Below are 112,528 nucleotides of genomic sequence, written 5' to 3'. Positions count from 1 at the left end.
CGCGGCCGACGAGGGGTCGGGCAACGTGCTGGTGGGGTACGGGACGAAGCCCGGCGCTGCGTCCTCCCGTCATCGCCGCCGCCGGACCCGTACCGAAACTGCTCCGGTCTCGACCCCGCCGGCTGCTTCCGCCGCGCCCACCGCTGCCGCGACTGCTTCTGCCGCGACTGCTTCTGCCGCGACTGCTTCTGCCACGCCCGGTGCTGCCGCGGCTGCATCCGTTGCGCCCGCTGCTGCCTCCGCCGCGCCTGTTCCTGCGCCGCCGGTCTCCGTGCCGCTGGTCATCTCACCGCTGGTGCGGCGGCTGGCCCGGGATATCGGGGTGGATTTGTCCGCGTTGCGCGGCACCGGGCCGGGCGGGGCGATCACCCGGGGTGACGTGCAGGCGGCCGCCGCGCCCGCATCGCCTGCGCCCTCGCTTCCCGCGGCGCCAACGCCCTCGCTTCCCGCGGCGCCAACGCCCTCGCTTCCCGCGGCGGCTTCGGGGGAGCGCCGGATTCCGCTCACCGGCTTCCGCAAGGCCGTGGCGACCGTGCTATCGCGCAGCCGCGCGGAGATCCCCGAGGCCACCGTCTGGGTCGACGTCGACGCCACCGCCCTGTGGGAGCTGCGCGAACGCACCCGCGGCGACGCCGGCGCCCCCGGCCTGCTCGCCTACATCGCCCGGTTCGTCGTGGCCGCCCTGCGCGAGTACCCGGTGCTCAACGCCCGCATCGACACTGATCGCCAGGAGATCGTCGAACTCGAGGCGATCAACCTGGGCGTCGCCGTGCAGACCGACCGCGGCCTGGTGGTCCCGGCCGTGATGGACGCGCACACGATGACCGCCATCGGCCTCGACGCCGCGATCCGGGAGGTGACCGGCCGCGCCCGCCGCAACGAGTCCACCCCGGCCGAACTCACCGCCGGCACCTTCACTCTGAACAACTACGGCGCCTTCCGCGTCGACGGCAGCGCCGCGATCATCAACCACCCCCAGGTCGCCATCCTCGGCCTCGGCCGGATCATCGACCGCCCCTGGGTGGTCGACGGCGCCCTCACCATCCGCAAGATCACCCAACTGTCCTTCGTCTTCGACCACCGCGTCTGCGACGGCGGCACCGCCGCCGGCTTCATGCGCGCCGTCGCCGACGCGATCGAAGACCCGATGAAGGCCCTAGCCCGGCTCTGAGGGTCAGGCCTTGGCGTACGGGCTCGCCCACTCGGACCGGTCGACGGCGTTCAGCCGCTCGGTCTGGTCCGGGGTGAGGGTGAGCCCGACGCCGTCGAAGGCGCTGTCCAGTTGGTACAGCTTGCTGCCGCCGAGCATCGGCGTGATGCCGCGGCTCAGCAGCCAGGCCAGCACCACCTGGCCGCGGGCGGCGTCCACCTCGGCGGCGACGGCGTCCAGGGCCGCCAGGCGGGCCGTGTTGCCGGGGTGGTCGTAGACGTCCGGGATCGGCTTGGCCGGGTTGTCGTAGGCGCCGGCCAGCAACGGCGTGTACGCCCACACGTCCAGACCATGCTCAGCGGCGTAGTCGGTCTGCTCGTCGCTGAGCACCCCGAACCGGTGCGCGACGCCCGGCGGCAGCGTCCCGGGCCGCGGCCGCAGGTAACTGGTGCTGAGCTGCAGCGCGTCGAACGGCCGTACCCCGATCGCCTTGGCGGCGGCGCGGCCCCGCTCGACCAGCCACGACGGGTGGTTCGAGACGCCGAACCGGTCGGCGGCCAACTCGCCGAGCGCGGCCGCGGTCTCCTCGATCGGCACCGACCTGTCCTCCTGGTGCAGCCAGAGCAGATCCACCCGGTCGATCCCGAGCCGCTGCAGGCTGCCGGCGAACGCCGCCCGCACCGCGTCCGGCGCCAGCCCTTCGCGCCGTTCCGGCCAGGAACCGGCCTCGACCGGCTCGGCGCCCAGCTTCGTGGCGATCCGGACCCGGTCGCGGACGCCGGGCCGGGCCGCCAGCCACTTGCCGAGCACCCGCTCGCTGGCGCCGCCGTGACCCGAGTCGTCGGCCCAGAACGAGTAGCAGTTCGCGGTGTCGATCCAGACCCCGCCGCGCTCCACGAACCGGTCGAGCAGCGCGAAGGAGGTCTCCTCGTCGACGGCGGTGCCGAACATCATGGCCCCGAGCACCAACGGGGACTGCGTAACTGTCGTCATGCCACTGATGCTGCTACCTGGAGCGCGCTCCAGATCAAGAGGAGATTTCTAGCCGCGCAATGCTTCCGGGATGGGAGTGGCACCGGCGTTGAAGCGCAGGGTACGGCCGATCGTGGCCGGGTCGCGCAGGGCCTGCAGGACGACCGCGGCCACGTCGGCGCGGCCCACCGAGCCGGCGACGGCGCCCTGTTCGGCGGTTTCGATGCGGCCGGTGGGCGGGTCGTCGGTGAGGCGGCTCGGGGCGAGGATCGTCCAATCCAGAGCGGATGCGCTCAGGTGGTTGTCGGCGGCCGCCTTCGCCTCGGCGTACGGATGGAAGGGGTTGTCCTGCGGGATGCCGTGGTCGGTGCGCGCGCCGAAGTAGGACACCATCAGGTAGCGGCGGGCGCCGGCGTGCAGCGCCGCGTCCATCGAGCGGATGGCCGCGTCGCGGTCGACCGCGTAGGTGCGCGGCGGATTGCCGCCGCCCGCTCCGGCCGACCAGATGATCGCGTCGTGGCCGTTGAGGATCTCGGCGAGGGCGCCGGTGTCGAGTTTTTCGACGTCGGCGACCAGCGGGGTCGCGCCGGTCTGCGCGACCTCAGCCTGGTGTTCGGGATTGCGGAAGACCGCGGTGGTCTCGTAACCGGCCGCGACCAGCTGCGGCAGCAGCAGCCGGGCCACCTTGCCGTGCCCGCCCACGACCAGAACCCGCCGGATGTCGGTACTCGCGTGATCCATCCTGCTCACGCTACGCGCAGGCCGTCACCATCAGCTTGATGGGGCGAAACCTTGTGGCAACCATTGACCGATAGTGTCGGCCATCGTCACAGCTGTCGATCATTGAGGCTTCGCGATGACCTCACCGCAGCAGCTCGCCCCCGCCGATGATCTGTATCTGGCCGCCCATGACGGCATCGGCGGCCGCCTCCTGCTGTCGCCGGAGGTGCTCGGCGTCGGCCTGGGCGCGGCACTGCTCGGGGAGCTGATGTTCTGGCAGCGGGTGGTGCTCGGCGGCGACGGCCTGCGGGTGATCGACGACCGGCCCACCGGTGACCCGGCCACCACCCAGGTTCTGAAGCGGCTCGCCGCCACGACCGGCCCGCAGGCGCCGGACCGGTGGATCGCCCACCTGTCGTCCGGCCCGGCCGTCGCGCTGATCGAGCAGCGCCTCACGCTGAACGGCGTGCTGCGGCGCGAGACCAAACGGCGGCTGCTCAGTGTGGAGTCGTCGCTGGTGTTCTCGGACCCGCGCAGCCCGGGGCAGCCGGCCGGGCGGATCCGTACGCATCTGTCGTACAACCGGACGCTGGACACCGCCGATCTGATGCTGGCCGGCCTGATCCTGGCCACCGGCCTGGACACCTTCGTGCTCGACACCGTGAACCCGCGGGACCGGGCGCGGCTGTCCGACCAGTTCCGCCGCAACCTGCCGCAGCCGCTGCACCAGCTGGTCTCGTACGCGGGGGCGGTCGGGGTCAGCTGAGCCGGAACGCGCTGCGGCCCGCGGTACGGACCAGGGTGAAATCGTCGTAGCGCACCTGCGACCAGTCGATCGTCTCCGGCACCCGCTCGCCCGCCGGATGCCCGGCCCGTTTCACCCTGCTCTCGCCCTTGGCCCACACGTAGCTGTTCACGATGGTCCCGGTGTTGTTCTCGGTCTTGTTGGGCTTGCCGGGCGGCTGGTATCCGCGGTAGCGCTGGCCGGATGCGAGCTTCTGCGGGCCGGACGGTTCGACACCTTTCGGCGGCGACGCCTTGGGGTCCGGGCTCCTGGCGGAACGGGTAGCGGGCCCGGCCGCCGGAGCCGACACAGATGTAGGTGACCCCGTCGGTCGCCGGGTGGATCGTCGCGCCGTCCGGCGCCGGGCGGGTACGGCGCCGGGGCGCAGGCCGTCGATCGTCGCCTTCAGGTAGAACTGGCTGCCGATCGGGCCGCCGGGGATCGCGTACCCGCCGACCAGGTGCCGGATGTCGGCCTCGACGCGGGTGCCGTACTGGCCGGGGGCGGTGCCGACATCGACGTACGCCCGCAGTTTCTTCGGCAGGCTGCCGGTCTTGCTGACCAGCTGCGCGGTCATCGCCATCGCCGGGCGCAGCGTGCCGTCGGCGCCGGGCACGAACGACAGGTGCCGCCCGGAGACCACCACGCCGGCCTGGCCCGCGGTGCCACCGGCCGCGGCGAAGGCCGCGTCGGCGAGACGGAATTGGGCGTACGCGCAACCGCCGGCACCCGCCGCCGCGGCTTTCACCAGGGTGCGGCGGCTGACCTGCCGACGGGCCAGTTCCCGGGCGTTCCACTCGCTGTACTCGTCGGCGGTGATCTGCACGCCCGCCAGGCTAAATGCTATTCACGTTTGATTTACCGGATATGTCGTGACTCGTGGCGCGGGGGAGCCGCCGGACCGCCGGCACCAGCAGCAGCGTGACGCAGCCGAGCAGCCCGACCACGACCGACGTGCCGAGCACCCGGTCCGCGCCGACGACCCCGGCGACCGGCCCGGCGAGCGCCTGCCCGATCGGCAGGCTGCCGGTCGAGCCGAGCACCTCGTAGGAGGTCACCCGGTTCAGCACGGCCGGCGGCACCTGGGTCTGCACGCTGGTCTGCCACATGATCGACCAGAACGCCCAGGCGAACCCGTTGATCGCGGCCGCGATCAACAACTGGGGCAACGACACGTGCAGGGCGATCGCCAGGGGCAGCAGCACGAAGCCGAACATCGCGACGGCGCCGGCCGCGAGAGGGCGGCGCGGTTTCCAGCGCAGCGCGGTGAGGCCGCCGAGGATGGTGCCGGCGCCGACACCGGACTGCATCCATCCGTACGCCGACGCGCCCAGATCGTTGCTGACCAGCACCGCTCCGAGGGGGATGAGCGGGCCGAAAAGGAAGACGCCGTAGCCGACCCAGACCAGGATCACGCTCCACATCCAGGTGCGGGAGCGGAACTCGTGCCATCCGGCGATCAGGTCGCTGATCGTCGACGAGGTGCTGCGGGGCACCTTCCCCAGGCGCAGGCCGGCCAGGCAGATCGCGCTGATCGCGAAGGTGGCGGCGTCCACGGCGTAGACCGGGCCGGCGCCGAAGACGGCGAACAGCACGCCCGCCGCGGCCGGTCCGAGCAGCTCGGCGAAGGCGTTGGCCATCCGTACGGTGGCGTTGGCGCGGTGCGGATCGTTCGTCACGTACGGGACCAGGCCGTTGACTCCGGGCTGGAACATCGCGGCCGCGGTGCCGCTGACCGCGGAACAGGCGATGAGCAGCCACATCGACGGGGTGCCGGTGAAGAAGGCTATTGCGACGACGGCTTGGGCGACCAGGCGTACCAGGTCGGCCCCGAGCATCAGCGGCCGCGCGCCGATCCGGTCGGCGAACACCCCGCCGAACAGGATGCAGGCCAGGAACGGCACCATCCAGGAGGCGAGCACGACGCCGACGCCGGTGGCGCCGTAGACCTGACCGACCGCGAGCGCCGCCGCCACCGTGAGCATCGCGTCGCCGAAGACCGAGACCGAGCGGGCGATGAAGTAGCGGGTGAAGTCAGCGGTCCACAGCACCGGCTGATCCTTACCCATGATCGGACCGATGTCGCACGCGTTTTCCCGCCGATCCGGGTTGGCACGGTTCGGTCACCATGGGCGGTATGACCTCCGTCGCCGGCCGACTCGAACTCCGCCCGCCCCGGCACCGGCTGGACCGCCGGTTCATCGCCTGGCGGACCCTGCAGGCGCTGTTCTGGGCGATCGGCGTGCTGGGCGTGCTCGGGGCCGTCTACTGGTTCGCCGAGGTCACCCGCCCGTGGATCGGCCCGGTCCTGCTGATCCTCGTCCCGGTCTACCTGGTCAACATCGCCGTCATGCCCACCGTGCGTCACCTCGTGCACCGCTGGGAGGCCACCGACGACGCGGTCTACGCGCTCTCCGGCTGGCTGACCCGCAAATGGCAGATCGTGCCGATCTCCCGGATCCAGACCATCGACACCGAGATCGGGCTGCTCCAGCGGGCGTTCGGGCTGGCCACCATCGCGGTCACCACGGCGTCGTCAGAAGGAAAGATCACGATCGAGGGCCTGGACGTACGCGTCGCGGAGCAGACGGTCGACCGGCTGCGCGAGGTCACCGCGGCCGCCGAGGGTGACGCCACGTGACCGAGGAAGCCTGGCGGCGGCTCAGCGTCCGGGTCGTCCACCTCGACCTGATCCGGGTGGCGATCTCGCTGGTCACCGGCTACCTCGGCATCGTCGTCAGTGACGACCCGATCTGGCCGCTGGTCGCCGGCGCCTGCGCCGGGCTGGCCGGCGCGCTGACGAACCTGCAACGGTGGCGGACCACCCGGTACCGGATCACCGCGCAGCGGGTGGAGATGCGCAGCGGCTGGCTGGCCCGCAAGCACCGGGTCGTCGCCCGCGACCGGATCCGCAACGTCAGCACCTCGGCGAACCTGCTGCCCCGGCTGCTGGGACTGGCCACCGTGCACATCGGCTCCGGCGAGTCGGAGTCGTCGTTCAAACTGGACGGCCTCGACCGCGGGCACGCCACCCGCCTCGAACACGAGCTGATGCCGGGTGCTGCTCCAGCGGAGCCGGAAGCCGCGGCGCCGCCCGCCGACGAGCGGGTCATCGCCCGGCTGCGCCGTTCCTGGGTGCCGTTGAACGTGGTCACGGTGTGGTCGGTGTTCGCCGTCCTCGCTCCGCTGTTCGCCCTGAACTGGGTGCTGCGGCCGTTCGGCGTCGATCTGCTCGGCTTCGGGCGCGGCCTGCTGGAGTCGAACCTCATCCTGCTGCTGGTGCTCGCCCTGCCGCTCGGGGTGGCCGTCACGACCGTCACGTTCCTGATGGAGAACTGGAACTTCGAACTGGTCCGCAAGGGCACCCCACCGGACACCGCCCTGGTCACCCGCCGCGGGCTGCTCACCACGCAGACCGTGCAGCGCTCCGACGAGCGGCTGCGGGGCATCGCGTTCGCCGAGCCGCTGGCGTGGCGCTGGCTGCGGCTCACCAGCACCAAGGTGATCGCCACCGGGCTGCGCTTCGGCGGCGAGTCCTCCACCACCAGCGGGGTACTGCCGCGGATCCCGATGGCCGAGGCCCGCGAGCTGGCCGCCGAGATCCTGCCGGACGGCAGCCGGCCGCTGGAGGCGGCCTTGCAGCGGCATCCGCGGGGCGCGCTGGTGCGGCGTCTCGGACAAGCGGTGTACGGGCCACTGCTCGCCAGCGGTGCTCTGCTGCTGTTCGTGCGCAGTGGTGCGCTCCCGGGCTGGGTGTGGCCGTTGCCGCTGGCCCTGATGGTGCTGACCGGGCCGGCCGCGGTGCTGGCGTACCGGGCGCTGGGACACGGTCTCAGCGGCGACTACCTGGTGGTGCGTGGTGGCGTGCTGAACCGGGACACGGTGGCGTTGCAGCAGCGGGCGGTCATCGGGTGGACCTTCGAGCAGTCGATCCTGCAGCGCTGGGGCGGGCGGATGACGGTCGGCGTCGCGACGGCGGCGGGCAGCCGGTACTACAAGGTGCCGGATGCCGGGGTGGATCAGGCGCTCGAGTTCGCCGCCGGCGCTGATCCCGAGCTGGCCCGGCGTCTCACCGTGCTTCAGCCCGGCGGTGGCGCTGGGGCGCCGCCATCTGCCTGATCGCTTCGTCGGGCGGGTGCCTTCGGTAGGCGTACCCCGAAGGTTCTAATGCCGGCGCAAGCCGGTGATCAGAAGGGTGACCATGCGCCGGGCGTCGTAGCGGGGGTCGGCGGCGCCGATGCAGAGGTTGCCGACGCCGCGCATCAGGGTGAGGGCATCGATGTCCGGGACGATCTCGCCGGCCGCGGTGGCGGCCTCGAGCAGCTGGGCGCAGACCGGGACAAGACGGTCGAGGAAGTACGCGTGCAGGGTGGCGAAGGTGGCGTCGTCGGACTGCAGCGCCTCGGCGAGGCCGTGTTTGGTGGTCAGGAAGTCGGCGAAGAGCTCGATCCAGGCGGCCAGGGCGGCGTGCGGGGAATCGTTCTCGGTCAGCAGCGCCGGACCGGCTTCGGCGCAGGCTTCGACCTGGTGGCGGTAGACGGCGACGATCAGGTCGGCGCGGGTCGGGAAGTGCCGGTAGATCGTGCCCACGCCGACGCCCGCCCGGGCGGCGATGTCGCGGACCGGCACGTCGACGCCGGCGGCGATGAAGGCCGCGGCCGCCGCCTCCAGGAGGTTCTTCTCGTTGCGGCGGGCGTCGGCGCGCTTGCGGGGCGTCGTCGAGCTGCCTGTTGTCTCCGTCACTTGCGTGCTCCGTGGTTGGCTAAGCGGAACGTTGTTCCGTATCGTTCTTACCGGAACGAGGTTCCGTTTATTCGGGATGCCTGATCAGGAGGATAGACATGCAGTACCGCAACCTGGGCCGCACCGGCGTGCAAGTGAGCACCCTCGCGCTCGGCGCCATGAACTTCGGCAGCATCGGGCGCACCGGTCAGGACGAGGCCACCGCCATCGTCAGCGCAGCATTGGACGCCGGGATCAACCTCATTGACACCGCCGACATGTACGGCCGGGGCGAGTCCGAGGAGATGGTCGGCAAGGCCATCGCCGGGCGCCGCGACGACATCGTGCTGGCCACCAAGGCGGGCATGCCGATGAGCGACGAACGCAACCAGCAGGGCAGCTCCCGCCGGTGGCTGGTCGCCGAGCTCGACAGCAGCCTGCGCCGGCTCGGCGTCGATCACGTCGACCTGTACCAGATCCACCGGTGGGACCCGCGGACCAGCGACGAGGAGACCCTGTCGGCGCTGACCGACCTGCAGCGGGCCGGCAAGATCCGCTACTTCGGATCGTCGACGTTCCCGGCGTACCGGATCGTGCAGGGCCAATGGGCCGCCCGCGAGCACCGGTTGAGCCGGTACGTCACCGAGCAGCCGAGCTACTCGATCCTGCAGCGCGGCATCGAGGCACACGTCCTGCCGGTCACCGAGGAGTACGGCATGGGCGTGCTGGCCTGGAGCCCGCTCGCCTCGGGCTGGCTCACCGGAGCGGTCCGGGCCGGCCGGGAGATCAGCACCCACCGTTCGGCGGTGCTGCCGGCCCGCTTCGACCTGACCGACCCGGCCAACCAGGCCCGGCTCGACGCCGTCGAGAAGCTGACCGGGATCGCCGAGCAGGCCGGGCTCACGCTGATCCAGCTCGCGCTCGGGTTCGTGACCGCGCACCCCGGCGTGACCAGCGCCCTGATCGGGCCGCGCACCCTGGAACACCTGTCGTCGCAGCTCGCGGCCGCGGACACGGTGCTTCCGGCGGACGTGCTGGACGCGATCGATGCGATCGTCGCTCCCGGGGTGGATCTCGCCGCGCAAGAGAAGTTCGACACACCGCCCGCGCTGCTCGACGCCGCGCTGCGCCGCCGATGACCAACCAGGCGAGTACCTGTCGCACGGGGCTGCCGTTCGCCGACACGGCGGACGCGGTGGGCAGCCTGGCCGAAGCGTGCACGGTCATCCGGCGGGTGTGGACAGCGTCGGCGCCGTTCGACTTCGACGGTTCCCATGTGCGGGTCGGCGGCGCGTTCGGCAACCCGAAACCGGTGCAGCGGCCGCACCCGCCGATCATCATCGGTGGGCGGTCGGCGGCGGTGCTGCGCATCGCGGCCGTGCACGCCGACCTGTGGAACTTCCCGGGCGGCGACCTCGACGACGCGGTCCGCCGCAGTGCCCTGCTCGACCGGTACTGCACGGAGATCGGCCGTGACCCGGCGACAATCATCCGGTCCATGCACGTGGCCGTCTCCTATGACCGGCCGGCCGCGGTCCGGGAGGCGATCAGTGCGGCCGTCGCTGCGGGATTCGGGCACATCGTCCTGGGGCTGCCGGCGCCGTACCCGCAGGGCGTCGCCCGATGGGTCGTCGACGAGCTGATCAGGTGAGCTTGCGGTGCATGATGTGCAGGCCCACCGGCCCGTGCACCGGGTGATCGAAGGCATCCGGCACAGTGCCGAGGATGCTGAAGCCGAGGCTCAGCCATAGTTTCACGGCCGGGTTGGTGGCGACGACGGCGTTGAAGACCATCGCCCGGTAGCCGTCGTTCGCGGCCTCCCGGAGCACGTGCTCGGCCAGGCGGCGGCCGATGCCACGTCCGGCCTGCGCCGGATCAACCATGAAACCGGCGTTGGCCACCGCAGACGCCGGGCCGCCGTAGTTGGCTTTGACGTACGCCGAGGCGACGATCCGCGTGTTCCCGTTCTCCTGCGCTTCGTTCGCTGCCTGCGCGGCCTGCGCTGCCTTCGCTCCCTGCGCGTCCGCTTCCTCCGCTCGCTCCGCGGCCTGCGTTCCCTCCGCGGCCGCCGCGGCCTGCGTTCCCTCCGCCGCCTCCGCCTCCGCCGCCTCCGCTGCCGCCGCTGCCTCCGCTTCCTCCACGACGAAGATCCGTGCGGCCGGGCTCATCCAGAGCCGGCGTGCCTGCTCTTCGGGGGTCTCACGGTCCCAGGCGTAGGTCTCGCCGGCGCTGACGATCTTCTGCCAGAAGGGCCAGATCTTCGGCCAGTCCGCCGGCGTCGCTTCCCTGATCAGCATGAATGTCGAGGTTACGCCCTGCCTTTCAGGTCCACGCCGTCCTGGTGGCTGCCCGGGTCGCGGCCTGCTCGTAGACGGCTGCCGTCAGCCAGGCTTGCGCCAGCAGCTCGGCGTCATGCGGGTCCAGGCGGCCGAAAACATCCCGGGTACGGCGTACGCCAGCCGCACCGAGCCCGGCCAGCACCGCGGCCGCCGCGCCGAGGTGCGCGTCGCCGAGTCGGCGTGCGTCGTCGCCGACTCCGGTCAGCAACGCCGGCCGCCCGGCAGAGACGACACGTTCCAGCTGGTGGCGCAGCAGATGGAGCGGGGGAGCGGGCGGTGGTGGCGGCCCGGTGGCTGGCCGGTCCGGCATCGCTTCCGGCGCTGAGGTGGGCAGATCCGCGCGGGTCAGCGGCCCGGCACCGAGGTCGAGGTGGCCACCGTGCCGCTCCGGCAGCCATCCGGCGGCGAACGCCAGGCCGGCGATGCGCCGAGGCCCGGCAAATCGGCCGACGAGCCGGACGGGGTGGCCGACGGCTCGTGTAGCGAGGAGCCGCAGGTTGGCGACGTAGGGCAGGGAGGGCTCCTCCATCGCGGCCACCACGGCAACAACCACAGCCGACGCTGACGCCGACGACCCCGACGCCAGATGACCATCGGCCGGCCCACCTGCTGCCGTGCCGCCTGGGAAGCCGCCCGGAGGCGTGAAGTCCGTGGGCGTGCTGCCGTGCGTGTTTCCCGCCGACGTTTTTCCTGCTGGCGTGCGGTGCGGCGGCGTGTGGCCGGCCGGCGTGCCGCCGGGCGGTGGGCTGCCGTGCGTGCCGGGCGGTGGGCTGCCGTGCGTGCCGGGCGGTGGGCTGTCTCGCGTGCTCCCCGTCTGCATACTGCCCGGAGGTGCGCTGCCCGGCAGCGTGCTGATTGTCGGCGGGCCGTCTGCTCCCGTCGGGACCTGGGCGGTTTGGGGGACGGCAAGGAGCAGGCCGCGGTGGTCGGCGCCGAGGATGACGCCGTCGAGGAAGGCGAGGTCGTGTGCGGCAGGGCGTTCGTGGGCGGGCCGGGTGGCGGCGGTGAGCCAGCGGTCGACCTGCGCGGCGAGGCCGACCTGCCAGAGGTCGTTCAGTGGTGTTTCGAACCAGCCGGTGCCCGGGGCGGACACGGCTTGGCGGGCGCGGCCGTGGCTGAGACGACCAGCGGCAGAGGCGTGAGCGTTGATCGCCAGCAGGCCGCTGCGGGAGAGTTCGCGGTGGCTGAGCCGGACCTCGCCGAGGTCGACGGAAGCCCGGGTGGCCGTGACCGCGGTGGCCGGGTCGGCCGGCTTGACGTCGGACACGACCCAGATGCGCCCACGAGCATCCACCAGGTAGGTCGCCGCTCCGGCATGACCGGTCGCTGCCCGCACTGGTTCGCAGAACAAGCCATAAAGCCGCAGGTCACCGGCCGGCTCGTAGTCCCGGCGCGACACCCCGGCAGCGGCGGCGTCGCCGTTGGTCAGACGATGGCACGAGACGAGCAACTCCCGCAGGGCGTCGGTCAGGTCAGCCAGTCGGAACGCCGGGTCGTCCCGGCGCGCCGCGCGCAGATGCTCCACGACCCGGATCGCAGCCGCCGCGGGCGAATGCAGGCTGGTGGCCCGCGCCTGGTGAACCGCGCGGAGTAGGTCGGCCTGAACCAGAGCGCCGGCCCCGGGAATCCCAGTGGCCAGCACAGCAGCCGCGCCCGACGCCAGGCTGAGGGCTGCGCGCCGCTGAGCCGCACTGACCGCCGCGGCCGCTGAAGGTTCGGGCCGAACGGAATGCGGTCCCTTCGCCGTCAGCCCGACGTCTCCCGATCCACTTTGGCCTTCGGCGGCCGCATCATCGCCGACCGCAGCTCGGGGGGCCGCGTCGATATCGGCGGCGTCCTCAGTGCGCGCGCCGGTACCCACTGGGCTTTCGGTCTCGATGGGTTCGTCTGTGAGGATCGGCGCCGTGCTCAGGACGGCTGCCCGATGCAGGCAGCGCGGCGCCAGCAAGCAGCTGCACACAGCATCGGCGGCGGAGCTTACCGGCGTGGTCAGCGTGACGGTGGTCTGATCGTCGGGGTGCACCGAAACGGCGTCGCCGTCCAAGGAGATCGGCCAGGTGCGGGCCTGCTCGATTGCGGCGTCGAGGCGGGTGCGCAGGCGGGCGGGCAGCGCGGCGACCGCTTCGGCCGTGACCTCGGCGGTGACCGGGGGGAGGCTCATCGGACCTGGTCTCCGATCCAGCGGGCGAGCTCGGTCGGGCTCAGCGCGGCCACCGGCATGCCTGCGCCGACCAGTTGCGCGGCGACGCCGGTGCTGTAGCGGGGGCGGCCCTTGTCGTCGAGGCTGGCGCAGCCGAGCAGGGTCGTTCCGTCGTCGGCCAGGGACCGGACGGCGGTGAGCAGATCGCCGACCGAGAATCCCTCCTCGAAGTCGCTGATCACGATGACCATGGTGCGGTTGGGCACCATGGTCATCTGCCGGGCGTAGCGCAGACCTGCGGCGATGTGCGTGCCGCCGCCGACCCGGATCTCCAGGAGCAGGGAGAGCGGGTCGGTGACCCGGTCGGTGAGGTCGACGACCTCCGTGGAGAACGTGACGAAATGCGTACGCAGTGCTGGTACGCCGGCCAGGATCGAGGCGGTCAGCGCGGCCCAGATGGTCGACTCCTCCATCGAGCCGGAGACGTCGACGAGCAGCACCACCTGCCAGTCGACGCTGCGCCGGCCCGGGCTGCGGAACACCGGCTGCTCGGGGAGGATCTGCGCCCGGCCGTCGGGTCCGGGGCGCACGGTGTGCAGGTTGCGCCGTACGGTGGCGGCCAGGTCGAGCCGTCCGGTGGGCCGGCGTGTCGACCGGGGTGTGCCGAGGCCGGTGAGCGCGGGGCGGATGCGGCGGGCCAGTTGTGCGGTGAGCTCGGCGGTGAGCCGGGCGACGAGCGGCCGCAGCCGGGCCAGACGGGCTTCGGGCAGGCCGCCGGCCAGGGAAAGTACCGCGTGGAGCAGGTCGACTGACGGACGTACCCGTTGCGGGTCGGCGGCGAGGACCGCATCGAGCCGGCCGCGCTCGGCGGCCCGGGCCAGGACCTCGTCGCGGACGTCGTTGCCGAAGAGCGCTTCCAGGTCGGCCAGCCACTCCCGGGCCTGCGGGTAGGCCGGCTCCCGGCCGGCGCCGTCCACGGTGTACGCCCCTTCGCCCTGGCCGATGCCGTAGAGCTCGTCGAGCGCGGTGGCGAGCCGCCGCTGCTCGGCGGGCAGCTGGTCGCTCTCCCGGCCCAGCAGCAGCCGCCAACGCTGTGCCGGCGAGATCCCAGCCTGCTCCAAGCCAGGCCGAAGGCCTCCGGCTTCACCACCATCCGTCCGCTGGAAGGAACCACCCGGCTGCACGGCGTCGGGCGACCTCGCGGGGACGTCCGGCACGGACGGCTCCTGCGGTGCGGGAAGGCTGTGTGGTCCGCCGCCGGCGGGCGGGAGGCCGGCCGCGACGGGGACGAGGTTGCCCACCGGGTCGGAAGGCGGCGAGCTGTCGCCCGGCACGGTCGCGGGCGCGGGCGAGGGCAACCCGAGGGCTCGGACCGCGGCCAGGCCCGCCCGGTCGGCGGCCAGCCACGACATCACCGTGGCCGGATCGGCGGGCAACTGCGGGGAGACCGCGCCGTGCCGGTCGCTCACCGTTCGTAGGAGGCGATCCCGGTCCGCCGGGCTCATCGCATCGAAGCCCCCGCGCAGCGCAGGTAACCGGCGCACGAAGTCCTCGTCCGGCATCTCGTCGACGCTGTCCAGCAGCGGCGTCAAGATCTCCCCACCCGCCTGGAGCAGCCCTCCGGCCACGCTCAGCGCCCCGCGCAGCCGATCCGTGGCCTCGGCCGCCGGCAGATCCGCCCAGGACGCCAGCCGCCGCCCGAACTCGTCCGGCGCGGAGTGGCCGAGTAGGGTGCCGACTGCAGCCGCAGCCCCGCTCATCAGAGGCGACCCGTCCCGTGCCAGCCCCCGGACCGCATGATCCAACCGCATCAGCCGCCCGGCCTCATCCGCCGCCTGCACGAGATCGTGCAGCGCCCGGGCGTCCGAGACCCGGTTCGACCCGGCCAGTCCGGGAACCGCCGCCACCGCTGCCCCGTGCAGCTCGTCGCGGACGTCCTCGATGCCGTCGAGCCCGTCCGGCAGGCCGGTCACGTGCCCCCGCGAGATCCGGCTGAGCAGACGCAGGCCGGCCACGATCTGCTCGACCGTGCCGGCAACCCGCCGCAGATCGCCCAGCCGCAGCGCGGCAAGCTCCGGCAATCCGCAGGCCGCCGCCTCCTCGAGACCTTCCAGCGCCTGCTCCGCGGTGGGCCCACCGGCCGCCACCTGCCGCCGCCGGCGTACCGCGAGCAGCCCCTCCGCAGCCTGCGCCAGAGTGACCCCGTGCAGCCCGGCCACCGCGAGCGCGGCATCGGTGCCCGGCGTCCACTCCACCCGCCACGCGGTGGTGAGCGCTTCACCGCCGGGTACGGGCCCGGCCGTACCCGCACTGCCGTAGGGCGCCCCGCACGCGGCGAGCCGCCGGATGGTCAGATCCCGGGCGCGATCAGTGGGGGACCGCAGCGGGTCGAGCCGGATCCGCTGGGCGGGCCGTCCCGGCCCCGGCAGCTTCAACCCGGCCAGTTCCTCCTCGACCGCCGGGAGCAGCCCGGTCCGCGGCACTCCGGCGGCGAGCCGTCCGCGCTGCCGCCCGACCAGCACCGTCTCCATCGCTTGGGCGACTGCACGGCCCACGCCGACGGGCGCTCCCTGGGCGAGGACGGTCTGCAACGCCTCGACGAGTTCACCGCGGCCGGGTGCGGGCAGCGTACGCAAAGTCGCCAGATCCCCCGCCAGCCGTGCCACTTCGGCAGCCTCGCCGGGCCCGGCCGGCCGGCCCTGTGCCCGCAGCTCCCGGGTGACCTCGACGGCGAACGCGTGGCTGGCCAGCCGGATGCGTTCCGGGTCGGCCCCGCAGTCGAGGACGGCCTGCTGCCAGCGCGGATCCCGGATCCCCGCGGGGTAGCCGGAGCGCGCGTCGAGCAGGTCGAACGTGTACGGCACCAGGGAGATCACCGGCGCCGGTTCCTCGATCACGCCGTCGATCACCGGCCCGTCCAGCAGCACCGGCGCGTGGAAGGCCCCGACCACGACGCTGACGCGTCCGCTCGTCCGGCAAAGGTGCCCGCGCATGCAGGCCTCGCGCTGGAGATCGACGGGATCGGCGCCGTCCTGGCGCAGCGCCCACCCGGCGGCGAGCGCGGCCCGCCGGACCGCTTCCGGCGGGCTGCCGGGAGCGGCCGCCTCGACCCACCGGTCCCACAGGTCGTCACCGGCGCGCCCGGTCACCGTGCGGTGCACGGCCGCCCACAGCGACGGCCCGGACGACGGGGAGACCGACGGTTCCGGCGCGCGGGAGGGCGAGGACAACGGCAGATCGCAGCAGACGACCGGGACGTCGTTGCGGCGGGCCCAGCGCAGCGCGGCGAGTTCCGGGCTGAAGTCCGCGAACGGGTAGAAGGCGAGGCCGGCGGCCGCGAGGGCGACCGGCGCGACCGTTCCGGGGTCGGCCAGCCAGCGCACCCACGGCTGCATCTCCGCGGGCAGCTCGACCAGCAGAGTCTGCGGCGCGAAGGCGTCGAGCAGCGCGGGCACGGCGGCGGCGAGGACCGGCGAATGATGCCGTACGCCGATCAACTGCACCCGCTCGTCCCCGGCGAGCCGCTCCACCACCTCCCGCGGATCAGTCACGCAGCACGTCCCGGTGCTCCCACAGTTGCCGCCACATCCGCGCCCCCGTCTCGGCACGCCGCCGCAGAGCCCCGTCCCAGTACGCCAGCAGCCGCCCCGCATCAGCCGGATCGTCCTTGCGCACCACCCCGAGCAGGTGCCCCGGCAGCAGCGACAGCGGATCCGGCCCCGGCAGATACGCCGCCGACAGCCCGATCGAAGCCGCCACCGCCACCGCCTCAGCCGTGCTCATCACCGACGACGGCCGCTCCACCTCCCACCCCTCGGCGCTCAACCCGGTACGCAGATCCCGGAACGCCGTCACCAGCGTCTCCAGCACCGCCTCATCCACCGCGAACGAAGCCCCACCGCGTTCCACCGAAGCCTTCGCCTGCCGGGTGACCAGCGCGACCTCCGCATCGAAGTCCGCGATCGGCGGCACCACCTCGAAGTTGAACCGCCGTTTCAGGGCCGCGCTCATCTCCGACACCCCACGGTCGCGCAGGTTCGCCGTCGCGATCAGGCAGAACCCCGGCACCGCATGGCTGACCGCCCCTTCGGTCCCGGCGAGCTCCGGCACGCTGATCCGCCGCTCCGACATGATCGAGACGAGGGCGTCCTGGACCTCGGGCAGGCAGCGGGTGATCTCCTCGACCCGAGCGACCGCCCCGCTGGTCATCGCGGTCAGGATCGGCGACGGCACCAGCGATTCCGGGGTCGGCCCCTTGGCGAGCAGGAGCGCGTAGTTCCACCCGTACCGCAGCTGGTCCTCGCTGGTGCCGGCGGTGCCCTGCACGGCGAGCGCGCTGGTCCCGCAGATCGCCGCGGCGAACAGCTCGGACAGCATCGACTTCGCCGTGCCCGGCTCGCCGACCAGCAGCAGCCCGCGTTCCCCGGCGAGGGTGACGACGCACCGCTCGACCAGGGCGCGCTCGCCGACGAACTTGGGCTCGATGACCCGGCCGTTGACCGGTGCCCCGGCGGAACCGGCGACGAACGTGACCACCGCACGCGGTGTCAGACGCCAGCCCGGCGGGCGCGGGCCGGTATCCGCTGCGGCGAGGAACTCCAGCTCCTCGGCATACCGGTGTTCCGGCGGGTCGATCTGGCGGGCGGCGGTCACGGCTTCTCCTCGAGGTCGCGGTAGCGGGGCAGATCACCGGCGGTGACCCGGGCCCAGGCCGCGGCGAACAGTTGCGGCAGCGAGCGGGTGACCACCCGCTGTTTGCCGGTGTGCCGGTAGAGCTCCTGTTTCCAGGCTTCGACGGGCAGCACCGGCGCGCGGGCCGGCAGCCAGCCGCCGGGCAGGAAGACCGGGCGGCCGGCGCGTTCCCGTTTTGCCGTCACCACCAGTTCGGCGGCGACCAGGGCTTCGCGTGCCCTGCGCAGCTGGGGTGGCTTCCAGCCGTTCCAGGTCTGCACGGCCTTGTCGGTCGGGTCGGGCAGGGCGAGCAGCTGCAGGTAGTACGCCGCCGCGTCGGTGTCCAGGCCGAACCGCTCCCGCACCTCGCCGACCAGGTGCGGCGCGCTGACCCGGGGATCGCGGGGTTCGCCGGTCGCGCCGGCCGGGGTGGCCACCACCTCGTCGATCCAGTCGGACAGCAGGGTCCGCAGCGCGGTCCGGGTGTCGTCGTCGATGTAGCCGAGCGCCGGGTCGTCGGTGCCGGACAGCTTGGCCGGCGCGATGTGGAAGACCAGGTAGTCGTTGTAGTTGTTGCCGTCGACCAGCGCGGGCCCCACCTCGGGCGGGTTCTTCAGCGGGTGCATCGCGTGGCCGACGAGCAGGTCGGGGTTGCGCAGCCGCTCCCGGACCAGCCGCAGCGCCTCGGGCAGGACGGAGCGCAGCGGGTCGTCCCAGGCCAGGTGGTAGCCGAGCCAGGGCAGGGCGGCCGCCACCGCGGACAGCCGCCGCTGGTCGAACGGGGTGCCGGAGGCCGCCTCGGTGAGCGGGTGGTAGTAGCCCTGGGTGCTGCTGCGCCCGTCGGTGCTGAGCCAGTCGCCGGGTTGCGGCGCCGCGATGACCTGCAGGATGTCGGCGGCGCGGTCGCTGTCGACGACCCGGTCGAGGGCGGCGACGAGCTCTTCCGGCACGGCCACCCGCCGGCCCCGCAGCCGGTTCCAGGCCTCGCCGGCCGCCGCGACGTCCGGCCCGTGCTCCCACAGGGCGGCCGGGTCGGCGGGCATCGCCGCGTCCAGCAGCGCGACCCGCTGCAGCACGGTCAGGCTCTGCAGCGCGGATTTCGCGACCTTGGCGTGGGTGGCGCTGAGCCCGAGCACCGTACGCTGCTCGTGGTTCAGGAAGTTGGCCTCCCAGGAGCCGATCCCCGGCAGACCGGCGAGCAGCAGGATCGCCTCGGCCCGGGTCATGCCGGTGGCGGCGGCCAGCGCCTCGGCCGCTTCCGGTCGCCACGGCGCCGGCCCGCGCTCGCGCAACAGGGCGGTGAAGGCCCGCAGACGTTCGCCGTTCTGCCGGCCGCTGGGGTACGCCTCCTCGCGCACCACCGACTCGGCCGGCGCGGTGAAGGCGCCGTCCGCCGCGAACTGGATCGCGCTGCGCTGCCACGACTGCTGCGTGCCGACCGCGTAGTGCCGCCGCGACGGCGGGAACAGCACGGTGATCTGCTCGCCGATCCGCTGTAACTCCATCTCGTTGACGGTCATCCGCTGCTGCGTGATCTCCAGCAGCCGCAGCCGGGAGTCGGCCAGCGGCGTCCCGGCGATCGTGGTGAGGAAGGACGCCAGCGTCTCCCGGTCGGCCTCGGCGGTGATCGGTGACGCGGCTCGCAGAGCCACCGCGCCGAGCCCACTGAGCAGCGCCGTCCAGTTGCCGCCGGAGGCCGGGAGGGTGACCTGGTCGGAGGGCGTGCCGGCGAGCAGTGCGGCGACGCCGGTGACCTGCCCGACGATGTGGAACTGCCGGGCGGAGGGACCGCTGTAGTAGGTGCGCGTCGAGTCGCACAGCCCGCCCCAGGCCTGCTGCAGCGCCTCGTCGGAGATGGTCGACACGGTCGTCGGCGCCGCGGTGGCCTCGGCGTCCAGGTGCTGGGGGACCTCGGCGATGCGCCGGCGCAGCCGGACCGCTCGGGCCACCACCTCGGCGATCCGGGAGCGCAACGTGCCGTCGGTGACCTGCGGCAGGTGGGCCTCGATGTTCGCGGTGACCGCCTCCTTGACCTTGACGGTCCCGGTCACGGCGTCGTCGACGGCGAGCAGCGCAGCCGCGGTCTGCTCGTCGATGGCCCGCAGCGCGGCCGAACCGGCCTCATCACGGGTACGCAGAGCGTGCCACCAGGCCATCGGCGGCAGGGTGCTGGTGGTCTCGGCGAACTCGGCGAGCACGTGCCGGCCGTCGGCGGTCCACACCTGGACCTGGTCGCGATGCGAGTAGCCGCCCGCCACGGTCACCGGCAGGGGTGCCGTCGCCCCGGGCAGCGTGATGGCGCCGACCAGGCGTTCGGCCCGGCCGAGGAAGCCGTGAATCCGTTGGACCTGACGCGCCGGCAACGTCACCCGGCGCCCGTCGATCCCTTCCCCGACCTGGGCGCCGTCCGGCGTCCGCGTCGTACGCCACCCGACCATGCCGTCCCGCCAGCCCATCGGCGACCCGGCGAAGGAGGCCGGCGCCGGCCGCAGCAGACAGGCCTCGGCCACGACCCTGTCGACCGCGAAGAACGCCGGCGTGCTGAACCGCCCGGCCTCCCCGGTCCGCGGGTCGAACTCCCGCCAGCGCCACCCCCACTCGCCGGACTGGTCCTGGCCGTGCTCGCACCGCCAGAACGTCACCCCGTCACTGGCCACCGGGTACAGCGTGCCCGGCCCCTGGACGTCGCCGGCGTGCACCGGCCGGGACCCGGTGGTGAGGTCGCCGCCGGGGACGGGCAGCGGGTGCATCGGCACACCCCACCCGGCACGCCCGGTGCGCCACTCCCCGTCCACCAGCTCGGCAGGCCGGGACGACCAGTAGCCGACCGGACCGTTGTCGCTGGTCCACGCGACCATCAGATCGCCGTCGGTGTAGAGGCAGACGGGCTGCGAGTAGTGGCTGGGCGCGTGCCGGTGCCCGGCCGGCGGGTAGCGGAAGACGTGCTCGGTGACCGTCCCGTCCGGGGCGAGCACGTGCGCGGTCTGAAGGTCGTGCACGACCAGCTCGGGCCAGGACTCGCCGAGCCGGATCGTCTTCGTCTGTTTCGCCGCCACCTCGTACGCCGCCCAGCTCAGCTCGGCCGGCAGACCGGCCCGCAGTGTCCGGGCCAGCACCGCCGGCACGTCGATCGCCGGCAGCTGCCGGAATCCGTCGGGAGCGAGCGCCATCCCGGCCGCCGACCAGAGCGGGGCCAGGCCGGTCAGGTCGTGGTCGAGGCTGGTGACCGTGCCGTCCCCGGCCCGCGCCGACTGCTCCAGCAGCATCTCGACGAGGACGTCGCGCACCCCGGCCGCGCCGAACGCCTGCGCCAGCGTCTGATCGGGCAGGGCCGGGCTGGTCAGCGCCTCCCCGGAACGCAGCCGCACCAGCGCCGTGCGGATGCTGAGGGCCAGCACCGGCCGCAGGACCGGATCAGCGGCGATCGCGGCCAGATCCCGGCGCCCCGGGCCCTCGTCGGTCACCCAGTTGTTGAGCTCGAACCCGTTGTTGAGGCGCTGCGAACCGATCTCGGCGCGGACCCCGGCGGCCAGGCACAGGTCGAGCACGTCGAGCTCGACATCCCAATACCCGGTCGCGAACTGCACACCGTCCTCGGCGGCCAGCCGGGGCAGCAGCCGCTCGACCAGCGACAACAGCCGCTCGTCGCGTCGCTTGCCGCGCCGGACGGCGAGGATCCGCTCCAGCCAGCGGCTCGCCGAGACGCTGCCCGGCCCGCCGGCGACCAGGTCGGCGGCCGCGCCCGAGTCCTCCAGGATCCCGATCCACTGGGCGGTCATGTCGGCGTCGTAGCCCGGCGGCTCCGGCACGATCGCCAGCAGGCGGGCGCGCACCGCCGCGTCGCGTTTGCCGAGCCGGACCAGGCTGCGCCGATACGACTTCCACACCGACGGGGTGGCCCGGGCCATCGCGGGATAGGCCAGCAGTTGCCCGGCGACCTCGTCGGCCTGCTGCTCGACGTCGAGCCCGGCGGCTTTGGCCAGGCGGGTCAGGTCGGCCGCCATCGACGCGTGCGGCGGCAGCCCGCCGGCCACCCGGCGCAGGGCGAGGGTCCGGACCAGCTCAAACGCCTCTGCGGCGGGCCGCCGGTCGACCACCCCACGGGCATACTCGGTGAGCATCGCCGCGGTCAGCGCCCCGGCGAACGCGAACTCCAGGTGCACGTCGCGCACCCGGTCCTCGTCGACGGTCAGGCCGTGCACCTGCTCGGCGCGGCGGGCCTCGGTGAAACAGGTCCCGGCCATCCGCTGGTTGTCGGCGGTCAGGAAGGCGCGCCCGGCCTGCTCCCAGAACGTCGGCAGGAACGCCGGCGCGGCCGCCCCGAGCCGGCGGGCCAGCGCCTCATAGCCGTCCTTGGCGTTGCCCGGCTTGCTGCGGGCGACCCGCGCGAGTTTCTCCATCTCCTTGACCAGGGCGAGCGCGTGCTTGCCGTTGACCGGGTCGTGCACCAGCGCCCAGGCCGGGAAGCCGAGGGCCTGCCGGCGGGCGTGGCCGACCGTGACCGGCGGGCCGGCCGGCTCGAACCCGAGGAACTCCATGGTCAGGTCCTCGGCCGGGCCGATCGTGGCGCCGACCAGCCGCACGATCGTGCGCCCGTCCAGCGTGGGATGCGCATAGGCCCGGGCGGTGACCGCGTCGACCCCGGTGGCCCGTGACGTGCCGGGCAGGATCGCCCCGGCGTCCAGCAGCGGCTCGCTCATGCCTCGTCCTCCACAACCCGGCCGGCGTGCAGCGTGGCAGCCATGCGCATCCCCTCGGACCAGGCCACCGGCGGCACGTCGCCGGTGGCGATCGCCTGCCCGCCGGCGTCGGTGAAGGTCAACTCATACGTCTCCGTCTCGTAGGACGGGTCGCCGTCGCCGATCCACACCGACGCCACGACCGTGCGCCCGCCCTCCCACACCCGGCAGACCGCGGTGCCGCCCTGCACCCGGTAGCCGGCCGAGGTGGCCCGCGTCTGCACGTGCCGCAGCTCCTTGAACCGGGCCCCGGCATAACGCTGCAGCTCAGCCCGCTGCTCCGCGTCGCCGGCCGGCTTGCGCCACACCTCCCGGAACAGCTGCACCAGGCCCTGCTCCGCCCCGAGGTCGGCGGCGAACTCCCGCAGATCGTCCAGATCGGGCAGCAGCACCGGATGCGGGACGGCGACCCGGTCGGCGGTGATCCGGGCCGACTCACCGTCCAGATCGACGACGCCCAGCCCCTTGGCCTGGTCGGCGTCGCGCAGCAGGCCGGCCGCGGTCACGTCCCACTCGCCGGCGGCGCTCACCGGCACGACCACCGCGTCGCGCAGCAGCGCCCGCCACGTCTCGTCGGCCCAGACCTGGGCGATCACCGCGGCCGGCACCGGCAGCGAGCGGGTCATCCACCGCTCCACCTCGGCCCGGCAGGTGGTCTCGTGCCGGCGCAGCCACTCGACGAGCTGCCGCAGGCCGAGCACCGCCTCGTGCTCCTTGAGCGCCTTGGGCAGGCTCTTGAGTGGCTTGCCCTGCGCGGTCCGCGCGACGACCTTCCCCCGGTCGACGCTCACCTCATAGTCGGCCCCTGCCGCCACCCAGCCCATCGACATCCCCTCACCGAAGCGTGCCGCGGATTGTGCCAGCCGGGACCGACATTTTTCGGCGGCCCGGCCCAGCCGTGCCGAAATGATCACCGCCCGAGCAGTGAACCGGTTCAGAAGGCGCAAACCCCGGGCGATTGACAGTGGTCTATGGAAGGCCTAGCGTCCCTCAATAAGAGCGGAGGAAAGCGCTTACCCGCACTACAAGGCCATCAGGCGATCCCCGCGCCTGCAAGCGCCGTCCCCCACTTCCACCGTCCCCAACGGAGGAATCCCCATGCTCCGAACAGCACGCCCCAGGACCGTCGCCGCGCTCGCGGCGAGCGTCCTGCTGGCCGGCGGCCTGGTCGCCGCCGGCCAGCGGTTATGACGGACTGATCGACATCAAGCGCGGCTCCGACTACATCACGGTCTCCTGGAACCGCCTGCACAACCACGACAAGTCCATGCTGCTCGGTCACGACGACGGCAACGCCTCGCAGGACCTGGGCAAACTGCGCGTCACCTACGTGCACAACTGGTTCGAGGGCACCGGCCAGCGCCACCCGCGTGTCCGCTTCGGCAACCCGGTCCACGTATTGAACAACTACTACTCGAACATCGGCTCCTACGGCGTGGCCTCGACCATGAACGCCGGCGTCTACGTCGAACGCAACTACTTCGAGAACGTCGCCAACCCCACGGTCACCCAGACCGGCGACTCCGACCCCGGCAACATCAAGGTCCTCAACAACTACAAGGTCAACTCGGGCACGGAGCAGGTCCGCAACGGCGCCAGCGTCGCCGCGATCCCGTACTCCTACACGCCCCAGGCCAACAACACCGTCAAGGCCACCGTCACAGCCGGCGCAGGCACCGGCAAGATCTGACAACCCCCCCACGCAATGCCCGCCCATCCCCCAGGGCGGGCATTGCATATTCATTTGGTACGCCTACGAAAAAGTCCCGCCAAGCCACGCGACCCGGGCAGCGGCGCCGGGCCCCAGCGCCGCCGCCGGGCTTAAGCAGGCGGTCCCACGCAACCCCACGGTTCGGCGTGCCGGGTCAGACCAGGTGCAGGCGACGGGCGGCGACGCCGATACGGACCCGCTGGCCCCAGGACAACTCGAGCGCGTCGGACTCCAGGCCGTCCGCGAAGACCACCAGGCGCTCGGACTCGCTGGTCAACTCCAGCGAAGCGCGGTCTGTCAGCAGGCCGGCGACCAGCGAGACGCCGGTCGCGGGGGAGGGCCAGGCCTCCCGCACGTACCAGCACAGCGACGACTCCTCCGGCGCGGGGGCCGCCGGCGCCGAGGCCCGGGTCAGCGCGATCGACGCGCACCAGCCGGTCGCGCCCGTCCCGGTGCCGACGATCAGGCCTGACGAGGACTGCCGTTCCCGGTGGCCGTCCGGTGTGCTCAGCACGTACCTCGCTGATTGATGGCCGGAGTGACCCACATAGATCTCGTTGAGCCCGCACAGCTCCTGCCCGTCGTCCAGCTCGGCCACCACCATCGTGCGGTCCTCGGCGGACAGGCGGCTGCGCAGCAGCCCGGCGACCGCCTCCGGGCGGTGCCGGACCAGCACCCCGGGGTTGCGGCCCGGCGACGGATCGACGCCGAGCACCGGCTGCCCGTCCAGATACTTCGCCACGTTCGCCACCAGGCCGTCCTGGCCGACCGCGACGACCACGTCCTCCGGCGCGAACAGGAACCGCGGCAGATCGGCGCGCTCCACGTGCCCGCGCCGCCAGTCGGTGGGCACGGCCGCGCCCACCGCGGTCAGCGCCGCCTGCAGCTCGGCGTGCCGCTGCGAGACGTCGTCCAGGTCGCGGCCGCGCTGCTTGAGAAAGAACGCGGCCGCACCCCGGGTGCCGTGCCGGGCGAGCAGCTCGTCGAGCTCGCTGCGCCGCGACACGACCACCACGCGCGGGGTCAGGGTGCTCACCCGAGCCGCCCGACCAGCTTGCTGACCAGGTCCGGCGTCACCGTGAGCTCGTTGATCTGCGGCAGCTGACCGGCCACCTCCTTGAGCGCGAGAGCCTGCAGGACGGCCGGCGGAAGATCCCGGTACGCCGCCAGCCGGGCCGCTTCCGCCTCCGCCTCGGCCAGACCGACCACCCTGGCTCCGGCGGCGCGGGCATCGTCGCGTACCCGTGCCGCGTCGGCCTCGGAACCTGCCTGCCGGCGCATCCGTTCGGCCGCGGCCACGCTGGCCACCTCCTTGCGCTCGGCCTCCGCCCGGGCTGCCACCAGCTGGGTCTGCGCATCCAGCTCGGCCTCGCGGCGGGTGTTGGCGCCGTGCTGCTCGACCAGTTCCTGCTCGCGGCGGGCCAGCTCGATCTTGCTCTGCAGCTCGTTCTCGGCGATCGCCTGCTCCTGCTGGACGGCGTGCGCCCGCCGCGCATACGTCGCCCGGTCGGCGTCCTGCTGGACCTGCTCGCGGGTCGGGGTCTGCAGCGCCCGCTCCAGATCGGGCTCGGGCCGGATGGCGACCACCCGGGCGCTGACCACCGACACGCCGGTCTCGGTGAGCCGCGGATCGGCTGCCAGCGCGCCGGCCACCGCCTGGCGCACCTCGGCGATCCCGCTGGTCAGCGCCTCGGCCAGGGGCAGCCGGGCGAGCAGGTCGAGTGCGGGCTGCTGGGCCAGCTCGGCGAGCAGACCGGCCACCTGGTCGAGCGGCTGCCCGCGCCAGGTCCCCCGGTACGGATCGATGGAGAAGTCCAGCCGGGACGCGGCCGCCGCCGGATCGCTCACCCGGTAGGTCACCGTGGCCTGCACGGTCACGTCGGCGAAGTCCTCGGTGCGGGCGTGGAACAGCAACGGCAGCTCGCGGTCGTCGACCGGCACCTCGGACAGCGCCGCGGTCAACGGCCGGTACCAGAACGACTGCCCGGTGCCGGCCCGCTTCTCCCGGCCGCGCACGGTGTGACTGACCCAGGTGGTCGGCGCCGCCCGCAGGTGCCGCAGGTGCAACCGTCGTGTCACGTCAGCCATGTCGATCCCTCCACACTTGTTTTCGTCAAACTGACGATAATCCGTGACGGGTATTATCGTCAACATGACGCTAAACGTCACCGTGGATCTCGTGCTGCTGACGATCCGGCGCAGTGCCCTGCAGGTGCTGCTGATCCGTCGCGGCATCCCGCCCCACCAGGGCGAATGGGCGCTACCCGGCGGCTTCGTGCGGGACCACGAGGACCTCGACGACGCCGCCCGCCGGGAACTGCGCGAGGAGACCGGCCTCGACCCGCACGCCGGCCACCTGGAGCAGCTCGCCACCTACGGCACGCCCGGCCGCGACCCGCGGGGGAGGGTGGTCACCATCGCGTACCTGGCGCTCCTGCCGGACCTGCCCGCGCCGGTCGCCGGCAGTGACGCCGCCGGAGCCGACTGGCGCTCCCCGGACGAGATCAGCAGCCTGGCCTTCGACCACGACCGCATCCTCGCCGACGGTCTGGAACGCGCCCGCGCCAAGCTCGAGTACACGCCGCTCGCCACGGCCTTCTGCCCGCCCGAGTTCACCGTCGCCGAGCTGCGCGAGGTCTACGAGACGGTCTGGCGTACCCGGCTCGACCCGCGCAACTTCCACCGCAAGGTCACCAGCGCGGAAGGTTTCATCGAACCCACCGGCGACACCGCGATCCGCGACCGTGGGCGCCCCGCCCAGCTCTACCGTCGTGGTCCGGCGAAGCTGCTGCACCCGCCCCTGCTGCGAGGCGGGGCTCAAGCGAGATAGTCGGCGAGGATCCGGGCGTGGTTGTGGGTCGCGTCGCGGACGCTGTAGAGCAGGGTGACGGTGGGGTGGTCCCGGGCCAGTCTCCGCAGTTCGGCGGTGGCTGTGGGGTTGGCGTCGAGCTCGGCGCGATAGCGCCTGGCGAACTCGTCGAACTCGTCGGTGTGGGCGTGGAACCAGGTGCGCAACTCGGTGCTCGGGGCGGCGTCCTTGGCCCACAGGCCGAGAGCGGCGCGGTCCTTGGAGATGCCGCGCGGCCACAGGCGGTCCACCAGCACCCGGTAGCCGTCGGACTTCTCGGCGGCGTCGTGGATGCGCTTCACCTGGAAGGGCATGGCCGCATGGTATCCGTGCCCACCTGCTTACGCCCGGCGGTCGCGTTGGGGGCCGGGACCGAAAGATCACCTCGCGCGGTAGGCGGGGAACTCTTCGTAGCTCGTACCCCGCCGGGGTGATCGGAGGGTGGCGGTTGTTGCGACCGTGAGCGGCATTGCTAGCGTGATGAAAATGAAAATCGCTTTTACCGGCAAGGGCGGCAGTGGCAAGAGCACGGTGGCCGCCCTCTTCGTCAACTACCTGCGGGCGGCGGGGGAGCGGGTGCTCGCCGTCGACGCGGACGTCAACGTGCATCTCGCGCCGCTACTCGGCGTCACCGCGGAGCCGGCCGGGGCGCTGTCGCATCCGGCCAACGTGCGCAGCGTCCGGACGCATCTGATCGGCACGAACGCCCGGATCGCCGGTGTCGAGCACTTCGTGCCGACCACGCCGCCGGGACCGGGATCGCGGCTGGTGACGCTGGATGCAGACGACCCGGTGCTGGTGGGGCACGCGGCGGCGCTCGATCAGCGGACGCATGTGATGCATGTCGGCACGTATGAGGCCAAGGACATCGGGTCCGGTTGCTACCACGGGCACCTGGCGATCCTGGAGAACCTGCTGTCACATCTGCGGCTCACGCAGGGTGACTGGGTGGTGTGCGACATGGTCGCCGGGACGGACGCGTTCGCCAACTCGCTGCACGCGCAGTTCGACGTGATCGTGGTGGTGGCCGAGCCGACGCCGGAGTCGGTGTCGGTGGCCCGGCGTTACCGGGAGCTGGCGGAGGCCGCCGGGGTCGCCGACGTGCTGGCGGTCGTCGGCAACAAGGTCGCCGACGACGTCGACCGGGACTATCTGGCCCGCGAACTCGGTGCGGCGCCGCTGGCCACGCTGACCAGCCAGACCGGGCTGCGGCGGGCGCGGCAGGCCGGGGTGCCGCCGCGGCTGGAGGATCTCGACGACGCTTCCGCGCTGGCAAGCATCGCCGAATACGCACGGCCGATGGCGGCCGGGCGGCGCGAGGACCTGATGCGTACGCTCCACCTGCGCCTGGCCGACAAGGGCTGGGTCCGCAGCGCCCACGGCGACGTCACCAGCCAGCTCGGCCCGGTTCCCGCCTGATCTGGAGGAAACCCGGGTCGGAGCGGGTCCGGCCGGGCGGACGGCGGGTCAGGGTGGGTTGGCGCTCACCCCGGTGCGGGGCGGCGGCATCGAGATCGATCACCGCGGAAGGATGCCGAGCGCCGGGAACAGGTGACGCCGGACCAGATCCAGCGCCGGCCGCCAGTCCGCCGGCAGCGCGTCGTGCGGCGGTGGGCCCGGTTCGAAGCGCGGGTCGCCGGTGGTGACGATGACGGCGTTCGGCAGTACGACCACGTGCTGCCCGGCCCACCCGCCGGCCATGACGTAACCGGTGCCGACCCAGATGCCGTGGCCGTAGGGCAGCGATTCCGGCGGGCCGCCGGGGGAGTGCGGCCGCAGCATCCCGGCGTGGACCGGGTTCGTGCGCCACTGCTCGCCGAGGCGGCCGAGCGCGTCGGCGGAGAGCCGCAGATGGCCGAAGCCGTAGCTAACGCCGTCCGCATCGGTGGGCCACATCGCGTCGTCGATGCCGAGCGGGGCGAACAGTTCGGTGGCGGCGTAGTCGGCCACCGGGCGGCCGAGGACCTGCGCCAGGGCGGCGGAGAGCAGGTGGAAGCCGCCGTTGTCGTAGCGGAACCTGGTGCCGGGCTCGTCCAGGCGCGGTGCGGCGGCGATATGCGGGACCCAGCCGTCCGGCAGGGCCATCACCTCGTCGATCTCCCACCGGCCGTCGGTCTCGCAGCCGCGGGTCATGGTGAGCAGGTGCCGCCAGGTCTGGCCGCTGCCGCTCAGTTCCGGCAGGACCGCGTCGAGAGGTTCGTCCAGGCCGGGGAGCAGGCCCTGATGGCGGGCCAGGCTGTGCACGGTGGCCAGCACCGACTTGGTGATCGAGAAGATGTCGGCGACCGGTGGGCCGCCGTAGTGCCGGTCGAAGACGGGCTCACCGTCGATCAGGACCCGCAGGTGGCTGGTGTGGGCGTACCGCGGGTCGCGGCTGATCTCCTCGCTGATCCGGTGGCAGGCTGCGATCACGTCGGCGGTCATACCGGGTCGAAGTCTCCGGGCGCTGCGGCGTACCGCGCCTCGAAGGCGTCGTTGATCGCCTCGCCGTCCCGGCCCGCCTCGAAGAAGGCGTCGTTGAAGTCGTCCTCGTCGTCGGCCGCCGGGATCCCCTCGATGACGACGGCGAGATCGTCCAGGCCGAAGTAGCGGGCGGCGTCCGCTGCGGCGGCGATCTCCGCGGGCTCGCAGCTGTCCACTGCCAGGCTCGCGCCGCCGTTGTGCAGCATGCCGTCGACCAGAAGCAGGGTGCCCAGGTGGCGATCGCCCACCCCGGTGCCCTCGCGGGCGGCCGCCCGGTTCCAGACGTCACGAAGCACATCTCGGTCAATCGTCACCCCGACATTCTGATCAGCAATCGAGAAGCGTGCGAACCCGCCCCGCAAATACCGTCCCCGGGAGACGAACCCCCAGGAGGTTGTGATGAACGGATGGATCCGGCAGTTCCACCGCTGGATGGCGGTCTTCTTCACGGTGACGGTCGTGGTCACCGTCGTGGCGCTCGCCCAGAAGGACCCGATCGTCTGGGTGTCCTACGTGCCGCTGCTCCCGCTGGCCCTGCTGTTCTTCACCGGCCTGTACCTCTTCGCCCTGCCGTACCTGGTGAAGCGGCGTCGCGCGCGGGCCTGACCGTCGGTTAGGCTGGGCCCCACGCGTTGGGTGCGCGCCGCGACTCGCCGGAAGGCCGGAGGCCATCCCCTCGGTTGCTGGTGCTCTCTGCCCGTGCGAGTCCGGGCGTCGAGCTGAGGTGCTCCCGTTGAAGACGCTGCCCGACAATCCCGATCTCGACCAGCTGCGCCGGCAGGCGAAAGACCTGCTGGCCGGCCTGCGCGACATCCGTCCGCGCACCACCCTCGCCGAGGCGCAGGCCTCCCTCGCCGAGCAGTACGGCTTCCGCACCTGGACCGACCTGAAAGCCGAGGTCGACCGGCTGCAGGGCGGCGCCGAGGTGGCCGATCCGGCGCTGGCCCGGCAGATCGCCGCCCGGTTCGGGCTCGGTGAGGTGACCGGGGAGATGCGCTCGGTCTCCCGTCCCGACGAGGTGGGCCGGCGCTGGCTGGTGCCGACCGTCCGGGGCCGCTGGTCGGCACGGACCGTCGACGACGTCTACCCGGTCACCGACGGTGAGGAGAACGCCCGCTTCCAGGAGTCCGCGGCACGGGCCGGAGTGCTGCTGCCGGCTCCGGTCCGCAGCATCGAGGGCGCAGTGGTCGAGGAGATCGGGGGCAGTCGCTGGCGGGTGTACGAGTGGTTGCGCACCGGCCCGCCGCTGGCCGCACCGGTGAGCGCGACCGTCACCCGTGCCGTCGGCGCCACCCTCGCCACGATCCACGGCATGCGTTTCCCCGCCGATCGGCTCTGCTACTGGAGCTCGAACCGGCTCAGTCCTCGCAGCTGGCCGGAGACCGCCGACCTGGCGGCCGCCAAGGGTGCGGACTGGGCCCCGGTGCTGCGGGCGGCGCTGCCCACGCTGCTCGGTCTGGAGGCGATCGGCGGCGAGCCGGGCGATCCGGTGCTGTGCCACAACAATCTCAACCCCGGCAACGTACGCGTCGGCGCCGCCGGCCGGCTCGTCGTCACCGGCTGGGAGCACGCCGCCGGTCTCCCACCTGCCTGGGAGTTGTGTTCGGCGCTGGTGAACTGGACGGTGACGCCCGGCGGCGGGGTGAACGCCCGGGGCGCGCGGGCCCTGGTGGAGGGCTACGGCACGCTGCCGCAGCTCGATCTGCAGGCGTTCCGGGGTACGGCCACCGCCCTGCAGAACTACGTCTCCGGCCAGGTCGACCTGGCGCTCGACGAGCCCACCGGGTTCGCCGAGCGCAATGTCCGGCACCTGCTGACCCATCTGCCCTCGCAGGCGACGTTCGAGGAGATCCTCGCCGTGGTTCAGCGCACCTGATCGACGGGTGCCGGGGCCATCAGCGCCCCGCACTCGTCGGCCGGCAGCGGCTTGGCCATGTAGAAGCCCTGCCCGTACCGGTAGCCCATGTCCCGTAGCCGATCCATCTGTTCCTGGCTCTCGATGCCCTCGGCCACGGCTTTGAGCTGCAGATGCTCGGCGAGTTGAGCGACCGCGGCCGCCACCGCGAGGCGGCCGCGGTCCTCGCCGTCGGCGATCCCGTCGACGAACGACTTGTCGAGCTTGAGGACGTCGACCGGGAAGGCGCGCAGCAGGCTGAGCGACGACTGGCCGGTGCCGAAATCATCCAGGGCCAGGCGTACGCCCATCTCGTGCAACGCCTGCAGCGTCTCGCGGACCTGCCAGCCGTCGACCACCGAGGACTCCGTGACCTCCAGGATCAGGTTGTTCGGCATCAGCCCGGTGTCGCTGAGCACCGCCGCGACCTCGTCGACGAACCCGGCCTCCCGCAACTGCCGGACCGCCACGTTCACGTTGACCGCCTCGATCGCGTTCGGGTGCGCCTGGCGCCACCGCGACAGCTGCGTGCACGCCTCCCGCAGCACCCACGCCCCGAGCGGCACGATCAACCCGGACCGCTCGGCCACCGGGATGAACTCACCCGGCGACACGAAACCACGACTCGGATGCTGCCACCGCACCAACGCCTCCGCGCCGTGCAACCGCCCGGTGACCAGGTCGTACACCGGCTGATAGAGCAGTCGCAGCTCGCCGCCGGCGATACCGTCGTGCAACTCCCCGGCCAGCCGCGCGTGGTTGGTCATGTCCTGGCGCATCCGCGGCTCGAACCGCGCCCAGGAAGCCTTGCCGGACTCCTTCGCGGCGTACATCGCGATATCGGCGTTGCGCAGCACCTCGTCCGCCGTCTCGCCGGGCGCGGCCACCGCGATACCGACACTGGCATGCAGCAGGAACTGCTGGTCGGCGGAGGTGACCGGGCGGCCGACGGTCCGTTGCACCCGGGTCGCGGCAGCTTCCGCGGCGGCCGGGTCGTCGACCGGCAGCAGTACGGCGAACTCGTCACCGCCGAGCCGGGCAGCCGACTCGTCCGCGCCGCAGCTCTCCTGCAGCCGCTGCGCCACCTGGACGAGCAGTTGGTCGGCGGCGGCCGGGCCCAGCGTGTCGTTGACCATCTTGAAGTCGTCGATGTCGATGAGCAGGGCGCTCGCCGGCAACCCGGCCTCCAGCCGCTCGGCCAGGGCGACACTGAACCCGGTCCGGTTCGGCAGCCCGGTGAGCGAGTCCGAGAGCGCGAGCCGCCGCAGCTCGGCCTGCCGGTGCCGGATGTCGATCAGGGCGAGCCGGTTCTCCCGGAGGCTGAGCAGTTGCCGGGCCACGATGATCGCGGCGATCAGCACCGCGCCGGCGATCACGGCACGGCCGCGCAGGCCGAGGTCCTGCGCGGAGACGGTGATGACCAGCCCGGCCGTGCACGCGACGGCGAGATACTGCAGCCAGTCGGCGAGCGACCAGCGCGGGCGGGCCGGCGCCGTGCGCCCGTCGAGCACGCGGGCCTGGCGGTACGCGGCCGTGCAGAACGCGAGCGCGATCAGCGGGTAGCCGAGCGCTGTCACCAGCACCGCGCTCAGGCGGGTGCCGCTGAGCATCAGCATCACCTCGATCAGCCCGATCAGCAGGCTGAGCGCGAGGATGCCGAGCGCACCGGGGTCGACCCGGGTGCCCGGGCTGACCGCGGCCTTGCCGAAGACCACCATGCCGAGCAGACAGCCGACGCCGACCGCACCGGCCGCCCACCGGTCGGGCAACGGGGTGCCGGGCGGTGCCAGGTTCACCACGGCGTAGCCGAAGAGCAGGGCGCCGGCGATGGCGACGGCGGCCCCGTCCAGCAGCAGCCGGGCCCAGTCGGAGAGGGTGCGCCGGGTCAGCGCGACGTGCCGGAAGGCCAGGCCGGCGGCGCTGAGACAGAACAGCGCGGGTACGGCCTCGTAGACCGGCATCCCGGGGTGTCCGCGGACCGCGCCGACTGTCGCGCCGACGGCGCAGAGCGCGAGAAAGCCCGAGGAGTACGCCCAGAGCCGCCAGAACCCGCGCACCTGCGGATCCGCCCGCGGCGACCGGCTCACCCGGTAGGTGCCGACCGCAGCGGCCAGCGCCGCCACCGGTCCACCGAGGCTCCCGACCGCCAGATCGCCGGTGTCGCCCCAGGACATCCAGGCGGTCGCACCGAGCACGGCCAGGACCGCCACCAGCACCGGAAGGGCACCGGTGCGATCACGGGAAGTGGATTCGCCGGTTTTCATCGTCGTCCGCCACATCGGCGGCCCGGCCGGAAAACTGAGTTGCCCACGGCCGGAGCGATGCGCCAGCGTGACCGTCATGGATGCGTTCGAGCGGGACGGCTTCGTGAAGATCGAGCAGGCGGTCCCCGCGGAGATCGTCGACGAGTGCGTGCGCCTGCTGTGGTCCGAGATCGACGCCGAGCCGGACGATCCGGCGACCTGGCGGCAGCCCGTTTACTGGGTCGGTGACATGGCGCAGCCGCCGCTCTATCCCACCGAGGAGTACATGTTGGCCCCGCTCGCCGACAGGCGGTAGGCAGCGCCGAACGCGCGTCGCTCGCCCCGGCGGAAACCGGGCGCCAGCAGGCGGCTCAAGAGCCGCAACACCGGACCACCATCGGCCAGCATCCGGCGCCGGGCCGCAGTGGGCAGGAGATCAAGCGACCACGGTACGGCGAAAAGCAGATCCTTCGGCCCATAGGCGGCCCGGAACACCTCGTTCTCCAGCCGCTCCCAGTCGGCGGTGCTGAGATAGCGCTGCACGAGGGCCATCGCGTCGCGTTCCTCGTGACCGAGGTGGGTGTGCAGCGCCTCGGCGGTCGCCGCGACCCGGCCGGCCTGCTCGGCCCGGTCCGCCTCGGCCGGCCGGGTGGCCAGCCCGTCGAAACCGGCCCGGCACGCCGTCAGCAGCGGATCGATCACCGCATGTTCGGCCTCCATGGCGTCCAGCGTGGCGAGCGCCTCGGTGTCGCCGGCCGCGGCGGCCCGCTCGCGCAGCAGCGGCCAGAGCCCGTCGTCCTCGCCGGTGTGGTGCTTGTGCAGCACGGATGCGAACCGGTCCCACCGGTCGCGCATCGCCGACCAGGCGCCGGAGTCGGTGAGCGGGGTCGCGTCGACGGCGGCGGCGAAGCGCGCCAGGTCGCGGCGGAACGCGTGGTGCATCACCCACATGCCGGTGACGTCGATCGGGCCGGGCGGCGCGGCGGCCTGCCCGGGCAGCAGACCGGCGCCGGCCTCGACGGCGGCGAGGGTGGCGGCCATGTGCGGGCGCATGTCGAAGTGGTGGGGCAGGAAGGCGCGGACCACCGAGGCCTGGATCCGGGCCGGCATGGCCAGCACGATCTCGTACGACTCGGTGACCTTCGTGCCGCCTGGCACCGGCTCGAACGTGTACGCCCAGCGCGTCGAGTCGGGGGCGAACCCGTCGGGCACGGTGCTGAACACGAACCGGCGGCCCGGCTCGGCCTCCTCCACCAGGCAGGTCCGCGACCAGGCGAACAGGCCCCAGCGGTTGCGGCCGCGGAACCGGGCGCCCGGCACAGGCCCGGTGGCGCCGTCGGTCCAGCGGCCGCCGCGGCACTCCGGGCTCCACTCGCCGTGCCGGGTGACGTCACTGATCAGTGCGTAGAGGGTCCCGGGATCAGCGTTGATCACCCGGGACACCTGGAAGGTCATGCCCTCCGCCATGAGCGGCATCGTGTGCTCCCTGCTAGGTTGGATGCAGTGCCTCTGTATTGGAGACAGCATGACTGTATCTAAAGCTGGTCGGCAGTATCGGTCGTCATTACGACAGGAGCAGGCCCGGCGCACGCGGGCGACGATCCTCGACGCGGCCGCCCGCCTGTTCGTGGAGCGCGGCTACGGCGCCACCACCATGAAGGACATCGCCGCCGCGGCCGCCGTCTCGGTGGAGAGCGTGTACGCCCAGGGCGGCAAGCCCACCCTGCTGCTGGCCTGTGTCGACCGCGCCATCGTCGGCGACGACGAGGAACAGCCGCTGCTCGACCGCGAGCCGCTGCAGACCCTGCTGGCCGCCGAAGACCCTGAGCAGTGGCTGCGCAGCCTCCGCGACCTCACCGCCACCGGGGCGCAGGACAGCGTCGCGATCTTCGACGCGTTCCACGGAGCCGCCGCGATGGACCCGAAACTCGCCGAGCAGTGGCAGATCTACTCCGACCGGCGGTACGCGGACTGCGTACGGATGATCGCCTCCCTGGGCCCGCACCTGCGGCCCGGACTCTCCGTGCAGACCGCGACCGACGTCTTCTGGGCCCTGGTCAGCCCGGGGGTGATGCTCGGTCTGTGCCGGGAGCGCGGCTGGACCAGCGAGCAGTACGCGGACTGGCTCGCCGACTCCGTGCGCCGGCTGCTGCTCTCCTAGAGCTGCTCGGCCCGGGCCAGCAGATAGCGCTGTTCGGCCTGATTGCCGGTCAGCTCGGCAGCCCGCCGGTAAAGCTCGGCCGCCTCCTGACGGGCGCCGGTCATCTCGAGCAGATGGGCGCGGACGGCGTGCTCGCGCTGCCGGGTCAGCGGCTCCGCGTCGAGGTGGAAGTGTGCGTTCAGATCGTTCAGCAGTGCCAGGCCGCGCGCCGGCCCGTACGCCTTCGCCACCGCGACCACCCGGCTCAGCCGGACCGGACCGGTCGGCGTGAGCCGCTCCAGCCACAGATACAGGGCCGCGATCTGCGGCCAATCGGTGCTCTCCGGTACCGCGGCGGCAGCGTGCGTCGCCGCGATCGCTGCCTGAATCCGGTACGCGCCCGCGGCACCCCGGCCCCAGACGCGGTCCAGCAGCTCGGTGCCCTCGCGGATGAGCTCGCCGTCCCAGCGCGACCGGTCCTGCTCGTCCCACGGCACCAGCGTCTCGTCACCGCCGGTCCGGGCGGGCCGGCGCGCCTCGGTGAGCAGCAGCAACGCCAGTAGACCGGCGGCCTCGGCGTCGTCGGGCGCGGCGGCGCACAACATGCGGGTCAGCCGGATCGCCTCGGCGGTCAGGTCCACCCGGGTCAGCTCAGCGCCGGACGACGCTGTGTAGCCCTCGTTGAAAATCAGGTACAGCACCTGCATCACCGCGGCCAGCCGCTGCTCCCGGTCCGCGTCGACCGGCGGCGTGAAGCGGGCGCCGGCCTTCGCCAACTGCTGTTTCGCGCGACTGATCCGGGTCGCCATGGTCGCCTCGGTCGACCCGTACGCGTGCGCGATCTCCGCGGTCGTCAGACCGCCCACCGCGCGCAACGTCAAAGCCACCTGCGAGGTGCTGCTCAGCGCCGGATGGCAGCAGAGCAGCAGCACCGTGAGGCTGTCGTCGGTCTCCGGCGTGCTCGCCCGCCGGGCCGGCTCGTGCAGGGCCAGCTCGGCGGCGCCGGCCTGCACCTCGCGGCGGTGCCGGGCCTGATCCGAGCGCAGCAGGTCGATCATGCGCCGGTAGCCGATCCGGATCAGCCAGCTGCGCGGATTCTCCGGCACCCCGTCGGCCGGCCAGGCCCGGTGCGCGGCGAGCAGTGCCTCCTGCACGGCGTCCTCGGCCACGTCGAACCGGCCGAACCGGCGCACCAGCGCGCCGAGCACCTGCGGCGCCTCGGCCCGCAGTAGGTGCTCGACTTCGGCGCTCATGCCTGCTCGACTTCTGCGCTCACGCTGCGAAGTCCGCGCCCATGATCGGGCGGATCTCGATCGGTTCGCCGAGCGCCGCCACGATCCGCGACGCGATCTCCACGGCCCGCTCCTGACTCGCCACGTCGATCACCGCGAAGCTCGCCAGAACCTCCTTGAGCTCGGCGAACGGACCGTCGGTGGCGACCACGCCGCTGTCGGTCCGGCGAATCGTGGTGCTCACCGCCGGATGCCCCAGGCCCTCGGTGCCGACGAGCTCGCCGCTGGCGGTCAGCTCCTCCTCGAACTTCTGGTACACGGCGAACGCGGCGAGGGCGTCCTCGGTCGGGCGGTCCGCGGTGGCGGCGTCCCACGCGGCGGCCGGCGTGTAGGCGAGAAGCAGATACTTCATCGAACTCTCCCTGTTCGGCTCGAAAAACCGTACGGCGTCGTCGCTACCTCGGAGCCGTGGTCCTCGGTTCGACCTCGATCGTCTGTGATGGCCGTCACATCGCATCGGTGTCGAGACGCGGCAGCCGGCATCGAGGTAGCGGCAGAGACCCACACCCGAGGAGAGAATCATGACCGACAACATCCAGCCCAGCTCCGGCCTGCAGGCTCTGGACCGGCTGATCGGCACCTGGAAGGTGACCGGCGGCGCCGAGGGAACCGTCCGCTACGAGTGGATGGACGGCAAGTTCTTCCTGTTGCAGCACGTCGAGCTGGTCCACGACGGACACCTGATCAAGGGCCTGGAGGTGATCGGGAACCTGCGGCCGTTCGGCGAGCCGGCCGGCGCCGACGTGGTGTCCCGCTTCTACGACTCGGAAGGCAACACGCTCGACTACGTCTACGAACTGACCGGCGAGAAGCTCACCATCTGGGGCGGCTTCAAGGGCAGTCCGGCCTTCTACGTCGGTGAGTTCAGTGAGAGCGACCGGGTCGTGGACGGCGAATGGACCTATCCGGGCGGCGGCGGTTACACCTCCACCATGATCCGGGTCTGACGCCGGTCAGGTGCTGGGCGTGGGGCCGTCGAATCGCCGCCGCAGCTCGTCGAGCGTGCGCTGGACCTCCAGGAGCAGGGCCCGGGAGTTACGCGCCGGCTTCGGTTTGGCGGCCGCGACGCTCGGCGCGGCGATGGTGACGGCAACCTGGACCGGCCGGTGCAGATGACGGGACAGGGCGGCGGCGATGGTGGGCCGCAGCCGGGCCTCGATGACGTCGCGGGTGAAGGAATCCGCGGCGACCAGCAGCACGGTGTCCCCGACGACCGAGTCGACCCAGACGTCGTCCAGGACTTTGGCATGCGGGTCCCTGCTCATCCAGGTCGCCGCGGCGGTCCACAGCTCCTCCGGGTCGACGACCGGGCCGGCGACGACGTCGCGCAGGCAGCGGGCGGCGTACGCCCAATCCGGCAACCCGGTCCGGCTGGTCTCGTCGTCCAGCGCGGTGGCGGTGGCGGCGTCGACGGGAACGTGGATGATCCGGGCGCCCGGGCGGCCCTCGGTGATCGTCTGGATCAGGGCCTGCCGGCGGCCGGCCTCGGCCAGCCATTGCCCGACCGTGACGCCGGCCGCGGCGGCTGCCTCCCGGAACGTCTCGTGGTCGGTCTTGCCGATCTTCACCTTCGCCATTCCGCCCATCCAACGAGCGCGGGCGCGACACGCGAGAGCCGGGCCGGGCCGACTCGATTGCCGCGTGTCGCCGCTTCGCGGCGGACGACGCGGGAGCGGGCGACGCAGGAGCGGGCAACGCGGGAGCGGGCGACGCAGGAGCGGGCGACGCGGGAGCGGGCAACGCAGGACCGGGCAACGCAGGAGCGGGCGACGCAGAAGCGGGTGCCCGGACGGGCACCCGCTTCAGTCGTGGATCAGTCCCACTCGTACCAGTACCAGGGCGAGAGGGTCCAGGGCGAGCACGGCCCGGAGCCGCCGTTGCTGCGGAACTTGAACTTCTTCCGCGTGTTGGGCCCGAAGATTCCGTCGGCCGGCGTGCCGGCCGTTCGCTGCGCGGCACGCAGCGCGTTGGCCGTGATCGATCCGAATTGACCGTCCGCGTTGACCTCGGTTCGCTTGTAGCAAATGTTCAGAACCCACTGCAATGCCTCGACGCCGTCGCCGGTGTCACCCTGGTTGAGCTCACAGTTGGTCGACTTGCCCCCGGTGAGCGGCACCTCCCAGAGCCACAGGCCGGATTCGCCGACCATATTGGCTGCCCGCGTGCAGGTGGGCAGCGCTGCCGCCGCAGGCGAAGCAGGTGCGAGAGCGGTGCCCACCAAACCCAATACGGCTGCCATGCCGATCAATTTCTGCCGCACTTCATGACCTCCCCGATTGTCAGTGCGAGACATCGAATCACGCCGATGATCAACGGTCAACGGTCTATTTCGGACACACTTTCTCGCAGCGACGAAGAAGACGGGTGAAGCCCTTTTGCGTGCCGTTTCCCGGCGGTCGCGCTGGGGCGTCGCGCCGCGCCTGGCCGCGTGGTAGCCCGGGGACCGCCGGGAAAGAGGGCTCGGAAGGGGCGGGAGGTGTAGGTCGTACCCCTCAGTGGGGTTCGACGCCGAAGGCGACGTCCAGGCGGTAGCGGCTGCCCGCGTAACGTGACTCGCTCAGCTCGATCGGCTGTTGGCGCTGGTCGAGGATGAGGCGTTCCTCGACGAGGAGTGCGGAACCCTCGGCCACGTTCAGTTCGCGGGCGTCGCCGGCGGTGGCGGACTGGGCGGTCAGGGTGGCGCTGCCGCGGACCAGAGGGTGGCCGAGGTCGACCAGGGCCTCATGAACAGAACCGGTCAGGTCGGCGTCGAGCAGGGCGGCGAGGGCGCCGGGGTAGACGGCGCGTTCGAAGGCGATCGGCTCGTCGTCGGCGAGGCGGACCCGGTGGATGGCGACGACCTCGCTCTTGCGCAGGCGCAGGCGGTTGATCTCGGCTGGGGTGGCCGGGCGCAGCTCGGCGAGGACCACCCGTGAGCTGGGGCGACGGCCCTGTTTGCGGATCTCCTCGCTGAGCCGGACCAGATGGTCGGCGCGGCGCGGGCCGGTGGGGGCGGCGACGAAGGTGCCGCGGCCGGGCGCCCGGTAGACCAGGCCGTCGTTGACCAGCTGGGTCACGGCGGCGCGGGCGGTCATCCGGCTGACGCCGTGTTCGCGGGCGAGATCGGGTTCGGACGGCAGCGGGTCGTGCGGCTGGGACTGCGCGATCTGCCGCCGCAACGCCTGCTCGATGCGGAAGTAGCGCGGCGCGAAATCGGTGCCCCCGGACATGGGGCACACCATACCTGCCGTCCGGAGGCTGTCTAGACAGGTAGCTGTCTAGACAGGTACCGTAGCGATCATGAACTTCACCGTGGCGCAGATCGCGAAGATGATTGACCACTCCATCCTCCGGCCCGAATTCACCACGCAGGACGTGCGTGAGGGCTGTGCGGTCGCCGCGAAGTACAACGTGGCGTCGGTGTGCGTCCGCCCCTGCGACGTGCCGGTCGCCGTCGAGCAGCTGAGCGGGACGAACGTGCTGGTCGGGACCGTGATCGGATTCCCGCACGGGAACAGCCCGACGGCCGTCAAGGTCGCCGAGACGGAACTGGCGGTCGAGCAGGGCGCCGTCGAGATCGACATGGTGATCAACGTGGGCTGGCTGCGGTCCGGCGACATCGGCGCGGTCGAGCAGGAGATCAAGGCGATCGTGGTCGCCGCCGGGGACGCCCACGTGAAGGTCATCCTTGAGACGGCGTACCTCACCGACGAGCAGAAACTCGCCGCCTGCTGGGCGGCCGAGCGGGCCGGCGCGGCGTTCGTGAAGACCTCGACCGGCTTCGCGCCGACCGGCGCCACCGTGGACGATCTCGCGCTGATGCGCTCGGCCGTGTCCCCGAAGGTCCAGGTCAAGGCTTCGGGCGGGATCCGTACGCTCGACGCGCTCCTCGCCATGACATCCCTCGGGGTGACCCGCTTCGGTTCGTCCGCAACGGCCGAGATCCTCGACGACGCCACCCGCCGCCAGCTCACCCGGAGCGGCGGCCGCGCCTGACCCGTTCGGTGCATTGTGGATCATGGAAGGGCGGCGAATACTCGGCCCTGAGGGGGCGATCGCATGCTTACCATGCTGCTATTGCTGATCATTCCGATGGTTCTGCTATTTGCCTTCGGGGCCTTCCGCCGTCGCCGGGGGACCGGTGGTAAGGGCACGACCCCGCCGCCGGACCACTATGCCACCGGATACGACTCCGGCCGCGTCGACCTCTGACAGGCTCGTACTAAGCTCAACGGATCATGAACGCACAGGGTGATCTGGTGAAGCTGCGCGCGATGGAACCCTCGGACGCCGAGGCGCTCTGGCGGTGGAACCACGACCCGGACGTCATGCGCTGGATGGACGAGGGTTACCCGCAGTCACTGGCCCGCGTCCAGGACTGGATGAACGAGCGGTCCCGCAACACCTACGACGACGTGCTCTTCGGCATCGACGTCGACGGCCGGCTGATCGGCATGATCCGCCTGCACGGCGCCGAGCCGGAGACCGGCATCGCCGAACTCGACATCTACCTGGGCGAGAAGGACTGCTGGGGTGGCGGCTACGGCACCGACGCGGTCCGCACCGCCTGCCGGTACGGCTTCGAGAAGATGCGCCTGCACAAGATCACGCTGACCGTGGTCGCCGGGAACGAGGCCGCCCACCACATCTACAAGAAGGTCGGTTTCGTCGACGAGGGCCGCCTACGCCAGGTCTTCCGCCGCGACGGCCAGTGGTGGGACAAGTACACGATGGGCCTGCTGCGCGACGAGTTCTCCCTGCCCAGCTGACAGCGCGCGTTCTTATTCCGCGGCTGGCAGCGCGCATTCTCACCTCGCGGCTGCCAGCGCCTTCTCACTGCCCGACTGCTAGCGCCTTCTTATTTCCCGGCCGACAGTGCCGTGCTGATCGCCTGCCGGGTCGCGTCCCGCAGCGCATCCGTGTCCGCGAAGCCGGCCGGATCCAGCGGCGGCAGCACCTCGATCCGCATGTCGGCCGGCTCCCGCAGCACCAGCCCGTGCTTCGGCAGCGCCCGCCCGGTCCCGTGCACCGCGATCGGGAACACCGGCACCTTGTGCCGTACCGCCAGATCGAACGCCCCATTCTTGAACGCCCGCAACGTCCCGTCCTGACTCCGCTGCCCCTCCGGAAAGATCATGACCGGCGCCCCAGCCGCCAGCAGCCGATCACAGTGCTCCATCATCCGCCGCACCGAAGCCCCGCTACCCCGCACGAGCGGCACGTAGTCGTTGAGCCGCATGTTCCAGCCGATCACCGGAATCTTGAAGATCTCCCGCTTGGAGACCCACTTGAACGGCCGGAACAGCCCGAAAAGCACCAGAATGTCCACGAGCGACGCATGGTTGGCCACCAGAACAGCCGACCCTCGCCACGGCAGCCGATCCCGCCCACGAACCTTCAGCCGCCACAACGGATTCAAATACACATAACAGGTGGCCCAAGCCGACGAGTAGAGATGCAACACCACCCGCCGCCGATCAAACGGAAGCGTAACCAGCCAAATCACGAGCGCCCCGAGAAAGAACACCGGCGACGTGATCCCGATGAACGCCCAGAACGCCACCGAGAACACGCGCAGCATGGGCAACATCCTAAAGACAAGACCCGTTCCCGGTACGAGCAGCGCCGCCCCGCCGAATCCACCCCGTCCCGCCGCGCCGCGCGACCACCAGCCCACTCCAGGCCCTACAGCGTCCGCCGGGCTGAAGCACGTGGAGACCAACCGCCGCCGCGCACGTCACCCTCGCCGCGACCCCACCCGGCCCGTCCCGACCCGGCCCGTCCCGACCCGTCCCGTCCCGACCCGTCCCGACCCGGCCCGACCCGGCCCGACCCGTCCCGGCCCGACCGGGCCCTGCCGGCCCGTCCCGGCTCGGCCCGTTCCGGCTCGGCCCTGCCGGGCTCGGGCCCGGCTCCGGTTCCCGCCTCGGCCCCGGCCCCGGCCCAGCTGCAGCTTCGCTGGCTGCGGGTCGGCGGCGCTCACCGGTCCGCGCGGCGTGGCCAGGCCGTCATCGCCGACCGTGGCGCCATGCTCGCTGGGCCGCGTCGGCCCGAACCCCGGCTGGTCGTGAGGGCTGTTTCAACGCGCCGCAAACAGCCCTGAGACCCAGCCAGCCAAGATCAACTCGTCTGTTCGAGTAGCGTCCGCTGCTCGAAATGGTCGAGCAGCGGGACGGGCCGCCGGCGAGCAGGCAATCCCCTGCTCAGCTGGCGCTGGCGCATGGAATTCGGCCGGGATTGGCTGCGTGGTTGCCAGCTGGGGGTGTTCGGCTGGCGCTGGCGCATGGAATTCGGCCGGGATTAGCTGCGTGGCTGCCAGCCGGGGTGTTCGGCCGGCGCTGAGGGTGCCGCGCGGGCTGGTGCGGGTTCTGCCTGGAGGAGAGAACTGGGTGGCTGGGCGGCGCGGGTGGGCAGGATGAGTGGGTGGAGCCTGTCTATCTACTCGTGAACAGTCCTTCGGTCGGGCCGTTGACCTGGGCGCCGGTTGCGGAGCGGCTGCGGGCGGCCGGAGCAGCGGTGGTGGTTCCGTCGCTGGTGAGCGTGACGGACGGTGGGCCGCCGTTCTGGCCTGCGGTGGCCGAGGCGGTTGCGGCCGTGATGTCGGATGACAGTGAACGCGGCCGAGAGCGCGACCGGGACGGCGGCCGGGATGTGGTTCTTGTTGTGCACAGCAACGCGGGGCTGTTCGCTCCGGTGATGGTGGACGCGCTGGCGCGTACCCCGGCTGGTGTTGTCTTTGTTGATGCGGCCCTGCCGGATCGGCATGGGGCGACCCCGGTGGTTTCGCCGGAGGCGCTGGAGTTCTTGCGGCTGAAAGCCGACGCCGGACGGCTGCCGCCGTGGACGGAATGGTTTGATGAGGCGGAAGTGGCGCCGATGTTTCCGGATGCGGGCATAAGGCGGGCCGTTGAGGCTGAGCAGCCGCGGCTGCCGTTGAGCTATTACGGGCAGAGGATTCCCGCAATCGCCGGCTGGGATGCGCGGCCGTGCGGTTATCTGCTTTTCGGGCCGCCCTATGACGCGGTGGCGAAGGATGCGCGCGAGCGTGGCTGGGACGTCGAGCATCTGCCGGGCCGGCATCTGCATCAGATCGTCGACCCGGACGGCGTGGCGGCGGCGATTCAGGCGATGGCCGGCCGGTGGCTGCGCTGACATGCACCGGCGTTGATCTACGATCCTCGGATGTTCACGTACGTGAAGCTGTTCTTCCGGTTCCTTTCCGGCGAGGAGTTCCCGGACACCCCTGAGTTCGACGCGGACCGGGCGCTCAACGATCAACCGTTGCGGGAGGCGCGGGACCGGGCCCGGCACGGTGACTGGCAGGCGGCGCGCAAGGTGGTCGAGGACGCCGGCGCCGACTGGGAGCTCAAGGGCCGGCGGGTGGGGCTGCTCAGCGACCTGGCCGCAACCGACGACGGATGGCTTTATGCATGGTTGCGGGCCGCGCCGTCGGATCCGTCGGCGGTGCTGATTCAGGCGGCGATGCTGGGGCACAAGGCCGGGGAGGCGCGGGGCAGCGCGTCGGCGGCGAACACGTCAGCCGAGCAGTTCGCCGGGTTCGAGCAGCTGTCCGAGGCTTCGGCGCAGGTCAGTCAGCGGGCGATGGCGCTGGCCGCGCCGAATGATCCGCTGCCGTGGGTGGAGATGCTGGGCACGATGTTCGCCGACCGACATGCGCGGACGGCGTACTTCGATGAGATCTTCGATGAGGGCCGGCGGCGGGATCCGTTCAACTTCGATCTGCATTGGACGGCGCTGAGCCTGCGCTGCCAGAAGTGGGGCGGCTCGCACGATCTGATGTTCGCGACGGCGCGCGGGGTGGCCGAGGCGGCGCCGCCCGGGTACAGCGCGGTGATGCTGCCGCTGTTCGCGCACTTCGAGTACTCGATGATCGAGTACGGCTGGGGTGAGCGCACGGACAAGACGTTGAAGGCGCACCGCCGGTATTTCACCCGCCCCGAGGTGCAGCAGGAGCTCGACCACTGGATCGCGAAGTGGCGGGCCGGCACCCCGAACCCGGCGAAGCTGTCGACCTGCCGGCAGTGGCAGGCGCTGTACTACTCGCTGGCCGGCCGGCGCGCCGAGGCGAAGGCGGTGTTCGACGAGATCGGGCAGTTCGTGGTGCCGACGACCGGGTGGGGCTACTTCTGGGCCGGCGGCGAGTACGGCTACCTGAAGGCCTGGATGTGGGCCAACCGGATCTGACTTTCTGGTCTACGATCCGGCGATGTTCTTCTATGCCCGGGTCTTCCTGCGGCACTTCTACGGCAGTCCGCTGCCGGAGGCGCCGGAGTTCGACGACGAGCACGCCCCGATGGAGCCGCACCTGCGTGAGGCCGTGGACCGGGTGCGTGCCGGGGACTGGCGGGCCGGCCGCAAGCTGGTCGAGGACGCCGGCGCGGACTGGGACGTGCGCGACTGGCGGATCAGCGCGCTGGCCGGCATGGCCGCCGACGACGACCGCTGGCTGTACGAGTGGTTGCGCGCCGAACCGTCCGATCCGGCCGCCGTCCTGATCCAGGCGATGCTGCTGCACCGGCAGGCCGCGGACGCTCGCGGTTCAGCGTCGGCGGCGCACACCTCGCAGGAGCAGTTCGCGAACTTCAAGGCGCTGTCCGACGCCGCCGCCCAGGTGGGCCGGCGGGCGATGGCGCTGGCCGGGCCGTACGACCCGGTGCCGTGGGCGACGATGCTGGGCACCATGTTCGCTGACCGGGCCGCGGTGACCAGGTCGTTCAGCGAGGTCTTCGCCGAGGGCCGGCGGCGCGACCCGTTCAACTTCGACCTGCATCTGACGGCGGCCACGCTGATGTGCGAGAAATGGTACGGCTCGCACGACAAGATGTTCGGCATCGCCCGCGGCGTCGCGGGCGCCGCCCCGGCCGGTCACAAGTCGACGTTGCTGCCGCTGTTCGCCCACTTCGAGTACGCGATGCGCGAGTTCTCCTGGGACCAGCGCACCCGGCAGTCGCGGAACCGGTGCAAGCGGTACTTCCGGCAGTCCGACGTGCAGCAGGAGATGGACTACTGGATCGCCAAGTTCCGCGCCGGGGCGCCGGGTGCGGGCCCGCTGTCGCAGTGCCGCCAGTGGATGGCGGTGTATTACAGCCTGGCCGGCCGCCGTACGGACGCGAAGGTGGTCTTCGACGAGCTGGGCCAGTACCCGGAACCGACCCACGAGTGGAACTACTTCTGGGGTGACCGGGAGTGGGGCTACCTGCAGAACTGGTGGTGGGCCAACGGCGTCAAGCCGTGATGAGGCGCGGCCATCTACGACTTTTGGCAGATTCGCTGGGCCGGTGGTTGCGGGAGACTGTCGGGATGGAGCGGCAGCGCGTGATCGACACGTTCGTGGACGAGATGGTCGCGACGATCCATCCGGACGACCCGGAGCGGGCGGCGGCGATGCGCGCGTGGCTGCCCGCGGAGCTGCCACCGGCGCCGTCGGCCGAGCAGATCGAGGCCTGGGTGGAGCTGGGCGAACTGGCCGCGGACCCGGCCGTGCGCCGGTGCCTGCGGGCGGTGGAGGGCGAGGTGGGGCAGGGCCCCGTGCTGGAGTGGGCGGGCGCGGCCGTGCGGGACGGGGTGGATCCGGCTTCGGCGCGGGGCCGCGTGATCGCGGCGGCGATCGCCGGTGACCTGCCGCCGCAGCGGTGGGCTGAGCTAGCCACGCGGGTGGAGCGGTATTGCGACGAGCGTTTCGAGCGGTACTGGGCGCTGCTGATGATCCTCAACGGTCAGCAACCGGTCGCCCCCGCGGCGCCGCTGTTCGCCTGGCTGGCGGCGGCCCTGCGCGCGGCGGCCTAACCCGCGAGCAGGGTCCTCGGCTGGTGCTCCTGGCAGCTTCCGGGGCTGGTCCGCTTGGCCCGGTACATGGCCAGGTCGGCGTCCTCGAGCAGGCCCTCCGCGTCGCGGCCGGGACGGCGGTAGGCGATGCCGACGCTGGCCCGGGTGTGCACGGTACGCCCGGCGATGGCGAACGGCTGGGCGATCGAGTCGGCCACCCGCTGGGCGATCTCCCGGGCCTGGGTGTCGTCGGTCAGCGGTTCCAGCAGCACCGCGAACTCGTCGCCGCCGAAGCGGGCGGCCATGTCGCAGTCGCGGACCGCCGCGCGCAGCCGGTCCGCCACCCCGCGCAGCAACTCGTCGCCGGCGGCGTGCCCGAGCGTGTCGTTGACCTGCTTGAACAGGTCCAGGTCGAGGTAGAGCACGGCGGCGTCCGCGTCGGTCGCCAGCATCTGCTCGACGCGCTGCAGGAACAGGGCACGGTTCGGCAGGCGGGTCAGCGGGTCGTGCTGTGCCTCGTGCACGGCGGCCAGGGCGTGCGCGCCGGTCAGCGCGAGGCTGGCCTGCTCGGCGAAGGCGACCAGCACGTCACGCCGCTCGGACTCGCCGATCTCGCCGTCGCCGGGACCGGCGATGACCAGCACGCCGGCGGCCGTCTCCCCGATGTGCACCGGCGCGGACAACCCGACCGGCTCCTCGGCGACCTCGCCCAGCACCAGCCGGACCGTTCCGCCGCCGAGCAGCGCCGCGGCGCCCTCGGTGATCGCGTCGAGCACCTCCTTGAGCGGGGTGCCCTGGTTCGCCGACCGCTGCACCCGCAGCAGGGCCTCGAGCAGGCGTTCGCGACGTTCCAGGGCCTCCAGCAGGACCAGGCGGGACTCGGCCAGGCGCCGCTCGTTCTCCAGGGCGCGCAGGTTGCGCAGGGCCAGCCCGAGAACCCGGGTCATGCCCTGCAGCATCTGCCTTTCCTCGGCCGCGAACGCCTCTTCGGTACGCGCGACGAGCAGCCGGTCGTCGCTATCGTGGTCGAGCAGGTGCACGGTGACGTACGCCGGACCCAGCCCGGGAAAGGTGGTGGTGTCCGTCCCCGCCCCGACGCCGGTGAAGGCGCCCGGATCGGGATTGCGGCCGAGCCCGACCGACGCCGCGACGACACCACCGCAGACGACGGCCGCGACCTCGGCGTCGAGGTACTCGGCCACCCGCTGCACCGCGGTACGCGCGGCGCCGGCCACGTCGCCGGTGCGGGTGATGGCGCTGAAGAACTCGGTGAGCTGGAGAGTCGACCAGCCGGCCATGGCCGGGTCAGCTGACCGCGAGGGCGACCACGGTCAGGTGGTGCATGCCCTTCGCGTTCGGTTCGCGGGCGATCTCGCCGTTGGAGTAGAACCCGCCGAACGGGACCGGCTTGAGGGCGTCGCGCAGCCGCTCGGCGGCCAGCTCGGTGTTGTCCTCGCCGAGCGCCATCGGGCGTACGCAGCAGTCGAACACCAGCACACCGAGCGGGTCGACCTCGGCGATCGACTCGGCGGCGGCGACCGCGGCGTCCGCGGCGGCGTCGATGATCTTCTCCGGGTCGGCGGCCATGAACCAGACCAGGGCGCCCTCGGGGGTGTCGGCCAGCCCGGAGATGGAACGTTCGGCCGGGTCGGCCTCGAAGATGATCCGGATGTCCTCGCCGGTGCGGCGGGCCAGGCCCAGCGGGCGCACGGTGGCGAAGTTCAGGAAGGCGGCCGGGTCGGCGGCCAGGTCCGCCGGAGCGCCGATGCGGCGCAGGTAGACGTCGAGCGCCGGCTCGCCGTCCAGCTCGTAGATCTTGCCGCCCTCGCTGCGGGTCACCACCATCGGGTCGCCGATCTTGTGCCAGCCGTGCGCGATGCCGATCCCGAACGGCGAGGTGGAGCCGATCGCGGCGCCGAGCACCGCGTTGGACAGCACCTTGAGGTCCCGGCCGGAACTGAAGAAGTGCCAGGTGCCGGTCTGCGTCACGTCGTCGCCGGCACAGCCGCCGACCAGTGGGACCTGGGCGCCGGCCACCTCGTACGCGCCACGCACCATCTCCTGCTGGTCACCGCTGCGGCCGTCGCCGAGCAGCAGCACCACCCGGTGTTCGGCGTCGATGTCGTCGAGGCCGCCGGCGGCGGTCACCCCGGCGTCGTACAGGTCCATGCTGCGGTGCGGGACCGCGCGCACCGAGGCGGTGAAGCCCGGCCCGCCGAGCGCGTTGACGATCACGCCGGCGCCGCGCCCGTCGGTGGTGAACTCACCGGACGTGGAACAGCCGATCATCAGCACGTCCCCACCGGCGGCGGCGTGCACCGCGGCGGCCATCTCCGGCGTCGAGTGCGACAGCGAGGCGAAGACGATCAGCATGGTCGCCTGACGACCGCCGAGCGCCTCCCGGCAGGCCTGCGCCCCGGCTTCAGCGGGGTCCGCCAGCACGCTGCGTCCCACACCGAACCAACGCTCCTCAGGCCTGTTCAATGCTCGCTCCGCTCGTCAGGGGCCCGTGAACGCGGGCCTTCCGGACCACTGCATCGGCGGCGCGGGCGGGGACCTGAGAGTTAGAAGCTGATCCAGAGGACCACGGTGTCGTCGGTGGCCGGGCCGGTGTGGGCCATCCGGGCGAGCAGCTCCCGGCACGGCTCGCCGGCGCCCTCGCGGACCAGCGCGCCGGCCGTCGCGGCCAGCCGGTCCAGTCCGACGTACATCGACTCGTGGCGGCGTTCGACCAGGCCGTCGGTGTACCAGATCAGGTGCGCGCCGGCCGGCACCACCACCTCGGCGCCCGACCGCGTATCCGGCTCCACCGCCACCGGCATGGACCGGCCCTCCCACAGATATTCGCCGTGGCCGCCGGTGACCAGCAGCGGCGGCGGGTGCCCGGCGCAGGCGTACCGCAGCTGCCGGGTCGGCGGGTGGTAGTCGGCGTAGCCGACCGTGCACATGCGGGCGCCGTGGATCAGGGCGCTGGCGTCGTCCAGGCCGGCGAGCACCTCGGCCGGGCCGGGCGCCGACTGGGCCAGCACGCGCAGGATCGACTGCAGCCGGGCCATCGCGGCAGCGGCGGCGAGGTCGTGGCCGACGACGTCGCCGACGGCGAAGCCGATCCGGTCACCGGGCAGGGGGAACACGTCGTACCAGTCCCCGCCGACATCGTGGGTGAGGTCGGCGGGGCGGTAGCCGGCGTCGACCCGGACGTCGGGGAGCTCGGAGACGTACGCCGGAAGCAGCGCCTGCTGCAGCTGGCGCGCCGCGCTGACCTCGCGCTCGTAGAGCCGGGCCCGGCGCAGGGCCTGCGCCGTGAGGTCGGCCAGGGTCTGCGCGAAAGCGACCGTGTCGGCGTCGATCACGGTGCCCGGCCGGAACCCGAAACCGAGCGCGCCGAGCACCGGCCCGTCACCGTCGACGACCGGCACCCCGAGTTCGGCCGGGTCGTCGTCGACGGCCGGGCGCCCGGTCCGTACCGCCCGGGCCGGCACCCCGGCCCCGGACAGCGGCACCGATCGGGGTTCACCCTGGTCGGCGGTGTGCACGAGCAGCTCCTCGGCGTCCGCCTCCGCGTCGGCGACGGCCACGGTGCACCGCTCGCCGAGCAGGTTGCCGTGTACGAGCGCCCGCGCGATCGCCGCCGACGTGGGCGCCCGGGCGAGCTGCGCGGTCAGCGACTGCACCGCGGCGATCCGCTGCCGGGCGGCGCGTTCGGCGTAAGTGTCGGAACGGGCGCTGTCGCGTTCGGCCACCCCGACGGTGAGCAGGCAGGCGCCGACCACGGCGACGGCCAGGAACAGCTGCAGGGTGGCGGTCTTGAACGCGACCGGCCCCTGCAGCGCCGCCCACGGCCCGTGCCCGAGACTGGTCATCACGTTCGCCGTGACCGTCATGGCCAGGCCGGCGCTCATCGTGACCGCGAGCCGCTGCTGGAACCCGAAATAGAACAGCAACGGCAGCGGCAGGTAGAACAGCGGCAGGTGCTGCGGCCAGAAACTGAAGGCGGTCACCGCCACGGTGAGCAGCAGAGCCAGGACCCAGCGGGCGGCGGACGCCCGGCCGGGCGCCGGCCGGTGCCGCCAGGACAGGACGGTCCCGGCGACGGTCAGCGCCCCGGTGGCGTCGCCGGCCCAGAACGGCAGGAACGACTCGATCCACCCCCGGTCCTGGTCGGCGGCGATGGTGGTGCCGCCGATCAGGGCGCCGACCAGCGGGCCGGTGACGACACAGCAGCCCAGGAACGCGAGCAGGTGCCTGCGCTGGACCAGGTCGACGTAACCGGGCACGACGCGGCGCAGCAGCAGCGCCCCGGTCAGTGGTTCGGCGGTGTTGGCCAGCGCGAAACCGAACGCGGACGCGAGCAGCAGACCGTGCGAGAGGTCCACGGCGATCTCGGTGACCGCGACGGTCAGCAGGATCCAGGGCCACTGCCGGGTGGGGCACAGCAGCAGGGCGGACAGGGTGATCCCGGAGGGCAGGAACAGCACCACGATCGAGGTGGCGTCGAAGACGACGAACGCCATCTGGGCGCCGATCATGTACGTCACCGCGACCAGAACGACGACCAGCCAGGTCGGGCGCTCGCGAGGCGTCATTCGGCGTCGGGCTCCGCCACCAGCAGCGGGAACACACCGGTGATCTGCAGCGTGATCAGGGCGACGCCGTGCACGTTGATCAGTTGCAGGGCGGTCCCGTGCTCGGTGGCGACGTCGCGCACGCAGATCAGCGCCTCCAGGCCGGTGGAGTCGCAGAAGGTGACCCCGCCCATGTCGACCAGGATGCGCCGGGGACGCATCTCGTGCACCACCTGCTCCAGGTGCGTGCGGACGCCGCCGCTGCTGGCCAGGTCGAGTTCGCCCTGAAGCTCCACCCGTACGGTGTCCGCGTCCTGCTGCCGGTTGATCCTCACGAGGCGACCTCCCCGGGGTAGGGCTGAAGCTCCACGTGCACGCACTTGCCGCCGCCGTCGTCCTGCACATACCACCGCGTCGAGAGGGCGTCGATCAGCATCAGTCCCCGGCCGCCGCGATCGTCGGGCCGGCGCCGCTGCGGAACCACGGCGGAGTTGTCGGCGACCGACAGCAGCACCGACCGGCCCTGCGCGATCACCGTGATCGGCACCGAGTCGCCGCTGCCGTGCTGCACGGCGTTGGTGACGAGTTCGCTGGTGATGACGGAAACGGCGTCCAGCCAGCGGGCGTCGTCGTAACCCCAGGCGCGCAGCGAGTCGGTGACCTGATGGCGGGCCTCGCCGGGCGCGTGGAGCCCGGCCGGCACATCGATGCGGTGGCTGCGCTGGCTCATCACGACCCTGCCTGACTACCGCGGGACCGCGGCGTCATGACGTTACTCCATGGCGCTGTTTCAACGGTTCCGTCATCCGAGGGATGGACGTACTCTGTCGGCACGTTGTGACGGCGATCACTGAACTTTTCAACGTGGCCAGGGCCGTGCGGCCCGCAGGTTGCCGAGCGGCCGGATGCCTTCGGCCTGATGCCAGGTTGAAAAAGGTTCACTATGACGGAGGCCCGATGAGCGAGCAAGCCGCCTGGGAACAAGCGCAACTGTCCGCCCCGCCCTCGGTCGGCGCGTTACTGCTCGACCGGATCGCCCGCACACCGGACGCGGAGGCGTACCGGTGGCCCACAACGGACGGTGGCTGGCAGTCGCAGACCTGGGCGGAGGCCGGCCGGGTCGCCACCGAGATCGCCGCCGGCCTGCTCGCCCTCGGCCTGCGCCCGGAGGACCGGGTCGCGATCATGTCGGGCACCCGGATCGAGTGGATCCATGTCGACCTCGGCGTCATGTGCGCCGGCGGGGCGACCACCACGATCTACCCGACCTCGTCGATCGAGGACGTCACGCACATCCTCGCCGACTCGGGCAGCCGGTTCGCCGTGGTGGAGAGCGTCGAGCACCTGGACAAGGTCACCGGCTCGGCGGTCGAGCACGTGATCCTGATGGACGGTTCTGACCCGCGTGCGCTCACCCTCGCCGACCTGCGGGAACGGGGCCGGACCCTGCCCGCCGAAGCGGTCACCAAGGCGACGGTCGCGGTCACCACCGACCAGCTGGCCACGTTGATCTACACCTCCGGCACGACCGGGCGGCCCAAGGGCGTACGCCTGCCGCACCGCTGCTGGATCTACCAGGCCACCGCGACGCAGGCCGTCGACCTGGTCGGCCCGGACGACCTCGGCTATCTGTGGCTGCCGCTCGCGCACGTGTTCGGCAAGGCGCTGGGCGCCGCCCAGATCGCGATCGGCCACCCTACGGTGATCGACGGCGACGTGACCCGGATCATCACGAACCTGCCCGTGGTCAAACCGGTCGTCATGCCCGCCGTACCCCGGATCTTCGAAAAGGTGCATGCCGGCGTGCTCGCCGCCGCGCACAAGGACGGCGGGGTGAAGGCCCGGCTCTTCGACTGGGCCGTCGGTGTCGGCCGCAAGGCCGCCCGGACCCGCCGCAACGGCGATCCGGTGCCCGCCGGGCTCGCGCTGCAACACAAGATCGCCGACAGGCTGGTGCTGAGCAAGGTACGCGCGCGGTTCGGCGGGCGGCTGCGCTTCTTCCTGTCCGGTTCGGCCGCGCTGTCGGCGGACATCTGCGAGTTCTTCGACGCTCTCGGCCTGCCCATCCTGGAGGGGTACGGGCTGACCGAGACCTCGGCCGGCGCCTTCGTCAACCGCCCGGACCACCTGGAGTACGGCACCGTCGGCCTGCCACTGCCCGGCACCGAGGTCCGGATCGCCGAGGACGGCGAGATCCTGATCAAGGGTCCCGGGCTGATGGACGGTTACCACGGCTTCGATCCGCTCGGCGAGTGGCTGGCCACCGGCGACATCGGCGAGATCACCGCCCGCGGCTCGCTGAAGATCACCGACCGGAAGAAGGACCTGTTCAAGACCTCCGGCGGCAAGTACGTCGCGCCGCAGGCGATCGAGACCCGGTTCGCCGCGATCTGCCCGCTCTCCGCGCAGATGGTGGTCTACGGCGACGGCCGCAACTACGTCACCGCGCTGATCGACCTCGACCCGGTCGCTGTGCGCACCTGGGCGACCGCCAACGGGGTCACCGGCGAGACCCACGCCGACCTGGTGCGCTCACCGCAGGTGCAGGCCGCCGTCGACGGCTACGTCACCGAGCTCAACTCCGCCCTCGGCCGCTGGGAGACAGTCAAACGGTTCACCATCCTGGAACGCAACCTGAGCGTCGAGAACGGCGACCTCACCCCGTCGCTGAAACTGCGCCGGCGCATCGTCGAGCAACGCAATGCTCACCTGCTCGACAAGCTTTACACCGGTTGACGCGGCTATCCTGGCCTGGATAGCTTCACCAGCGACAACCGCATATTTCGCCGCTCATCCGCTGCGGGAGAGCCCCTGGTGACAGGGCGCCGAAGGAGCAACTTCTCCCTCAGAATCTCTCAGGCCAACGTACCGCTGCGGGCAGGCGACTCTGGAAAGCCGGGGACGGTCCGCCGTCGCCGCGCCCAAGGTGCAAGCCGCCGCCGGCGGCGAAGCTCTCAGGCCCCATGACAGAGCGAGGGAGGCCCACCCCAGCTAGCAGGGAGCCTCCGCATGGCCGTCTCCGTCTTCGACCTGTTCTCGATCGGCATCGGGCCGTCCAGCTCACACACCGTCGGCCCGATGCGCGCCGCCCGCCTCTTCACGCAGCAACTCGCCGGCCTGCCGGTCGCGACCGTGCGCGCCGAGCTGTTCGGTTCGCTCGGGGCGACCGGTCACGGTCACGGCACCCCGCGGGCGGTGCTGCTGGGCCTGGCCGGCGAGGAGCCGGAGACGGTCGACACTTCTCTCGAATCGGCACCCCTTCCGTTCGAGGCGGACCTCGTGCTGCACCGGCGGCGGTCACTGCCCGAGCATCCCAACGGGATGACCTTCACGGCGCTCGGCGCCGACGGCGCCGAGCTTCTGCGCAAGACCTACTTCTCGGTCGGCGGCGGCTTCGTGGTCGATGAGAAGACCGGCGGGGTACGCGCGGACGACATCTGCCTGCCCTATCCGTTCTCGTCGGGCGCCGACCTGCTGGCGACGACCCGGGCCACCGGTCTGTCGATCTCCCGGCTGATGCTGGTCAACGAGACGGCGTGGCGCCCGGAGTCCGCGGTGCAGGCCGGCCTGCAGCACCTCTGGTCGGTGATGAACGACTGCATCGACCGGGGACTCGACGCCGAGGGCATCCTGCCGGGAGGTCTGCGCGTCCGGCGGCGGGCGGCGGCGACGGCACGTCAACTACGGGCGGGCGGTCCCGGCGCTGAGCATGCGATGGAGTGGCTCACCGCGTACGCCATGGCCGTCAATGAGGAGAACGCGGCCGGCGGCCGGGTGGTCACCGCGCCCACCAACGGCGCCGCCGGCATCATCCCGGCCGTGCTGCGCTACTACCTGGACTTCGTGCCCGGCGCGTCGGCGGACGGCGTGGTGCGGTTCCTGCTGACGGCCGGCGCGATCGGCCTGCTGTTCAAGGAGAACGCCTCCATCTCCGGCGCCGAGGTCGGCTGCCAGGGCGAGGTGGGTTCGGCGTGCGCGATGGCCGCCGCCGGCCTGGCCGAGGTGCTGGGCGGCACACCCGAGCAGGTAGAGAACGCCGCCGAGATCGGCATGGAACACAACCTGGGCCTGACCTGCGACCCGGTCGGCGGCCTGGTCCAGATCCCGTGCATCGAACGCAACGGCATGGCCGCGGTGAAGGCGGTGACCGCCGCGAAGATGGCGCTGCGCGGCGACGGCCGCCACCACGTCTCCCTGGACAAGGTCATCAAGACCATGAAGGAGACCGGCGCCGACATGAAAATCAAGTACAAGGAAACCGCCCGCGGCGGCCTCGCCGTCAACGTCATCGAGTGCTGAGCCTGGCTTGATCGGCGATCGGCGTGCAGGCTGGTGGCATGCCGATGGGGGACGCCCCGGATTCGATTCCCGGTTTGCTCGACCGGGCGCAGGCTGCCTATGGGCGGTTCACCGCCGGCTATGACCTGCGGGATCTCGATGAGGCGGTGGACGCCTGGGACGTGCTCCTCGGGAATCCGTCACTGGGCGGCCTTCCGCCGCTGATCTGTTTTCAGCTGCTCAGCAACGGTGGCCACATTCACCTGCAGCGCTACCTCGCCACCCGCATGCCGCCGGATCTGGAAGCGGCGCTGCGCTACTGGCAGGGCGCCTTCGATCCGCTGGAACGGGCCATTGCGGACGGGGATGCAGATTCCGCGCATCGGCCGGTGCTGTTGGCCAGCGTCGCGGGGGCGCTGGAGGAGCGATATGCCCGAGGTCGATCTGTCGACGATCTGACCGCCGCGCTGAGCACCTGGCATTTCGCCGTTGAGGCGTCGGCGCCGGATTCGCCTTATCTGGGCGGCTATCGGGCCAGCCTGGCGCGGCTGCTCTTCGAACGCTACGAACGGCAGCCCCAGCGGGAGACGCTCGATGAGGCGATCGCCGCTGCGGAGCTTGCGGGTCAATCCGACCAGCTCGCGGTGGCGCTGGGCGAGCGGTACGTCAGATTCGGCGTCGCCGAAGACCTGGAACGAGCGATCGGGCTGTATGAGGAGGCCACCGCCCGACTGCCGGATGACGAAGCCGGCCGGGCGCGGATCCTGAACAACTTCGGCCGGCTCCTGCACCAGCGATTCGTGCGTAGCGGCAGTCTCGAGGATTCGCAGCGCAGCATCGACGTCATCAACGAAGCGCTGAGTCTGGTGCCCGCGAGCGACCCGTTTCGTACAACGATTCTCCGCAACCTCGATGTGGCGCTGGACGCGCGTCACGTGGTCACCGGGGAACTGCGGGAGGAGTCCGTGGACCGCGCTGTCGACTCCACCCGGCAGGCGCTGGAACAGACCGCGCACGATTCACCGGAATGGTCGTGGCGGCTCTTCGAACTGGCGACCCTTCTCCTGGCGCGCTACCTCGACACCGCGGATCCGGAAGACCTGGACGAAGCCTCGGCCGCCCTGGACGCTGCCATGAGTCAATGGGTGCTGGACTCCCCGCACCTCCCGCGATTCATGAGCAGCTACGCCATGGCCCGGCATCTGCGATTCGAGGCGACCGGCGCGCCGGAAGACCTCGAGGCGGCGATCAAGGCGTACGCGATGGCGATGATCAAGGCGACGGAGACGTCGCCCGGGCAGGCGGTGGCCATCGGGCAGCAATGGGGCACGCACGCCCGCCGGCGGCAGGCCTGGGGCGAGGCGGCTTGGGCGTACGGTGACGGGCTCACAGCGATGACGCGGCTGTTCGAGACCCAGTTGCAGCGGCACAGCAAGGAGCGGTGGCTGGTCTTCGCCCGGGGGATCGCCGCCGAGGCGGCCTACGCCCGGGCGAAGCAGCAGGAGTACGGCGCAGCTGTGGAAGCCCTCGAGATCGGCCGGGCCCTGCTGCTCTCGGAGGCTGTCGAGCTCGATCGCGCCCGTCTCGACGGCCTCGTCGAAGTGGGCCGGGCTGACCTCAAGGCCCGCTACGAGTCGGCTGCGGAGCGGTGGAATCAGCTGTCCGCTTGAAGAGCCCACTCCACGGTGACCGTCGCCGTCAGTTGCTGGCGGCCCGGCTCGACCGGAACGGCGAAGTCGGCCGCGGCCATCGACTTGTAGTCGCCACCCGTACCTCCGTAGTAGTTGGGCGCCTCCTCGCTGATCCTGATGACCCGGCCGAGTGGCCGGCCGGCCTCCCGTGCGTACAACTCGGCCTTCGCCCGGGCGTCGGCGAACGCCTTCCTGCGTGCTTCGGCGAGCAGGGCGGTGTCGTTCTCGACAGCGAACGACACACCGTTCAGCCGTGCCGCATCACCACCGGCCGCGATGGCCGCGGACATGATCGCCCCGGCCCGCGGCAGATCCCGGATCTGCGCGGTCAGCCCCTGATGCACGGCGTAGCCGGTGATCTTCTGATCGTCGTTCTGTTTCGCGTTGATGGAGACGTTCGACGTCTGGAGGTCGGCTGTGGCAGTCCCGGCGCGGACGAGCGCGTCCCGCATCCGGGTGGCCGCGCCCGTCGCGTTCTTCAGGGCTTCGTCGACGGTGGCAGCGGTGGTCTCGACCGCGAAGTTCGCGGTGAGCGTGTCCGGCTCACCGAGCACCTCGCCGGTCCCGGTGACCAGCACGCTTTCCCGCAGAGGTTCAGCGGCGTAAGCGGGACGGCCGCTGAGCAGCCATGACGAGCCCACCAGGAGGACGACGAGTGCGGACAGCGTGACACGTGATCTGTTCATTCCCCGATCTAAGGCTGCCCGCCCGCCTCCCATCCGGTGTTTCGCACATCTGCACCGTCCGGGTTCTCGATCTTTACTTGGCGCTGTCGATTGGGGAGACTGCATCGATGGGCGAGGTCTTTCCGATGCCGGCTGTCGGCGATCTGTTCACCGACATGCGCGGCGACGATCGAAGGATGCGAGTCAGCTACCACGAGGCCCGCGGCGCGGTCGTGGTGTCGCTGTGGGCAGACACGGTGTGCCGGGGCACGTTCCAGCTCGCCACCGATGAGGTCCCGCGACTCGTCGCATTGCTGTCGCAGATCCAGCTGTCCGCCGCCGAGCCGGTTCCCGACGACGATGATGCGGACGCGGAGACGAACGCGGTGACCACTCAGCCGGAGCCGCCCTCGCCGGAGCAGACGGGCGAGGTCAACAGGTCAATGCTCCCGCCGGTCCGAACGCCGCGGGTCGCATGACCTGTCACGGCGATTCAGCGGGAGGCCTTTCGTGAACTGGCCCGATCTGGCAGCGGGAGCCTTGATCGGACTGGCCGTGCAGAACGTCGCCTATCCGTACCTGCAGGGTCGGTACGCACGGTTGCGCAAACGCCGGCATTTCCGGGCCGCCGACCGTTCCGGCCGCGAGGTGGAGGAGCGTTTCTCCTCGTTGGTCCTGGTCCAGGCCGGCTGGGGAGAGGACGGGATCTTCGCGCACGACGCGGTGACGCTCGAGCTCGGCGCTGATTTCGCGATTGAGGATCCTGCCGTCGTGCGGATCCGGGACAGCCGAAAGTCACAATGGCTGGCCGACGGCTACGAGAACGGTCGGCAGGTCGGTATCTCGTCCTTGCGCATCGGCCGGGTCAGCGATCGCCCCGAGGATGACCGCGCCGGGCGCAGCCACCGGGTCACGTGCCGGATGCACACCTACGACTATTTCGACCTGCGCAGCACCCATTTTCTTCTCATCGCCGGCACCGAGCCGGAGAAGCAGGTGCTCAGCGGGATCGCCGGTGAGGCGGACTGCCAGAAACCGATCAGCGGCTTCCCGAATCCTTTCAGTGTGGGTCTTTCCGTCTTCTGCGAGGACGGCGACTTCCTCGCGCTCACCCGCCGGACGCGCAGCCCGGGTGCCGGCGGCGACTGGCACGGGGGAAAGGTCTACAACGCGGTCGGCGAGAATGCGGCCCCGCGGGATTTCTCTCCAGGCACGGACGGGGTGCTGCGGTCGAGCCCGTACCTCATCGCCAAGCGCGGCCTCTGGGAGGAGATGGGCATGTCGCCGGTGGCCATCGACAAGTCCGAGGTACACCTGCACAGCCTCGCCTATGCAGTGGACCTCCGGGATCACAAGATGTTCGGGTACGTGCTGAGCCCCGACTCGCGAGGCGATCTCCAGGCTGCCTGGCGTCAGGCGCCGGATCGGGCCGAGTCGGCCGGCTCCGACCTCGAGTTCCACTCGGTTCGGACCCCGGCGGACACCCAGCGGTTGTTGCGAAGAATCGTGGACGAACGCGCGGACTGGGCACCGGAAGCAGTGTTCTGCACGACTCGATCCATCCTGGCGCGGCGCCTGCTCCGGCCCGCTGTCGTCAGTCGCATCCTGGCCTCCGGCAAGTAGCGCGTCCCGAGCGGGCAGAGTAAGCAAAGTCGTCAATAAGGCGATTTCGTGGAAATGACCGCGATGGTGCCCGGGCGAGACCCTGCGCCAATTCCGGCATCGGGATTGCCCTAGGAATGGTCCCGCGACATTGACAATGATCGGTGCACCTCTCGTTGCGACCACTCGTTTGGTAGGGGGACCGACATGTCTGACGATGCAAAGTTGATAGTGCGGGGGCGTGGCCTTCGGGCCGGCGTCGCCGTGGCGGCGGTGGTGGCGTTCGTGGCGCCGGCCTCGGCCGCGGTGGCTGGGGCGACCGAGCCCGGCGGGTCTGCGGGGGCCCGGACGGTCCGGGTCAGCCTGGCTGACGACGGTGGCCAGCCCGACAGGTTCAGCGGCGGCCCGGAGGTGAGCGCGAACGGCCGGTACGTCGCGTACATCTCCGCCGCGACGAACCTGGTGCCCGGCGACACCAACGACGTCCCGGACGTCTTCGTCTGGGACCGGCGGACGCGGACGACCGAGCGGGTCAACCTGTCCAGCTCCGGCGTGCAGGCCGTCGACGGCGCGCACAGCGGGGTGCGGATTAGCGCGGACGGCCGATATGTCGCCTTCACCTCCTACGCCGACAATCTGGTGCCCGGCGATACGAACGAGAACTCCGACGTCTTCATCCGTGATCGGGTCAAGGGGCTGACCAGCCGGGTCAGTGTGTCGAGCGCCGGTGTGCAGGGCGACAACTTCAGCGCGTTCTCCCTCGGGCTCAGCTCCGACGGGCGGTACGTGCTGTTCGACTCGGACGCGGCGAACCTGGTGCCCGGCGACACCAACGGATTCCGGGACGTGTTCCTGCACGACCGGCACACCTCCCGGACCAGCCGGGTGAGCACCGCCACCGACGGCACCCAGGGCAATCATCAGAGCCAGGCGCCGGCGATCAGCGCCGACGGCCGGTACGTCGTCTTCGAATCGTTCGCCGGCAACCTGGTGCCCGGCGACGCCAACGACCAGTCCGATGTGTTCCTGCGGGACCGTCGGACCGGGCGGACCGCTCTGGTCAGTGCGACCCCGGCCGGCATTCCGGGCCTGTACAACAGCTTCTCCCCGTCGATCAGCGCCGACGGTCGGCTCATCGCCTTCATGTCCGACTCGCCGGACCTCGTCGAGGGTGACGCCAACGGCACGGTCGACGTCTTCGTCCGGGACCGCCGCGCGAGGCAGACGACACTGGTCAGCCTGTCCGACTCCGGTGTACCGGCGAACGACCACTGCAACTCCGCCTCGATCAGCGCGGATGGGCGCTACGTGGTGTTCCACTCCCCGGCGACGACCCTGGTTCCGGGGGACACCAACGCCGGCGACGACGTGTTCGTGCGGGACCTGGACGCCCGGACCACCAGTCTGGTGAGCGTGACCACCTCCGGCCGCCAGGCCAACGACTGGAGCGGCGACCCGTCAGTCAGCGCTGACGGCCGCGTCATCGCCTACCTCTCGTACGCCACCAACCTGGTGCCCGGCGACACCAACGAGCAGCCGGACGTGTTCGCCCGCATCCGATAGCGGTCAGTTCGGGGCCGGGACCGGCGTGAAGCGTACGTCGCCGGAACCGGCCTCGAATACTGTCAGGCCGTTGCCGCTGCTGATGAGTCGCGCGCCGCTCGCGCGATAGGCCACGCCCGCCGGTGTCGGCAGCTCGATCCGCGCGGTGACGTTGACCGGGATCCGGGCGGCGACCCGCAGGCCGTTCGCCACCCGCTGCCAGGACAGTTTCACCTCGCCGCGCTGGGTGGGGACCGAGCCGGCCGCATGCTGCAGGCCGGTGGCCGGGGGAGCGAGCACGACCGTACGCCCACCGGCCTCGCCCAGCCGGATGCCGAGCATGGTCTCCATGACGTCGACCGCGGCCTGCGCACCCCACCCGTGCGACTGGCTGTAGTTGGCCCCGGCCTCCATCGCCCACGCCTCCCAGGTGAACGTGCCGCCCTGGTCCAGGATGCGCGCCCAGCCAAGGTCGTCATGGTTGGTGAGCAGCCGCAGCACCGCATCCGGCCGCCCGGCGTCGGCGAGCGCGCGCAGCAGCCAGTGCGCGGTCATCGGTCCCTGCCGCATGCCTGCGGCAGCGAGATGTTCGGCGAGCGCGGGCAGGTCGGCGGCGGGTGCGATGCCGAAGGCGATGGGGTACGAGGATGCGTGCTGCCCGGCATGCGAGGACTGGGTGCCGTCGGCGAGCAGACCGTCGACATAGATGCCGTCGGCCCGCCGCAGCCGCGCGTTCATCGCAGCGACCAGGTCCTGCTCGGTCTGCCGCAACCCGGCCGCGTCCTCCGGTTTGCCCAGGACCGTGGCCATGTCGGCGGCCCGGCGCAGCACCTCCACGCCGAGCGCGTTGACCACGGTTCGGGCGGACGTCGTCATGTCGTAGCCGAAGCGTCCCGGCGCCGGCCAGTCGATGATCCCGTACCGGTACTGACCGCTGCCGCCGCTCAGGTCGGTGACCAGGCCGGCGGTCGGCCCGCTCGCCGGGATGTGCCGCTGCACGTAGCCCGCGGTCTCCCGGATCGCCGGGTACGCCTCGGCGAGCAGCGTCTCGTCGCCGGTCACCTCGTACCAGCGCCACACCCAGTCGACGAACAGCTCGGTGAAGTCGGGGATGTCGCGTTTGCCGTCACCGTTCGGATAGACCGCGTTGTAGCGGCCGGCGTCGTTGCCGGTGGTCCAGTAGCGCCGGTTCGACGCCAGGAACTCGCGGATCGCCTTGCGGGTCGCGGCCCGCTCGCCGAAGCCTTGCATGGTGGCGTACGAGATGTTCGCCGCGTCCGCCAGGAACTGGCCCTTCTCCCTGGTCGGGGTGTCGACGAACTGCTCCTGGATCGAGTACAGCGCGGAGCGTTGCATCAGCTTCCACACCGCGTTCAGTGTGGCGTCGCTGCTGGTGAACGACGCCTGCGGGCCTTCGACGGCGGTGTGCACGAGCTCGGCGCGTACCTCGCTGATCTTGATGTCTTCGTTGGCGCCGGGAATCTCCAGGTAGCGGAAGCCCAGGTGGGTGAAGGCGCGGAAGGTCTGCCGGCCGTCGGCCTGGGTGTACGGGTACGACATGTCGGTGCTCTGGGTCGCCTCGCCGGCCGTCGACACCCGGCCGTTCGCGGTCAGCTCGTAGCCGGCCCGCAGCGTCAGCGTCCGGCCCCCGGCACCCGCGTCGAACTCGACCACCGGGCGGGCCGGGACGACCACGCCGAAGTCGGCGACCGGGGTGCCGTCGTCGGCGGTGAGCATCCGCACCGGCCGCACTACCGACTCGCTGACCAGGGCGTCCAGGCCGGTCAGGTGGGTGAACGGGGCCACCGGATGGGTGCCGAGCACGACCGGCGGGGACCAGAGCGCGTCGTCGTACCCCGGCTGCTGCCAGGCCCCGATGGCCGCCGCGCGTTGCGCGTCGGCGTGCTCGATCCGCTCGCCCTCGCCGTTGCGCACGGCGCCTTCCCGGTACGGGCCGTCGTGCACCCGCCACGACCCGTCGCTGATCACGGCCTGCTTCGTTCCGTCGGCGTACTCGATCGCGATTTTGACAAGCAGCCCCGGTACGCCGGCCGCGCGCCCCTGCCCGGCCCCGTACCAGTGCAGCAGCGCCCCGAGCGTCAGCGTGCCCCGGCCTTGGACGAGCCGGGTCACGTCGGCGGCCTGGTAGAAGCCCTCGCCCGGATACCCGAACGAGCTGCCCCGGTCGGCGCGCCTGCCGTTGACCCACAGCTCCCAGGTGTGACTGCCGGCCACGTACGCGATCGCCCGCACCACCCGGCCGCGCTGGACGGGCACCTCGGTGCGCAGCAGCGCCCAGTCGTCGGCCCGCGGTGTCGCCGCCCGCTGGATCCACTGCGCCCCCGACCAGCCGCTGTCGCTGATCCCGGTCTCGAAGCCCGCCGCGGCCGCCCACGGGGAGACCTTGCCGGTCGCGTCCCAGGTCCGCACGGTCCAGGCGTACGCGCGTCCCTCGCTCAGCCCCGGCCCGCGGTAGGCGACGTGGGACTGCTCCCCGCCGGCCACCTTGCCGGAGTCCCAGATCGCCCGGCCCGCGCCGTCACTGACCCGGATCTGGTAGCCGGTCTGACTCTCACCCGGATCCCGGTCCCGCGGCAGCCAGCCGAAGAGCGGGACGCCCTCGACAGCGTTCGGCCGGACCAGGTCGTTGGTGGTCAGGCGAGCGGGCGCCTCCGGGGCATGCCCACCAGGGCCCGCCGCCGACGCCGGGACAGCACCCAGGGTCAGCGCGAGCAGGCCGGCAGCGCCGGCGGCAATCAGGCGGCGCGGAGAACTGATGTTCATGGGTGCCTCTCGGTTCGCACGAGCGGAGCATGAAACATTTCAATTCATCTATGTACGACGCTACGAAACCCCACGCCGCCCGTCAAGGCGGCACGATGGGCTCGTGCGTACGCGTGTGGTGGTCGTCCGGCACGGGGAGTCGGTGCACTCGGTGGAGGGAGTGGTCGGTGGGGTACGTGGGTGTCGCGGGCTGACCGAGACCGGCCATCGGCAGGCGCGGGCCGTGGCGGAGCGGCTGGCCGGGGAGCTGGCCGGGCCGGTCGCGGTGTACTCGTCGGTGTTGCGGCGGGCGGTGGAGACGGCCCGGCCGATCGCGGCCGCGTTCGGGACCGAGAGCGTCGAGGACTGCGGGCTGTGCACCTGGCACATGCCGGACTATGCGGACGGGATGCCGGTGGCGCGCTTTCAGAGTGAGCACCGGGCCGAGGGTGGCGGGCTGTACCGGCCGTTCGAGGAGGGCAACGAGAGCTGGGCCGAGGTGATGGTGCGGCTCGGGCGGACGATCACCGGGATCGCGCAGCGGCACCGCGGCGGCACGGCCGTGCTGGTCGGGCACAGCGAGACCGTCGGCGGCTCGTTCCACGCGCTCGGCGGGCAGCCGCTGTTCCCGGCGTTCGACCTGGAGGTGGCGCCGGCGTCGGTGACCGAATGGGTCACCGACGGCGATCCGGCGGCCTGGCCGCCGGCGCGGTGGGCGCTGCGCCGCTTCAGCGCCTGACTGCCGTTTCCCGGCGGCGGCGCTTCGGCCCGGTGTGGCAGATGGTCGCCGGGGGAGAGCGGGGACCTTTCGTCACGCGTACGAAAGAATGGTCTTCATGATGGGTTCCGTTCTCGGATATGCGCTGCGGGTGGTGCGGGTTCTGCCGCGGCCGGTGCAGCGCGCCGTGCTGGGGCGGGCGTCGGCGGGGGAACCGCCGGCGGTCGCTGATTTCGTGCGGATGCTGGAGATTGCCGGGGACATGCCGGAGACCGGGCCGACCGATGCGGAACTGTTCGCGCGGTTTCCCGAGCTGGCGAAGGTGACGGTGAGCGAGCCGGCGATTGCGGGGGTGCCGGCGCGGTTTTATCGGGGGCCGGAAAGCTCGGGTGTCGGCTTTGTCTGGGTGCACGGCGGGGCGTTCGTGAGTGGTTCGCTGAGTATGGCGGAGGCGCATTTCGTGGCGCTGGCGCTGGCGGCCCGGGGGATCGCGGTGCTGTCGCTGGACTACCGCAAAGCGCTGCACGGCGGCCATTTCCCGCAGGCGTCCGATGATGTGCTGACCGGCTGGCTGTGGGCGGCGCAGAACATGGACGCGGAACGGCTGCATCTGGGTGGCGCCAGCGCGGGCGGGAACATCGTGGCGGGCGTGAGCAAACGGCTGCGTGACGGTGCGGGGCCAGCTCCGGCGTCGGTGGTGCTGGTTTATCCGGCGGTGCACGCGGAGTTGCCGGAATGGCCGGCGGAACAGTTCGCGATCGTGCGCCGGGCCCGGAACGCGGTGTATTTCTCGCCCACCTGGGTGGCCGAGATGAGCCGGCATTACGCCGGAAGTGACGAGACGTTGAAGGACCCTTATGCGTTCGCCGGAAACGGCGACGTGGGCGGGCTGCCGCCGACATTCGTGCTGAACTGCGAGGCGGACACGTTGCGCGCGTCCGGGGAAGCGTACGCCGGGCAGCTGCGCGCCGCGGGTGTAGAAGTGAGCGTGCACATGGAACCGGGCGCGGCCCACGGCTGCGTCGGCGACCCGTTCACGAGTGCGGCGGCCAACAGCATCGACCGGATCGCCGGATGGCTGCTCGGCCGCCCCTTATCCTGACCCATTGAATCGCCCGGCCGAAGGGAACATTGAGATGCAGCAGGTGAAGGCCGTCATCGCGCGCGCGAAAGGCGCACCGGTCGAGTTGGTGACGATTAACGTGCCGGACCCGGGGCCGGGCGAGGCGGTGGTGAAGATCCAGGCGTGCGGGGTGTGTCACACCGACCTGCACTACCGGGAGGGTGGCATCAACGACGACTTCCCGTTCCTGCTCGGCCACGAGGCGGCCGGTGTGGTGGAGTCCGTCGGCGCCGGGGTCACCGAGGTGGCGCCGGGTGATTTCGTGGTGCTGAACTGGCGGGCCGTCTGCGGGCAGTGCCGGGCCTGCAAGCGCGGCGACCTGCACTACTGCTTCGCCACGCACAACGCGAAGCAGAAGATGACCCTGGAGGACGGCACCGAGCTGTCGCCGGCGCTGGGCATCGGCGCGTTCGCGGAGAAGACGCTGGTCGCGGCCGGGCAGTGCACGAAGGTGGACCCGTCAGCGCGGGCCGCGGCCGTCGGGCTGCTGGGCTGCGGCGTGATGGCCGGCATCGGTGCGGCGATCAACACCGGCGCGGTGACCCGCGGTAGGTCGGTCGCGGTGATCGGCTGCGGTGGGGTCGGCGTGGCCGCGGTCGCCGGTGCGGCGCTGGCCGGCGCTTCGCCGATCATCGCGGTGGACATCGACGAGCGCAAGCTGGAGGCGGCCCGCAAGCTGGGCGCCACGCACCTGGTCGACTCGTCGAAGAGCGACCCGGTGGCGGAGATCAAGCGGATCGCGGCTTCGGTTTATGAGGGTGCGGACGGCGCCGATGTGGTGATCGAGGCGGTGGGCCGGCCGGAGACGTGGAAGCAGGCGTTCTACGCCCGTGACCTGGCCGGGGTGCTGGTGCTGGTCGGTGTGCCGACGCCGGACATGAAGGTGCCGGACCTGCCGCTGATCGACGTGTTCGGCCGGGGCGGCGCGCTGAAGTCCAGCTGGTACGGCGACTGCCTGCCGTCGCGCGACTTCCCGATGCTGGTGGACCTGTACAAGCAGGGCCGGCTCGACCTGGACGCGTTCGTCACCGAGGAGATCGGCATCGAGGACGTGGAGGCGGCGTTCGCCCGGATGCACGGGCACGCCGAGCCGGTGCTGCGCTCGGTGGTGATCCTGTGAGCGGGGCGCGGGTCGACCACGGCGTCGTCGCCGGAACGTTCAGCCTGGACGGTGAGACGTTCAACGTGGACAACAACATCTGGGTGGTCGGCGACGACACCGAGTGCGTGGTGATCGACGCCCCGCACGACGTGGACGCGATCCTCAAGGTCGTCGGTGAGCGCCGGGTGGTCGCGATCGTGTGCACGCACGCCCACGACGATCACGTCCGGGTGGCGCCGGAGCTGCGCGAGCGTACCGGGGCGCCGATCCTGCTGCACCCGGCCGAGCGGCCGCTGTGGGAGCTGACCCACGGCACCGCGACGGCCTGGGACACCGACCTGGCCGACGGCGACACCATCGAGGTGGGCGGGACGACGCTGACCGTGCTGCACACGCCCGGGCACGCCCCGGGCGCCGTCTGCCTGTACGCGTCCGAGCTCGGCCAGGTCTTCACCGGCGACACGCTGTTCCAGGGTGGCCCGGGCGCGACCGGCCGGTCCTACTCGGACGCCGACCTGATCGTCGCCTCGATCCGGGCGAAGCTGTTCAGCCTCCCGGAGGACACCGTGGTGCACACCGGGCACGGCGACGACACCACGATCGTGGCCGAGCGAGACCGGTAGCCGACGTTCTGCTTGACGTGACCGCCGGCACGGGTCGAGCGTGCGGGGATGGAGCAGCTCGTCGGCAGGTCCTGGGTGCTCGACCTGGTCGACTCCTGGCTGGGCTCCGGCGAGCGCTTCCTGGTGCTCGTCGCCCGGCCCGGCTGGGGTAAGACCGCGGTCGCCCGGTGGCTGATCAGCGACGCGACCCGCATGCGCGACGCCTGGTCAGCCGCCTATTTCTGCGTGGCCCGCGGTCACCGCGGCACGGTTCAGCCCGGCCGGTTCGTCGAGGACCTGGCCGGGCAGCTGGCCCGCGACCCGGCGTACGCGGCCGCGCTGATCACCACGAACGCGCCCGCGGTGTTCGACATCGACATCCGCGTCGGGACGAACCAGGGCAGCGTGACCGCCGTGCAGCAGCTGCTGCTGGGGCAGCAGGACCCGGAGGAGGCGTACCAGCGGGCGATCCGGGCGCCACTGCACCGCCTGGGCCGGCCGGAGCGGCTGATCCTGGTGGACGCGCTCGACGAGTCGCTGACCGTTTCCGGCCGCACCACGATCGCCTCGCTGCTGGCCGGCTCCGGTGACCTGCCGCCCGGGGTGCGGTTCGTGCTGACCACCCGGCCGGATCCGCGGGTCCTCGACCTGTTCGACGACGACACGCGGATCGTCGACCTGCACCGGCCGCAGTTCGTGGCCCGCACCGAGGAGGACCTCACCGCCTATGTGACGCGCCGGCTGGCCGCGGGGTCGCTCGGGCCGGGCGACGCAGGCCGGCTGGTGGCGACGGCAGACGGCAATTTCCTGTACGCCCGATGGGTGCTGGACGAGATCGCGGCGGGTCGGCGTACCGATCTGTCCGGTCTGCCCCTGGGCCTTTTCGGGCTCTACCGCACCTTCCTGGCCCGCCTGCTGCCGGACGACACCGACACCTGGCTGGACCGCTACGAGCCGCTGTTCGGCTGCCTGACCGTGGCGAACCCGGCCGCGCCCGACGCGAACCTGTCCCGCTGGCTGGACCGGACCCGCGGCGAGATCACCCGGCGGCTGCGGGACGTCTCGCAGCTGGTCGAATACGTGCCCGAGCAGGGTTACCGGCTCTATCACCGGTCGATCACCGAGTTCCTCGCCGCCGACCGGTACCGGGACAACGGCGGCTGGCGCGACAACGAGTTCTTCGTCGAGCCGGCGCTGCAGCATGACCGGATCGCCCGGTACTACCTGGACCGGATCGCGGGGGAGTGGGCCGGGGACTGGGCGCGGTGCGACACGTACGGGCTGCATCAGCTGCCCGGGCACCTGCGTGCCCGTAGTGCGGACCTCTACCGGGTGGTGCTCGATCCGGGTTTCCAGGCGGCGCAGCACGACCGTACCGGCGGCGTCCACCTCACCCTGGACACCCTGCGGGCCGGGGTCGAGCACGCCGCCACGCGGGGCGATCTGCTCCCGGCGCTGCGGTGTGCGGCCGCGTTCCGGGCGCAAACCGGTGCGGAGAGCCTGTCCCGTGCGGTGTTCGACGCCGTCAAGGCGAAGGACTTCGCGCAGGCGGTCCGGAAGATGAGCCACTACACCACCGGGCCGAACACCGGTTCCTGGAGCACGGTGCTGCAGCTCTACGTGGCCTGGGAGGCGGCCGGGGCGGGCGCGCTCGCGGAGTCGTCCGAGCTGCTCGCCCAGCCCGCGGCGCTCCGCTCCGAACTGGCCGACGCGCTGCGCGCCGCGGCGGAGTCGCCGACCGGGTCGTTGCCGGCGGCCGAACCCGTCGCGCAGGCGTTCGACGTGGAGGGGGCGGTCCGGCGGCTGGAGGCAACGGGCACCGACGCCGGACTGAGTCCGTCGACCGACCCGTTGATGGACCCGGAGACCTCGGCGGATGTGGTTCTCGACATGCAGAGTGGCCTGCGCCGGATGGTTGCCGCAGGCGACGGCCGGGGCCTGCTCGAACGGGCGTTGCAGGTGGTGCGGCGCAACCCGTACCCGCGCTACCGCGACACCGCCCTGGAAGCGCTCGGCATCGCCGCGCTGGCCTCCCCGGACCGTGAGTGGGCCGGCCTGCGGCTGCGGCAGATCCTGCGCGCGGGCCTCGACGACGAGGGCGTCACCTTCACCTTCGACCTGCCCGCGATCCTGCTGGCCACCTGCCTGCGCCGTGGCCTCCCCGCGCCCGAGCTGAACGAGTACCTCGAGCAGGGCCTCGCGCACGCCGACGTCTGGGGCACCCGGGCACGCGCGCTGAGCGCGCAGGCGGCGGCCGCCTTCCACCACGGCGACACCAGCAACGCGGCGTCGATGCTCGCCACCGGCACGCAGATGGAGATCACCTATGCGGGGTACGGGGTGACGCTCACCCTTTCACTGATCGACCGCTGCGACGAGATCGGCCGGCCCGACCTCGCCGACGGCCTGCCTGATCTGGCCGCCCGTCTCGCCGACCGCGTCTACGACCCTCAGTTCGCCCGGGAGCGCGCCGACCTGGTCCGGCAGCACGCGCAGTGGCGGGCCGAACCGCTGCCGGATCCCGGCGAGGTGGCCACCCGGCTGGCCCATCTGCGTGATCGGGACGCGCGGGCCGCGTACCGCAACCATGTGGCCGCCCGCTGGAGCGCTGCCCCGGACCCGGAGATGGCGGGGCAGATCGGCACCCTGATCCCGGGCGCCCTGTTCGACGCCACCAGCCTGGACGCGCTGCTGGCCCGCCTGACCGCGGCCGCCCTGCCCGAGTTGCCCGACGCCCGGGTCCTCCAGGCCGTCGCCGTCGTCGAGGCGAGCTTCACCTCCGGCCGCCCCTGGCGTTTCGGCCAGTGGCGCTGAGCCTCAGGTTTTCCGCAGCGAGCGCAGCGCCCGGATCGCGTCGGTGGTGGCCAGCGCCCACACCACCAGCAGCGGCTGGAAGAGCAGACGGACCGCTCGTTTCGTGTCGGTGTCCAGGCCGAAGCCGTCCTTGTGCTCGGCGAACTGGGCGATGTTGCCGGGGAAGACCGCGACGAAGAACGCGGCCACGACCGCCCCGACGATGCCGCGGGCCGGCTGCTTCCACACCGTGAGCAGGGCCAGGCCGAGGCAGATCTCCACCACGCCGGAGGCCAGCACCACGAAGTCGGCGTCCAGCGGCACCCAGGACGGCACCTGCGCCTGGAACTCCTCGCGGGCGAAGGTGAGATGGCCGGTGCCGGCGAACGCCAGCGCCGCCCCGAGAAGGACCTGCCCGATCACACCCACGATGCCCATGGCAGGCACAGTACTGTCGCCGTTTCGCCGGTCCGATGTGACCTGGGCATAACACCGGCACCGGCAGACTGCCCGGCATGAACGATCCCGGGGAGTCGCCGAACCTCATCGTCGTGCAGCTGGTGGCGGTGTCGATCGCGGCGACCATTCTGGTCGTGTTCTCCGCCGGCGCAGTGATCGGCGTGGCGGTCGGCCGTGGGGCCGGTGCGCCGTTCCTGCTGGTCATTCCGGTGATGGCGGTTCTGGTGTTCCGGGTGGTCGCGGGGGCGACCGCGGCGGTGACACCGCTGGGCCGGACGCCGGGCGGCCGCTGGTGGTGGGCGGTGCTGGTCTGCGGTCTCGGCAGCGTGGCACTGGCCGCCTGCTGGGCGATCCTGGCCGCCGTCACCCGTCCCACCGGGGGCCACCTGGTTCTCGCCGGTCTGCCGTACGCCCTGGTCGCTGCCCTGTTGTTGCGGGGCCGCAGGCCGCGGCTGGCTGCCGGGCTGGTGTCGCTGCTGCTGGTGGGCGCCGCGGCGGTGGGGTTGCGGTTCTCCGGCCCGGACGAGGTGGCGGCCCGGCTGGCCGCCGCCGGCAAGGACCGTGCGTCGCTGTACGTGATGGAGATTCCGGGGTACGTGCCGAACGGCGACGAGTACGGGGAGCGGCTCGGCTCCCGCGCGTTCATGCCGGCGAACTCGGCTGACATCCCCGCCTACCGGTACGCGGACGTCGCCGCGTACCCGCGGAAGCCGTGCGCGGAACCGCAGCCCGGGCAGTTCGGCGGACGGCTGGAGTACACATCGTGCACCACCGAGGCGGACGGCTACGTCTACCGGCACGCTGAGCAGATCCATGGGTACGAGGTGCGCCGTGGCGCCGTCACCGTGGAGGTCTCCGGCCCGCTCGCGGTGGACCGGCAGGTGCTGAGAGAAGGCGCCCGGACCGCTCGGCCGGCCACCGCGGCCGATCTGAAACGACTGGGCCGCACCGGGGAGAAAGGCCTGTTCATGGCCGACATCCCGGGCTTCCGGCCGGACCCCATCCTGTCCGAAGGGGTGCACTTCGAGTCGCTCGCCGGCGGCGGAGGACCGGCGGCCGTGCTGATCATGCTGGGGACCGGGCAGCCGGTCGACCAGTTCTGCCGCGGCCGGTCCTGTGCGACCGAGCCGGGCGGCCTGGTCTACCGGAGCCCGGTACTCTCGCGGGCCCCCGAGGACCAGTCCGGTTACCTGATCACTCGGGGCGCGACGACCGTACAGGTCACCGGCGGAGCCAATGTCGATCGCGCACTGCTGCGCGATGCTGTCCTGGCAGCGCGCCCACCGACCAACGACGAGATCCTGACGGGCCTGCCCGCCCCGCAGGGGCGCGGCCCGATCGCGCGCTGGCGCGGCTGGCTGAAAGAGACCTTCTGAGAAAACTCAGAGGGGACGGATGTTCTGGGCCTGCAGACCCTTGGCGCCCTGCGCGACCTCGAACTCGACGCGCTGGTTCTCGTCGAGGCTGCGGTAACCGGAGGAGGCGATGGCCGAGAAGTGGGCGAACACGTCGGGTCCGCCGTCATCCTGGGTGATGAATCCGAAGCCCTTTTCGCCGTTGAACCACTTGACGGTACCGGTTGCCATGATCTTTCTCCCTGCTTCTTCGTGAGGAAACCTCGCATCGCCGCATTGATTCACCGACGAAAGCAAAAACGCCCGGTGGGCTGTGATGCCCATCAGGCGTTCAGAACGTCTACGGAAATCAAAACTGCAATGCCGGAACCGTAGCACGGCCGGGCGTCGGCGTCGTGCCGAGCACGGACACCTCGGTGAGCTCCGAGTCCTCGGCCGCGCCCAGACCCTGCACCCGGTAGCGGGTCAGCACGGTCAGCCACCGGTCGGGCAGGTGGCCGCGGCCCGGGTCGCCGACCAGGATGTGCGCGTGCCGGGCGGCCGCCCGGCGCAGGAAACCCACCACCCGGTCGGCCAGGGCCGGGTCGTAGAGGCCATCACCCACAAGGATGACGTCGGCGTCGCCGCCGTCCCCGGAGAGCAGGTCGCCCTCGACGGTGTCCACCACCACGTCGTTGGCGGCCGCGTTCATCGCGGCGGCGGTCAACGCGAGCGGATCGATGTCGTTCGCGATCGACACGGCTGCGCCGGCCTTGGCGGCGGCGATCGCGGCCACCCCGCCCCCGCAGGCCACGTCGAGCACCCGCCGGCCCGCCACCAGCCCCGGGTGATCCAGGACGTACCGGGCGAGCGCCTGGCCGCCGGCCCACGCATTCGTCCAGAACGGGTTGAGCCCCGGCCCGATCTGCGCCTCCAGCCGGGCACCCAGGACGATCGCGTCGTCCGCGAGGTGCAGGCGGATCTCGGGCAGGAACGGGAGACGGACGAGGCGCAATCCGTCATAGGCGTCGGCGCGGGAAGCGACGAACGGCGCAAGCGAGGTACGGGTCAAGAGAAGTGCTCCGATCAACGGGCAAATCTCGACAGTACGCGCTAGTCGTTTCCGATTACTCGATAGCGGAGGAAAATCACGCCGTTCGTGAACCTGCGGTCCTCCAGCAACTCCAGGTCCGCGGGGACGTCATCGGGGAAGAATTGCTGCCCGCCACCGACGATCGCCGGGCCGATGACCAGCTGATACTCGGTCGACCAGGCCGGCTCTGATCGCCTGCGCCGCCAGCTCCCGACCGTCCACTGTCAGATCGAGGTCGGATTTCTCCTTGAGCTTGCGCACGTGCGCCCTTGCGCGCCTTCGCTCCGGATGCGCCCCGGCCGGCGCTTGATATGCAAGTGGCTGCTTGCCTATCATCAGGGTGTGGACGATGCCGCCGAGCAGGAGCTCTTCAAGGCGCTGGCCGATCCGACCCGGCGCAGGATCCTCGATGGGCTTGCTGAGCGCAACGGCCAGACGCTGTTCGAGATCTGTTCGCGCCTGGCGATGAAGTACCAGCTGAGTTTGTCCCGGCAGGCCATCTCCCAGCATCTGGAGGTGCTGATCGCGGCCGGTCTGATCACGGCGCGCCGGGAGGGCCGCTACAAGTTCCACGACCTCGACACCACACCGCTGGAGCGTCTCACCGATCGGTGGCGACCCCGCGAAACCAAGGAGAACTGATGCGCGTCTACGTCACCAGCGTCCTCGTCAACGACCAGGAGGAGGCGCTGCGGTTCTACACCGACGTTCTGGGCTTCGTGAAGAAGAACGACATTCCGCTCGGGGAGGATGCCCGGTGGCTCACGGTCGTCTCGCCCGAGGACCCGGAAGGCTGTGAGGTGCTACTCGAGCCGTCGGGGCACCCGGCGGCCAAGCCGTGGAAGGAAGCGCTGGTCAACGACGGCATTCCGTTGACGTCGTTCTCGGTCACTGATGTCCAGGCGGAGTTCGAACGCCTCAAGGGGCTCGGTGTGCGGTTCACCCAGGAACCGCTGCAGATGGGCAACGTGACGATGGCCGTCTTCGACGACACCTGCGGCAACCTGATCCAGATCGTGCAGATCGACTAGGTCCGGGATCGGTGGCGGCGGACCGCGTCGCGGTTGGCGCAGCGCGGGGTGCAGTATCGCTGGCGGCCGGTGCGTGAGGTGTCGGCGAAGATGTCGGTGCACTCGGGGACCGCGCAGCGCCGGAGGCGGTGGATGCCGCGGCCGGCCAGGTGCAGGGCGGTGCCGACGGTGATCAGCGCGGTCAGGATCGCGCCGAGTGGCTGGCCGGCGTCGCGGTAGTGCAGATGCCAGTCGCCGGCGTGGTCGGTGAGCCGGGGGTAGGCGGTCGCGGCGGCGAGCATCCGGTTGAGCCGGGCGGCGCGGTCGTGGTCGTCGGCGGCGTCGACGACCGCCTCCCAGGCGTCCAGGGTGGCCAGCAGATGCCGCAGGTCGTCGGCCGTGGCGGCGGATTCCAGTACCAGGCCGGCGGCGCGGCACCGGTCGGCGAGTTCGGCGGGGACGGCCGGGCGGTGGTTCGCCAGGTCGGCGGCCAGGTTCACCGCGTCGGCGCCGTAAGGGTTGAGGTGCATAAGACCATTACAGCAGGCTGGGATCATGAACAGCTATCGCTGGGTGGTCCTCGCCGTGGCCACGTTCACCCAGGCCGCGTCCGGGTTCTTCGTGCAGGGGATCGGCGCTCTCGGCGTACAGCTGCAATTTGACCTCGGGTTGAGCGCGGCCCAGCTGGGGCTGCTGATGTCGGCTGCCCAGCTGGCGCCGCTGCTCGGCCTGCTGGTCGCCGGGGCGTTGCTGGACCGGTTCGACGAGCGCTGGGTGGTCGGGGCCGGCGCAGCCGTGGTCGGCGCCGCGCTGCTCGCCGGGGCGTGGGCACCCGGATACGCGGCGTTGCTGGCGGTGCTGTTCGTGGTGGGCGCGGGGTACAGCACGGTGCAACCGGGCGGCAGCAAGTCGGTGGCGTCCTGGTTCGATGCGTCGCGGCGCGGCACCGCGATGGGGATCCGGCAGGCGGGGCTGCCGTTCGGAGCTGCGCTCGCCTCGGCGGTGCTGCCGCCGCTGGCAGTCGCCCACGGGTGGCGGGCGGCGTGCGCGTTCGGTGGGGTGATCGCGTTGCTCGGCGCGGCCGCTTTCCTGCTGTTCCATCGCCGGCCGCCGGCGCCGCTGACCGCCGCGCCGCAGAACAGAGGGGTGGTGCGCAGCCCGGCGCTGATCCGGGCGACGCTGTGCGGGATCAGCCTGGTCTCGGTGCACTGCGGCATCGGGCTGCTGACGGTCCTGCACCTGCACGAGGTGGCGGGAATGACGGCCGGTGCGGCAGCGTCGGTGCTGGTCGGAGTGCAGATCGCGGGTATGACCGGCCGGATCGTGCTGGCCGCGTGCAGCGACCGCACCCGGTCCCGGCAAAGCGTCGTCACGGTCAGCATGCTGGCGATCGTCGCCGGGCTCGCGCTGCTCGTCACCCCTGCCGGCCGGATCCCGGTGACGGCGTCGCTGGTCTTCGTCTGGCTCGGCTTCTTCGGCATCGGCTGGATCGGCCCGTGGATCGCCCAAGTCACCGAGGCGGCGCCGCCGGGCCGGACCGGGTTCGTGCTGGGCCTGGTGATGGCCGTCAACCAGGCCGCCATCGTGATCGTGCCGCCGGTGCTGGGCGCGCTGCGCGACGTGACCGGTGGGTTCGCCGCGCCCTGGGCGCTGTTGATCGCGATGACCGCAGCGGCGCTGGCCGGTCTCCTACCGGGCCGGGGCGTTCCACCCAGCGGATCAGATCGTCGGCGAGGCGCCGCAGCCGGCGCCGGTCGAACTCACTCTCCGGCGCGAACGCCGACCGGGTGAGGGCGAAGACGCGCGACAGCACACCGGCGCCGCCGAGGCGGGCCGGCGCCGGCTCACCGTCCGCAACGAAGGTCCAGGCCGCGCCGGGGGCGCGGTTCATCCCTGCGCCATCGCGGTCCTTCCGGGCCGTGGCTGCTGCGACGCGGCGTCCCACCAATCCCGCAGCGCGGCGGTCAGTATGCCCGGCGGATGCGGGGTCCACGTAGGATCGAGCTGCCGGACGTCGATGGGGGAACAACGGCCGTGGATTTCCTGCTGGGCGCTGTCGCGGTCGCAGTCGAGCATCTGGCGGGCCGGGCGATCGACGCCCTGTTCAAGCGGCGCGGGATCGAGCGGCGGCGCGCCGACCGTGAGCACAGGTCGATGGCGAGCGGCGCCGCGGAGAGCCTCGCCGGGCTGCGCGAGCACGAGCTGCGCGCCCTGCCCGAGAACGACTGGCAGGCGGCCGTGCTGACGGTGCGGGACTCGTTGCAGACCGCCGCGCCGGCGATCGAGCGGGAGGCGTTCGCCGGCACCCTTCGCCTCGACGAGCTTCAGCAGTTCATCGAGCGGGAGGCGGCACCGGTGGTCGCCCGCGCCGGGTTCGACGACGCCGGGCTGGTGGCGTACAGGCGGATGCTCGCCCAGGTCAGCACCGAGCTGGTCGACTACCTGCGCCAGCAGCTGCCGTGGCTGGCCGCGGTGGGGGAGCAGACTCGGGACCGGGTCGAGGATCTGCACGGTCAGGTGGCCGTGGTGCGGCAGGGGATCAGCGGCCTGCCGGAGCAGCTGCGCCGGGAGCGGCAGGACGAGGCCGCGGTCTTCGAGGACCGCTACGTGGCCCAGCTGCTGCGCCGGCTGGACGGGATCGAGCTGTTCGGCCTGGCGATGGGCCGGGAGGCGGAGAAATACCCGCTGACCGAGGCGTACGTGGACATGAAGGTCGCCCGGGTCGACGGGAACGACCGGGACTACACCGGCTCCGGCATCGCGGTCGGCGACGCGCTCGCCGACGACCGGCGGCTGCTGCTGCGCGGCGGGGCGGGCGCCGGCAAGACGACGCTGCTGCGCTGGCTGGCGGTGACCGAGGCGCGGCGCGACGGTCCGCGCCGTTTCGTCCCGCTGTTCCTGCCGCTGCGCCGCTTCCTGGGCCGCAAACTGCCCGAGCCGGACCGGATGGTGCTGGCCGCCGACGACGTGCTCGCCAACGAGATGCCGCTGGCCTGGGGCAACGCGCTGCTGCGGTCCGGGCGGGCGCTGGTGCTGGTGGACGGGGTGGACGAGGTGCCGGCCGACCGGCGGGCCGAGGTGCGCACCTGGCTGAGCGAGCTGGCCGACGCCTTCCCGGACGCCCGGTACGTGGTGACCACCCGGCCGTTCGCGGTGGAGACCGCCTGGCTGGCCGAGTACGAGTTCGTCACCTACGACCTGCTGCCGATGAGCCGGCGCGGGATCGGCGAGTTCCTGGAGTCCTGGCACGACGCGGCCGGCCGGCGTAACGCCACCGACCACGACTCGCGCCGCCGGCTCGAGGAGACCCGGGAGCAGCTGAGCGCCGTCCTGGAGAGCAACACCGAGCTGCGCCGGCTCGCCGGCAGCCCGCTGCTGTGCGGGCTGATCTGTGCGCTTGCCCAGAAGCCGTACCTTCGATTGCCGCACGACCGCAAGGGCATCTACGAGGCCGCGCTCGACCTGCTGCTGGAGGGGTGGGACGAGCAGAAGCAGCCGCACCTGGGCTGGGCGCTGTCGCTGGAGAAACCCGAGCAGCTGGTGCTGTTGCAGCGGCTGGCGTACTCGTACGTGCGCAACCAGAACCTGCTGATCAGCACCGAGGAGGCGGTCCGGCGGATCGCCGGGCACATGCGCGGCCTGCGCTCGCACGACGCCGAACCCGAGCAGGTGCTGCGCTGGATCCTGGAGCGCACCGGCGTGCTGCGCGAGCCCGACGACGACCAGGTGCAGTTCCTGCACCGTACGTTCCGCGACTATCTGGCCGGGCGCGAGATCGCCGACGTCGGCGACTTCGACTACCTGTTGAGCAACGCCCACCACAGCGAGTGGTACGACGTGGTGGTGATGGCGGTGGCGTACGCGTCCCGCCGGGAACGGGACCGGATCCTGTCCGACCTGATCGCCCGCGGCAACCGGGACCCGCGGATCCGCGACCGGCTGCACCTGATCGCCGCCGCCTGCCTGGAACACGTGGTGGTCACCAACACCGACGACGTCCGCGAGCAGGTGCACCAGGCGGCCCAGCGGCTGATCCCGCCGTCCGGGCCGGACGAGGCCGAGCTGCTGGCCCGCGCCGGCTCGTTCGTGCTGGAGCTGCTGCCCGGGCCGGACGGGCTCACCGAGGACCAGGCCGCCGCGGTGATCCGGGCGGCCGCGCTGATCGGCGGGCCGGGCGCCTGGGAGCTGATCAAACGGTTCACCGACGTGCCGCAGCAGCGGGTCGTCGAGGAGCTGCTGCGGGCCTGGCGCGAGTCCGACGACCCGGCCGAGTACGCCCGGGAGGTCCTCGCCGACGTCGACTTCGGCGACCTGTACCTGGACCGCAACGGCTGGCGCGAGGTCCGCGACCTGATGTACCTGAACCGCCTGACGTCGGTGGCGGTCCGCGGCGACGTCATGCCGCTGAACCCGCTCGCCGCGATCCCGTCGCTGCGCCGGCTCAAGCTGATGCAGAACGACGTGGTCCGCGACCTGTCCCCGCTGGCGCGCTGCCGGTCGGTGCGGGCGCTGTCGCTGATCCGGTGCAGCGCCCTGCGGGACCTGTCCGGCCTGGCCGGCACCACGGTGGCGGACCTGTCGCTGTTCCAGACCCCGGCCGACCTGTCCACCCTGCGGGCCCCGCAGCTGCGGGTGCTCTCGATCCGGCATCCGGACCTGCGCGACGGCCTGCACGCGCTGCCCGCCGACCTGCCGATCCGGGCCCTGAAGATCACCAACCGGGCCGACGACCGGCAACTGACCGGCCTCGACCGGTTTCCGCAGGTACACCGCCTGTCGATCACCGGCGAGCCGACCGAGGCCGACCTCGCCGCGATCGCCGCCTCCTCGGTTCAGGTGCTGACCGTCGACGAGCCGCGCTCGCTGGCGCCGTTCGCCGGGCTCGCCGGCTCCCCGGTGCTGGTCCTGTGGATCACCAACGCGCTGACCGGCGAGTCGCCGGCCGAGCTGGCCGCCACACTACCGGGCATCCAGGTCTACACCGATTAGTTGCGCCGCCCCGGCCGGTCCTAGAGGTAATCGACACCTTTGGATCGGAGGAAGCATGCGAAAGTTGTTCACCGCGCTGGTGGCGGCTCTGCTGCTGGTGGCGGCGCCGGTGACCGCCGCGTCAGCGGCGCCACGCGACGACGGGCGGCGGTCCTACACCGGGACGATCGACGGCGCCGACTACCGCGTCGAGGTTCCGCAGGGCTGGAACGGGACGCTGCTGCTCTACAGCCACGGCTACATGCCGGCGGACTTCGGTTTTCCGCAGATCTTCGTGACCAACGCCGCGGAGAGCGAGCAGTGGCTGCTCGAGCACGGTTTCGCGCTGGCGGCGTCGGAGTACCGCAACGGCGGCATCGGCTATCTCGTCGAGCCGGCCATGCGCGACCAGCTCGCGCTGCTGGACTGGTTCGAAGCCGAGGTGGGCCGCCCGGAGCGCACCGTGGCGACCGGGCAGTCGCTCGGCACGACGATCGCGACCCTGCTGGCCGAGCGGAATCCGCGCCGGTTCGACGGGGTGCTCACCATGTGCGGTGTCTACGACCCGTTGAACACCTTCAACACCGCGCTGGACATCAACTTCACGGTCCGGACGCTGCTCGCGCCCGGTCAGGACATCGACCTGGTGCCCGCCGATGATCCGGTAGCCAGCCGGGAGGCCCTGGTCGCGGCGGTCGGCCAGGCACGGACCACTCCGCAGGGGCAGGCCCGGCTGGCGCTCGCCGCGGCGTTCGGCAACGTCACCGGCTGGTACAAGTCGCTCGAACCGGCGCCGGCCGACCTGACCGGGTGGATCCAGCAGCAGACCGAGTGGATCACCTGGGCGAAGATCTGGGGCAACGGGCCGACCGCGTTCGCCGACATCGAGCGGGTCGCCGGGGGCAATCCGCTGGGCAATGCCGGCGTCGACTACGCCCGGCAGCTGCAGCGCTCCGACCAGCGGGAAACCGTGCTCCGGGCGTACCGGAAGGCGGGTTTGAATCTGCATGCCGACCTGGCCGCGCTGGCGGCCGCGCCGCGGATCGTGCCGCAGCGCGACGCCGTGCGCTACCTGCTGCGTTATGGCGTGGCGACGGGACGCACGCCGGCGCCGGTGCTGTCGCTGCACACCACCGGCGACGGCGGGGCGCCGCCGGATCAGGAGCGGTGGTACGCCGAGCAGGTCCACAACCCCGCTGACCTGCGCCAACTATGGGTGAACCGGGGCGGTCACTGCTCGTTCAGCGCCGCTGAGGAGATCACCGCCCTGCAGGCGCTGCTGACGAAGCTGGACACCGGGCGGTGGCCGGACCTGCGCCCGTCCCGGCTGGACGCGGCAGCAGGCCGGTTCGATCCGCTCTACCAGCGGGTGCTGGACCTGGGCAGCATGGAGTCGGCGGTGATGGCGCCGGCGTTCACCCGCTACCACCCGCCGGTCACCCTGCGCCCGTCGCGCTGACCCGGGTCAGTAGCGCCGCCGGAGCACGAGCAGGCTGTGGGCGTCCAGCGTCAGGCTCTCCTGTGCCTTGACGCTGGCGTCCGCCCAGTTGGCCAGCAGCGGATCGGCGGTGTCCACCACGGCCTCCCAGGCCTGGCCGTACGCCGGCTCGGGCAGAACGAACTCGGCCTGCTCGTGGGACGGGTTGAACAGCAGCAGGAACGAGTCGTCGAGGATCTGCTCGCCGAGCGCGTCGGTCTCCGGGATGCCCTCCCCGTTGAGGAACACGATGATGGTGTGGGCGGCGTCGTCGCGCCAGTCGGGCTCGGTCATCGGTTCGCCGTCGCGGCGCAGCCAGGCGATGCCGGGCAGCTTGGCGTCACCGGCCGGGTCGCCGGTGAAGAACCGGCGGCGGCGGAAGATCGGGTGCTCGGCGCGCAGCCGGGTCAGGCTCCGGGTGAACACGGTGAGCACGTCGTGGTGGCGGGCGTCGCGCCAGTTGATCCAGCTCAGTTCGTTGTCCTGGGCGTACACGTTGTTGTTGCCCTGCTGGGTACGGCCCAGCTCGTCGCCGTGCACGATCATCGGGACGCCCTGGCTGAGCAGCAGGGTGGCCAGGAAGTTGCGCTTCTGCCGCTCGCGCAGCGTGACGATCCCCCGGTCGTCGGTGGGTCCCTCGGCGCCGCAGTTCCACGAGCGGTTGTGGCTCTCGCCGTCGCGGTTGCCCTCGCCGTTCGCGTCGTTGTGCTTCTCGTTGTACGACACCAGGTCGTGCATCGTGAAACCGTCGTGCGCGGTGACGAAGTTGATCGACGCGCTCGGCCGCCGGCCGTCGATCTCGTAGAGGTCGGAGCTGCCGGTGAACCGGGAGGCGAATTCGCCGAGGCTGGACGGCTCGCCGCGCCAGAAGTCGCGCACCGAGTCGCGGTAGCGCCCGTTCCACTCGGTCCAGTTGGGTGGGAAGCCGCCGACCTGGTAGCCGCCGTCGCCGACGTCCCACGGTTCGGCGATCAGTTTGACCTGGGAGACGACCGGGTCCTGGTTGACCAGGTCGAAGAAGGCGGCGAGCCGGTCGACCTCGTGGAACTCGCGGGCCAGGGCGGAGGCCAGGTCGAAGCGGAAGCCGTCGACGTGCATCTCGGTCACCCAGTAGCGCAGCGAGTCCATGATCAGCCGCAGTGACTCGTGGTGGCGCACGTTGAGGCTGTTGCCGGTGCCCGTCGTGTCGTAATAGAAGGATTTATCGCCATCGACCAGGCGGTAGTAGGCGGGGTTGTCGATGCCGCGGAACGACAGGGTCGGGCCCAGGTGGTTGCCTTCGGCGGTGTGGTTGTAGACGACGTCCAGGATCACCTCGATGCCGGCCTGGTGCAGCGCCTTCACCATCGCCTTGAACTCCTGCACCTGCCCGCCACCGCCGGCGAATGACGAGTAGCCGTTGTGCGGCGCGAAGAACCCGATCGTGTTGTAACCCCAGTAGTTGCTCAGGCCCTTCTCGATCAGGCCGCTGTCGTGCACGAACTGGTGGACCGGCATCAACTCGACCGCGGTGACGCCGAGCTGCTTCAGATAGTTGGTCATCACGGGGTGGGCGAGCCCGGAGTAGGTGCCGCGCACGTCCGCGGGGATGTCGGGATGCTGGATCGTCATCCCCTTGACGTGGGTCTCGTAGATGACGGTCTGGTGGAACGGGACCTTCAGCGGCCGGTCGTTGCCCCAGTCGAAGAACGGGTTCACCACGACCGACTTCGGCGCGTACGGCTCCGAGTCGGCGTCGTTGTACGAGTCCGGGTGCCCGAACCGGTAGGAGAACAGCGCCTCGTCCCACTCGTAGTCGCCGTCGATCGCCTTCGCGTATGGGTCCAGCAGCAACTTCCCGGGGTTGCACCGCAAGCCCTGGGACGGGTCGTAGGGGCCGTGCACCCGGTAGCCGTACCGCTGGCCCGGCACGACCCGCGGCAGGTAGCCGTGCCAGACGAACGCCTCCCGCTCCGGCAGGTCGATGCAGGTCTCGGTGCCGTCGTCGCCGAACAGGCACAACTCGACCCGTTCGGCCACCTCGGAGAAGAGGGCGAAGTTCGTACCGCCGCCGTCGTAGGTGGCCCCCAGCGGGTACGGGTTGCCCGGCCAGATCCTCATCGTTGCTCCTGCCCAGTGTGTTCGCGGACCCGCTGGCTACCCCGTTGAACGCCGATCAGGCATACGGATTGCGGATCCGGGCACCCGGACGGGATGACCGCGACCACCACCGCCCCCGACTCCTCCACCTGGGCGCCACTGCGCATCGGTGTCTTCCGGATGCTGTGGCTGGCCGTTTTCGGCAGCCAGGTCGGCACCTGGATGCAGACCGTCGGCGCGCAGTGGCTGCTGCTCGACGAGGAGAACGCGGGCACGCTGGTGTCGCTGGTGCAGACCGCCGGCACCCTGCCGGTCCTGCTGCTGGCCCTGCCCGCCGGTGTGCTGGCCGACTCGTTCGACCGGCGCCGGCTGCTGATCGGCGTGCAGATGTTCCAGCTCGCGGTCGGGGTCGCGCTGACCGCGCTCACCCTGGCCGGCGAGATGACCCCGCCGCTGCTGCTCACCCTGACCTTCGCGCTGGGCTGCGGGATGGCGATGACCACCCCGACCTACCAGGCGGTGATCCCGGAGCTCGTACCCCGTCCGTTGATCCCCTCCGCGGCCTCGCTCGGCGCCATCAGCATCAACCTGGCCCGGGCCGTCGGCCCGGCGATCGCCGGCGTGCTGGTCGCGCAGGCCGGGCCGGCCGCGGTCTTCGGCATCAACGCGGCCACCTTCCTGATCTTCGCGATCGTGCTGCTGCTGTGGCGGCGCGACCCGAAGGAGGAGGGCGCCGGCCCGGAGCCGTTCGTCGCCGCGCTGCGCGCCGGCGGACGATACGTCCGGTACTCGCCGATCATGCGCCGGCTGCTGCTGCGCAGCATCCTGTTCGTCGCGCCGGCGATGGCGCTGTGGGCGCTGCTTCCGCTGCTGGCCAGCCGCCGGCTGGGTCTCGGCGCTTCGGGGTACGGCCTACTGCTCGCCGCCCTCGGCGCCGGCGCGGTCCTGGCCGCGTTCGTGATGCCGCGAATCCGTGCCGCGCTCTCCGGCACCGCGATGCTGGCCGCGGCCAGCGTCACGTACGCGCTGGTCCTGGCGATCCTCGCGGTGGTCCGCAGCCCGCTGATCGCGGTGCTCGCCCTGATCCCGGCCGGCGCCGCCTGGATGGCCGTGCAGTCCAACCTCAACGCCGAGGTGCAACTGCTGCTGCCGCATTGGGTACGCGCCCGCGGCCTGGCCACCTACCAGACCGTCTTCTTCGGCGGGCAGGCAATCGGCTCGCTGGCCTGGGGTGTGGCCGCCGACCGGATCGGCCTGGTCCCGGCGTTCCTGATCGCCGCGGCGCTCACCGCGCTCGGCGCCGCCACCCTGCCGATCGCCCCGCTGCTGACCAGCCGCCACCTCAACCGCGACCCGGCCACCCCCTGGCCGGAACCGCACCTGGCCCACCAGCCGGCCGCGGACGCCGGCCCGGTGGTGGTCCAGGTGACCTACACCGTGCCGCCCGAGCGGGAGGCCGAGTTCCTGGCCGCGACGGCCGCGCTGCGCCGCTCCCGGATGCGCACCGGCGCGGTGCAGTGGGGGGTCTTCCGGGCCGGGGAGACGCCGGAGCAGATGATCGAGCTGTACGTGGTGCCCAGCTGGGGTGAACATCTGCGCCAGCACGGCGGCCGGCTGACCGGCGCGGACGAGGAGCTGGACCGGCGGGTGAGGGAGCTGTCGGCGACGCCGCCCGAGGTGATCCATATGATCTCGGCCGACGCCCCGCTGTCGTGAACGTCTCCATTCCGCCGCCCCCGTGGCGAGGTGTGGATGTGATGGCATGGGATGGGGTGACGCACCATTGACCGGCGAACCCGGCGAGCAGCTGACAGGAGGACGCATGGAACGGCGTACCGATCTCGTTGAAGACCTGATGGCCCGCTTTCCGCATGTGCCGCGCGAGGCGGTGATCAAGGAAGATCTGCTGCGCGGAGGTCTCGCCTTCGACGAGTCGGCGCTGACCGACAACGAGAACGGTGAGGTCAAGCCCAAGTCGTACTTCATCTTTTCGTTCGACCACCGGACGCTGCCGGAGCTCGGCGAGGCGGCGCTGCGCCGGCCGCCGGAGGAGATCGTGCTCACCGGCGGGCCGTACGATCTGCGCCGCACGGTCGTCTCGGTGCGCACCAACCCCGACTCGCCGTACCGGGTGAAGCCCGACGCGGACGGGCGGCTGATGCTCTTCCTCGACGGCCGGGCGATAGCCGAGGTCGGCCTGCCGCCGATGCCGGACTACTACCGGCACACGCTCGCCAACGGCAAGCAGGTGATGGAGGTCGCCCCGACCATCCAGTGGGGCTACCTCGTCTATCTGACCGTCTTCCGGGTGTGTCAGTACTTCGGCGCCAAGGAGGAGTGCCAGTACTGCGACATCAACCACAACTGGCGCCAGCACAAGGCGGCCGGGCGGCCGTACACCGGGGTCAAGCCGGTGGACGAGGTCCTGGAAGCACTGGCGATCATCGACAAGCACGACACGCTGCGTACGTCCACGGCTTACACCCTGACCGGCGGCAGTGTCACCTCGCAGGTCGGCGGCAAGGCGGAGGCCGACTTCTACGGTCAGTACGCGCAGGCGATCGAGGAGGCGTTCCCCGGCCGCTGGATCGGCAAGGTGGTGGCGCAGGCGCTGCCCAAGGCCGACGTGCAGCGCTTCAAGGACTACGGGATCCAGATCTATCACCCGAACTATGAGGTGTGGGACAAGCGGCTGTTCGAGCTGTACTGCCCCGGTAAAGAGCGTTATGTGGGCCGGGAGGAGTGGCACCGCCGCATCCTCGACTCCGCCGAGATCTTCGGGCCGCGCAACGTGATCCCGAACTTCGTGGCCGGCATCGAGATGGCCGAGCCGTTCGGGTTCACCACGGTCGACGAGGCCATCGACTCGACCACCGAAGGTTTGCACTACTTCATGTCGCGCGGCATCACCCCGCGGTTCACCACGTGGTGCCCGGAGCCGACCACCCCGCTCGGCAAGACCAACCCGAACGGCGCGCCGCTGGAGTACCACATCCGGCTGCTCCAGGCGTATAGGGCGACGATGGACGAGTACGGCCTGTCCAGCCCGCCCGGATACGGCCCGCCCGGGCCCGGCAACGCGGTCTTCTCGGTCAGCTCGTTCATGGACAGCCTGCCCGCGGAGCCTGCGTGAGCGTTGCCGCGCTGTACCGGTACCCGCTGAAGAGCGCCCAGGGCGAGAGCCTGCCGGAGGCCGTCGTCGAAACCGGCGGCCTGCGCGGCGACCGCACCTGGGCGTGCCTCGACGACGCGGACGGGACGGTCGGCAGCGCCAAACACCCGCGGCGGTGGGGGCGGCTGCTCGGGGTCGGCACCTCGCTGGGGTCTGCGCTGACATTGCGCGTACAGGGCAGAGACGTGCTGGCCGGCAGCGCCGATGCCGACCTCGCGCTCAGCGATCTTCTCGGCCGCCCGGTACGGCTGAGCCGGGAGGTGCCGCCGAACGCGCGGCTGCACCGGCAGCTGCCGGACGAGGACGGCATGGTCCCGGAGTGGATGGCCGGCGTCGGCGCAGGCCAGGAGACGGTGACGGACCTCTCCGCCGGCAAGCGCTTCCTGGACTTTGCTGACGTGCACATCGTCACGACGGGCGCGCTGGCCGCGCTGGCTGCCAGCCTGGGCCGGCCGTCGGTGCCGGCGGCCCGCTTCCGCCCGAACATCGTGTTCGACGCGCCGGCCGACCCGGCGCCCGGCACGGAGCTGCGGCTAGGCGAGGCGGTGCTGCGGGTCATCTCGCCGACGCCGCGCTGCGCGGTCCCCGGCATCGCCGATCCGGACCAGCTGGTCGACCGCGACCTGCTGGGCACCCTGGCGCGGCACCACCGGCTCACCCTGCCGGGCCTGGGCCGGGCCGCCTGCTTCGGCGTCTACGCCGAGGTCCTGCAACCCGGCCGCCTGCGGGTGGGCGAGGGCCTCACCTGACCGATCAGGCGCCGATGTGGTGGTCGGCCGGTGCGGTCTGCAGCAGCCAGGCAAGCGGCATCTTGGCGGCGACCGCATAGACGCCGTCTGAGCCGAGCACATGCAGCGTCACGGTTTGCGCGGCGTCCCGCTCGACCATCCAGTACCGCGGGATTCCGGCCTCGGCGTACTCCCGCACCTTGACGACCTCGTCCATCGCGGCGGAGCCCGGCGAAACGATTTCGACTGCCACGAGCAGGTCGGTCAACGGCAGCCAGACACTGCGCGGTTGGGGCGCCGACCAGATCGTCAGGTCGGGGATACGGCCACCCTCACCTGCCGGGCCTGGCAGCTTGACTCCGACCGTCTGGAGAATCTGCTCTGCTGGCAGCCCGGCCAGGATCAGCCAGGCGAACAAGCGGCTTGCGATCGCGGCGTGCTCTGAATCGGCCGGGGGCATGACCGACAACGCTCCCTCGGGGCTCAGCTCGTACCGATGGCCGAACCGGTCGGCGGCATTCATCGCCGCAAGATCATCGAGCGTGACGGCTGCAGGGAAAGACCTGCCAACTGCCTCGGCGCTCATGCGGTCATCCTAACCACCCGCGATGGTGGCGATGGGGCTGCCTTGGCGGACCTCCGCCTCCTCGTCGACCAGCAGATGGATGACGCCGGTGATGGGGGACGGGACCTCGACCGAGACCTTGTCGACCTGGACCTCGGCCAGCAGCTGATCGGCCGTGACCTGGTCGCCGTCGGTGACGAACCAGGTGGTGAGGACGCCCAGCGCTGCCGGATCCTCCTTCGACAGCGCTGGGAACAGGACCTCGGTCATGCCGCGGCCACGTCGCGGATGGCGGCCTCGATGCGGTCGTGGCGGGGCAGCACCGCGTACTCCAGGGAGTGCGCGTACGGGATCGGCACGTCCGGAACGGCGACCCGGGCCACCGGGGCGCGCAGCAGGGACGGGTCCACGTCGGTCACCGAGGCCACCACCTCGCCGGACAGGCCGAACGACAGGTAGTCCTCGTCGACGACCACGAGGCGGCCGGTCTTGCGGACCGAGGTGACGATGGCGTCGCGGTCCAGCGGGACCAGGCTGCGCAGATCGATCACCTCGACGTCGATGCCCTCGCCGGCCAGCTTCTCCGCGACGTCGAGGGTGTGGTGCACCGACAGCGAGACCGTCACGACCGTCACCGCGGCGCCGGGGCGGGCGATGCGGGCCTTGCCGATCGGTACGGTGTACGCCTCGTCCGGCACCTCGTCGATCGCGCGCCGGTTCTTCGCCATCCAGGCCAGACCCATGACGCCCTTGTGGAACATGTAGACGACCGGGCTGTCGTCGCGGATCGCCGAGATCATCAGGCCCTTGGCGTCGTACGGGTTGCTCGGCACCACGACCTTCATCCCGGGCAGGTGCGCGAACGTGCCCCACAGGCACTGACTGTGCTGCGCGCCGTCGCTGTAGCCGCCGCCGACCGCGGTGGTCAGCACCATCGGCACGCGGACGTTGCCGCCCGACTCGTACGAGATCTTGGCCATGTGGTTGTAGATCTGATCCATGCAGACGCCGAAGAAGTCGACGAACATCAGCTCGACGATCGGCCGCATCCCCTCGACCGCCGCGCCGACGGCCAGCCCGATGAACGCGGTCTCCGAGATCGGCGTGTCGATCACCCGGGTCGCGCCGAACCGGTCGAGCAGGCCGGTCGACGATCCGAAGATGCCACCGTAGGCGCCGACGTCCTCACCGAGGTAGAAGACCGACGGGTCGCGTTCCATCTCCGCCGCGATGCCGTCGACCATGGCTTTCGCCGTGGTCAGCCGGTGGGTCTCCGCCGTCGCCGTCATGACGTACCCCCGGCGAACACGTAGCGCAGCGCCTCCGCCGGATCCGGCGCGGGACTGTCCTTGGCGAACGTCACCGCGTCCTCGACGTGGGCGGCAGCCGACGCCCGCAACTGCGAGACCGCGTCGTCGTCCAGCAGGCCGGCTTCGCGCAGCGTCCGCTCGTACGTCGGAATCGGATCGCGGCCCGGAACGTCCTCGATGTCCTTGCGGTAGCCCTGGGCGTCGCCCTCGAAATGCCCCCACAACCGCAACGTGTGCACCTCGATCAGGCTCGGCCCGTCGCCGGCGCGGGCCCGCGCGACTGCGCGGCCGGCCGCCGCGTACACGGCCTCGACCGCGTTGTCCTCGACCCGCTCGCCGGGCATGTCGTAGGCGGCGGCGCGGGCCGCGTTCGACGGCACGCTGGTCGACGCCGATCGTGGCACCGAGATGCCCCAGTCGTTGTCCTCGACGATGAACACCACCGGCAGCTTCCACAGCGCCGCCAGGTTCAGCGACTCGTGGAAGGCGCCCTGGTTGGCCGCGCCCTCGCCGGTGACCGCGACCGCGATCCGGTCGGTGCCCCGGCGCTGGAACGCGAAGGCCTGCCCGAGCGCCGGCGGATAGCCCTCGGCGATGATGCCGGAGCAGGAGAAATGCGTCTGCGGGTCGAACAGGTGCATGTGCCCGCCGCGGCCCCGGCCCAGCCCGGTCTCGCGGCCGAAGATCTCCGCTGTCATCCGGCGCAGGTCGATGCCGTGGGCGATGGCGAAGTGGTGCGGGCGGTGCGTGGCGGTGACCGCGTCGTCGGTGCTGAGGTGCGCGCAGACGCCGGCGGCGACCGGTTCCTGCCCGGCGGCCAGGTGCATCTCACCCGGCACCAGGCCTTTGCCGATGTCGAAACCGGGACCCTTGTCGGCGTGGTACTCCCGCAGCATCGCCTCCTCGAAGGCGCGCACCAGCACCATCGTGCGGTAGAGCTCCACCCGGGTCTCGGCGTCAATCTTCTCCGGGCCGCCGCCGGGTGCTTCGGCCGGTGGCGGCGCGGTGGGAACGGTCATGGACTTCTCCCTTCCGTCCCCCGAAGCCTCAGCCCACCGTGTGCGGCCGGGCAACGACCGGCATTTCAGATACCGGCAGAGCCTGCAGGTCGCGCTCGCGGACGGCCGCCTGCACGTACCGGTCGATCAAGGGCTCCCACTGGGTGCCGCGCAGCTGATCGAGGTCGGCGCGCTCGCGTTGCAGCGCTTCGTCCAGCAGGGCGGCCCGGCTCTGCTCCAGGGCGACCACTGCCTCGTGCGGCGAGCCGGCGGCCGTGTGGGCGTAGGCGGCCTCGGTGCCCAGGCCGGCGGTCTCCCGCAGCCAGTTCTCCTTCTCGGTGCGCACCAGCTGAACGCGGACCAGCGTGCGCATCGCGGCCAGACCGAAACCGTACGCCTCGGCCGCCTCCGGCCAGACCTGCCGGTTCTCCGCCCACCAGCCCCAGAGACGTGCCGAGAAGAGCGCGGTCTGCGGGTCGATCACCAAGGCGGACTCGCAGGCCCGGCGCAGTGTCGCGGTGGCCCGGGGCGGATCGGCCGCCTGACGGATCAGAGCCGCGCCGTACATGTTGAGCCGGCGCGGCAGGTCGGGCGAGTCGCCGGGAGTCCGCTCCACCGCCCGTTCGAGCAGCTCGGCGGCCCGGTCCGCGTCGGTGGCGCCGTCGCGGCGCAGCAGGCCGTACCCGAGGCTGACCAGCCGGCGGGCCAGTTCCGGGGAGTCGTCGGAGATTGCTCAGCCGGCCGGAGCGTTCGGGCGCGGTGGCCGGCGTGCGGCGGACCGCCTCGGTGTACGAGGTGATCGAGCGGTCCAGCAGGGCCGGGGCGCTGTCCAGCTCGTAGGTGCGCAGGAGAACGCCGCCGAGGTTGTCGGCCAGTTCGCCGGGGTCGGCGGACTCCATCGTGCGCAGCGCGGCGTCGAGGGACCGGCGATGGCCGCGCTGCTCGTACCGCAGGAAGAGCGCGTGCCCCAGCTCGGCCTGCCGGGCGGCCCGGCCCACCTCGGGCACGCCGTCGCGCCGGTCCTGCCGCCGCATGACGTCGAGCGCCGCGTCCAGGTCGCCGGCGCTGTTGATCCGGGCGACGAACGGTTCCAGCCAGTCCGCCACGGCCGACCACCCCCTCGGCAACCACTCCGGAGAGTACGCTTCCTCAGCCGGGCGACAGACGCCCGAATGCGGATCGGTGGAAGACCAGCGGGCCGCCGTTCTGGTCCGCTGTGTGGTTCACGGCGTGCAGTCGCAGCAGCACGATGACGTGGTCGCCGGCCTCGACCTCCCGGTAGATCGAGCAGTCGAAGTGGGCCAGGCCGTCGTCGACGGTGACGGCGCCGGCCTCGGTCACCGAGGCGCGGACTCCGTCGAAGCGGTGCTCGACCGGGCCGGCCAGCTGCCGGCACAGCGCGCCGTGGTGTGCGGCCAGCACGGTCACCCCGAGGTGGGCGGCGCGGCGCAGGTCGGGCCAGGTTTTCGAGGTACGCGCAATCGACACCGAAACCAGCGGCGGATCGAGACTCACCGACGTGAACGAACTGGCGGCCAGCCCCACCAGCTCGCCGTCGACCGACGCCGCCAGCGCCACCACACCACTGGGAAAGACGCCGAACGCCTGGCGCAGCCGCGACGGGTCGAGATCCTGGTTGGTGGCGAAGGTGGTCACGGCCGGGCCCGTCCCGCGGTGGCGAAAGGCACCGTGCTGCTGTGATTGCGGCGGGGCCGCTCGTCCTTCCACAGGCCGCGTTCGGCCAGCACCGGCAGCACGCCCTCGCCGAACCAGTACGCGCCCTCCAGATGCGGGTACGCGGAGAGCACGAACTCCTCGATGCCGAGCGCGGCGTACTCGGCGATCCGGTCGGCGACCTGCTCGTGGCTGCCGACCAGCGCGGTCCCGGCGCCGCCGCGGACCAGGCCGACCCCGGCCCAGACGTTCGGGTAGATCTCCAGGTCGTCGGTGCGGCCACCGTGCAGCTCCAGCATCCGCTTCTGGCCCTCCGACTCGCTGAGCCGCAGGCCCTGCTGGACCTTGGTGATGGTCTCCGGGGAGATCCCGGCGAGCAGCCGGTTCGCCTCCGCCCAGGCCTCCTCGGCGGTGTCGCGGGTGATGGTGTGCATTCGGATGCCGAACCGGATCGGCCGGTTGTCCGGCCCGCGGCCCTGCTTTTCGGCGAGCTTGCGGATCCAGGCGATCTTCTCGGCCACCGCGGCCGGCGGCTCGCCCCAGGTCAGGTACACGTCGGCGTGCTTGGCCGCGACGATGCCGGCGGCCGGTGAGGAACCGCCGAAGTAGATGTCCGGGACCGGGTCCGGGATCTGGCCCAGCGTGGCGGCGTCGACGGAGAGGTGCTCGCCGTGGAAGTCGACGGTCTCGCCCGCCCAGAGCCGGCGCACGATCTCCAGGAACTCGTCGCAGCGCTGGTAGCGGGCGTCCTTGTCCAGGTAGTCGCCGTACATCCGCTGCTCGTGACTCTCGCCGCCGGTGACCACGTTGAGCAGCAGCCGGCCGCCGGTCATGTTCTGGAAGGTGCCGGCCATCTGTGCGGCCAGGAACGGCGAGACCAGGCCGGGGCGGAAGGCGACCAGGAACTTCAGGCGGGTGGAGTTCTGGCTGAGCAGCGCGGTGCTGAGCCAGGCGTCCTCGCACCAGGCGCCGGTGGGGGTCAGCGCGGCTGCGAAGCCGTTGTCTTCGGCGGCGCGGGCCACCTGGCTCAGGTAGGCGACGTCCGCGGGGCGGCCGGAGCTGCCGGCCGCGAGGCCGTGACCACCGCCGACCACGTGCCGGCCGTCGCCGCCGTTCGTCGGGAGGAACCAGTGGAACTTGAGCGACATGGCGGCCCTTTCATTCAGCGCAATGCCTATAGGTTTACTAGATTCTGTCGAATAGGCAAGTGCACGGGAGAACGAACGTGCCGAACACCCCTTCGGCGCTACCGGCCACCGGTCGGGCGCAGGATGATCTCCTCGAAGTCCACGCCGGCCGGCGGCAGCAGCATCATGACCGGCGGCACGTTTTCGGCGAGCGGCCGTGCGGTGATCGACCGGGGGATCATGTCAGCCGGGCGGAGACGGCGATGGGCCGCAGCCGGAATCGGCTGCGGCCCATCGGAACGCCGGTATCAGCGACCGCGGCGCAGAAGGCTCTGCCCGCGGTGCAGGACGCTCTGCCCGCGGTTCGCGATGCGCTGCCAGCGGCTCTGCGGGCGGCGCGCCTGCGCGACCTTGCGGCCGCCGATCACGCCGGCCGCGGCGACCGCCGCGACGGCGGCAACAGCCGCCGAGGTGATGCCGGGGCGCTTACGGGCCGCCTGCCCGGCCGAGGCCAGGCGCGAACCGTTGAGCTCGTCCTGGGTGGCCTCGACGGTGCCGGAACCTGCGGCGAAGTTCTGTCGGGCACCGACAGTGCTGTCGTAGGTGGTCATCGAATGCCTTCCCTGTTGCTCTCGAGTACGGTGTTCCACTTGTTCCTATGCCCACCCTTCCGGCCGGCCTAACGTGACCCGGGCCGCTGTGGTGTACTCGGCGGCGTGATCATGGGTCGACAGCGCCCGACACGGCGACAGGTCCTGACCCACGGCGCGACCGCGGCCGCCGCACTGGCCCTGGGCAGCGCGGGAACCCTCGCCGCCACGCGGTGGGCTGAGCCGGGGGAGATCTCCGGCAGCGCGGCGCCGGGCGCGTTGCTCGACGACGCCAGCAGACTCAACCCCACATCAGTACGCGGTGTGCTGTTCGCCGACGCGTCATCCGAGGACACCGCCGGGACCGTGGCCCCGCTGCTGCGCCGGATCGCCGCCGGCCAGGACCCGCCGCTGGCCGTCGCGGGCGTCCGGCACTCGATGGGCGGCCAGAGCATGCTGGCGGGCGGCTGGGTGCTGGACACCCGGCCGATGAACCGGATCGAGCTGGACCGCGCCGCCCAGGTCGTCCGGGTCGGCGCGGGAGCCACCTGGCGTGAGCTCATCCCGGTGCTCAACGCCGCCGGCCTGTCGCCGAAGGTCATGCAGTCGAACCACGATTTCTCGGTCGGCGGCTCGCTGAGCGTCAACTGCCACGGCTGGCACGCCGGGCACCCGCCGATCGCCGGCACGGTACGGCGGCTGCGGCTGCTCACCGCCTCCGGCGACGTGCTGACCTGCTCGCCGGGCGAGAACGCCGAGCTGTTCGGCCTGGTGCTGGGCGGTTACGGCCTGTTCGGTGTGATCCTTGACGCCGACCTGGAGGTGTGGCCCAACGCGATCTACCGGCCGAGTTTCCATGCCGTGCGGACCAGCGACTACGCCGCCACGTTCGCGGCGCTGGTCGACGAGGGCAGCGAGATGGCGTACGGCCGGCTGTCGGTGGATCCGCGTAACTTCCTGGCCGAGGCGATCCTGGTGCGGTTCGAGCCCGAGGCGGGAACCGTGGGCGCGGTGCTTCCGCTGACCCGGCCCGCCGCGCCGGAGCTGCAGCGCGCCGTGTTCCGCAACTCGGCCGGCAGCGGCCTGGGCAAGACGCTGCGCTGGCACCTGGAGCGGGAGGCCGCGCCCTGGCTGGCGCGCCCGATGAGCCGCAACACCATCCAGAACCAGCCGGCCGCGGTCTTCGCCGACCACTCCGAGCAGACCAGCGACATCCTGCACGAGTACTTCGTCCCGCGGCAGCGGCTGTGGGAGTTCGTCCAGGCCGCGCGGCCCCTCATCGCTGATGGGGGAGTCGAGTTGCTCAACGTCACCGTGCGCGATGTGCGGCGGGACACCCGCAGCGTGCTCGCGTACGCCCGGCAGGACGTGTTCGGCCTGGTGATGAACTTCCGGCAGGAGCGGACCGCGGCGGCGGACGGGCGGATGCGGGAGCTGACCCGGGCGCTGATCGACGCGGCGGACCGGGCCGGCGGGACCTTCTACCTGCCGTACCGGGTGCATGCCACCGCCGCGCAGCTGCGTCGCGCGTACCCGGCCTGGACTGCGGCGATGGCCGCGAAAGCCCGGCTGGACCCGCGGCTGGTCTTCCGCAACGCCCTGTTCGACACCTACTCGGGCTGACTGCGCCGCCAGTTGTAGGCGCCCGGGGCGGTCCAGTGGCGCAGCATCGCGACGATGCGGAAGGCGAAGACGCCGGCCGCGGCGCCGGTCGCCACCACCGGCATGGGCCAGCCGGCGTGGTGGGCGACGACGATGAGCACCGCGCCGGCGGCGGCCGGAATGGCGTACAGATCAGTTTCGACCCGGACCAGCGCCGGCGTCTCCCGCGCGGTGATGTCGCGCAGCACGCCGCCGCCCACGGCGGTGATGACGCCGAGCAGCACCGCCTGCACCGCGCCGAGCCCGAAGTGCAGCGCCTTCAGGGTGCCGGTGACGCAGAACAGGCCGAGCCCGGCGGCGTCGAAGACCAGCACGGTGAACGCCAGCCGGTCCATCAGCGGATGGGCGAAGAACGTCACCGCCGCGGCCACCAGCGGAATCACCAGGTAGATCACGTCGCGAAAGGCGGCCGGCGGCGTCTCTCCGATGATCAGGTCGCGGACGACGCCGCCGCCGAGCGCGGTCAGCAGTGCGAGGATCGCGATGCCGACGACGTCGAAGCCCTTCTGGATCGCCATCAGGGCGCCCGAGGTGGCGAACACGTAGAGCCCGATCAGCTCCAGGACGGTGACGAGGGCGGTGGCTGACATGCCGACAGCTTGTCAAGCACTCCCGAGCAGCTTGTCGAGGCGTACCGGCAGGTCGCGCACCCGTACGCCGGTCGCGTGCCAGACCGCGTTGACGATGGCGGCCGGGGAGCCGACGATGCCGATCTCGCCGATGCCCTTGCTGCCCATCGGGTTGATCTGGTCGTCGGTCTCGTCGAGCCAGGCGGCGTCGATCTGCTCCACGTCGGCGTGCGCGGGGATGTGGTAGCCGGCCAGGTCGTGGTTGACCCAGGCGCCCATGGCCGGGTTGAGGACGCCCTCCTCGTGCAGGGCCATGCCCATCCCCATGATCATGCCGCCGAGGAACTGGCTGCGGGCGGTCCGCGGGTTCAGGATCCGTCCGGCGGCGAACATGCCGAACATCCTGGAGACCCGGACCTCGCCGGTGACGGCGTCCACGCGTACCTCGGCGAAGTGTGCGCCGAAGGCGTGCCGTCCCTCGGTCTCCTGCTGTTGCACCTGCTCGGTGGTGTCGAAGGTGGCCTCGGACTGTCCCGAGGAGCGCAGCTCGCGGCAGGCGCCGGTGACCGCCCAGCCCCAGGATGCGCTGCCCGACGAGCCGCCGGCCACCGACGCTTTCGGCAGGGTGCTGTCGCCGATCCGGATCCGGACCCGCTCGGCCGGCACCTCGAGGGCGTCCGCCGCGATCTGGGTGAGGATCGTGCGCGCGCCGGTGCCCAGGTCGGCGGCGCCGATGGCCACCTCGAACGTGCCGTCGTCCAGCGCCCGCACCCGGGCGGTCGACGGCTGCGCCATCGTCGGATAGCTCGCGCCCGCCACCCCGGTGCCGATCCACCAGTCGCCCTCGCGCCGCTGCCGGGGCCGCGGATCCCGGCCGGACCAGCCGAAACGCTCGGCGCCGGCGCGCAGGCACTCGACGTAGTGCCGGCTGGTGAACGGGGTGCCGCCCTCCGGTTCGACGGCCGGCTCGTTGCGGATGCGCAGCTCGATCGGGTCCATGCCGAGTTCGGCGGCGAGCTCGTCCATCGCGCATTCCAGGCCGAGCATGCCGGGCGCCTCGCCGGGCGCGCGCATCCAGCGCGGCGTCGGCATGTCCAGCCGCACCAGCTGGTGGGCGGTACGCCGGTTCGGCGCCGCGTACATGTGCCGGGTGGTCACCGCGGTCTGCTCGGCGAACTCGTAGAGCCGGCTGGTCTGCGAGTACGCCACGTGCTCGATCGCGGTCAGCGTCCCGTCCGCCTCGGCGCCGAGCCGCAGCCGCTGGACGGTCGGGGTGCGGTGCCCGACGACGCTGAACATCGCCTGGCGGGGGAGCACCACCTTGACCGGGCGGCCGGTCACCTTCGCGGCGAGGGCGGCCAGCACCGCGTTGGGCCGGGCCGTGCCTTTGGAGCCGAAGCCGCCGCCGACGTGCTCGGTGATCACGTGCACCCGCTCGGGCGGCAGGCCGAACACCTCGCCGACGGTCGCGGCGACGCCGGACGGATGCTGGTTGGAGTCGTGCAGGACCAGGTCGTCGCCGTCCCACCGGGCGATGGTGGCGTGCGGTTCCATCGGGTTGTTGTGCAGCGCCGGTGTGCGGTAGGTGACGTCCACGCTCACCGGCGCGGTGGCCAGCGCGGCCTCGACGTCACCGGCCGTGGTCTCGGTGGGATAACCCGGGTTGACCGTCTCCGGGGCGTACAGATCAGGGTGGTCGGTGCGCAGGACCGCGTCGTGCTCCTCCGCGGTGATGTCGAGCTGCAGGACCTGCGCGGCCCGGCGGGCCGCTTCCAGGGTGTCGGCGACCACCAGCGCAACCGGCTGGCCGCGGTAGCTGATCCGCGCCGACTGCAGCACAGCGAGCTCGGGGTCCTCCACCGCGGTCAGCTGCGGGGCGTTGCCGTGCCAGAGCACCGCGACCGCGTCCGCCAGCGGGTCGGCGAGCACGGCGTCCAGGCGGCCGCACGGCACCGGGGACTGCACGACCCATCCGTACGCCACGTCGTCCTGCGGATACTCGGCGGCGTACCGGGCCGTGCCGGAAACCTTCTCCGGACCCTCCAGGCGCGCCAGCGGCGCGCCGACCGCGCCGGGCATCGTCGCGGTCATCGGACCTCCTCCGCCAGCCGGGCGAGGACCGCGGCGGTCAGATTGCGCAGAAGACTGATTTTGTACGCGTTGTCGCGCAACGGCTGCGCCCCGGCGAGCTCGGCGTCGGCCGCCGCCAGGAACTCCTCCTTGGTGGCCGGCCGCCCGCGCAGCTGCTGCTCAGCGGTGAACGCCCGCCACGGCTTCGGGGCGACTGCGCCGAACGCCAGCCGCACGTCCCGGACCTCGCCGTCGGCCACGTCCAGCGCGGCGGCGACCGAGCCGACCGCGAATGCGTACGACGCCCGGTCGCGGGCCTTGCGATAGGCGGACCGGGCGGCGAACGGCAGCGCCGGCAGCTCCACGGCGGTGATCAGCTCGCCGTGCTCGAGGACGGTGTCGCGTTCCGGCGTGTCGCCGGGCAGCCGGTGCAGATCGGTGACGGCGATGCTGCGCGGCCCGGCCGGCCCGTCGACGTGTACCACGGCACCGAGCGCGGCCAGCGCGACCGCCATGTCCGACGGGTGGGTGGCGATGCAGGCCTGCGAGCCGCCGAGGATCGCCAGGTTGCGGTGGTCGCCGTCGCGGGCCGGGCAGCCGGAGCCGGGCGCGTGCTTGTTGCACGGCTTGCTCGCGTCCATGAAGTACGGGCAGCGGGTGCGCTGCAGCAGATTGCCGCCGGTGGTGGCCATGTTGCGCAGCTGCCCGGAGGCGCCGGCCAGCAGGGCCTGGCTGAGCACCGGGTACGCGCTGCGCACCCGTGGGTCGGCGGCCAGGTCGCTGTTGCGCACCGCCGCGCCGATCCGCAGACCGCCGTCCGGTGTCTCGGTGACCTCGCCGAGCGGGAGCCGGTTGACGTCGACGAGCATGTCCGGGGTGGCGACGCCGAGTTTCATCAGGTCGACCAGGTTGGTGCCGCCGGCCAGGAAGACGGCGCCTGGTTCCAGACCGTCGTCGAGCGCGGTGGCCGTACGGTAATCGAAGGTCTTCATCGGCCCGCCGCCTGCCGGATCGCCGGCACCATGTTGGGGTAGGCGCCGCAGCGGCAGAGGTTGCCGCTCATCCGCTCGCGGATCTCCGCATCGCTGAGCAGATCGTCGCCTTCGGCCGGCGTCGCGGCGCTGGGCCAGCCGCGGGCCACCTCGTCGAGCATGCCGACCGCCGAGCAGATCTGCCCCGGCGTGCAGTAGCCGCACTGGAAACCGTCGTGGTCGAGAAAGCCGCGCTGCACCGGTTCGCCGGCCTCGCCGAGCCCTTCGATCGTGGTGATCCGTGCGTCCTGGTGGGCGACGGCCAGGAGCAGGCAGCTGTTCACCCGGCGCCCGTCGAGCAGGACCGTGCAGGCGCCGCACTGCCCGTGGTCGCAGCCCTTCTTGGCGCCGGTGAGATCGAGGTGCTCGCGCAGCGCGTCGAGCACGGTGGTACGCGGATCGATGTCCAGATCGTGCTCGATGCCGTTGACGGTGAGACGCATGAGCGCCCCGGTACCCCGTACGGCCCGGATCAACCCCGCGCACTCAGGTCAACGGCACCAGCGCCTGCAGGCGGCCGGTCGGCTGCGCGGATCCCGGGCTCGGCTCGATCGTCACCCCCACGTCCGCCCCCGGCAGACCGTCCACCAGCTGTACGGCGGCCGTCTGTCCCTCACCGAGCGCACCGGCCGACGCCGCAGCCCCGGACCGGATCGTCCAGAGCTGGTACACCCGGCCGTCCCGCGGCGCGCCGTCGGCGGCCAGCATGATCACCCCGGCCTGGTACAGCCGGGAGCTGGCGACGGTGACCTGTCCGCCGGCGGTCAGCGGCTCCTGGCGGACCATCACGTCGGGTGCGGCCAGGATCGCGCGGACCCGGGCCTCGCGGTTGCTCGCCGCCTCGGCGCTCGTCTCGGCGCGGCGTACCCGCTGATCCTGAACGGTGTAGACGCTCGCGCCCACCCCGGCCGCGGCGAGCACGGCGGCGGCCGTGGCGATCAGGCGCAGGTGCTGCCGGCCCCGGCGCGGCGCCGGACGGGTCGGCGGGACCTGCCGGGTGTTCGCGATGGCTGCCAGGACGTTGTCGCGTAGCCGCGGCGGGGGCACCGACCAGGCGCCGTCGGCCAGGCGGGCCGCGGCCGCGCGCAGCTCGTCCGCCTCGATCCGGCACATCTCGCACTCGCGCAGGTGCCGGCCGAACGCGGCACGTTCGATGTCGTCCAGGGCGTCCAGCGCATACGGCCCGATCAGCGAGTGCACCTCGTCGCTCATGCCGCCACCCCCGCCGAGAGGCAGTCCCGCAAGCGGATGAGACCGTCGCGCATGCGGGACTTGATCGTGGGCAGTGGCACCCCGAGCAGCTCGGACACCTGCGGGTAGCTGTGGCCCTGGTAGTAGGCCAGGGTCACCGCCTGGCGCTGCAGGTCGGTCAGGTTGTCCAGGCAGAACCGCACCTGGCGGCGTTCCCAGCGCACCGCAACCTCGTCGGCCACCTCGTCGTACGGGGTGTCCACCGAGGCGACCCCGGCCCGGTACGCCCGGTCGGACGCGGCCTGCTCGGCGCGTACCCGGTCGACCGCGCGCCGGTGCGCGATGGTGAAGACCCACGCGGTCGGCGACCCCCGCCGCGGATCGAACTGGGCGGCCGAGCGCCAGACCTCGACCAGCACCTCCTGCGCGACCTCCTCGGCCTGCGCCGGATCGCGCAGCACGCGCCGGATCAGCCCGTAGACGCGCGGCGCGACCAGGTTGTACAACGTGCCGAACGCCTTCTCGTCGCCGAGGGCCACGGCCTGCAGCAGCTCACCCGCGTCCTGCACGGGCGGGCCGCCGGGCACAGCGGCCAGATGCTCCCGACGCCCTCCGATGCCATGCTCAGCCATGGCAATGGTTCGGAGCCGCGGCCGCCCTGGATGACTAGGAGTCCGGAAAACGTCGGGCGAGAATGTCAAGGGCCAGCCGGCCCCAGGTGATGTTCTCCCGTTCGAAGCTGATGCCCCGCTGCAGGGTCAGGTACGGGCCGATCCGGTTGCCGGTGGCCAGGAACTCGTCGTGGCTGCGGCTGCCGAGGATGTCGGCCAGGGACCGTTCGTAGGTCTCCAGCCGCTGCCGGCTGGTCTTGAGATGGGCTTCGATCGAGGACCGGACGCTGGGTACGTCGGCGTGGGCCAGCGCCTCGACCTGGATGAGCAGCTCGTCGCGTACGGTGGTCGGCTTCGGGTCGCGCTGGGTGAAGGCGTACAGCGCGGCGCGGCCCTGCTCGGTGACCGAGAAGAGCCGCTTGTCCGGGCGTCTGTCCTGCTTGACCACCCGGGCTGAGAGCAGGCCGTCGGCCTGCATCTTCTCCAGCTCGCGGTACAGCTGCTGCGGGGTGGCGGTCCAGAAGTTGGCCACCGACACGCTGAACTGCTTGGCGAGGTCGTACCCGGACGACTCCCGGTCGATCAGCGCCGCCAGCAGCGCGTTCCTCAAGGCCACGCTGGCATCCTACGGGCGTGCGCTCACCGGGCCCGCGGCCCGAACTCGGCGGTGCTCTTCGTGGCGACGGCTTTGCGCTGGATCTTCGTGTTCGGCAGGCGCAGCAACCGAATCTGTTCGCGCCGCTCGCGGGCGAAGGTTCGCCGGGCACTGGCCGTCAGCGCGCCGTTGATCAGGCGTTTGGCGGCGGCGAGCGCGTCCGGCGACTTGGTCCGCAGGGTCTCGGCGAAGGCGGTCGCGGCCTTGACCGGCTCGTCGTGCAGCTCGGTGACCAGGCCGAGCCGCTGGGCCTCGGTACCGGAGAACTGTTCGGCGGTCATCGTCAGCCGCTTCGCGACGTCGGGGCCGAGCACCTCGGTGAGGGTGCGGATGCCGCTCATGTCGGGGATGATGCCCCACTTGCCCTCCAGCACCGACCAGCGTGAGTCCGGGGTGGCGTACCGGAAGTCGGCGGCCAGGGCGATCTGCAGGCCGCCGCCGTAGCAGTGGCCGTGCACCGCGGCGATGACCGGGACCGGCAGCCGCCGCCAGGCCCAGCAGGCCTCCTGGAAGCGGTTGGTGCCCCGCCACGGTACGGGAAGGAACGCCTTCACGATGCGGCCGGGCGTCCGCAGCACCGTGGCCATGTCCAGTCCGGAGGAGAACGAGTCGCCCTCGCCGGCGATCACGACGGCGCGCAGCGTACGGTCGCGGCGCAACCCCCGGGCCGTGGTGATCAGATCGTCGAGGGTGTCGAGGGTGAGCGCGTTGAGCTTGTCCGGCCGGTTGAGCCGGACCTGCGCGATCCCGTTCCCGACCTCGGTGGTCACGTACTTCATGGTGGCTCCGGTTCTACAGGGTGGCGGCGAGTTCGGTGGCCTGCTTGATGGCCCGTTTGGCGTCGAGTTCCGCGGCGACGTCCGCGCCGCCGATGACGTGCACGCTGACGCCGCGCTGTTCGAGCGGGGCGACCAGCTCGCGGACCGAGGTCTGCCCGGCGCAGAGCAGCACAGTGTCGACGTCGAGCACCCGGGTCTCGCGCGGCGACCTGGGGTTGCGCGGGTCGGTCGGCACCGAGATGTGCAGGCCCTCGTCGTCGACGCGCAGGTACTCCACGGCGCGCAGCATCGTGACCCCGGAGTCCTGCAGCGTGGTGCGGTGCACCCAGCCGGTGGTCTTGCCCAGGCCCTTGCCGAGCCCGCCGGCCTTGCGCTGCAGCAGGTAGACCTCGCGGCGCGGCGGGGACTTCACCTTGGTGGTGAGGCCGCCGGGCGCGGTCTGCGGGTCGGTCACGCCCCAGCGGCGCATCCACTGGTCGAGCGGTTCGTGCGGCTCGTGCAGCAGGTACTCGCCGACGTCGAAACCGATGCCGCCGGCCCCGATGATCGCCACCCGGTCGCCGGCCTCGGCGCCGTCCAGCAACTGCTGGTAGGTGAGCACCTTCGGATGCTCGATGCCGGGGATCTGCGGGATCCGAGGCCGTACGCCGGTCGCGATTACGACCTCGTCAAAACCGGCCAGGTCGTCGACCGTGGCGGCCCTGCCGAGGTGCACTTCGACGCCGCGAAGGTCGAGCATGTGCCGGTAGTAGTCGAGGGTGCGGGCGAACTCCTCCTTGCCGGGGATCCGCGCCGCCAGCCGGAACTGCCCGCCGATCGTGCCGGACGCCTCGAACAGCTCCACCCGGTGCCCGCGGCCGGCCGTCTCGATCGCGGCGGCCAGCCCGGCCGGCCCGGCGCCGACCACGGCGACCCGCTTGACGGTACGGGTCGGCAGCAGCACCAGCTCGGTCTCGTACCCGGCCCGCGGGTTGAGCAGACAGGTGGCCCGCTCGTTGCGGAAGGTGTGGTCCAGGCAGGCCTGATTGCACGCGATACAGGTGATGATCTCCTGTTCGCGCTGCTGGGCGGCCTTGGCGACCCACTCGGCGTCGGCGAGCAGCGGCCGGGCCATCGACACCAGGTCGGCCTCACCGGCGGCGAGGATCTGCTCGGCGGTCTCCGGGCGGTTGATCCGGTTCGAGGCGATCACCGGGACCGACACCTCGGCGCGCAGCTTGCCGGTGGCCCAGGCGAAGGCCGCGGGCGGCACCGACGTGACGATCGTGGGCACCCGGGCCTCGTGCCAGCCGATGCCGGTGTTGAACAGCGACACCCCGGCGGTCTGCAGCTCGCGGGCCAGTTCGGCGGTCTCGTCCCAGGTCTGCGCGTCGTCGACCAGGTCGAGCAGGCTGATCCGGTACTGGACGATGAAGTCCTCGCCGACCAGCTCCCGGGTGCGCCGCACGATCTCGAGCGGGAACCGCATCCGCTTCGCGGCCGAGCCGCCCCAGGCGTCGGAGCGGTCATTCGTCCGCGCGGCGAGGAACTGATTGATCAGGTACCCCTCCGAGCCCATGATCTCGACACCGTCGTAGCCCGCCCGGCGGGCCAGCAGCGCGGCCCGGGCGAACGCGCTCGCCGTCCGGTCGACCTGCCGGGTGCTCATCGCCCGCGGCCGGAACGGTGTGATCGGCGACTTGCGGCCCGACGCGCCGAGGCTGAACGGATGGTACGAATACCGGCCGGCGTGCAGCACCTGCAGCAGGATCTTGCCGCCGTGCTGGTGGACGGCATCGGTCACCACCCGGTGCGCCAGGGCGTGGCGTTCGCTGGTCATCCGGCTGCCGAACGGGGCCAGCCAGCCACGCCAGGTCGGCGCGTAGCCACCGGTCACCATCAGGGCCACCCCGCCGCGGGCGCGCTCAGCGAAGAACGCCGCCAGTTTCGGCAGGTCCCGCTTCCGGTCCTCGAGCTTGGTGTGCATCGAGCCCATGACGACCCGGTTGCGCAGCACCGTGTGGCCGAGATCCAGCGGGCTCAGCAGCGTGGGGTAGCGGCTCGTCATCGCGCCACGCTAATACGTAACGAGTTGCATAGTAAAGAAGTTGACTATCGCGATCCTGCGAAGCCTCAGATCCAGCGGCTGTCGAGCCACATGCGGGACAGCCAGTCGTCGTAGGGGATCAGCTGGCCGGTGAAGATCGGGTAGAAGTAGGCGAAGCACAGGGCCACCGCGGCCACATAGATGCCGACCGCCACCGCGCCGATGATCTGGCGGTCGGTGCGCTGCGAGCCGGCGGCCATGCCGTCCGGGGGCGTCATGGCGGCGCCCAGGACGTAGACCACGGCGAGGATCAGGAACGGCAGGGCGGGCAGGGCGTAGAACGAGAACATGGTGCGGCCGTCGGCCACCGCGAACCAGAACCACGGGGCCAGGCCGGCCACGGCGCCGGTGAGGATGGCGTAGGCGCGCCAGTCGCGGCGGGAGACGGCCAGCCAGAGCAGGGCGACCAGGGCCGGCAGGAACGACCACCACAGGATCGGGGTGCCCAGCAGCAGCACCTCGCTGGCGCAGCTGGAAGCGCCGCAGCCGCTCGGGGTGACCCATTCGAAGGCGACCGGGCGGCCGAGCAGCAGCCACTGCCAGGGCCAGGACTGGTACGGGTGGGTCTTGGTCAGGCCGCTGTGGAAGGTGTACGCCTGCTCGTGGTAGTGGATCAGGTTGAGCAGCGCGCCCAGCACCGGTGGCTCACTGAGGCCGTTGTCGGCGCGCCAGTGCCGGTAGTAGCCGGTGTCGGTGAGGAACCATCCGGCCCAGGTGGTCAGGTAGAACACGGCGGTCAGGACGAAGCTGAGCACGCCCCAGCCGAGCCCGCCGAGGATGCCGGAGAGCACCGGCCGGGGGAGACCCGCCGAGCGGCGCGCCTGCACCCGCCAGGTGATGATCAGCGCGGCGAAGAAGGGCAGGAAGAACAGCGCGCTCCATTTGACCCCGCAGGCCAGGCCGAAGAGCACACCACCGGCGAGCATCCACCACGGTACGATCCGGCGCCGCTGACCGCTTTCGAGTTGGCGCAACAGGCTGCGCCGGTAGTGGTCGCGGTCCAGCACCATCGCGGCGAACGACGCCAGGATGAACAGGCCCAGGAAGATGTCGAGCAGCGAGGTGCGCGACAGCACGAACTGGAAGCCGTCCAGCGTCATCAGCAGGCCCGCGATGCCGGCCAGCACGATCGAGTGGAACATCCGGTAGGTGACCCGGATCAGGATGAGGATCATCAGGATGCCGGCGATCGCGGCCGGGAACCGCCAGCCCAGCGGGGTGTTGCCGAACATCTGCTCGCCGGCGGCGATCAGCCATTTGCCGAGCGGTGGGTGCACCACGTACGCCGGGCCGTTGTTCTCCGGGTCCCACTCGACGCCGTGCTGCAGCATGTCCCAGGCGTCGGTCGGGTAGTAGACCTCGTCGAAGATCAGCTTGTTGGGCCGGCTGATCCCGTACAGGCGCAGGATCGTGGCGATCGCCACAATGACCGCGGTGACCAGCCACGAGTACGGGTCGAGCCAGTTCTCGAGGGTCCGCAGCCGCTCTCGGACGATGGCGGGCACACCGCGTACGCCCGCGGGCTCGGTCGCTGCGCCCGACGGGGCATCGATACCGGTCTCAGCTGTCGCCGTAGTCACCCCGCGATCGTAGGGGTTCCCCGCCGGGTTTTGATCTCGGCCCGTTGTGCTGCTCCATGCAACACCTGTGTCACCACCCGTCACATGGTCTTAATCTGAGTGGCGCCCGTCGATCAGCGAGATCAGGAGGGCTGACGCATGGATCGCCGTACTCTGCTACGTGGCATGCTGGCCGGCGCCGGGGCCGCCGGTCTGGCCGGATGCTCGTCACCGGTCGTGGCCGGGCTGGCGAACACCCCGCTGGACCAGGGCACCGTCGAGTACTGGGACCTGTTCGGCGGTGGTGACGGCGTACGCATGCAGCAGATGGTCGCCAACTACCGGGCGGCGAACCCGGGCACCCCGGTGCAGGCGGTCACGCTGGCCTGGGGCAACCCGTACTACACGAAGTTGTCACTGGCCACGGTCGGCGCGAAGCCGCCGAACGTCGCCGTGTCGCACCTGACCCGGATGCTCACCCTGCAGCGCGGCAACCTGCTGCAGGAACTGCGCCCCGAGGACCTGGCCCGGCACGGCATGGCGCCGGAGATGTTCAACAAACGGGCGTGGGAGGCCGGTCTGGTCGACGGCCGGGCGTACGCCATCCCGCTCGACACCCATCCGATCGTGCTGTTCTACAACACCGACATCTGCGGCGAGGCCGGGCTGCTCGACGCCGGCGGCGCGCTGAAACCGATCGAGGGGCCGGACGCCCTGGCCGACGCCTTCGCCAAGGCGCAGCAGGTCACCGGCCAGTTCGGCGCCACCCACGGCATCGACGCCGACCCGGCCACCTGCTGGCGGCTGTTCCACACCCTGTACGGCCAGCTCGGCGGCGAGGTGATCGCCGACGACGGCACCCGGGTGGTGCTGGACGACGCCAAGGCGCTGCAGGTGCTGGAGTATCTGCGGTCGCTCACCGTGGAGCGGCGCCTGATGCCCGGCAGCATCGACTACCAGGGCGCGATCGCCCTGTTCGCGGCCGGCGCCTCCGGGTTCCACATCAACGGCGAATGGGAGATCAGCACCTTCCAGACCGCCAAGATGCCGTTCGGGATGACCCTGGTGCCGAACGTCTTCGGCGGCACGTACGTGGTGCACGCCGACTCGCACACCCTGGTGCTGCCCCGCCGCGACGACCAGACCCCCGGCCAGCTCGACCTGTCGCTCGGCTTCGTCAAGGCGCTGCTCGACCAGAGCATGAACTGGGCCGAGGGCGGGCACGTGCCGACCTGGCTGCCGGTCGCCGACAGCGAGGCCTACCGGAAGCTCACGCCGCAGTCGAACTACGCGGCCGCGGCCGACGCCGCCGTCTACGACCCGCCCGCCTGGTACACCGGGTCCGGCTCCAACTTCGAGAACGTCATGGGTTCGGCCGTCGGCGCCGTCGAAGGTGGCCAGCTCACCCCGCAGGCCGCGATCGAGCAGCTGCGGTCCCGTCTCAGCGCCCTCGCGGCCCTGCCCTCGCCGGTCTGAGGAGGTTGACATGACCGTGACCACCGCACCGGACCGCCCGGTGACCGGGGAGACACCGCTACCGCCGGACACTGCGGAAAGCCCCGGCCACACCCGGCCCGCACTGCTGATGATGGCGCCGTTCCTGGTGCTCTACCTGCTGTTCGTCATCGGCCCGACGCTCTACATGTTCCTGATGAGCCTGTTCGACACCAGCCTGGTCCGGCCGGGCCTGGGCAGCTTCGCCGGCCTGCGCAACTACACCGAGGCCCTCGGCGACGCCGCGTTCTGGGCGTCGATGTGGCACACCCTGTGGTTCACCATCCTCACCACCCCACCGCTGGTGATCCTGGCGTTCCTGCTCGCGCTGATGGCCGACCGGGTGCGCCGCGGCCGCTGGTTCTTCCGGCTGGCGTTCTTCCTGCCGTACATCCTGCCGTCCGCGGTCGTCGCCCTGATCTGGATGTGGATGTACACCCCGGAACTCGGCCTGCTCAGCCGGATGGTGACCGCCCTGGGCTTCGCCGAGCCCAGCTGGCTCGGCGACCCGGACCTGGCGATGTGGTCCCTCGCCCTGACCACCGTCTGGTGGACGCTCGGCTTCAACTTCGTGCTCTACCTGGCCGGCCTGCAGGACATCCCCCGCGAGCTGTACGAGGCGGCGTCGATGGACGGCGCCGGGCCGGTCCAGCAGGTGCGCCGGATCACCGTACCCATGCTCAGCCGCACCACCTCACTGGTCGTGGTGCTGCAGGTGATCGCCTCGCTCAAGGTGTTCGACCAGATGTACATCATGACCAGCGGCGGGCCGAACTTCAGCACCCGGCCGGCGCTCGAGTACATCTACGACGTCAGCTTCACCGACTTCCGCGTGGGCTACGCCTCCGCGGTCTCGACGCTGTTCTTCCTTCTCATACTGGCCGTCTCCACGGTGTGGGTGGTGCTCACCCGGCGGCAGGAAGAGAGGCTGTGATGACGACGATCACCGCGCCCACTGTCACCCGCGAGTCCGTCGACCGGCGGATCAAGCTGTTCAACGCCACCTGCGCGGGAGTGCTCATCGCCTTCGCCGTGATCTGGCTGGTGCCGATCGCCTGGGCGGTGGACACCTCGATCAAACCGAACTCGGAGACCACGAACCCGACCTGGGCGATCCAGGACCCGACGCTGGAGTCCTATCGCACGCTGTTGAGCCAGGGTTCGATCTGGAACTGGTACGCCTCCAGCTTCATCACCTCCACCCTGACCGCGGCGGCGACGGTGCTGACCGGCAGCATGGCCGCGTTCGCGCTGTCCCGGATGCGGTTCCGGTTCCGGTGGCTGATCTTCTGGTTCGTCCTGATCGGCATCATGATCCCGCAGCAGGCGCTGATCGTGGCGCAGTTCCGGGAGTTCGCGGCGCTGCAGCTGCTGAACACGTACTGGGCGGTGGTCCTGCCGCAGGTGCCGGCGGCCATCGCGGTCTTCATCTTCAAACAGTTCTTCGACGGGGTGCCCCGCGACCTCGACGAGGCGGCCCGGGTGGACGGGGCCGGCTTCTTCCGTACCTATTGGCGGGTCGTCATGCCCTTGAGCCGTCCGGTGGTCGCCGCGGTGGCGATCTTCACCTTCGTCTGGAGCTGGAACAACCTGCTCTGGCCGCTGCTGGTGATGACCAACCCGAAGCTGATGACCATCCCGGTCGGGCTGGCCACCGTGCAGGGCACCTACGGCATCCGGTACGCGGACACGATGGCCTCGGCCATCCTCGGTGCGCTTCCGCTCGTACTCCTCTTCCTGTTCTTCCAGCGCCGCATCGTCGAAGGCATCGCCGGAACCGGTCTGAAAGGCTGACCCATGCAGCGTGCAGCCCTGAGCCTCGATCCCCGGGTGACCGTCGCCGAGGTTGATCCGCGGCTGTTCGGCTCGTTCGTCGAGCACATGGGCCGCTGCGTCTACACCGGCATCTACGAGCCCGGCCACCCGGCGGCCGACGATGCCGGGTTCCGCCGCGACGTCGCCGGCCTGGTGCGTGAGCTGGGCGTGCCGATCCTGCGGTATCCGGGTGGCAACTTCGTCTCCGGCTACACCTGGGAGGACGGCATCGGGCCGCGCTCGTCGCGGCCGCGGCGGCTGGATCTCGCGTGGCGTTCGATCGAGACCAACCAGGTCGGTGTCGACGACTTCCTGCGCTGGGCGCGCGAGGTCGGCAGCGAGCCGATGATGGCGGTCAACCTCGGCACCCGCGGCGTCGACGCGGCCCGCAACCTGCTCGAATACTGCAACCATCCGTCCGGCACGGCCTGGTCCGACCGGCGCCGGGCCAATGGATCAGCAGATCCGTACGGGGTACGCGTCTGGTGCCTGGGCAACGAGATGGACGGGCCGTGGCAGATCGGCCACAAGACCGCCACCGAGTACGGCCGGCTCGCCGCGGAGACCACCAAAGCGATGCGCCGGGTCGATCCCACCGTCGAACTCGCCGCCTGCGGCAGCTCGAACCGGCGCATGCCGACGTTCGGCGCGTGGGAGGCCGAGGTGCTGACCCAGACGTACGCCCAGGTCGACTACATCTCCCTGCACACGTACTACGAGCAGTTCGGCGACGACCGGGACAGCTTCCTGGCCAGCGCCGTCGACCTGGACCGTTTCATCGAGGCCGTGGTGGCCACCTGCGACCACGTCCGCGCCGTCGGCGGCCACACCAAGCGGATCAACCTGGCCGTCGACGAGTGGAACGTCTGGTACCAGAGCCGCTTCCCCGGCGAGGACAATCTGGACTGGGCCGAGGCGCCCCGCCTGATCGAGGACACGTACTCGGTCGCCGACGCCGTCGTGGTCGGCAACCTGCTGATCTCCCTGCTCCGGCACGCCGACCGGGTCAAGATCGGCTGCCTGGCCCAGCTGGTCAACGTGATCGCCCCGATCCGCTGCGAACCGGGCGGCCCCGCCTGGCGGCAGACCATCTTCCATCCTTTCGCGCTCACCTCCCGGCACGGCCGCGGCACGGTGCTGCACACCGACCTTCAAGCGCCGGCGTACGAGACAACGCTGTACGGAACCGTCCCGGTGGCCGACGCCGTCGCCGTCCACGACGGCTCGGCCATAACGGTGTTCGCCGTCAACCGCGACCAGCGGCAGGACCTTGTCCTCGACCTCGACCTGCGCGCCTGCCCCGACCTGGTGGCCGGCTCGCATGTGGCGCTCGCCGACGCCGACCCGGACGCGGTCAACACGGCCGATGCTCCGGACCGCGTGGTCCCCCACGAGGTCGGCGCCGTGACCGTCGAGGACGGCCGCAGCAGGGTCACGCTCCCCGCCCTCTCCTGGAACATGATCCGCCTGCTCACCCGTTAGCGGGACAGGTGATGACGTTGCTCGCCATCCGGGGCATCCTTGCCGAGGAATGAACCGGCCGACCCTTCACGACTCGCGTGCCGTACTCGTCGGCGCCTGGACCTATCGGGACCCTAGGCTCCCCGAGGTGCCGGCGGCCCGCAACAGCCTGACGCAGATGCACGAGCTGTTGACCAGCGACATCTGCGGATGGCCGGCGAGCAACGTGCTGACCGTGTCGGATCCGGCTGTCCTGGGAGATCTGCCCGACCAACTGGTGCAGCGTTTCGGCGAGGCGACCGAGGTTGCCCTCTTCTACTTCGTCGGGCACGGCCAGCTCGATGAGAGTCTCCAACTGTGCCTGTGTCTGGGCCGATCCGTGACCTCCAACTACCGGCTTCGGGCGACCAGCCTGATGTACGACTCGGTGCGCCACGCCCTTCTCAGCTCCCCGGCCCGGATCAAGATCGTGATCCTGGACTGCTGCTACTCCGGGATGGCCGCCAGCCCGCACACCCTTTCCGGATCGACCGACCTGGCGGAACTCGCCGTCGCCAACGGCGTCTACATCATGGCGGCCAGCGGTCCGCACGGCGTGGCCTACGCCGAGACGCCCGGCGACGATCCGCAACCGATGACCTACTTCACCCGCAACTTCGTCGAGGTGCTGCACGAGGGGATCTCCGGACAGCCCGAATACCTGCGGCTCAGCCCGATCTTTCAGGAGGTCCGCGCCCGCCTGCTCGGCGCGACCAAGCCGGAGCCGACCAGACGAGCCACGAACACCGCCGACGACTTCGTCTTCGCCCGCAACCTCGTGGCGCCCACCCTGCAGCGGGACCCGGAGGCGGAGAACGCACAGCTTCGCGACCAGCTTTCCGCGCTGCGGGCCGAACTGGACAGCGCCCGGCAGGAACGTCAGCAGCTGACCGACCAGTTGACCTCCATGCTGGGGCGGCTCGGCGCACCACCGCAGCAGACGGAGAAGGTCGCGGACGAGCTGCGCAAAGCCGATTCCAAGGTGCAGGCAGCGGAGAAGCAGGTACGTCAGCTGAAGCGTGTGGTCGATCTGCCGGAATCCCTACCATCGGGAGCTCCGGCGTCGCTCGGCATCAGCCGGGCGACCTGGCGCAGCGCGGCCACCCTGGTGCTGGCCGGTGTGCTGAGTTTTCCCGCGCTTCCCCTCGTCGAGGGATTGCATCAGATGGGCGGCACTACACCGGCGGTCACTTACTCCGGGATCAACACCCTCGCGGCGGAGGTCATGTTCGCGTTCGGGCCGACCGAGGCCGGGGTCACTCATGAAGCGGACGTGGCCGACATCGCCGTGAAGGACGGGGCTACCACCGGTGCCTCCCGCCAGCTCTGGTTCTCCTCACCCGCCGTCCGGGTCGATGCGGTCGTGGACCGTCCCACGGACTGCGCGACGTCGATGGCCGGGGCCAGCAAGGGGATGAAGGGCTACTACCTGGCCGTCGGCGAGGACCGCATGCGGGTCTGTGTGCGCCCACGGATCGGCGGCTACGCCCTCGTCCTGGTGAACCCAGTGGACGTGACCGTCGACGGGGGTTCCTTCGGCCTCACCTACGACTACGTCCCTTGAGCGGAACCCGGGCGGCGCGAGCGGTGTCAAACGAATGTGAAGCGTCTCGCCGTTGGTTTCGCCCTCCTGCTGCTGGCCGGCTGCACGGCGACCAGCGAACCGTCCGGTCCGCCGTCTCCGTCGCCGGCGCCGGCGCGGCCCTGTGGGTCGCCGGTCAGCACTGCGGCGCTGCCGGAGTGGGCGCGGGCCGGTTTCAGCTGGGACGGCAGCGGGACGAAGCATGTCCTCGGTGATCAGGGCGAGATCGTCGCGATCCTCTTCGGTGCGCCGCTGACCAGCCCGCCGGCCGAGGACCACAGCAACAAGATTCTGTGGGTGTCCCGCCAGCCGGTCGACACGCCCGCCGACCTGAAGATCAGCGCCGTGCTGGACGGCACCGAGGTGCGCGCCGACGAGAACGTGGCCGGCGGCCCCGGGCCGTCGATCATCGACCTGCCGCAGGCCGGCTGCTGGCGTCTCACCCTGACGTGGTCCGGCCGGACCGACACCATGGACCTCACCTACGTACCGAAGTCCGGGTGAAGCCATTCAACCGCGGGCTTGTAGCCGCCGGGCAGGCGGGTTCGAGTGGGTGGCGCCGTTAGCTATGTCGGCGCGCCCACAGGTGTGGCGGCAGATTGTGATGCTCGTGCCGCGGCGTACTCCTCGTCAACCACCTGGACGAAGCGCTCACCGAAGCGTTTGCCGACCTCTTCGGGGGCTCAGAGCGTCCGATTCTGCTCCCAGTACTGCAGCCCGAACCCGGTGGAGAACAGCGGTCTCAGGATTTCCGCCCGGATGGTCTTCTCTTCCATACACCTCATGCGATACAGGTCCAACGTCCGGCGCAGGAGCATCGTCGTGTATGCCTGCCGCTTGAAGCGGGTGCGGTTCTCAGGATTGTCGCTCAGGCCGAAGCAGACAAGATAGGTCGCGGGGTCGTTCATTGCGATCGAGAGAATCTCGATTTGGCTCGCGCGGATAGCGGTACGCTGCGCCGCCTCCGCCTGTTTTCCCTGGGCCGAGAGGGCGAGTGCCACCACCACGAGCGCTCCTGCGGCGGCAACCGCTGCCACTACCTGATAAGCGGCCGCCAGTGCGGAAAGTCTTGGGCCCCATCCGTCGACGACCAAGAGAAGCAGCGTGGGCGCCAACAACATCGCTGCGAGGATGCCGCTCGCCGCGACTGCGGCAAGGCGTTGTCGCCGGATCTGTTCAAGGAACCTCATTGGGCTGACGCCCGGGTGAGTGTGTGGTCCTCAAGATCGGGCTGCATTTGTTCACTCCTTGAAGTCGCAGAACTACTTGTCGTGAGCGTAGGGTGGCTCCGCAAAGCTTCGGG

At 71.4% G+C, this 112,528-nt stretch carries 104 protein-coding genes and 2 riboswitches (1 of these 106 running past the window's edge); of the genes, 48 read left to right on the top strand and 56 right to left on the bottom strand.

The features are described from left to right. A protein-coding gene (locus tag OHA21_RS21600; protein WP_328476324.1) for a dihydrolipoamide acetyltransferase family protein crosses the window boundary here: on the top strand, nt 1–1,171 show its 3' portion. The gene continues 230 nt to the left of window position 1, outside the view; only the last 1,171 of its 1,401 coding nucleotides appear in the window; the start codon falls outside the window, past its left edge; it ends in the stop codon at nt 1,169–1,171. Nucleotides 1,172–1,174: 3 nt separating this feature from the next. Here the strand turns inward: OHA21_RS21600 and OHA21_RS21595 are convergent, their stop codons facing one another. Next, the gene (locus OHA21_RS21595) at nt 1,175–2,143 is read right to left on the bottom strand and encodes an aldo/keto reductase (protein ID WP_328476322.1); all 969 of its coding nucleotides are present in this window, start codon (nt 2,141–2,143) and stop codon (nt 1,175–1,177) included. A gap of 48 nt (nt 2,144–2,191) precedes the next feature. Then, entirely contained in the window at nt 2,192–2,863 is a 672-nt protein-coding gene (locus OHA21_RS21590) for an SDR family oxidoreductase (protein WP_328476320.1), read from the bottom strand. A gap of 115 nt (nt 2,864–2,978) precedes the next feature. On the opposite strand from OHA21_RS21590, the gene OHA21_RS21585 reads away from it, so the two are divergent. Next, nucleotides 2,979–3,608 carry a GOLPH3/VPS74 family protein gene (locus tag OHA21_RS21585; RefSeq protein ID WP_328476318.1) on the top strand — a complete coding sequence of 210 codons (630 nt, stop codon included), beginning with the start codon at nt 2,979–2,981 and terminating at the stop codon, nt 3,606–3,608. Here OHA21_RS21585 and OHA21_RS21580 read toward each other — a convergent pair. Both OHA21_RS21580 and OHA21_RS21575 read right to left on the bottom strand, forming a co-directional pair. Beyond that, a complete protein-coding gene (locus OHA21_RS21580) occupies nt 3,601–4,452 on the bottom strand; it encodes a hypothetical protein (RefSeq protein ID WP_328476316.1) in 852 nt (283 codons plus the stop codon). The two genes, OHA21_RS21585 and OHA21_RS21580, sit on opposite strands and share 8 nt — an antisense overlap. A gap of 10 nt (nt 4,453–4,462) precedes the next feature. Then, entirely contained in the window at nt 4,463–5,677 is a 1,215-nt protein-coding gene (locus tag OHA21_RS21575) for an MFS transporter (protein WP_328476314.1), read from the bottom strand. Nucleotides 5,678–5,763: 86 nt separating this feature from the next. Between OHA21_RS21575 and OHA21_RS21570 the strand changes: the two genes are divergently transcribed. Continuing rightward, nucleotides 5,764–6,267: a PH domain-containing protein gene (locus tag OHA21_RS21570; protein WP_328476312.1), complete on the top strand. Its 504-nt coding sequence runs from the start codon at nt 5,764–5,766 to the stop codon at nt 6,265–6,267. After that, entirely contained in the window at nt 6,264–7,745 is a 1,482-nt protein-coding gene (locus OHA21_RS21565; RefSeq protein ID WP_328476310.1) for a PH domain-containing protein, read from the top strand. The genes OHA21_RS21570 and OHA21_RS21565 overlap by 4 nt, the downstream gene beginning before the upstream one ends. A gap of 45 nt (nt 7,746–7,790) precedes the next feature. Here the strand turns inward: OHA21_RS21565 and OHA21_RS21560 are convergent, their stop codons facing one another. Continuing rightward, complete coding sequence (locus tag OHA21_RS21560) at nt 7,791–8,369, bottom strand: TetR/AcrR family transcriptional regulator (protein WP_328476308.1); 579 nt, start codon at nt 8,367–8,369, stop codon at nt 7,791–7,793. A gap of 98 nt (nt 8,370–8,467) precedes the next feature. Between OHA21_RS21560 and OHA21_RS21555 the strand changes: the two genes are divergently transcribed. Then, entirely contained in the window at nt 8,468–9,487 is a 1,020-nt protein-coding gene (locus OHA21_RS21555) for an aldo/keto reductase (RefSeq protein WP_328476306.1), read from the top strand. Continuing rightward, nucleotides 9,484–9,999 carry an LLM class flavin-dependent oxidoreductase gene (locus tag OHA21_RS21550; RefSeq protein ID WP_328476304.1) on the top strand — a complete coding sequence of 172 codons (516 nt, stop codon included), beginning with the start codon at nt 9,484–9,486 and terminating at the stop codon, nt 9,997–9,999. Before OHA21_RS21555 ends, OHA21_RS21550 begins: the two co-directional genes overlap by 4 nt. Here OHA21_RS21550 and OHA21_RS21545 read toward each other — a convergent pair. The 6 genes from OHA21_RS21545 to OHA21_RS21520 are packed head-to-tail and all read right to left on the bottom strand — an operon-like array spanning nt 9,992 to nt 23,067. Continuing rightward, entirely contained in the window at nt 9,992–10,645 is a 654-nt protein-coding gene (locus OHA21_RS21545) for a GNAT family N-acetyltransferase (protein ID WP_328476302.1), read from the bottom strand. The genes OHA21_RS21550 and OHA21_RS21545 overlap by 8 nt on opposite strands. A gap of 25 nt (nt 10,646–10,670) precedes the next feature. Then, a complete protein-coding gene (locus OHA21_RS21540) occupies nt 10,671–12,848 on the bottom strand; it encodes a hypothetical protein (RefSeq protein ID WP_328476300.1) in 2,178 nt (725 codons plus the stop codon). Then, on the bottom strand, nt 12,845–16,378 hold the full coding sequence (locus tag OHA21_RS21535) for a DUF5682 family protein (RefSeq protein ID WP_328476298.1): 3,534 nt from the start codon (nt 16,376–16,378) through the stop codon (nt 12,845–12,847). Before OHA21_RS21535 ends, OHA21_RS21540 begins: the two co-directional genes overlap by 4 nt. Continuing rightward, nucleotides 16,371–17,480, bottom strand: coding sequence for an ATP-binding protein (locus tag OHA21_RS21530; RefSeq protein WP_328476296.1), 1,110 nt, complete (start codon nt 17,478–17,480; stop codon nt 16,371–16,373). Before OHA21_RS21530 ends, OHA21_RS21535 begins: the two co-directional genes overlap by 8 nt. Further along, nucleotides 17,477–22,198 carry a hypothetical protein gene (locus OHA21_RS21525; RefSeq protein ID WP_328476294.1) on the bottom strand — a complete coding sequence of 1,574 codons (4,722 nt, stop codon included), beginning with the start codon at nt 22,196–22,198 and terminating at the stop codon, nt 17,477–17,479. Before OHA21_RS21525 ends, OHA21_RS21530 begins: the two co-directional genes overlap by 4 nt. Further along, nucleotides 22,195–23,067 (bottom strand): DUF4132 domain-containing protein, encoded by an 873-nt coding sequence (locus OHA21_RS21520; protein ID WP_328476292.1) that lies wholly within the window; start codon nt 23,065–23,067, stop codon nt 22,195–22,197. The genes OHA21_RS21525 and OHA21_RS21520 overlap by 4 nt, the downstream gene beginning before the upstream one ends. Nucleotides 23,068–23,432: 365 nt before the next feature. On the opposite strand from OHA21_RS21520, the gene OHA21_RS21515 reads away from it, so the two are divergent. Then, entirely contained in the window at nt 23,433–23,927 is a 495-nt protein-coding gene (locus tag OHA21_RS21515; RefSeq protein WP_328478478.1) for a pectate lyase family protein, read from the top strand. Nucleotides 23,928–24,102: 175 nt separating this feature from the next. On the opposite strand, the gene OHA21_RS21510 is transcribed toward OHA21_RS21515, so the two are convergent. Beyond that, entirely contained in the window at nt 24,103–24,984 is an 882-nt protein-coding gene (locus tag OHA21_RS21510; RefSeq protein WP_328476290.1) for a hypothetical protein, read from the bottom strand. Next, nucleotides 24,981–26,036, bottom strand: a complete 1,056-nt coding sequence (locus tag OHA21_RS21505) for an SPFH domain-containing protein (RefSeq protein ID WP_328476288.1) — start codon at nt 26,034–26,036, stop codon at nt 24,981–24,983. Before OHA21_RS21505 ends, OHA21_RS21510 begins: the two co-directional genes overlap by 4 nt. A 64-nt stretch (nt 26,037–26,100) precedes the next feature. On the opposite strand from OHA21_RS21505, the gene OHA21_RS21500 reads away from it, so the two are divergent. Continuing rightward, nucleotides 26,101–26,778, top strand: a complete 678-nt coding sequence (locus tag OHA21_RS21500; RefSeq protein ID WP_328476286.1) for an NUDIX hydrolase — start codon at nt 26,101–26,103, stop codon at nt 26,776–26,778. On the opposite strand, the gene OHA21_RS21495 is transcribed toward OHA21_RS21500, so the two are convergent. Continuing rightward, complete coding sequence (locus OHA21_RS21495) at nt 26,766–27,110, bottom strand: DUF488 domain-containing protein (RefSeq protein WP_328476284.1); 345 nt, start codon at nt 27,108–27,110, stop codon at nt 26,766–26,768. The two genes, OHA21_RS21500 and OHA21_RS21495, sit on opposite strands and share 13 nt — an antisense overlap. Nucleotides 27,111–27,282: 172 nt before the next feature. Here OHA21_RS21495 and OHA21_RS21490 point away from each other — a divergent pair, with 172 nt between their 5' ends. Next, nucleotides 27,283–28,215: an ATP-binding protein gene (locus OHA21_RS21490; protein WP_328476282.1), complete on the top strand. Its 933-nt coding sequence runs from the start codon at nt 27,283–27,285 to the stop codon at nt 28,213–28,215. Between the two features lie 99 nt (nt 28,216–28,314). Here OHA21_RS21490 and OHA21_RS21485 read toward each other — a convergent pair whose 3' ends face one another. Together OHA21_RS21485 and OHA21_RS21480 are read right to left on the bottom strand one after the other, a co-directional pair. Continuing rightward, nucleotides 28,315–29,220 carry a serine hydrolase domain-containing protein gene (locus OHA21_RS21485; protein WP_328476280.1) on the bottom strand — a complete coding sequence of 302 codons (906 nt, stop codon included), beginning with the start codon at nt 29,218–29,220 and terminating at the stop codon, nt 28,315–28,317. Beyond that, nucleotides 29,217–29,573, bottom strand: coding sequence for a hypothetical protein (locus OHA21_RS21480; RefSeq protein ID WP_328476278.1), 357 nt, complete (start codon nt 29,571–29,573; stop codon nt 29,217–29,219). Before OHA21_RS21480 ends, OHA21_RS21485 begins: the two co-directional genes overlap by 4 nt. Nucleotides 29,574–29,658: 85 nt before the next feature. On the opposite strand from OHA21_RS21480, the gene OHA21_RS21475 reads away from it, so the two are divergent. Together OHA21_RS21475 and OHA21_RS21470 are read left to right on the top strand one after the other, a co-directional pair. Further along, nucleotides 29,659–29,865, top strand: a complete 207-nt coding sequence (locus OHA21_RS21475) for a hypothetical protein (protein WP_328476276.1) — start codon at nt 29,659–29,661, stop codon at nt 29,863–29,865. A gap of 127 nt (nt 29,866–29,992) precedes the next feature. Further along, complete coding sequence (locus OHA21_RS21470) at nt 29,993–31,135, top strand: phosphotransferase enzyme family protein (protein WP_328476274.1); 1,143 nt, start codon at nt 29,993–29,995, stop codon at nt 31,133–31,135. Here OHA21_RS21470 and OHA21_RS21465 read toward each other — a convergent pair. Next, on the bottom strand, nt 31,123–33,369 hold the full coding sequence (locus OHA21_RS21465; RefSeq protein ID WP_328476272.1) for a putative bifunctional diguanylate cyclase/phosphodiesterase: 2,247 nt from the start codon (nt 33,367–33,369) through the stop codon (nt 31,123–31,125). The genes OHA21_RS21470 and OHA21_RS21465 overlap by 13 nt on opposite strands. Nucleotides 33,370–33,493: 124 nt before the next feature. Here OHA21_RS21465 and OHA21_RS21460 point away from each other — a divergent pair, with 124 nt between their 5' ends. Then, nucleotides 33,494–33,712 carry a hypothetical protein gene (locus OHA21_RS21460; RefSeq protein ID WP_328476270.1) on the top strand — a complete coding sequence of 73 codons (219 nt, stop codon included), beginning with the start codon at nt 33,494–33,496 and terminating at the stop codon, nt 33,710–33,712. Here the strand turns inward: OHA21_RS21460 and OHA21_RS21455 are convergent. Then, complete coding sequence (locus tag OHA21_RS21455) at nt 33,664–34,872, bottom strand: hemerythrin domain-containing protein (protein ID WP_328476268.1); 1,209 nt, start codon at nt 34,870–34,872, stop codon at nt 33,664–33,666. The genes OHA21_RS21460 and OHA21_RS21455 overlap by 49 nt on opposite strands. A gap of 49 nt (nt 34,873–34,921) precedes the next feature. Here OHA21_RS21455 and OHA21_RS21450 point away from each other — a divergent pair, with 49 nt between their 5' ends. Next, on the top strand, nt 34,922–35,557 hold the full coding sequence (locus tag OHA21_RS21450; protein ID WP_328476266.1) for a TetR/AcrR family transcriptional regulator: 636 nt from the start codon (nt 34,922–34,924) through the stop codon (nt 35,555–35,557). On the opposite strand, the gene OHA21_RS21445 is transcribed toward OHA21_RS21450, so the two are convergent. Then, on the bottom strand, nt 35,554–36,789 hold the full coding sequence (locus OHA21_RS21445) for an RNA polymerase sigma factor (RefSeq protein WP_328476264.1): 1,236 nt from the start codon (nt 36,787–36,789) through the stop codon (nt 35,554–35,556). The two genes, OHA21_RS21450 and OHA21_RS21445, sit on opposite strands and share 4 nt — an antisense overlap. Nucleotides 36,790–36,808: 19 nt before the next feature. Beyond that, the gene (locus tag OHA21_RS21440; protein ID WP_328476262.1) at nt 36,809–37,180 is read right to left on the bottom strand and encodes a YciI family protein; all 372 of its coding nucleotides are present in this window, start codon (nt 37,178–37,180) and stop codon (nt 36,809–36,811) included. Between the two features lie 169 nt (nt 37,181–37,349). Here OHA21_RS21440 and OHA21_RS21435 point away from each other — a divergent pair, with 169 nt between their 5' ends. After that, complete coding sequence (locus tag OHA21_RS21435) at nt 37,350–37,775, top strand: hypothetical protein (RefSeq protein WP_328476260.1); 426 nt, start codon at nt 37,350–37,352, stop codon at nt 37,773–37,775. A gap of 6 nt (nt 37,776–37,781) precedes the next feature. On the opposite strand, the gene OHA21_RS21430 is transcribed toward OHA21_RS21435, so the two are convergent. The 3 genes from OHA21_RS21430 to OHA21_RS21420 all read right to left on the bottom strand — a co-directional run bounded on the left by OHA21_RS21430 (nt 37,782) and on the right by OHA21_RS21420 (nt 40,037). Then, nucleotides 37,782–38,405, bottom strand: coding sequence for a hypothetical protein (locus OHA21_RS21430; protein ID WP_328476258.1), 624 nt, complete (start codon nt 38,403–38,405; stop codon nt 37,782–37,784). Nucleotides 38,406–38,641: 236 nt separating this feature from the next. Continuing rightward, nucleotides 38,642–39,088 carry a peptidoglycan-binding domain-containing protein gene (locus tag OHA21_RS21425; RefSeq protein WP_328476256.1) on the bottom strand — a complete coding sequence of 149 codons (447 nt, stop codon included), beginning with the start codon at nt 39,086–39,088 and terminating at the stop codon, nt 38,642–38,644. A gap of 232 nt (nt 39,089–39,320) precedes the next feature. Further along, on the bottom strand, nt 39,321–40,037 hold the full coding sequence (locus OHA21_RS21420; protein ID WP_328476254.1) for a GntR family transcriptional regulator: 717 nt from the start codon (nt 40,035–40,037) through the stop codon (nt 39,321–39,323). Nucleotides 40,038–40,107: 70 nt separating this feature from the next. Here OHA21_RS21420 and deoC point away from each other — a divergent pair, with 70 nt between their 5' ends. The 3 genes from deoC to OHA21_RS21405 all read left to right on the top strand — a co-directional run bounded on the left by deoC (nt 40,108) and on the right by OHA21_RS21405 (nt 41,576). Then, nucleotides 40,108–40,803, top strand: coding sequence for a deoxyribose-phosphate aldolase (gene deoC / locus OHA21_RS21415; RefSeq protein WP_328476252.1), 696 nt, complete (start codon nt 40,108–40,110; stop codon nt 40,801–40,803). Between the two features lie 72 nt (nt 40,804–40,875). Continuing rightward, nucleotides 40,876–41,019, top strand: a complete 144-nt coding sequence (locus OHA21_RS21410; RefSeq protein WP_328476250.1) for a hypothetical protein — start codon at nt 40,876–40,878, stop codon at nt 41,017–41,019. A gap of 26 nt (nt 41,020–41,045) precedes the next feature. Then, nucleotides 41,046–41,576, top strand: a complete 531-nt coding sequence (locus tag OHA21_RS21405; protein WP_328476248.1) for a GNAT family N-acetyltransferase — start codon at nt 41,046–41,048, stop codon at nt 41,574–41,576. Nucleotides 41,577–41,665: 89 nt separating this feature from the next. On the opposite strand, the gene OHA21_RS21400 is transcribed toward OHA21_RS21405, so the two are convergent. Next, complete coding sequence (locus OHA21_RS21400) at nt 41,666–42,484, bottom strand: 1-acyl-sn-glycerol-3-phosphate acyltransferase (protein WP_328476246.1); 819 nt, start codon at nt 42,482–42,484, stop codon at nt 41,666–41,668. A 746-nt stretch (nt 42,485–43,230) separates the two neighbouring features. On the opposite strand from OHA21_RS21400, the gene OHA21_RS21395 reads away from it, so the two are divergent. The 4 genes from OHA21_RS21395 (at nt 43,231) to OHA21_RS21380 (ending at nt 46,614) form a co-directional block, all read left to right on the top strand. After that, complete coding sequence (locus OHA21_RS21395; protein ID WP_328476244.1) at nt 43,231–43,959, top strand: alpha/beta hydrolase; 729 nt, start codon at nt 43,231–43,233, stop codon at nt 43,957–43,959. A gap of 30 nt (nt 43,960–43,989) precedes the next feature. Beyond that, nucleotides 43,990–45,012, top strand: coding sequence for a hypothetical protein (locus tag OHA21_RS21390; RefSeq protein ID WP_328476241.1), 1,023 nt, complete (start codon nt 43,990–43,992; stop codon nt 45,010–45,012). A gap of 22 nt (nt 45,013–45,034) precedes the next feature. After that, a complete protein-coding gene (locus tag OHA21_RS21385; RefSeq protein WP_328476239.1) occupies nt 45,035–46,063 on the top strand; it encodes a hypothetical protein in 1,029 nt (342 codons plus the stop codon). A gap of 65 nt (nt 46,064–46,128) precedes the next feature. After that, nucleotides 46,129–46,614, top strand: a complete 486-nt coding sequence (locus OHA21_RS21380; protein WP_328476237.1) for a hypothetical protein — start codon at nt 46,129–46,131, stop codon at nt 46,612–46,614. Here the strand turns inward: OHA21_RS21380 and OHA21_RS21375 are convergent. The 5 genes from OHA21_RS21375 to OHA21_RS21355 all read right to left on the bottom strand — a co-directional run bounded on the left by OHA21_RS21375 (nt 46,611) and on the right by OHA21_RS21355 (nt 51,888). Next, on the bottom strand, nt 46,611–47,891 hold the full coding sequence (locus OHA21_RS21375; RefSeq protein WP_328476235.1) for a GGDEF domain-containing protein: 1,281 nt from the start codon (nt 47,889–47,891) through the stop codon (nt 46,611–46,613). The two genes, OHA21_RS21380 and OHA21_RS21375, sit on opposite strands and share 4 nt — an antisense overlap. A 7-nt stretch (nt 47,892–47,898) precedes the next feature. Continuing rightward, nucleotides 47,899–49,047: an FIST signal transduction protein gene (locus tag OHA21_RS21370; protein ID WP_328476233.1), complete on the bottom strand. Its 1,149-nt coding sequence runs from the start codon at nt 49,045–49,047 to the stop codon at nt 47,899–47,901. A 110-nt stretch (nt 49,048–49,157) separates the two neighbouring features. Continuing rightward, a complete protein-coding gene (locus OHA21_RS21365; protein ID WP_328476231.1) occupies nt 49,158–51,179 on the bottom strand; it encodes a SpoIIE family protein phosphatase in 2,022 nt (673 codons plus the stop codon). Continuing rightward, nucleotides 51,176–51,493, bottom strand: coding sequence for an STAS domain-containing protein (locus OHA21_RS21360; RefSeq protein ID WP_328476229.1), 318 nt, complete (start codon nt 51,491–51,493; stop codon nt 51,176–51,178). The genes OHA21_RS21365 and OHA21_RS21360 overlap by 4 nt, the downstream gene beginning before the upstream one ends. Beyond that, entirely contained in the window at nt 51,490–51,888 is a 399-nt protein-coding gene (locus OHA21_RS21355; RefSeq protein WP_328476227.1) for an ATP-binding protein, read from the bottom strand. The genes OHA21_RS21360 and OHA21_RS21355 overlap by 4 nt, the downstream gene beginning before the upstream one ends. 227 nt (nt 51,889–52,115) lie before the next feature. Between OHA21_RS21355 and OHA21_RS21350 the strand changes: the two genes are divergently transcribed. The 3 genes from OHA21_RS21350 (at nt 52,116) to OHA21_RS21340 (ending at nt 57,106) form a co-directional block, all read left to right on the top strand. After that, complete coding sequence (locus OHA21_RS21350; RefSeq protein WP_328476225.1) at nt 52,116–53,894, top strand: AMP-dependent synthetase/ligase; 1,779 nt, start codon at nt 52,116–52,118, stop codon at nt 53,892–53,894. 54 nt (nt 53,895–53,948) lie between these two features. Continuing rightward, nucleotides 53,949–54,039, top strand: a riboswitch (glycine riboswitch). Between the two features lie 4 nt (nt 54,040–54,043). Next, a riboswitch (glycine riboswitch) is annotated at nt 54,044–54,130 on the top strand. Nucleotides 54,131–54,167: 37 nt separating this feature from the next. After that, entirely contained in the window at nt 54,168–55,457 is a 1,290-nt protein-coding gene (locus OHA21_RS21345) for an L-serine ammonia-lyase (RefSeq protein ID WP_328476223.1), read from the top strand. Nucleotides 55,458–55,495: 38 nt separating this feature from the next. Then, nucleotides 55,496–57,106 carry a hypothetical protein gene (locus OHA21_RS21340; protein WP_328476221.1) on the top strand — a complete coding sequence of 537 codons (1,611 nt, stop codon included), beginning with the start codon at nt 55,496–55,498 and terminating at the stop codon, nt 57,104–57,106. Here OHA21_RS21340 and OHA21_RS21335 read toward each other — a convergent pair. After that, nucleotides 57,091–57,813: an SIMPL domain-containing protein gene (locus OHA21_RS21335; protein WP_328476219.1), complete on the bottom strand. Its 723-nt coding sequence runs from the start codon at nt 57,811–57,813 to the stop codon at nt 57,091–57,093. The genes OHA21_RS21340 and OHA21_RS21335 overlap by 16 nt on opposite strands. 107 nt (nt 57,814–57,920) lie before the next feature. On the opposite strand from OHA21_RS21335, the gene OHA21_RS21330 reads away from it, so the two are divergent. From OHA21_RS21330 to OHA21_RS21320, 3 genes are all read left to right on the top strand, one after another. Beyond that, nucleotides 57,921–58,271: a hypothetical protein gene (locus OHA21_RS21330; protein WP_328476217.1), complete on the top strand. Its 351-nt coding sequence runs from the start codon at nt 57,921–57,923 to the stop codon at nt 58,269–58,271. A gap of 31 nt (nt 58,272–58,302) precedes the next feature. After that, nucleotides 58,303–59,415, top strand: a complete 1,113-nt coding sequence (locus tag OHA21_RS21325; protein WP_328476215.1) for a hypothetical protein — start codon at nt 58,303–58,305, stop codon at nt 59,413–59,415. Between the two features lie 186 nt (nt 59,416–59,601). Next, nucleotides 59,602–60,957 (top strand): TolB family protein, encoded by a 1,356-nt coding sequence (locus OHA21_RS21320; protein ID WP_328476213.1) that lies wholly within the window; start codon nt 59,602–59,604, stop codon nt 60,955–60,957. A gap of 3 nt (nt 60,958–60,960) precedes the next feature. On the opposite strand, the gene OHA21_RS21315 is transcribed toward OHA21_RS21320, so the two are convergent. Then, the gene (locus OHA21_RS21315) at nt 60,961–63,720 is read right to left on the bottom strand and encodes a family 78 glycoside hydrolase catalytic domain (RefSeq protein ID WP_328476211.1); all 2,760 of its coding nucleotides are present in this window, start codon (nt 63,718–63,720) and stop codon (nt 60,961–60,963) included. Nucleotides 63,721–63,823: 103 nt separating this feature from the next. On the opposite strand from OHA21_RS21315, the gene OHA21_RS21310 reads away from it, so the two are divergent. From OHA21_RS21310 to OHA21_RS21290, 5 genes are all read left to right on the top strand, one after another. After that, nucleotides 63,824–64,438: a histidine phosphatase family protein gene (locus tag OHA21_RS21310; protein WP_328476209.1), complete on the top strand. Its 615-nt coding sequence runs from the start codon at nt 63,824–63,826 to the stop codon at nt 64,436–64,438. Nucleotides 64,439–64,535: 97 nt separating this feature from the next. Next, a complete protein-coding gene (locus tag OHA21_RS21305; RefSeq protein WP_328476207.1) occupies nt 64,536–65,519 on the top strand; it encodes an alpha/beta hydrolase fold domain-containing protein in 984 nt (327 codons plus the stop codon). A gap of 34 nt (nt 65,520–65,553) precedes the next feature. Beyond that, entirely contained in the window at nt 65,554–66,660 is a 1,107-nt protein-coding gene (locus OHA21_RS21300; protein WP_328476205.1) for an S-(hydroxymethyl)mycothiol dehydrogenase, read from the top strand. Further along, nucleotides 66,657–67,265 carry an MBL fold metallo-hydrolase gene (locus OHA21_RS21295; RefSeq protein WP_328476203.1) on the top strand — a complete coding sequence of 203 codons (609 nt, stop codon included), beginning with the start codon at nt 66,657–66,659 and terminating at the stop codon, nt 67,263–67,265. Before OHA21_RS21300 ends, OHA21_RS21295 begins: the two co-directional genes overlap by 4 nt. 48 nt (nt 67,266–67,313) lie before the next feature. Continuing rightward, complete coding sequence (locus tag OHA21_RS21290; RefSeq protein WP_328476201.1) at nt 67,314–70,058, top strand: hypothetical protein; 2,745 nt, start codon at nt 67,314–67,316, stop codon at nt 70,056–70,058. A 3-nt stretch (nt 70,059–70,061) separates the two neighbouring features. Here the strand turns inward: OHA21_RS21290 and OHA21_RS21285 are convergent, their stop codons facing one another. Next, complete coding sequence (locus OHA21_RS21285; RefSeq protein WP_328476199.1) at nt 70,062–70,475, bottom strand: DoxX family protein; 414 nt, start codon at nt 70,473–70,475, stop codon at nt 70,062–70,064. A 77-nt stretch (nt 70,476–70,552) separates the two neighbouring features. Between OHA21_RS21285 and OHA21_RS21280 the strand changes: the two genes are divergently transcribed. Next, complete coding sequence (locus OHA21_RS21280; RefSeq protein ID WP_328476197.1) at nt 70,553–71,872, top strand: hypothetical protein; 1,320 nt, start codon at nt 70,553–70,555, stop codon at nt 71,870–71,872. A 6-nt stretch (nt 71,873–71,878) separates the two neighbouring features. Here OHA21_RS21280 and OHA21_RS21275 read toward each other — a convergent pair whose 3' ends face one another. Both OHA21_RS21275 and OHA21_RS21270 read right to left on the bottom strand, forming a co-directional pair. Further along, nucleotides 71,879–72,082, bottom strand: a complete 204-nt coding sequence (locus OHA21_RS21275; RefSeq protein ID WP_328476195.1) for a cold-shock protein — start codon at nt 72,080–72,082, stop codon at nt 71,879–71,881. A gap of 118 nt (nt 72,083–72,200) precedes the next feature. Further along, nucleotides 72,201–72,902, bottom strand: coding sequence for a class I SAM-dependent methyltransferase (locus tag OHA21_RS21270; protein ID WP_328476193.1), 702 nt, complete (start codon nt 72,900–72,902; stop codon nt 72,201–72,203). A gap of 363 nt (nt 72,903–73,265) precedes the next feature. Between OHA21_RS21270 and OHA21_RS21265 the strand changes: the two genes are divergently transcribed. Both OHA21_RS21265 and OHA21_RS21260 read left to right on the top strand, forming a co-directional pair. Further along, nucleotides 73,266–73,565 carry an ArsR/SmtB family transcription factor gene (locus tag OHA21_RS21265; RefSeq protein WP_328476191.1) on the top strand — a complete coding sequence of 100 codons (300 nt, stop codon included), beginning with the start codon at nt 73,266–73,268 and terminating at the stop codon, nt 73,563–73,565. Then, nucleotides 73,565–73,954 carry a VOC family protein gene (locus OHA21_RS21260; protein WP_328476189.1) on the top strand — a complete coding sequence of 130 codons (390 nt, stop codon included), beginning with the start codon at nt 73,565–73,567 and terminating at the stop codon, nt 73,952–73,954. The genes OHA21_RS21265 and OHA21_RS21260 overlap by 1 nt, the downstream gene beginning before the upstream one ends. Here OHA21_RS21260 and OHA21_RS21255 read toward each other — a convergent pair. Continuing rightward, nucleotides 73,951–74,463, bottom strand: coding sequence for a CGNR zinc finger domain-containing protein (locus OHA21_RS21255; RefSeq protein WP_328476187.1), 513 nt, complete (start codon nt 74,461–74,463; stop codon nt 73,951–73,953). The genes OHA21_RS21260 and OHA21_RS21255 overlap by 4 nt on opposite strands. Nucleotides 74,464–74,488: 25 nt before the next feature. On the opposite strand from OHA21_RS21255, the gene OHA21_RS21250 reads away from it, so the two are divergent. The 3 genes from OHA21_RS21250 to OHA21_RS21240 all read left to right on the top strand — a co-directional run bounded on the left by OHA21_RS21250 (nt 74,489) and on the right by OHA21_RS21240 (nt 80,360). Continuing rightward, nucleotides 74,489–75,724: an MFS transporter gene (locus OHA21_RS21250; RefSeq protein ID WP_328476185.1), complete on the top strand. Its 1,236-nt coding sequence runs from the start codon at nt 74,489–74,491 to the stop codon at nt 75,722–75,724. Between the two features lie 243 nt (nt 75,725–75,967). Continuing rightward, complete coding sequence (locus tag OHA21_RS21245) at nt 75,968–78,922, top strand: NACHT domain-containing protein (protein WP_328476183.1); 2,955 nt, start codon at nt 75,968–75,970, stop codon at nt 78,920–78,922. A 55-nt stretch (nt 78,923–78,977) separates the two neighbouring features. Continuing rightward, nucleotides 78,978–80,360 (top strand): alpha/beta hydrolase family protein, encoded by a 1,383-nt coding sequence (locus OHA21_RS21240; RefSeq protein WP_328476181.1) that lies wholly within the window; start codon nt 78,978–78,980, stop codon nt 80,358–80,360. Nucleotides 80,361–80,366: 6 nt separating this feature from the next. On the opposite strand, the gene glgX is transcribed toward OHA21_RS21240, so the two are convergent. Further along, nucleotides 80,367–82,478: a glycogen debranching protein GlgX gene (gene glgX / locus OHA21_RS21235; protein WP_328476179.1), complete on the bottom strand. Its 2,112-nt coding sequence runs from the start codon at nt 82,476–82,478 to the stop codon at nt 80,367–80,369. A gap of 93 nt (nt 82,479–82,571) precedes the next feature. Between glgX and OHA21_RS21230 the strand changes: the two genes are divergently transcribed. From OHA21_RS21230 to OHA21_RS21220, 3 genes are all read left to right on the top strand, one after another. After that, a complete protein-coding gene (locus OHA21_RS21230) occupies nt 82,572–84,173 on the top strand; it encodes an MFS transporter (protein ID WP_328476177.1) in 1,602 nt (533 codons plus the stop codon). Nucleotides 84,174–84,279: 106 nt separating this feature from the next. Further along, on the top strand, nt 84,280–85,590 hold the full coding sequence (locus tag OHA21_RS21225) for a radical SAM protein (protein WP_328476175.1): 1,311 nt from the start codon (nt 84,280–84,282) through the stop codon (nt 85,588–85,590). After that, nucleotides 85,587–86,378, top strand: coding sequence for an MOSC domain-containing protein (locus tag OHA21_RS21220; protein ID WP_328476173.1), 792 nt, complete (start codon nt 85,587–85,589; stop codon nt 86,376–86,378). The genes OHA21_RS21225 and OHA21_RS21220 overlap by 4 nt, the downstream gene beginning before the upstream one ends. Nucleotides 86,379–86,382: 4 nt before the next feature. Here the strand turns inward: OHA21_RS21220 and OHA21_RS21215 are convergent, their stop codons facing one another. The 9 genes from OHA21_RS21215 to OHA21_RS21175 form a co-directional block, all read right to left on the bottom strand. Next, a complete protein-coding gene (locus tag OHA21_RS21215) occupies nt 86,383–86,943 on the bottom strand; it encodes a Uma2 family endonuclease (protein WP_328476171.1) in 561 nt (186 codons plus the stop codon). A gap of 9 nt (nt 86,944–86,952) precedes the next feature. Continuing rightward, nucleotides 86,953–87,192, bottom strand: a complete 240-nt coding sequence (locus tag OHA21_RS21210) for a lipoyl domain-containing protein (protein WP_328476169.1) — start codon at nt 87,190–87,192, stop codon at nt 86,953–86,955. Beyond that, the gene (locus OHA21_RS21205; RefSeq protein WP_328476167.1) at nt 87,189–88,211 is read right to left on the bottom strand and encodes an alpha-ketoacid dehydrogenase subunit beta; all 1,023 of its coding nucleotides are present in this window, start codon (nt 88,209–88,211) and stop codon (nt 87,189–87,191) included. The genes OHA21_RS21210 and OHA21_RS21205 overlap by 4 nt, the downstream gene beginning before the upstream one ends. Beyond that, nucleotides 88,208–89,251 carry a thiamine pyrophosphate-dependent dehydrogenase E1 component subunit alpha gene (locus tag OHA21_RS21200; RefSeq protein WP_328476165.1) on the bottom strand — a complete coding sequence of 348 codons (1,044 nt, stop codon included), beginning with the start codon at nt 89,249–89,251 and terminating at the stop codon, nt 88,208–88,210. The genes OHA21_RS21205 and OHA21_RS21200 overlap by 4 nt, the downstream gene beginning before the upstream one ends. 28 nt (nt 89,252–89,279) lie before the next feature. Next, nucleotides 89,280–89,846 (bottom strand): hypothetical protein, encoded by a 567-nt coding sequence (locus OHA21_RS21195; RefSeq protein ID WP_328476163.1) that lies wholly within the window; start codon nt 89,844–89,846, stop codon nt 89,280–89,282. A gap of 533 nt (nt 89,847–90,379) precedes the next feature. Next, entirely contained in the window at nt 90,380–90,886 is a 507-nt protein-coding gene (locus OHA21_RS21190; RefSeq protein WP_328476161.1) for a flavin reductase family protein, read from the bottom strand. Next, nucleotides 90,883–92,052 carry an LLM class flavin-dependent oxidoreductase gene (locus OHA21_RS21185; RefSeq protein WP_328476159.1) on the bottom strand — a complete coding sequence of 390 codons (1,170 nt, stop codon included), beginning with the start codon at nt 92,050–92,052 and terminating at the stop codon, nt 90,883–90,885. The genes OHA21_RS21190 and OHA21_RS21185 overlap by 4 nt, the downstream gene beginning before the upstream one ends. Before the next feature lie 98 nt (nt 92,053–92,150). Continuing rightward, nucleotides 92,151–92,273, bottom strand: a complete 123-nt coding sequence (locus OHA21_RS21180) for a hypothetical protein (RefSeq protein WP_328476157.1) — start codon at nt 92,271–92,273, stop codon at nt 92,151–92,153. Nucleotides 92,274–92,339: 66 nt separating this feature from the next. Further along, a complete protein-coding gene (locus tag OHA21_RS21175; protein ID WP_328476155.1) occupies nt 92,340–92,642 on the bottom strand; it encodes a hypothetical protein in 303 nt (100 codons plus the stop codon). 111 nt (nt 92,643–92,753) lie between these two features. Here OHA21_RS21175 and OHA21_RS21170 point away from each other — a divergent pair, with 111 nt between their 5' ends. Then, complete coding sequence (locus OHA21_RS21170) at nt 92,754–94,244, top strand: FAD-binding oxidoreductase (RefSeq protein ID WP_328478476.1); 1,491 nt, start codon at nt 92,754–92,756, stop codon at nt 94,242–94,244. On the opposite strand, the gene OHA21_RS21165 is transcribed toward OHA21_RS21170, so the two are convergent. The 10 genes from OHA21_RS21165 to OHA21_RS21120 form a co-directional block, all read right to left on the bottom strand. Then, nucleotides 94,232–94,873: a trimeric intracellular cation channel family protein gene (locus tag OHA21_RS21165; protein ID WP_328476153.1), complete on the bottom strand. Its 642-nt coding sequence runs from the start codon at nt 94,871–94,873 to the stop codon at nt 94,232–94,234. The genes OHA21_RS21170 and OHA21_RS21165 overlap by 13 nt on opposite strands. Nucleotides 94,874–94,885: 12 nt before the next feature. Beyond that, nucleotides 94,886–96,943 (bottom strand): xanthine dehydrogenase family protein molybdopterin-binding subunit, encoded by a 2,058-nt coding sequence (locus OHA21_RS21160; protein WP_328476151.1) that lies wholly within the window; start codon nt 96,941–96,943, stop codon nt 94,886–94,888. Beyond that, nucleotides 96,940–97,914, bottom strand: coding sequence for an FAD binding domain-containing protein (locus OHA21_RS21155; RefSeq protein WP_328476149.1), 975 nt, complete (start codon nt 97,912–97,914; stop codon nt 96,940–96,942). The genes OHA21_RS21160 and OHA21_RS21155 overlap by 4 nt, the downstream gene beginning before the upstream one ends. After that, nucleotides 97,911–98,396, bottom strand: coding sequence for a 2Fe-2S iron-sulfur cluster-binding protein (locus tag OHA21_RS21150; RefSeq protein WP_328476147.1), 486 nt, complete (start codon nt 98,394–98,396; stop codon nt 97,911–97,913). Before OHA21_RS21150 ends, OHA21_RS21155 begins: the two co-directional genes overlap by 4 nt. Before the next feature lie 43 nt (nt 98,397–98,439). Then, on the bottom strand, nt 98,440–99,165 hold the full coding sequence (locus OHA21_RS21145) for an anti-sigma factor (RefSeq protein WP_328476145.1): 726 nt from the start codon (nt 99,163–99,165) through the stop codon (nt 98,440–98,442). Continuing rightward, entirely contained in the window at nt 99,162–99,776 is a 615-nt protein-coding gene (gene sigK / locus OHA21_RS21140; protein WP_328476143.1) for an ECF RNA polymerase sigma factor SigK, read from the bottom strand. The genes OHA21_RS21145 and sigK overlap by 4 nt, the downstream gene beginning before the upstream one ends. 34 nt (nt 99,777–99,810) lie before the next feature. Beyond that, complete coding sequence (locus tag OHA21_RS21135; RefSeq protein WP_328476141.1) at nt 99,811–100,371, bottom strand: PadR family transcriptional regulator; 561 nt, start codon at nt 100,369–100,371, stop codon at nt 99,811–99,813. 23 nt (nt 100,372–100,394) lie between these two features. Further along, the gene (locus OHA21_RS21130; protein WP_328476139.1) at nt 100,395–101,189 is read right to left on the bottom strand and encodes a crotonase/enoyl-CoA hydratase family protein; all 795 of its coding nucleotides are present in this window, start codon (nt 101,187–101,189) and stop codon (nt 100,395–100,397) included. A gap of 13 nt (nt 101,190–101,202) precedes the next feature. Then, the gene (locus OHA21_RS21125) at nt 101,203–103,236 is read right to left on the bottom strand and encodes an NADPH-dependent 2,4-dienoyl-CoA reductase (RefSeq protein ID WP_328476137.1); all 2,034 of its coding nucleotides are present in this window, start codon (nt 103,234–103,236) and stop codon (nt 101,203–101,205) included. Nucleotides 103,237–103,301: 65 nt separating this feature from the next. Further along, nucleotides 103,302–104,855 carry a dolichyl-phosphate-mannose--protein mannosyltransferase gene (locus OHA21_RS21120; RefSeq protein WP_328476135.1) on the bottom strand — a complete coding sequence of 518 codons (1,554 nt, stop codon included), beginning with the start codon at nt 104,853–104,855 and terminating at the stop codon, nt 103,302–103,304. A gap of 138 nt (nt 104,856–104,993) precedes the next feature. On the opposite strand from OHA21_RS21120, the gene OHA21_RS21115 reads away from it, so the two are divergent. Genes OHA21_RS21115 through OHA21_RS21090 form a run of 6 tightly spaced genes read left to right on the top strand, consistent with a single transcriptional unit; the run spans nt 104,994 to nt 111,729 of the window. Next, entirely contained in the window at nt 104,994–106,310 is a 1,317-nt protein-coding gene (locus tag OHA21_RS21115; protein ID WP_328476133.1) for an extracellular solute-binding protein, read from the top strand. A 10-nt stretch (nt 106,311–106,320) separates the two neighbouring features. Further along, nucleotides 106,321–107,262, top strand: a complete 942-nt coding sequence (locus tag OHA21_RS21110; protein WP_328476131.1) for a carbohydrate ABC transporter permease — start codon at nt 106,321–106,323, stop codon at nt 107,260–107,262. Then, entirely contained in the window at nt 107,262–108,122 is an 861-nt protein-coding gene (locus OHA21_RS21105) for a carbohydrate ABC transporter permease (RefSeq protein ID WP_328476129.1), read from the top strand. The genes OHA21_RS21110 and OHA21_RS21105 overlap by 1 nt, the downstream gene beginning before the upstream one ends. A gap of 3 nt (nt 108,123–108,125) precedes the next feature. Beyond that, entirely contained in the window at nt 108,126–109,625 is a 1,500-nt protein-coding gene (gene arfA / locus OHA21_RS21100) for an arabinosylfuranosidase ArfA (protein WP_328476127.1), read from the top strand. Between the two features lie 49 nt (nt 109,626–109,674). Continuing rightward, nucleotides 109,675–111,207, top strand: coding sequence for a caspase, EACC1-associated type (locus tag OHA21_RS21095; RefSeq protein WP_328476125.1), 1,533 nt, complete (start codon nt 109,675–109,677; stop codon nt 111,205–111,207). 36 nt (nt 111,208–111,243) lie between these two features. Then, on the top strand, nt 111,244–111,729 hold the full coding sequence (locus tag OHA21_RS21090; protein ID WP_328476123.1) for a hypothetical protein: 486 nt from the start codon (nt 111,244–111,246) through the stop codon (nt 111,727–111,729). 179 nt (nt 111,730–111,908) lie between these two features. Here the strand turns inward: OHA21_RS21090 and OHA21_RS21085 are convergent, their stop codons facing one another. Then, nucleotides 111,909–112,415 carry a DUF6082 family protein gene (locus OHA21_RS21085; protein WP_328476121.1) on the bottom strand — a complete coding sequence of 169 codons (507 nt, stop codon included), beginning with the start codon at nt 112,413–112,415 and terminating at the stop codon, nt 111,909–111,911. Nucleotides 112,416–112,528: the final 113 nt, after the last annotated feature.

It is taken from the genome of Actinoplanes sp. NBC_00393, from assembly GCF_036053395.1.
In the GTDB taxonomy this organism is placed as follows: Bacteria; Actinomycetota; Actinomycetes; order Mycobacteriales; family Micromonosporaceae; genus Actinoplanes.
The sequence above is the reverse complement of the archived record's forward strand: the minus strand, read 5'-3'. Positions and strand labels throughout refer to the sequence as shown.

What these genes read in the sequence shown, in the direction of transcription:
- OHA21_RS21595 (WP_328476322.1), bottom strand. Translation starts at nt 2,143, where the DNA reads ATGACGACAGTTACGCAGTCCCCGTTGGTGCTCGGGGCCATGATGTTC.
- OHA21_RS21590 (WP_328476320.1), bottom strand. Translation starts at nt 2,863, where the DNA reads ATGGATCACGCGAGTACCGACATCCGGCGGGTTCTGGTCGTGGGCGGG.
- OHA21_RS21585 (WP_328476318.1), top strand. Translation starts at nt 2,979, where the DNA reads ATGACCTCACCGCAGCAGCTCGCCCCCGCCGATGATCTGTATCTGGCC.
- OHA21_RS21570 (WP_328476312.1), top strand. Translation starts at nt 5,764, where the DNA reads ATGACCTCCGTCGCCGGCCGACTCGAACTCCGCCCGCCCCGGCACCGG.
- OHA21_RS21555 (WP_328476306.1), top strand. Translation starts at nt 8,468, where the DNA reads ATGCAGTACCGCAACCTGGGCCGCACCGGCGTGCAAGTGAGCACCCTC.
- OHA21_RS21550 (WP_328476304.1), top strand. Translation starts at nt 9,484, where the DNA reads ATGACCAACCAGGCGAGTACCTGTCGCACGGGGCTGCCGTTCGCCGAC.
- OHA21_RS21545 (WP_328476302.1), bottom strand. Translation starts at nt 10,645, where the DNA reads ATGCTGATCAGGGAAGCGACGCCGGCGGACTGGCCGAAGATCTGGCCC.
- OHA21_RS21540 (WP_328476300.1), bottom strand. Translation starts at nt 12,848, where the DNA reads ATGAGCCTCCCCCCGGTCACCGCCGAGGTCACGGCCGAAGCGGTCGCC.
- OHA21_RS21525 (WP_328476294.1), bottom strand. Translation starts at nt 22,198, where the DNA reads ATGAGCGAGCCGCTGCTGGACGCCGGGGCGATCCTGCCCGGCACGTCA.
- OHA21_RS21520 (WP_328476292.1), bottom strand. Translation starts at nt 23,067, where the DNA reads ATGTCGATGGGCTGGGTGGCGGCAGGGGCCGACTATGAGGTGAGCGTC.
- OHA21_RS21505 (WP_328476288.1), bottom strand. Translation starts at nt 26,036, where the DNA reads ATGGCTGACGTGACACGACGGTTGCACCTGCGGCACCTGCGGGCGGCG.
- OHA21_RS21500 (WP_328476286.1), top strand. Translation starts at nt 26,101, where the DNA reads ATGACGCTAAACGTCACCGTGGATCTCGTGCTGCTGACGATCCGGCGC.
- OHA21_RS21495 (WP_328476284.1), bottom strand. Translation starts at nt 27,110, where the DNA reads ATGCCCTTCCAGGTGAAGCGCATCCACGACGCCGCCGAGAAGTCCGAC.
- OHA21_RS21490 (WP_328476282.1), top strand. Translation starts at nt 27,283, where the DNA reads ATGAAAATCGCTTTTACCGGCAAGGGCGGCAGTGGCAAGAGCACGGTG.
- OHA21_RS21485 (WP_328476280.1), bottom strand. Translation starts at nt 29,220, where the DNA reads ATGACCGCCGACGTGATCGCAGCCTGCCACCGGATCAGCGAGGAGATC.
- OHA21_RS21475 (WP_328476276.1), top strand. Translation starts at nt 29,659, where the DNA reads ATGAACGGATGGATCCGGCAGTTCCACCGCTGGATGGCGGTCTTCTTC.
- OHA21_RS21460 (WP_328476270.1), top strand. Translation starts at nt 33,494, where the DNA reads ATGGATGCGTTCGAGCGGGACGGCTTCGTGAAGATCGAGCAGGCGGTC.
- OHA21_RS21455 (WP_328476268.1), bottom strand. Translation starts at nt 34,872, where the DNA reads ATGCCGCTCATGGCGGAGGGCATGACCTTCCAGGTGTCCCGGGTGATC.
- OHA21_RS21450 (WP_328476266.1), top strand. Translation starts at nt 34,922, where the DNA reads ATGACTGTATCTAAAGCTGGTCGGCAGTATCGGTCGTCATTACGACAG.
- OHA21_RS21445 (WP_328476264.1), bottom strand. Translation starts at nt 36,789, where the DNA reads ATGAGCGCCGAAGTCGAGCACCTACTGCGGGCCGAGGCGCCGCAGGTG.
- OHA21_RS21440 (WP_328476262.1), bottom strand. Translation starts at nt 37,180, where the DNA reads ATGAAGTATCTGCTTCTCGCCTACACGCCGGCCGCCGCGTGGGACGCC.
- OHA21_RS21435 (WP_328476260.1), top strand. Translation starts at nt 37,350, where the DNA reads ATGACCGACAACATCCAGCCCAGCTCCGGCCTGCAGGCTCTGGACCGG.
- OHA21_RS21430 (WP_328476258.1), bottom strand. Translation starts at nt 38,405, where the DNA reads ATGGCGAAGGTGAAGATCGGCAAGACCGACCACGAGACGTTCCGGGAG.
- OHA21_RS21420 (WP_328476254.1), bottom strand. Translation starts at nt 40,037, where the DNA reads ATGTCCGGGGGCACCGATTTCGCGCCGCGCTACTTCCGCATCGAGCAG.
- deoC (WP_328476252.1), top strand. Translation starts at nt 40,108, where the DNA reads ATGAACTTCACCGTGGCGCAGATCGCGAAGATGATTGACCACTCCATC.
- OHA21_RS21410 (WP_328476250.1), top strand. Translation starts at nt 40,876, where the DNA reads ATGCTGCTATTGCTGATCATTCCGATGGTTCTGCTATTTGCCTTCGGG.
- OHA21_RS21405 (WP_328476248.1), top strand. Translation starts at nt 41,046, where the DNA reads ATGAACGCACAGGGTGATCTGGTGAAGCTGCGCGCGATGGAACCCTCG.
- OHA21_RS21390 (WP_328476241.1), top strand. Translation starts at nt 43,990, where the DNA reads ATGTTCACGTACGTGAAGCTGTTCTTCCGGTTCCTTTCCGGCGAGGAG.
- OHA21_RS21385 (WP_328476239.1), top strand. Translation starts at nt 45,035, where the DNA reads ATGTTCTTCTATGCCCGGGTCTTCCTGCGGCACTTCTACGGCAGTCCG.
- OHA21_RS21380 (WP_328476237.1), top strand. Translation starts at nt 46,129, where the DNA reads ATGGAGCGGCAGCGCGTGATCGACACGTTCGTGGACGAGATGGTCGCG.
- OHA21_RS21375 (WP_328476235.1), bottom strand. Translation starts at nt 47,891, where the DNA reads ATGGCCGGCTGGTCGACTCTCCAGCTCACCGAGTTCTTCAGCGCCATC.
- OHA21_RS21365 (WP_328476231.1), bottom strand. Translation starts at nt 51,179, where the DNA reads ATGACGCCTCGCGAGCGCCCGACCTGGCTGGTCGTCGTTCTGGTCGCG.
- OHA21_RS21355 (WP_328476227.1), bottom strand. Translation starts at nt 51,888, where the DNA reads ATGAGCCAGCGCAGCCACCGCATCGATGTGCCGGCCGGGCTCCACGCG.
- OHA21_RS21350 (WP_328476225.1), top strand. Translation starts at nt 52,116, where the DNA reads ATGAGCGAGCAAGCCGCCTGGGAACAAGCGCAACTGTCCGCCCCGCCC.
- OHA21_RS21345 (WP_328476223.1), top strand. Translation starts at nt 54,168, where the DNA reads ATGGCCGTCTCCGTCTTCGACCTGTTCTCGATCGGCATCGGGCCGTCC.
- OHA21_RS21340 (WP_328476221.1), top strand. Translation starts at nt 55,496, where the DNA reads ATGCCGATGGGGGACGCCCCGGATTCGATTCCCGGTTTGCTCGACCGG.
- OHA21_RS21335 (WP_328476219.1), bottom strand. Translation starts at nt 57,813, where the DNA reads ATGAACAGATCACGTGTCACGCTGTCCGCACTCGTCGTCCTCCTGGTG.
- OHA21_RS21330 (WP_328476217.1), top strand. Translation starts at nt 57,921, where the DNA reads ATGGGCGAGGTCTTTCCGATGCCGGCTGTCGGCGATCTGTTCACCGAC.
- OHA21_RS21320 (WP_328476213.1), top strand. Translation starts at nt 59,602, where the DNA reads ATGTCTGACGATGCAAAGTTGATAGTGCGGGGGCGTGGCCTTCGGGCC.
- OHA21_RS21315 (WP_328476211.1), bottom strand. Translation starts at nt 63,720, where the DNA reads ATGAACATCAGTTCTCCGCGCCGCCTGATTGCCGCCGGCGCTGCCGGC.
- OHA21_RS21305 (WP_328476207.1), top strand. Translation starts at nt 64,536, where the DNA reads ATGATGGGTTCCGTTCTCGGATATGCGCTGCGGGTGGTGCGGGTTCTG.
- OHA21_RS21300 (WP_328476205.1), top strand. Translation starts at nt 65,554, where the DNA reads ATGCAGCAGGTGAAGGCCGTCATCGCGCGCGCGAAAGGCGCACCGGTC.
- OHA21_RS21290 (WP_328476201.1), top strand. Translation starts at nt 67,314, where the DNA reads ATGGAGCAGCTCGTCGGCAGGTCCTGGGTGCTCGACCTGGTCGACTCC.
- OHA21_RS21285 (WP_328476199.1), bottom strand. Translation starts at nt 70,475, where the DNA reads ATGGGCATCGTGGGTGTGATCGGGCAGGTCCTTCTCGGGGCGGCGCTG.
- OHA21_RS21280 (WP_328476197.1), top strand. Translation starts at nt 70,553, where the DNA reads ATGAACGATCCCGGGGAGTCGCCGAACCTCATCGTCGTGCAGCTGGTG.
- OHA21_RS21275 (WP_328476195.1), bottom strand. Translation starts at nt 72,082, where the DNA reads ATGGCAACCGGTACCGTCAAGTGGTTCAACGGCGAAAAGGGCTTCGGA.
- OHA21_RS21260 (WP_328476189.1), top strand. Translation starts at nt 73,565, where the DNA reads ATGCGCGTCTACGTCACCAGCGTCCTCGTCAACGACCAGGAGGAGGCG.
- OHA21_RS21255 (WP_328476187.1), bottom strand. Translation starts at nt 74,463, where the DNA reads ATGCACCTCAACCCTTACGGCGCCGACGCGGTGAACCTGGCCGCCGAC.
- OHA21_RS21250 (WP_328476185.1), top strand. Translation starts at nt 74,489, where the DNA reads ATGAACAGCTATCGCTGGGTGGTCCTCGCCGTGGCCACGTTCACCCAG.
- OHA21_RS21240 (WP_328476181.1), top strand. Translation starts at nt 78,978, where the DNA reads ATGCGAAAGTTGTTCACCGCGCTGGTGGCGGCTCTGCTGCTGGTGGCG.
- glgX (WP_328476179.1), bottom strand. Translation starts at nt 82,478, where the DNA reads ATGAGGATCTGGCCGGGCAACCCGTACCCGCTGGGGGCCACCTACGAC.
- OHA21_RS21230 (WP_328476177.1), top strand. Translation starts at nt 82,572, where the DNA reads ATGACCGCGACCACCACCGCCCCCGACTCCTCCACCTGGGCGCCACTG.
- OHA21_RS21225 (WP_328476175.1), top strand. Translation starts at nt 84,280, where the DNA reads ATGGAACGGCGTACCGATCTCGTTGAAGACCTGATGGCCCGCTTTCCG.
- OHA21_RS21215 (WP_328476171.1), bottom strand. Translation starts at nt 86,943, where the DNA reads ATGAGCGCCGAGGCAGTTGGCAGGTCTTTCCCTGCAGCCGTCACGCTC.
- OHA21_RS21210 (WP_328476169.1), bottom strand. Translation starts at nt 87,192, where the DNA reads ATGACCGAGGTCCTGTTCCCAGCGCTGTCGAAGGAGGATCCGGCAGCG.
- OHA21_RS21205 (WP_328476167.1), bottom strand. Translation starts at nt 88,211, where the DNA reads ATGACGGCGACGGCGGAGACCCACCGGCTGACCACGGCGAAAGCCATG.
- OHA21_RS21200 (WP_328476165.1), bottom strand. Translation starts at nt 89,251, where the DNA reads ATGACCGTTCCCACCGCGCCGCCACCGGCCGAAGCACCCGGCGGCGGC.
- OHA21_RS21185 (WP_328476159.1), bottom strand. Translation starts at nt 92,052, where the DNA reads ATGTCGCTCAAGTTCCACTGGTTCCTCCCGACGAACGGCGGCGACGGC.
- OHA21_RS21180 (WP_328476157.1), bottom strand. Translation starts at nt 92,273, where the DNA reads ATGATCCCCCGGTCGATCACCGCACGGCCGCTCGCCGAAAACGTGCCG.
- OHA21_RS21175 (WP_328476155.1), bottom strand. Translation starts at nt 92,642, where the DNA reads ATGACCACCTACGACAGCACTGTCGGTGCCCGACAGAACTTCGCCGCA.
- OHA21_RS21170 (WP_328478476.1), top strand. Translation starts at nt 92,754, where the DNA reads ATGGGTCGACAGCGCCCGACACGGCGACAGGTCCTGACCCACGGCGCG.
- OHA21_RS21165 (WP_328476153.1), bottom strand. Translation starts at nt 94,873, where the DNA reads ATGTCAGCCACCGCCCTCGTCACCGTCCTGGAGCTGATCGGGCTCTAC.
- OHA21_RS21160 (WP_328476151.1), bottom strand. Translation starts at nt 96,943, where the DNA reads ATGACCGCGACGATGCCCGGCGCGGTCGGCGCGCCGCTGGCGCGCCTG.
- OHA21_RS21155 (WP_328476149.1), bottom strand. Translation starts at nt 97,914, where the DNA reads ATGAAGACCTTCGATTACCGTACGGCCACCGCGCTCGACGACGGTCTG.
- OHA21_RS21150 (WP_328476147.1), bottom strand. Translation starts at nt 98,396, where the DNA reads ATGCGTCTCACCGTCAACGGCATCGAGCACGATCTGGACATCGATCCG.
- OHA21_RS21145 (WP_328476145.1), bottom strand. Translation starts at nt 99,165, where the DNA reads ATGAGCGACGAGGTGCACTCGCTGATCGGGCCGTATGCGCTGGACGCC.
- sigK (WP_328476143.1), bottom strand. Translation starts at nt 99,776, where the DNA reads ATGGCTGAGCATGGCATCGGAGGGCGTCGGGAGCATCTGGCCGCTGTG.
- OHA21_RS21130 (WP_328476139.1), bottom strand. Translation starts at nt 101,189, where the DNA reads ATGAAGTACGTGACCACCGAGGTCGGGAACGGGATCGCGCAGGTCCGG.
- OHA21_RS21125 (WP_328476137.1), bottom strand. Translation starts at nt 103,236, where the DNA reads ATGACGAGCCGCTACCCCACGCTGCTGAGCCCGCTGGATCTCGGCCAC.
- OHA21_RS21115 (WP_328476133.1), top strand. Translation starts at nt 104,994, where the DNA reads ATGGATCGCCGTACTCTGCTACGTGGCATGCTGGCCGGCGCCGGGGCC.
- OHA21_RS21110 (WP_328476131.1), top strand. Translation starts at nt 106,321, where the DNA reads ATGACCGTGACCACCGCACCGGACCGCCCGGTGACCGGGGAGACACCG.
- OHA21_RS21105 (WP_328476129.1), top strand. Translation starts at nt 107,262, where the DNA reads ATGACGACGATCACCGCGCCCACTGTCACCCGCGAGTCCGTCGACCGG.
- arfA (WP_328476127.1), top strand. Translation starts at nt 108,126, where the DNA reads ATGCAGCGTGCAGCCCTGAGCCTCGATCCCCGGGTGACCGTCGCCGAG.
- OHA21_RS21095 (WP_328476125.1), top strand. Translation starts at nt 109,675, where the DNA reads ATGAACCGGCCGACCCTTCACGACTCGCGTGCCGTACTCGTCGGCGCC.
- OHA21_RS21085 (WP_328476121.1), bottom strand. Translation starts at nt 112,415, where the DNA reads ATGAGGTTCCTTGAACAGATCCGGCGACAACGCCTTGCCGCAGTCGCG.